78 protein-coding genes and 3 pseudogenes are annotated in these 95,025 nt (G+C 64.8%); 45 read left to right on the top strand and 36 right to left on the bottom strand.

Annotated features, from left to right (window positions below; all coding sequences use genetic code 11):
* A pseudogene (locus ACKAE7_RS02625) lies at window positions 1-470 on the bottom strand (HNH endonuclease); the annotation flags it as partial.
* Window positions 471-523: 53 nt separating this feature from the next.
* Window positions 524-1,741, bottom strand: coding sequence for an N-acetylglucosamine-6-phosphate deacetylase (nagA, locus tag ACKAE7_RS02630; RefSeq protein ID WP_408978436.1), 1,218 nt, complete (start codon window positions 1,739-1,741; stop codon window positions 524-526).
* A 98-nt stretch (window positions 1,742-1,839) separates the two neighbouring features.
* On the opposite strand from nagA, the gene ACKAE7_RS02635 reads away from it, so the two are divergent.
* Together ACKAE7_RS02635 and ACKAE7_RS02640 are read left to right on the top strand one after the other, a co-directional pair.
* The gene (locus ACKAE7_RS02635) at window positions 1,840-2,115 is read left to right on the top strand and encodes a hypothetical protein (RefSeq protein WP_408978437.1); all 276 of its coding nucleotides are present in this window, start codon (window positions 1,840-1,842) and stop codon (window positions 2,113-2,115) included.
* Between the two features lie 246 nt (window positions 2,116-2,361).
* A complete protein-coding gene (locus ACKAE7_RS02640) occupies window positions 2,362-3,183 on the top strand; it encodes a hypothetical protein (RefSeq protein WP_229666491.1) in 822 nt (273 codons plus the stop codon).
* 72 nt (window positions 3,184-3,255) lie between these two features.
* On the opposite strand, the gene ACKAE7_RS02645 is transcribed toward ACKAE7_RS02640, so the two are convergent.
* The gene (locus tag ACKAE7_RS02645) at window positions 3,256-3,864 is read right to left on the bottom strand and encodes an AAA family ATPase (RefSeq protein WP_408978438.1); all 609 of its coding nucleotides are present in this window, start codon (window positions 3,862-3,864) and stop codon (window positions 3,256-3,258) included.
* 237 nt (window positions 3,865-4,101) lie between these two features.
* Here ACKAE7_RS02645 and ACKAE7_RS02650 point away from each other — a divergent pair, with 237 nt between their 5' ends.
* Entirely contained in the window at window positions 4,102-4,362 is a 261-nt protein-coding gene (locus ACKAE7_RS02650) for a hypothetical protein (RefSeq protein ID WP_408978439.1), read from the top strand.
* 7 nt (window positions 4,363-4,369) lie between these two features.
* Complete coding sequence (locus ACKAE7_RS02655) at window positions 4,370-5,305, top strand: threonine/serine dehydratase (protein WP_408978440.1); 936 nt, start codon at window positions 4,370-4,372, stop codon at window positions 5,303-5,305.
* Window positions 5,306-5,342: 37 nt separating this feature from the next.
* Here the strand turns inward: ACKAE7_RS02655 and ACKAE7_RS02660 are convergent, their stop codons facing one another.
* On the bottom strand, window positions 5,343-5,681 hold the full coding sequence (locus ACKAE7_RS02660) for a hypothetical protein (RefSeq protein WP_174175080.1): 339 nt from the start codon (window positions 5,679-5,681) through the stop codon (window positions 5,343-5,345).
* Between the two features lie 201 nt (window positions 5,682-5,882).
* Between ACKAE7_RS02660 and ACKAE7_RS02665 the strand changes: the two genes are divergently transcribed.
* Together ACKAE7_RS02665 and ACKAE7_RS02670 are read left to right on the top strand one after the other, a co-directional pair.
* Complete coding sequence (locus tag ACKAE7_RS02665) at window positions 5,883-6,824, top strand: hypothetical protein (RefSeq protein ID WP_408978441.1); 942 nt, start codon at window positions 5,883-5,885, stop codon at window positions 6,822-6,824.
* Between the two features lie 318 nt (window positions 6,825-7,142).
* Window positions 7,143-9,152 carry a rhamnogalacturonan lyase gene (locus ACKAE7_RS02670; RefSeq protein ID WP_408978442.1) on the top strand — a complete coding sequence of 670 codons (2,010 nt, stop codon included), beginning with the start codon at window positions 7,143-7,145 and terminating at the stop codon, window positions 9,150-9,152.
* 96 nt (window positions 9,153-9,248) lie between these two features.
* Here ACKAE7_RS02670 and ACKAE7_RS02675 read toward each other — a convergent pair whose 3' ends face one another.
* Together ACKAE7_RS02675 and ACKAE7_RS02680 are read right to left on the bottom strand one after the other, a co-directional pair.
* Entirely contained in the window at window positions 9,249-10,175 is a 927-nt protein-coding gene (locus ACKAE7_RS02675) for an SRPBCC family protein (RefSeq protein ID WP_408978443.1), read from the bottom strand.
* A 102-nt stretch (window positions 10,176-10,277) separates the two neighbouring features.
* Window positions 10,278-12,956 (bottom strand): Tat pathway signal sequence domain protein, encoded by a 2,679-nt coding sequence (locus ACKAE7_RS02680; protein WP_408978444.1) that lies wholly within the window; start codon window positions 12,954-12,956, stop codon window positions 10,278-10,280.
* 305 nt (window positions 12,957-13,261) lie between these two features.
* Between ACKAE7_RS02680 and ACKAE7_RS02685 the strand changes: the two genes are divergently transcribed.
* A complete protein-coding gene (locus tag ACKAE7_RS02685) occupies window positions 13,262-13,873 on the top strand; it encodes an NADPH-dependent FMN reductase (RefSeq protein ID WP_188812345.1) in 612 nt (203 codons plus the stop codon).
* Between the two features lie 46 nt (window positions 13,874-13,919).
* On the opposite strand, the gene ACKAE7_RS02690 is transcribed toward ACKAE7_RS02685, so the two are convergent.
* Entirely contained in the window at window positions 13,920-14,396 is a 477-nt protein-coding gene (locus tag ACKAE7_RS02690) for a sensor histidine kinase (protein ID WP_188812347.1), read from the bottom strand.
* A 211-nt stretch (window positions 14,397-14,607) separates the two neighbouring features.
* On the opposite strand from ACKAE7_RS02690, the gene ACKAE7_RS02695 reads away from it, so the two are divergent.
* Entirely contained in the window at window positions 14,608-15,363 is a 756-nt protein-coding gene (locus ACKAE7_RS02695; RefSeq protein ID WP_408978445.1) for a ZIP family metal transporter, read from the top strand.
* A gap of 53 nt (window positions 15,364-15,416) precedes the next feature.
* On the opposite strand, the gene ACKAE7_RS02700 is transcribed toward ACKAE7_RS02695, so the two are convergent.
* Window positions 15,417-16,124 (bottom strand): ABC transporter ATP-binding protein, encoded by a 708-nt coding sequence (locus tag ACKAE7_RS02700; protein WP_408978446.1) that lies wholly within the window; start codon window positions 16,122-16,124, stop codon window positions 15,417-15,419.
* A gap of 103 nt (window positions 16,125-16,227) precedes the next feature.
* Window positions 16,228-17,334, bottom strand: a complete 1,107-nt coding sequence (locus ACKAE7_RS02705; protein ID WP_191035754.1) for an ABC transporter permease — start codon at window positions 17,332-17,334, stop codon at window positions 16,228-16,230.
* 169 nt (window positions 17,335-17,503) lie between these two features.
* Between ACKAE7_RS02705 and ACKAE7_RS02710 the strand changes: the two genes are divergently transcribed.
* The 3 genes from ACKAE7_RS02710 to ACKAE7_RS02720 all read left to right on the top strand — a co-directional run bounded on the left by ACKAE7_RS02710 (window position 17,504) and on the right by ACKAE7_RS02720 (window position 20,148).
* On the top strand, window positions 17,504-18,964 hold the full coding sequence (locus ACKAE7_RS02710; protein WP_408978447.1) for a sensor histidine kinase: 1,461 nt from the start codon (window positions 17,504-17,506) through the stop codon (window positions 18,962-18,964).
* Complete coding sequence (locus ACKAE7_RS02715; RefSeq protein ID WP_308422245.1) at window positions 18,957-19,616, top strand: response regulator transcription factor; 660 nt, start codon at window positions 18,957-18,959, stop codon at window positions 19,614-19,616. The genes ACKAE7_RS02710 and ACKAE7_RS02715 overlap by 8 nt, the downstream gene beginning before the upstream one ends.
* 67 nt (window positions 19,617-19,683) lie before the next feature.
* Entirely contained in the window at window positions 19,684-20,148 is a 465-nt protein-coding gene (locus tag ACKAE7_RS02720; protein WP_188812382.1) for a pyridoxamine 5'-phosphate oxidase family protein, read from the top strand.
* Window positions 20,149-20,229: 81 nt separating this feature from the next.
* Here ACKAE7_RS02720 and ACKAE7_RS02725 read toward each other — a convergent pair whose 3' ends face one another.
* The gene (locus ACKAE7_RS02725; RefSeq protein WP_191035751.1) at window positions 20,230-21,441 is read right to left on the bottom strand and encodes a GDSL-type esterase/lipase family protein; all 1,212 of its coding nucleotides are present in this window, start codon (window positions 21,439-21,441) and stop codon (window positions 20,230-20,232) included.
* Between the two features lie 388 nt (window positions 21,442-21,829).
* Between ACKAE7_RS02725 and ACKAE7_RS02730 the strand changes: the two genes are divergently transcribed.
* Both ACKAE7_RS02730 and ACKAE7_RS02735 read left to right on the top strand, forming a co-directional pair.
* Entirely contained in the window at window positions 21,830-22,879 is a 1,050-nt protein-coding gene (locus ACKAE7_RS02730; RefSeq protein WP_191035750.1) for a glycosyltransferase, read from the top strand.
* Between the two features lie 5 nt (window positions 22,880-22,884).
* The gene (locus ACKAE7_RS02735) at window positions 22,885-23,049 is read left to right on the top strand and encodes a hypothetical protein (protein WP_172801463.1); all 165 of its coding nucleotides are present in this window, start codon (window positions 22,885-22,887) and stop codon (window positions 23,047-23,049) included.
* Window positions 23,050-23,161: 112 nt separating this feature from the next.
* Here the strand turns inward: ACKAE7_RS02735 and ACKAE7_RS02740 are convergent, their stop codons facing one another.
* Complete coding sequence (locus ACKAE7_RS02740; protein WP_408978448.1) at window positions 23,162-24,253, bottom strand: hypothetical protein; 1,092 nt, start codon at window positions 24,251-24,253, stop codon at window positions 23,162-23,164.
* Between the two features lie 333 nt (window positions 24,254-24,586).
* Between ACKAE7_RS02740 and ACKAE7_RS02745 the strand changes: the two genes are divergently transcribed.
* The 3 genes from ACKAE7_RS02745 to ACKAE7_RS02755 all read left to right on the top strand — a co-directional run bounded on the left by ACKAE7_RS02745 (window position 24,587) and on the right by ACKAE7_RS02755 (window position 26,171).
* On the top strand, window positions 24,587-25,420 hold the full coding sequence (locus ACKAE7_RS02745) for a response regulator transcription factor (RefSeq protein ID WP_190612755.1): 834 nt from the start codon (window positions 24,587-24,589) through the stop codon (window positions 25,418-25,420).
* A 69-nt stretch (window positions 25,421-25,489) separates the two neighbouring features.
* The gene (locus tag ACKAE7_RS02750; protein ID WP_188812390.1) at window positions 25,490-25,909 is read left to right on the top strand and encodes a YkvA family protein; all 420 of its coding nucleotides are present in this window, start codon (window positions 25,490-25,492) and stop codon (window positions 25,907-25,909) included.
* Between the two features lie 73 nt (window positions 25,910-25,982).
* Entirely contained in the window at window positions 25,983-26,171 is a 189-nt protein-coding gene (locus tag ACKAE7_RS02755) for a hypothetical protein (protein WP_408978449.1), read from the top strand.
* Window positions 26,172-26,190: 19 nt separating this feature from the next.
* Here ACKAE7_RS02755 and ACKAE7_RS02760 read toward each other — a convergent pair whose 3' ends face one another.
* Window positions 26,191-27,216 carry a LacI family DNA-binding transcriptional regulator gene (locus tag ACKAE7_RS02760; protein WP_191035747.1) on the bottom strand — a complete coding sequence of 342 codons (1,026 nt, stop codon included), beginning with the start codon at window positions 27,214-27,216 and terminating at the stop codon, window positions 26,191-26,193.
* Window positions 27,217-27,392: 176 nt separating this feature from the next.
* Here ACKAE7_RS02760 and ACKAE7_RS02765 point away from each other — a divergent pair, with 176 nt between their 5' ends.
* Together ACKAE7_RS02765 and ACKAE7_RS02770 are read left to right on the top strand one after the other, a co-directional pair.
* On the top strand, window positions 27,393-28,328 hold the full coding sequence (locus ACKAE7_RS02765) for a dihydrodipicolinate synthase family protein (protein ID WP_066279417.1): 936 nt from the start codon (window positions 27,393-27,395) through the stop codon (window positions 28,326-28,328).
* 120 nt (window positions 28,329-28,448) lie between these two features.
* Complete coding sequence (locus ACKAE7_RS02770) at window positions 28,449-29,747, top strand: Nramp family divalent metal transporter (protein ID WP_191035746.1); 1,299 nt, start codon at window positions 28,449-28,451, stop codon at window positions 29,745-29,747.
* 259 nt (window positions 29,748-30,006) lie between these two features.
* On the opposite strand, the gene ACKAE7_RS02775 is transcribed toward ACKAE7_RS02770, so the two are convergent.
* On the bottom strand, window positions 30,007-30,648 hold the full coding sequence (locus ACKAE7_RS02775) for a DNA alkylation repair protein (RefSeq protein ID WP_408978485.1): 642 nt from the start codon (window positions 30,646-30,648) through the stop codon (window positions 30,007-30,009).
* 194 nt (window positions 30,649-30,842) lie between these two features.
* On the opposite strand from ACKAE7_RS02775, the gene ACKAE7_RS02780 reads away from it, so the two are divergent.
* The 7 genes from ACKAE7_RS02780 to ACKAE7_RS02810 all read left to right on the top strand — a co-directional run bounded on the left by ACKAE7_RS02780 (window position 30,843) and on the right by ACKAE7_RS02810 (window position 40,401).
* Complete coding sequence (locus tag ACKAE7_RS02780; RefSeq protein ID WP_408978450.1) at window positions 30,843-34,556, top strand: nitrate reductase subunit alpha; 3,714 nt, start codon at window positions 30,843-30,845, stop codon at window positions 34,554-34,556.
* Entirely contained in the window at window positions 34,556-36,250 is a 1,695-nt protein-coding gene (narH, locus tag ACKAE7_RS02785) for a nitrate reductase subunit beta (RefSeq protein WP_408978451.1), read from the top strand. Before ACKAE7_RS02780 ends, narH begins: the two co-directional genes overlap by 1 nt.
* Entirely contained in the window at window positions 36,247-36,867 is a 621-nt protein-coding gene (gene narJ / locus ACKAE7_RS02790; protein ID WP_408978452.1) for a nitrate reductase molybdenum cofactor assembly chaperone, read from the top strand. Before narH ends, narJ begins: the two co-directional genes overlap by 4 nt.
* 1 nt (window position 36,868) lies before the next feature.
* Complete coding sequence (gene narI / locus ACKAE7_RS02795; protein WP_408978453.1) at window positions 36,869-37,777, top strand: respiratory nitrate reductase subunit gamma; 909 nt, start codon at window positions 36,869-36,871, stop codon at window positions 37,775-37,777.
* 12 nt (window positions 37,778-37,789) lie between these two features.
* Window positions 37,790-39,043, top strand: a complete 1,254-nt coding sequence (locus tag ACKAE7_RS02800) for an MFS transporter (protein ID WP_408978454.1) — start codon at window positions 37,790-37,792, stop codon at window positions 39,041-39,043.
* Window positions 39,044-39,188: 145 nt separating this feature from the next.
* Window positions 39,189-39,938 carry a hypothetical protein gene (locus tag ACKAE7_RS02805; RefSeq protein WP_408978455.1) on the top strand — a complete coding sequence of 250 codons (750 nt, stop codon included), beginning with the start codon at window positions 39,189-39,191 and terminating at the stop codon, window positions 39,936-39,938.
* A gap of 10 nt (window positions 39,939-39,948) precedes the next feature.
* Window positions 39,949-40,401: a hypothetical protein gene (locus ACKAE7_RS02810; RefSeq protein WP_188812407.1), complete on the top strand. Its 453-nt coding sequence runs from the start codon at window positions 39,949-39,951 to the stop codon at window positions 40,399-40,401.
* Here the strand turns inward: ACKAE7_RS02810 and ACKAE7_RS02815 are convergent.
* From ACKAE7_RS02815 to ACKAE7_RS02825, 3 genes are all read right to left on the bottom strand, one after another.
* A complete protein-coding gene (locus tag ACKAE7_RS02815) occupies window positions 40,351-40,920 on the bottom strand; it encodes a GNAT family N-acetyltransferase (protein WP_408978456.1) in 570 nt (189 codons plus the stop codon). The genes ACKAE7_RS02810 and ACKAE7_RS02815 overlap by 51 nt on opposite strands.
* Window positions 40,921-40,967: 47 nt before the next feature.
* Window positions 40,968-41,723, bottom strand: a complete 756-nt coding sequence (locus tag ACKAE7_RS02820) for a phosphotransferase enzyme family protein (protein WP_408978457.1) — start codon at window positions 41,721-41,723, stop codon at window positions 40,968-40,970.
* 191 nt (window positions 41,724-41,914) lie between these two features.
* Complete coding sequence (locus tag ACKAE7_RS02825; protein ID WP_408978458.1) at window positions 41,915-43,039, bottom strand: serine hydrolase domain-containing protein; 1,125 nt, start codon at window positions 43,037-43,039, stop codon at window positions 41,915-41,917.
* Window positions 43,040-43,538: 499 nt separating this feature from the next.
* Here ACKAE7_RS02825 and ACKAE7_RS02830 point away from each other — a divergent pair, with 499 nt between their 5' ends.
* Window positions 43,539-44,630, top strand: a complete 1,092-nt coding sequence (locus ACKAE7_RS02830; RefSeq protein ID WP_408978459.1) for an SDR family oxidoreductase — start codon at window positions 43,539-43,541, stop codon at window positions 44,628-44,630.
* A gap of 78 nt (window positions 44,631-44,708) precedes the next feature.
* Here the strand turns inward: ACKAE7_RS02830 and katG are convergent, their stop codons facing one another.
* The 4 genes from katG to ACKAE7_RS02850 all read right to left on the bottom strand — a co-directional run bounded on the left by katG (window position 44,709) and on the right by ACKAE7_RS02850 (window position 48,599).
* The gene (katG, locus tag ACKAE7_RS02835) at window positions 44,709-47,003 is read right to left on the bottom strand and encodes a catalase/peroxidase HPI (RefSeq protein ID WP_408978460.1); all 2,295 of its coding nucleotides are present in this window, start codon (window positions 47,001-47,003) and stop codon (window positions 44,709-44,711) included.
* A gap of 166 nt (window positions 47,004-47,169) precedes the next feature.
* A complete protein-coding gene (locus ACKAE7_RS02840) occupies window positions 47,170-47,490 on the bottom strand; it encodes an SMR family transporter (protein WP_190612770.1) in 321 nt (106 codons plus the stop codon).
* The gene (locus ACKAE7_RS02845; protein ID WP_190612771.1) at window positions 47,487-47,843 is read right to left on the bottom strand and encodes an SMR family transporter; all 357 of its coding nucleotides are present in this window, start codon (window positions 47,841-47,843) and stop codon (window positions 47,487-47,489) included. Before ACKAE7_RS02845 ends, ACKAE7_RS02840 begins: the two co-directional genes overlap by 4 nt.
* A gap of 117 nt (window positions 47,844-47,960) precedes the next feature.
* Entirely contained in the window at window positions 47,961-48,599 is a 639-nt protein-coding gene (locus ACKAE7_RS02850; protein WP_190612772.1) for an isochorismatase family protein, read from the bottom strand.
* A 134-nt stretch (window positions 48,600-48,733) separates the two neighbouring features.
* Between ACKAE7_RS02850 and ACKAE7_RS02855 the strand changes: the two genes are divergently transcribed.
* The gene (locus tag ACKAE7_RS02855) at window positions 48,734-49,684 is read left to right on the top strand and encodes a helix-turn-helix domain-containing protein (RefSeq protein WP_190612773.1); all 951 of its coding nucleotides are present in this window, start codon (window positions 48,734-48,736) and stop codon (window positions 49,682-49,684) included.
* 22 nt (window positions 49,685-49,706) lie between these two features.
* Here ACKAE7_RS02855 and ACKAE7_RS02860 read toward each other — a convergent pair whose 3' ends face one another.
* Window positions 49,707-50,690: an aldo/keto reductase gene (locus tag ACKAE7_RS02860; RefSeq protein WP_190612774.1), complete on the bottom strand. Its 984-nt coding sequence runs from the start codon at window positions 50,688-50,690 to the stop codon at window positions 49,707-49,709.
* Between the two features lie 92 nt (window positions 50,691-50,782).
* Here ACKAE7_RS02860 and ACKAE7_RS02865 point away from each other — a divergent pair, with 92 nt between their 5' ends.
* Window positions 50,783-51,193 (top strand): MerR family transcriptional regulator, encoded by a 411-nt coding sequence (locus tag ACKAE7_RS02865; protein ID WP_408978461.1) that lies wholly within the window; start codon window positions 50,783-50,785, stop codon window positions 51,191-51,193.
* Between the two features lie 5 nt (window positions 51,194-51,198).
* Here ACKAE7_RS02865 and ACKAE7_RS02870 read toward each other — a convergent pair whose 3' ends face one another.
* Genes ACKAE7_RS02870 through ACKAE7_RS02890 form a run of 5 tightly spaced genes read right to left on the bottom strand, consistent with a single transcriptional unit; the run spans window position 51,199 to window position 57,851 of the window.
* Window positions 51,199-53,529: a beta-L-arabinofuranosidase domain-containing protein gene (locus tag ACKAE7_RS02870; protein ID WP_408978462.1), complete on the bottom strand. Its 2,331-nt coding sequence runs from the start codon at window positions 53,527-53,529 to the stop codon at window positions 51,199-51,201.
* 46 nt (window positions 53,530-53,575) lie between these two features.
* Entirely contained in the window at window positions 53,576-54,493 is a 918-nt protein-coding gene (locus tag ACKAE7_RS02875) for a carbohydrate ABC transporter permease (RefSeq protein ID WP_408978463.1), read from the bottom strand.
* A 40-nt stretch (window positions 54,494-54,533) separates the two neighbouring features.
* Window positions 54,534-55,454 carry a carbohydrate ABC transporter permease gene (locus ACKAE7_RS02880; protein WP_408978464.1) on the bottom strand — a complete coding sequence of 307 codons (921 nt, stop codon included), beginning with the start codon at window positions 55,452-55,454 and terminating at the stop codon, window positions 54,534-54,536.
* Entirely contained in the window at window positions 55,451-56,815 is a 1,365-nt protein-coding gene (locus tag ACKAE7_RS02885; RefSeq protein WP_408978465.1) for an ABC transporter substrate-binding protein, read from the bottom strand. The genes ACKAE7_RS02880 and ACKAE7_RS02885 overlap by 4 nt, the downstream gene beginning before the upstream one ends.
* A 40-nt stretch (window positions 56,816-56,855) precedes the next feature.
* A complete protein-coding gene (locus ACKAE7_RS02890) occupies window positions 56,856-57,851 on the bottom strand; it encodes a LacI family DNA-binding transcriptional regulator (protein WP_408978466.1) in 996 nt (331 codons plus the stop codon).
* A gap of 182 nt (window positions 57,852-58,033) precedes the next feature.
* Here ACKAE7_RS02890 and ACKAE7_RS02895 point away from each other — a divergent pair, with 182 nt between their 5' ends.
* The 4 genes and pseudogenes from ACKAE7_RS02895 (at window position 58,034) to ACKAE7_RS02910 (ending at window position 65,013) form a co-directional block, all read left to right on the top strand.
* Complete coding sequence (locus ACKAE7_RS02895) at window positions 58,034-59,326, top strand: ABC transporter substrate-binding protein (RefSeq protein ID WP_408978467.1); 1,293 nt, start codon at window positions 58,034-58,036, stop codon at window positions 59,324-59,326.
* A gap of 191 nt (window positions 59,327-59,517) precedes the next feature.
* Window positions 59,518-61,147: pseudogene (locus tag ACKAE7_RS02900) on the top strand (SLC13 family permease).
* Between the two features lie 72 nt (window positions 61,148-61,219).
* Window positions 61,220-62,965 carry an ABC transporter ATP-binding protein gene (locus ACKAE7_RS02905; protein WP_408978468.1) on the top strand — a complete coding sequence of 582 codons (1,746 nt, stop codon included), beginning with the start codon at window positions 61,220-61,222 and terminating at the stop codon, window positions 62,963-62,965.
* A complete protein-coding gene (locus ACKAE7_RS02910; protein WP_408978469.1) occupies window positions 62,962-65,013 on the top strand; it encodes an ABC transporter ATP-binding protein in 2,052 nt (683 codons plus the stop codon). Before ACKAE7_RS02905 ends, ACKAE7_RS02910 begins: the two co-directional genes overlap by 4 nt.
* 159 nt (window positions 65,014-65,172) lie before the next feature.
* Here the strand turns inward: ACKAE7_RS02910 and ACKAE7_RS02915 are convergent, their stop codons facing one another.
* Window positions 65,173-66,747, bottom strand: coding sequence for a TIGR04141 family sporadically distributed protein (locus tag ACKAE7_RS02915; RefSeq protein WP_408978470.1), 1,575 nt, complete (start codon window positions 66,745-66,747; stop codon window positions 65,173-65,175).
* Window positions 66,748-67,050: 303 nt separating this feature from the next.
* On the opposite strand from ACKAE7_RS02915, the gene ACKAE7_RS02920 reads away from it, so the two are divergent.
* The 5 genes from ACKAE7_RS02920 to metH all read left to right on the top strand — a co-directional run bounded on the left by ACKAE7_RS02920 (window position 67,051) and on the right by metH (window position 73,871).
* Window positions 67,051-67,812, top strand: coding sequence for a phospholipase D-like domain-containing protein (locus ACKAE7_RS02920; RefSeq protein ID WP_408978471.1), 762 nt, complete (start codon window positions 67,051-67,053; stop codon window positions 67,810-67,812).
* Between the two features lie 400 nt (window positions 67,813-68,212).
* Entirely contained in the window at window positions 68,213-68,977 is a 765-nt protein-coding gene (locus ACKAE7_RS02925; protein ID WP_408978472.1) for a hypothetical protein, read from the top strand.
* 25 nt (window positions 68,978-69,002) lie between these two features.
* Window positions 69,003-69,467 (top strand): type II toxin-antitoxin system VapC family toxin, encoded by a 465-nt coding sequence (locus tag ACKAE7_RS02930; protein WP_408978473.1) that lies wholly within the window; start codon window positions 69,003-69,005, stop codon window positions 69,465-69,467.
* 235 nt (window positions 69,468-69,702) lie between these two features.
* Complete coding sequence (locus ACKAE7_RS02935) at window positions 69,703-69,945, top strand: hypothetical protein (protein ID WP_408978474.1); 243 nt, start codon at window positions 69,703-69,705, stop codon at window positions 69,943-69,945.
* A 284-nt stretch (window positions 69,946-70,229) separates the two neighbouring features.
* A complete protein-coding gene (gene metH / locus ACKAE7_RS02940; protein WP_408978475.1) occupies window positions 70,230-73,871 on the top strand; it encodes a methionine synthase in 3,642 nt (1,213 codons plus the stop codon).
* 279 nt (window positions 73,872-74,150) lie between these two features.
* On the opposite strand, the gene ACKAE7_RS02945 is transcribed toward metH, so the two are convergent.
* Window positions 74,151-74,999 carry a LysR family transcriptional regulator gene (locus ACKAE7_RS02945; protein ID WP_408978476.1) on the bottom strand — a complete coding sequence of 283 codons (849 nt, stop codon included), beginning with the start codon at window positions 74,997-74,999 and terminating at the stop codon, window positions 74,151-74,153.
* 332 nt (window positions 75,000-75,331) lie between these two features.
* On the opposite strand from ACKAE7_RS02945, the gene ACKAE7_RS02950 reads away from it, so the two are divergent.
* A complete protein-coding gene (locus ACKAE7_RS02950; protein WP_238340817.1) occupies window positions 75,332-75,931 on the top strand; it encodes an EamA family transporter in 600 nt (199 codons plus the stop codon).
* Between the two features lie 164 nt (window positions 75,932-76,095).
* Here ACKAE7_RS02950 and ACKAE7_RS02955 read toward each other — a convergent pair whose 3' ends face one another.
* The 5 genes from ACKAE7_RS02955 to ACKAE7_RS02975 all read right to left on the bottom strand — a co-directional run bounded on the left by ACKAE7_RS02955 (window position 76,096) and on the right by ACKAE7_RS02975 (window position 82,220).
* The gene (locus ACKAE7_RS02955) at window positions 76,096-76,284 is read right to left on the bottom strand and encodes a hypothetical protein (protein WP_066279322.1); all 189 of its coding nucleotides are present in this window, start codon (window positions 76,282-76,284) and stop codon (window positions 76,096-76,098) included.
* Window positions 76,285-76,382: 98 nt separating this feature from the next.
* Complete coding sequence (gene fdhA / locus ACKAE7_RS02960; RefSeq protein WP_408978477.1) at window positions 76,383-77,600, bottom strand: formaldehyde dehydrogenase, glutathione-independent; 1,218 nt, start codon at window positions 77,598-77,600, stop codon at window positions 76,383-76,385.
* A gap of 396 nt (window positions 77,601-77,996) precedes the next feature.
* Window positions 77,997-80,618, bottom strand: coding sequence for a GH32 C-terminal domain-containing protein (locus ACKAE7_RS02965; protein WP_408978478.1), 2,622 nt, complete (start codon window positions 80,616-80,618; stop codon window positions 77,997-77,999).
* A 260-nt stretch (window positions 80,619-80,878) separates the two neighbouring features.
* Complete coding sequence (locus ACKAE7_RS02970) at window positions 80,879-81,172, bottom strand: antibiotic biosynthesis monooxygenase (protein WP_190613823.1); 294 nt, start codon at window positions 81,170-81,172, stop codon at window positions 80,879-80,881.
* A 49-nt stretch (window positions 81,173-81,221) separates the two neighbouring features.
* A complete protein-coding gene (locus tag ACKAE7_RS02975) occupies window positions 81,222-82,220 on the bottom strand; it encodes a LacI family DNA-binding transcriptional regulator (RefSeq protein WP_408978486.1) in 999 nt (332 codons plus the stop codon).
* Between the two features lie 164 nt (window positions 82,221-82,384).
* On the opposite strand from ACKAE7_RS02975, the gene ACKAE7_RS02980 reads away from it, so the two are divergent.
* The 5 genes from ACKAE7_RS02980 to ACKAE7_RS03000 all read left to right on the top strand — a co-directional run bounded on the left by ACKAE7_RS02980 (window position 82,385) and on the right by ACKAE7_RS03000 (window position 87,838).
* Window positions 82,385-83,503: a substrate-binding domain-containing protein gene (locus ACKAE7_RS02980; RefSeq protein WP_408978479.1), complete on the top strand. Its 1,119-nt coding sequence runs from the start codon at window positions 82,385-82,387 to the stop codon at window positions 83,501-83,503.
* Window positions 83,504-83,612: 109 nt separating this feature from the next.
* Window positions 83,613-84,659, top strand: a complete 1,047-nt coding sequence (locus ACKAE7_RS02985; RefSeq protein ID WP_190613830.1) for an ABC transporter permease — start codon at window positions 83,613-83,615, stop codon at window positions 84,657-84,659.
* On the top strand, window positions 84,656-85,450 hold the full coding sequence (locus ACKAE7_RS02990) for an ATP-binding cassette domain-containing protein (protein ID WP_190613832.1): 795 nt from the start codon (window positions 84,656-84,658) through the stop codon (window positions 85,448-85,450). Before ACKAE7_RS02985 ends, ACKAE7_RS02990 begins: the two co-directional genes overlap by 4 nt.
* A 104-nt stretch (window positions 85,451-85,554) precedes the next feature.
* Window positions 85,555-86,514: a carbohydrate kinase gene (locus ACKAE7_RS02995; RefSeq protein WP_190613834.1), complete on the top strand. Its 960-nt coding sequence runs from the start codon at window positions 85,555-85,557 to the stop codon at window positions 86,512-86,514.
* 91 nt (window positions 86,515-86,605) lie between these two features.
* Complete coding sequence (locus ACKAE7_RS03000; RefSeq protein ID WP_408978480.1) at window positions 86,606-87,838, top strand: saccharopine dehydrogenase family protein; 1,233 nt, start codon at window positions 86,606-86,608, stop codon at window positions 87,836-87,838.
* Between the two features lie 23 nt (window positions 87,839-87,861).
* Here ACKAE7_RS03000 and ACKAE7_RS03005 read toward each other — a convergent pair whose 3' ends face one another.
* Both ACKAE7_RS03005 and ACKAE7_RS03010 read right to left on the bottom strand, forming a co-directional pair.
* Window positions 87,862-88,686, bottom strand: a complete 825-nt coding sequence (locus ACKAE7_RS03005) for an alpha/beta fold hydrolase (protein ID WP_408978481.1) — start codon at window positions 88,684-88,686, stop codon at window positions 87,862-87,864.
* 110 nt (window positions 88,687-88,796) lie between these two features.
* A complete protein-coding gene (locus ACKAE7_RS03010) occupies window positions 88,797-89,489 on the bottom strand; it encodes a GntR family transcriptional regulator (RefSeq protein WP_408978482.1) in 693 nt (230 codons plus the stop codon).
* Between the two features lie 139 nt (window positions 89,490-89,628).
* Here ACKAE7_RS03010 and ACKAE7_RS03015 point away from each other — a divergent pair, with 139 nt between their 5' ends.
* Both ACKAE7_RS03015 and ACKAE7_RS03020 read left to right on the top strand, forming a co-directional pair.
* Window positions 89,629-91,368, top strand: coding sequence for an L-lactate permease (locus ACKAE7_RS03015; RefSeq protein WP_408978483.1), 1,740 nt, complete (start codon window positions 89,629-89,631; stop codon window positions 91,366-91,368).
* 1 nt (window position 91,369) lies between these two features.
* Window positions 91,370-94,204 (top strand): FAD-binding and (Fe-S)-binding domain-containing protein, encoded by a 2,835-nt coding sequence (locus ACKAE7_RS03020; protein ID WP_408978484.1) that lies wholly within the window; start codon window positions 91,370-91,372, stop codon window positions 94,202-94,204.
* 104 nt (window positions 94,205-94,308) lie between these two features.
* On the opposite strand, the pseudogene ACKAE7_RS03025 reads toward ACKAE7_RS03020, so the two are convergent.
* Window positions 94,309-95,025, bottom strand: a pseudogene (locus ACKAE7_RS03025) (ECF transporter S component); the annotation flags it as partial.

A 95,025-nucleotide genomic window follows, 5' to 3' on the forward strand; every position in this document is an offset into this window, starting at 1 on the left:
CCCTGCAAAGCTGCGAGCGTCCGGGGCAGGGTGGTTGTCAGGGCGTGGGACTCGGCCAACAGGGCACCGGCGGCACGGTCACCGATCACCAGTGCACACCCGACCTCGGCCACCAGGCTCCGGTCCTGCGCCGTGGCCTCATACGGCGAGGACGGCGGACCGTTCAACAGGCTCGTGGCGGCCGCGAGCACCTGAACCGCCTGCGCCTTCAACGCCGCCAGCTTCGCCTCCGACCGGGCCACCCCGGCAAGGACATCCAACGCCCCATCAGCAACCCGCTGCAACGGATCATCATCAATGCTGCCTACGCACCCGCCAGCACCAGCACCAGCACCAGGCTCAGCGACACCAAGACCAGAAACAGACGTGCCGGAAGCAGCAGTACCGCCGCCCGCGAGCACCGCCGCAAAAGCAGCCACCGAAGCGTCAACCACCGCCTCCGCCTCCACCACCGCCGAATTGCCTTCCATGAATCCATCCTCATGGGAGGGTCTGACATTTAACGGTCAGGCAGCCAAGAGCACTACCCCAGCGGCGTTACCCACTCGCCCCGGCGCAGGACTCCTGCAAGATCCAGGTCCCGGTCGACAATGACGAGGTCAGCCTGCATGCCGGCGTGGAGGTCGCCCACGTGCGACGACATTCCCAGTACGGAGGCAGGCACGGCCGTCGCCGCGCGGACGGCATCCTGCAGGGGGACACCTGCTGCCACCGTGGACCGGACAACGTCCAGCAAGGTAGCGGTTCCGCCGGCAATTGCCCCAGTGTTGTCCACCCTCGCCACGCCCTGGTTCACCGTGACAGCCAGCGTACCCAGGCGGTACTGGCCATCCTGCAGTCCAGTGGCGGCCATCGAGTCGGTCACCAGTGCAATGTTTTCCGCCCCCACCAGCTCGAACACCATCTTGACCGTCTCAGGGGCCAGATGAACTCCGTCCGCGATCAGCTCCACCACGGCGTTGCCGGCATGGGCCGCGCTGATGCTGGCCGCTACCGGGCCGGGAGAGCGGTGGTGCAAGCTGGGCATCGCATTGAACAGGTGCGTGACGGTTGGGCGTATCCGTCCGGTGGAATTCCCTGGCCCAGCCAGTCCTGTGGCTGCCTGGTCCAGGAAGGAAGCAGCGGTGCGGTGGTCTGCCGCAGTGTGGCCCAGGGATGGAATGATCCCCCGCGCAGTGAGCATTTCCACCAGGGCCGCAGCGCCAGGGAGCTCGGCCGCCAGCGTCATGGACACCAGCGAGGGTCCGGCGGCCTCAAACAGCTTGGCCACAAGTCCTGCATCCGGCCCACGCAACAGCTCGGGATCATGCGCGCCGCATTGTCCCGAAGCGAGGAAGGGGCCCTCCAGGTGGGAACCAGCGATCAGCCCTTCGTCAGCCAAGTCCCGCAGGACTGTGACGTTCCGGACCAGGTTTTCGGGCGATCCCGTGACCAGGCTTGCCAGCAGTGTGGTGGTTCCACGGCTGTGCAGATAGCTTGCCGCTAACCGGGCACCGTCGGCGGATCCTTCGGAGAAGTCCGATCCCAGCGCCCCATGGCAATGCAGGTCCACCAGCCCGGGCATCAGGATGCGCCCGGCCGCCTCAGGTAAGGCACCTTCAGTCCCGCCTAAGCCCAATACGGGAAATTCCGACGCCGGACCAGCGTAGGTGATCACGCCGCCGTCGATCCCTACTACACCATCGGGGACGTCCATGCTTCCGGTGACGATGCGGCCGCGAAGTATCAAGCCACTGCCCACTGCCACTCCCGCCGTCAGCCGAAAAGAGGAAGCCCGGACGGGCCGCCGCTTCGGATTATGCCACGCAGGCCAGCGACGGTTACGTTCCCGCTGTCGCCATGAGGCAACCAGCTCGGCATCGGTGGCAACAGGCACTCATTGACAGGCTCTTCTCGCGCGCGGCAACTGAGGTTGCCTACAGGGTGGGCGGCCGGATGCCGTTGCGCACCACTGCCGGCGGGCAGGTCCTGCTGGCCTATGCCGGCCCCGAACTGAAGGCGGAGATCCTTGCCCAGCCTGCCCCCACCAAGCGGGGCGTCGGCGACGTTTCCGCTGCTGAACTGCGCGCTGCGCTGGCGGGCGTCAAAAGTCCGGCGCCGCCGTCGTCCGCCTGACCCAGCCGTCCCGGACGATCTACGTCGCAGCCCCCAATCCACGGAGCCGACAGCGGAGCGGTGGCCGCGCTCTCCGTTGTGGTTCCCGGCCCGCCGCCGCACGTGCAATATCCCCGGGGAGCCCCTTGAAAGTTACAGCCCCGTTATGTCCGGCGGCGGCCAAACCCCTTAAGCTAATAAACACTAAGTATGCTTCCTATCTCTAAAGGGGTTGTACCAATGCGAAAAGTACCTGCGCTTGGATTGATGACGGCAGCAATGTTGGCCCTTGCAGGCTGCACGGGCGGTGGCGGTGAAGCTGCGAGCCCCTCGGCTTCGGAAACACCCTCACCAACGGCGGAGGCAAAGGTGTACAGCGAGGACGAGCTCCGCGAGTTGATCTCCGGCATGACGGACGACGACGGCAACGAGCTCATGCTGTACTCCAAGGAGCAGGTGGACCAGGGCGGCAACATCGCCAACCTCCTCCTGAGCACCGCGACCATTGACCCTGAAGACTGCAAGGACATCGCCACCGCGGGACTGCTGGACACCGTGGAGAGCGGCGAGATCGCCGTCGCGCTCTCCGAAGGCGACCAGCCGCGGACGCTGTCCGCACAGTCCGGCAGCGAGGGGCCGGACGCCGTCGAGGTCCTGGACGAGATCAGCGGCAAGATGGACCAGTGCGCCAACTTCTCGGTCCAGGCACTGGGGCAGACTTACGAGGTGACCAGCGAGGAGGTCCAGGCGGACACCGACGCTGAAAAGACCTTCGCCACCCTCAGCTCGCGCAGCGGCGATAACCAGCAGAAGCTGATGCAGGTCTCCGCTGCCGAGGGCACGCTGCTGGTGGTTGCCACCAAGAGCGGTGCCAACCTGGGTGATCCGGACCAGAAGGAACTTGAGGACCTTATCAACGAGGTGCTGGAGAAGGCCGACGGCGGAAGCGCCACGTCCAGCCCGACGTCCACCAGCACATCCGGTTCCACGAGCACGTCGTCGCCGAGCGGGTCGGCCTCGCCGTCCGAGACGGAGAGCGAGCCGGAAGAAACCGGGATGACCTCGCCTTCGCCGACGGCGTCGAGCTAGTTACTGCACGTCTCTGGGAAGGCGGGTGGACCTTGGGTCCACCCGCCTTCCTGTATTACAGCCCGGGCCCGCTCACGTGGAGACAGGGTGGTGGCGCCCCTCCGCGGGGGCCCGTCCCGGCCGGTGCACCACTCCGGCCAGGCGGCGCGCCAACTCCGGACCGGAGACCGAGGCGTCCACCTTCTCGAAGCTCCCGTACTCGGGCAGCTCGCGATAGGCGCGGGCGAAAGCAGCCAGGTCCTCCAGCGTCTCGGCATCCGTGCCGCGGGCGGCGATGCGCCGATGCGCAACGGCCGGGTCCACGTCCAGGTGCACCACGGCGTCAGCGGCAGGGAGTGCACCGAGCAGCCAGGGAAGCAGACGGCCGCGAGGCAGCCCCTTCGTGGCGCGCAGGGCCAGCTGGCAGTACAGGTGCCGGTCCATCACCACCAGGCCGTCAGCCCGGCTGGCCCGCAGGTGGTTCACCAGCACGTTCCACACCCGGAACGCGGTCTCCAGGGCATCGGCAACGCGGGGCGGCAGCCGGAAGCCCAGCCTGGTGCCCAGGACTGACATGCTGCGCCGGCCCGCGTGGTTGTTCAACAGCGTGGCCGTGCCTCCGTCGGCACGGATGGATGACACCAGGGCCTGGGCGGCCGTGGACTTCCCGGAACCGTCGATTCCGGTCAGGACAATAAGCAAGTGGCCTCCTTCCGCCATGGGGTTTAACGCAGGGTGTGCCGTGGAAGTCCCGGCTGAGTCCCAATTCACAGGTTCACCGCCCATTTCACAGGTCCAGGCCGGCGTTTCATAGTCCGGGCTGCGGGAAAAGCCAGGGCCGGCGCTTCCTGCTGCCGGGCAGCGCCAGCCCGTAGGCTGTAGTGCGGTGCGGGGACAACCCCGGCCGAACGCCGCAGTTCCCGAGCGAAAGGCAGAACCATGACTGCTAGCAATGACGAGCCGCAGAACGCCGCAGACCTTCGGGGGCCGGGTGATCCGGACGAAGCCAAGGAGCCCAAGCAGGCCCCGCAGAGCGGCCAGCATCCGGAACTGCCGGGTGCCAGCAATATCCGCGAGGAGCAGCAGGGCCACGCCGCCGGGACCGTCCCCGCGTCCTACTCCGGCAGCGGCGACCCGTCCCAGAGGGACAAACCGGAGGATGCCCTGGAGGAACCGGGAACCTGGGACGACGAGGTCTGATGCACCAATGATTGCCCGCGTCGACGTGGAACAGGCAGCACGAAGGACCGCCGGCCTCACCCGGCTGACGCCTGTCCTGGAAGGCGACCCCGGAGACTTTCCCGGCCCGGTGTGGTTCAAATGCGAATTTATGCAGCACACGGGAACCTTCAAGGTCCGGGGCGCCCTGAACCGCGTCCTCGCTGCCAGGGAACGCGGTGAGCTGAAACCGGAGGTTGGCGTCGTGGTTGCCTCCGGAGGCAACGCCGGCCTGGCCAATGCCTACGCGGCTGTGCAGGTTGGTGTGCCCGCAACGGTGTTTGTTCCCGCCGCCGCCCCTGCAGTGAAGGTCCGCAAGCTGAAAGCCATCGGAGCGACGGTGGTTCAGGGCGGCGCCGAGTACGCGGACGCATACCAGGCGGCCGTCGGGCATGCCCGGGAAGCCGGCGCCGTCTATTGCCACGCCTATGACCAGCCCGAAATTGCCGCCGGCGCCGGAACCGTGGGACTGGAACTTCTCGACCAGGTGGGCGGGGTGGACACCGTGCTGGTTGCAGTGGGAGGAGGCGGCCTGATGGCAGGAATCGCCGCAGCCGTGGAGGGCAGGGCCAAGGTGGTGGCCGTGGAGCCGGAATCGGCTCCCACGCTGAACGCTGCGCTGGCGGCCGGACAACCGGTGGACGTCCCGGTGGCAGGAATTGCGGCAGACTCCCTTGGTGCCCGCCGCATCGGCGACATCGGCTTCTCCGTGGCGGTCCGCGCCGGCGTCGAAAGCGTCCTGGTGTCCGACGCCGACATCATCGAAGCGCGTAGGAAGCTGTGGGACGGCTACCGGATCGTCGTGGAGCACGGCGCGGCCGCGGCCTATGCCGCGCTTACTTCCGGCGCCTACACGCAGGGCGTGGGCGAACGGGTGGCGGTCATACTGTGCGGGGCGAACACGGACCCGGCCACCCTCAAGTAGCCGGGTCCGCTGGCAGAGTGCCTGTCTGTGGCAGGAATCAGCTGCAGAACTGGCTGTACGTGCTGCCGGCTTCCTCGTAGTCTGCCGTCAGTTCGGCGAGCTTGTCCTCGTCCGGAGTCTCTTTTGCCTGCTCGTCCGTGTATTCGATGATCGACTCAAGCGCACCCTTGAGGTCGTCCGAGGCAACGGCGTGGATGGGCCGGATTTGGTTGGCCAGGCGGTTCATGCCGGTCTTGCCGGCGTTGTTGGCCGGGTTCGACACAACGGACTGGATCCGCTCGCAGGTTTCCGCGGTGGTGAGCTGGTTCGAGGCGGTGCAGGCCGTTGCGGAGACAACGAGGCCGGCGGCGATCAGGGCTGTGGCGAATTTCTTCATGGATCCCTCAGTAGTTGATTGAGGTTTCGATTGTAAGCAGAATCCTGAACAGTACGCCGGTCCCCGGCGCTGCCCCCTCCACTGTGAAGGGGGCACCGGGCTCTGGCGGGGCTTTCGTGGGGGAGCTTAAAATGGGATCACCATCGTGCGGAGCTGCCGCAGATTGGGCCCCGCGCATCAGCCCAATTCCAGGAACCTATTATGCGCAAAACAGTACGACGCCGTGCCGTTGGTGGATTTATCGCACTTCTGGCCTTACTGCTGCCCACGGCAGTGCCGGCAGGCGCATCCACTCCTTCCAAAGACGATGTCATAGTCCTCCGCGGGGCCACTTCCGCCGAAGGCATTGCGGCGGGCGGGGGAACAACCTTCTACGCCGGCGAACTGCTTACTGGCGATATCTTCCGCGGCGACATCCATGATGGAAAGGCCAAGCGCTTTATCGACGTGCCCGAAGGCCGGATGGCTGTCGGCATGAAGGCGGATACCCGTAACGACCTGCTGTTTGTCGCAGGCGGTAGCACTGGCAAGGCGTACGTCTACAACACTGACACCCGCAAGCAGGTCAAGGAGTATGACCTGGCTCCCGGCTTCATTAATGACGTCACACTCAGCAGCGACGGCGCCTGGTTTACCAATTCGGCCACTCCCGAGCTCTATTTCGTCCCTGTGAGCCGGCGGGGCGAGCTGGGGGGAGCAGCGGATGTAGAGACGCTGAAAGTGGGCGGTGAGGCGGGCAAACCCCTGCAACCCGGCCAGTTCGGGTTCAACGGCATCGCAGCAGCCGACGATGACGACGTCCTGATTGTGGCCCACACACAAAACCAGGCCCTCTATGCCGTGGATCCGGACTCGGGAAAGAGCAGCAGGATCAAGGGGCCGGACCTGGAGTTCGTCGATGGCATCCTGGTCAAGGACCGCACTGTATGGGCGGTCCAGAATATGGCTAACCAGGTCAGCCGCCTCAAACTCTCCGAGAACTTCTCTTCCTTCAGGGTTAAGGACGTCATCACCAGCAAGCACTTCAACATTCCGACGACGGTGGCCAGGTTCGGGGACACGCTCGCCGCGGTCAACGCCAAGTTCGGACAGCAGCCACCACCAACCCAGTATGAAGCAGTCCTGGTCCCGGCCTGGGACTAGGACTGGGGCGCCGGTTGTTGTGCGTCACTAGTGGAGGTTTTGCCCGCCAGGACGCTGCCGCTCCTGCAGGCGGCTGCGTGCCGGCCCCGCGGCAACGCCGGCACGAACTGAACGCAACGGAACAATATCTCCCATTTAGCCCCGTCAAACCCTTGACCAGACTTGTAAAGCGCTGATAGAAGTTAAGGGCAGAAAACGGTTTCCGCCGCATCCCAAACCCACCCCTCCTTCGTGACGGGCGGCCTTTCGGGTTGGGGTGAAACGTTCCAAACTGTCGTGCGGCAGACTCAGCTGCCGCCGCATCAAAGGAGATGTTCTTTGGCTTATCCCTCGAAATGTTCCCCCACGCTCCGTCCAGGTTCGCGGTCCGGCCGCGCCTGGAAAGCCGCCCCCTTAGCGGCGGCTGCTTCCCTCACCGTCGCCGCGCTGGCGTTCACCGGCGTACCGCTCGCGCAGGCCAACCCCAGCACCGCACCCGGGCAGTCCGGTAAGGCAGAGTTGAAGCGCCAGGTGGAGAACCTGGACCGGGCACCTGTCGCCGTGCTTACGGACCAAGGCGTCACGCTGGGCTGGCGCATGCTGGGCCTGGACCAGGACAGCGTGGGCTTCCACGTGATCCGCGACGGCGTCCAGCTCACCGAAGAGCCCATCCGCAACACCACCACATTCGTTGACCCGTCCGGAACCGCGGCCTCCACGTACGTCATCAAGACCGTGGGAAACGGCAACGGGCAGGACAAGCTCAGCGCGGAATTCACCCCGCTGGCCCAGAACTACTTGTCCATCAAGCTGGACAAGCCCGCCGACGGCGTCAGCAAGGATGGGAAGCCGTACACCTACTCGGCCAACGATTCCAGCGTTGCGGACCTCGACGGAGATGGCAGCTACGAAATCATCCAGCTTTGGAACCCCTCCAATGCGCAGGACAACTCCAAGTCCGGATTTACCGGCAACGTCTACGTGGACGCCTACAAGATGGATGGCACCAAGCTGTGGCGCATCGACCTGGGCCACAACATCCGCGCCGGCGCCCACTACACCCAGCTCCTGGCGTATGACTTCGACGGTGATGGCAAGGCCGAAGTGTCCATGAAGACGGCGGACGGCACCAGGGACGGGGCCGGAACCGTGATCGGCGACCCCGCAGCGGACTACCGCAACAGCGCCGGTTATGTCCTGTCCGGTCCGGAGTTCCTCACAGTGTTCAACGGAGCAACCGGCACCATCATGGATACGGTGGCCTACGATCCGCCGCGCGGCAACGTCTCCGCCTGGGGCGACGGGTACGGCAACCGCGTGGACCGATTCCTGGCCGGCGTCGCCTACCTCGACGGCGAAAAGCCGTCCATGATGTTCAGCCGCGGCTACTACACCCGCACCGTGCTGGTCACCTATGACCTGGTGGACGGCAAGCTGGTGAAGCGCTGGACCTTCGACTCGGACATTGCCGGCGCCGAATATAAGGGCCAGGGCAACCACAACCTCTCGGTCGCTGACGTGGACCAGGACGGCAAGGACGAGTTTGTCTTCGGCTCCATGACTATCGACGACGACGGCTCGGTCCTCTACAACACCAAGCTGGGCCACGGCGATGCGATGCACACCAGCGATTTTGACCCCTCCCGCCCCGGGCTGGAGGTCTTCGCCGTCCACGAGAGCATGAGCCAAAGCGGCAACCGTGGCGCCACCTTCCGCGACGCCGCCACCGGTGAGGTGCTCTGGAGCATCCCCGCCATCCGGGACACCGGCCGCGGTGCCGCCGGCGACATCGATCCCCGCTACGCCGGCGCTGAGGGCTGGGCGGTAGGCGGCGACGCCTCCTGGAACTCCCCGCGGGGCCAGCTGATGTCCGCCAAGGGCGAGCTGATTGCCGAGAGCATCCCCGCCGCCAACTTCCTGGCATGGTGGGACGGCGACCTGCTCCGCGAGATCGTCGACCACGACTTCGACGCAGCCGCCGGCGTGGGCGTGCCCACGATCTCGAAGTGGAACTGGGAAACGGAGTCCAGCGACAGGCTCCTCACTATCACCGGCGCACGCACCAACAACCACACCAAGGGCAACCCGTCCCTGCAGGCTGACCTGCTGGGTGACTGGCGCGAGGAGCTTGCCTTCCCGTCGTCGGACAGCACCGAGCTGCGGATCTACACCAGCACCTCGCCCACCGAGGTCCGGCTCCGCACCCTGATGCACGACACCGTCTACCGCACCGCAGTGGCCCGCGAGAACGTGGCCTACAACCAGCCGCCGCACCCGAGCTTCTTCATCGGCGAGGGCATGGAAACCCCGGCCGCGCCGTCGGTGGCCTACGCAGGCACCGGCAAGTAAGACGGCACATACGAACGGTTCTGCCCCGCACAAAAGCGCCGCCCGCCTCTGCAATGAGGCGGGCGGCGCTTTTTGTTGCGCTCTGGCTGGACCCGGTTAGTGCGTTCCGAGGTTTCCCCCGATGGGCGGCAGGCCGCCATCTCGACGGCGGTCGTCGCCCTCGCGCTCGGCCGCGCTCAGGTTCTCGCCCTCGGCCGTCTCGTCCGACTCGCCGCTCGTGTCCACCAGGCCGTTGGTCTGGTCGAACTGGTGTCCGATCCTGTCATCGCCCAAATCGGCGACCGAACCGGTGGAGCCGGCTGCCGCCGTCGTACCTGTAGTGGTATCGGTGGTGGTTGTGTCGGTAGGAATCGGTGTGACGGTGACCGGCTCTCCCGGAGTCGCTGGAGTTACCGTTTCGTCGGCAACCGCAGTTGTCTCCTTGTTGCCGCCTGCTGCCATGGCCGCTGCTGCGCCGGCTACTGCGGCAACGCCCAGGCCCGCGGCAACCTTGCTGGAGACGCCTGCCTTGCCGGAATCGCCCCGGGATCCGGCAGCATCCTCCACGCCCGGCGTGCCCGCCGGTGCGCCCGTGCTCACGCGGCCGCGCCAGGCGCCGCTGGCGTAACCCTCATCCTCGATGAATTCCTTGAACCGCTGCAGGTCAGCCTCGGCCTGGCGGTCAACCACGTTGAGCTTGTCGCCCACCTTTTCGATGATTCCTTCGGGCTCGTACTCCAGCGTCAGCCGAAGGGAAGTCTGCCCGCCACCCACGTCCTCGAACTCAACAGCGCCGGCGTTCGTGGCGCCGTCTGTAGCTGCCCAGGCGACCTTCCGGTCCGGGACCTGCTCAAGGATCTTCGCTTCCCACTGCCGGCGGATGCCGCCGATCTCAGCCACCCACTCCAGCCTGTCATCGCTGAGCTGGGTCACGCTCTTGACGCCGCCCATGAAGTGCGGGAACTCCTCGAACTGCGTCCACTGGTTGTAAGCCGTGCTTACCGGTACGTTCACCAGAATGCGTTTTTCCACCTTCGTGCTCATAACGTCTCCTTCGCTTTGTTACCGGAAGCCGATGGTTCAGTAAAAATCATCAGCATGCTTACCAATGTACCTGCTGGGCACGCCGGATTCCAGAGCGCACAGCTAGCGCAGGTGGTTGCCGATCAGCGCAAGGTTCTGGATCACGGCGAGCCCGAACTGGGAGGCGTCGTTGGTGGATACGGTGGGTGCCTCATCCACCGGCAGCAGCACGTGCGGCGGCTCGATCGTCCGCAGCGTGAAGGCCGACTCGTGGTTGAGGTGTTCCCCGCCCTCGGCGAAGCTCGTCCAGGCGCGGGCGGCCAGGTCCGGATCATCCAGCCGGGCGGCGGCGTAAGCGGTGAGCCGGCTGTGCGCCTGGGTGAGGTAGATGCCCTCCAGTGGCTGTCCCACGGCCGCCACCTGTTCCTCCTTCGTGCCCAGGAAGAGCCGGCAGTACTGCAGCCACGCGCGCTCGAAGTCCGGGTCCGGAACCAGGTCCACAAGCTCGCTGCAGATCTCCACCAGTCCGAACACGGCGCTCAGGTGGGACACCTGGAGAAGCTCACGGCCGGTGTCGAACCGGCCCTTATCCAGGTCGTAGAGCGCCTCGCCGGTGAGGAAGCCGTACTTGAGGGCGCCGATGTCCCCCATGGTGCCCAGGAGCCGGTCGCGTGAGCGGGGGTTGCCGGTGCGTTCCCAGTCGGTGAGCCAGGTGGCGGCGAGCGAGCCCCAGTCCGTTCCCAGGCCCACGCCCAGGGCTCCCCGGTTGGGCCGGTAGGTGTCGGCGTCGGGGCGGACCTTGCGCACTGGGTCCAGTCCCAGGAAATTCTGGTCGCTGTCCACCAGCTCGGTCAGCAGGTCCCCGGTCCGTTCATCCGCCGTCAGGTAGTAGTAGAACCGGCGGTAGGCGGGTGTGCTGATGCGGAGCTGCTTGGCGCTGCAGCCCCAGTGCTGGACGTTGTGCCGCGAACCGAGGCCGCGCCACGGGCCCAGGTGGTAGACGTCCACCTCGCCGGTGTGCCGGGTCATGGCCTCCGCAAACCGGAAGATGTCCGCCCGCCCGGAGCGCAGGTAGGAGTACCAGAGCCAGAGATCGGGGGAGAGCTCGGAGTTGTCCCACGCATAACCGCCTACGTCGTACCGCCACACGTGCCGGTCGTGGTCATAGGTGTGCATCACGTCGCCGTAGTTCCAGAACCCGTACCAGCGCCGCTGCTCCACCTGGCCGGCATAGAAGTCGAAGAGGAAGTCCAGATGGTCCTCCAGCTCGGCGCGTGCGGGGGTGCTGCGGTCCACCGGGTCCCAATCGCCGAATACGCCCACGGAGTGCAGGTACTCCGGGGTGGCCTGCAGCAGGGCGGGGGCGGAGGCGGCTGCGGCGTCGGCCGCAAGGCTCTCCGTTGCCGGCGTTCCGTCGTAGGCAAATAGGGTCAACTCATGGGTGCGGGCAATGCCGTGCGCGCTTCCGAAGCCGGGCTCGTAGTCCTCATAGGTGATTTCGAGGCCCTCAAGCTGTTCCTCGAACGTGTCCTGGCCCAGGCCGTCGTGGTAGAACCGCAGGTCCATGGGCTGGGCTTCAGGGGAATACAGCCACGCCGTCAGGGTGGCGTGGTCCGCAGCGGCGTCGCGGATATCCAGCTGGCCGGGGTGGGACTGCCAGAAGTCCTTGACGCCCACGCCGAAGCCGCCGCGGGTATCGGTCAGGGAGCAGAAACCGGCAGACCTGGTGCCGCCGGAAATCCCCACCCACGCCCGGCCTGACGCAGTCCGCTTGCGCAGTTCAAAGCCGTCGGCGCTGAGCTGGCTGAGCGTGTAGTCGTTCCAGGCCGGAATCAGGTGCAGCCGTTCGGACACCTCCGGGTTCCAGCCGGCCAGGGGTGGCGTGGCGCAGCCTTCCACCTGGGCCAGGCGGACGTCCTCCCCGGGGTCCCGGCGCAGGCCGGTGAGGCCGCGGACCGCCTCGGTGAGGAAGCCGCCGTCGGCCCCTGCTATCCGGACGTGCCTGTTGTGCAGCTCTGCCTGCAGCGGGACCGTGAAGCGCACGCCGAGCCCGGCCAGGAAGTCCCGGTCCGCGTCGCCGTCCCAGATGAAGGAGTGCACCATGCGGACGCTGCGGGCGTTGGCGTGGAAATAGAACCTCACCACGAAGGGCAGCCAGCTTTCCCTGCTGCTGTCCCTGCTGATTCCACTCTCCCGAGCGTCCGGGCGGTGCTGACCCTCCAGCCGCACCACGGCCCGCACGGGTCCGCTGTGTTCAAGCACGACGGCGGTGACCTCGCCGGTGAAGGCGTCCCGGCTGAAGGTTCCGGCGCCGTCGCCGCCCTGGTCATCAGCAAGGCCGTCCTGCAGGAGGCTCACCAGGCGGGCGTCCCGGGCCACTTCGACGCCCCCGCGCGTAAGGCTGCTGAAGAGGGTGGAGCCGCCGCGCTCGATCACCATCTGCAGGGCTCCGGTGTCCACCGTGAGGACCGTGCCGGTTTCGGTGACAGTGACGCTGGTACCGCCCGACGGCGGCTGGCTGGCCCCGCGGGGTGACGCGCCGCCGTCGGACACCACGTGGTAAACCTCCGACGGCGAGCTGGTGGCGGGAAGTGCGATGCCCGCCCATTTGAGGGAGCCGTCCGGCCAGGTGGCCAGGGGCCAGGCCTGGGAGGCGACGGTGCTGCCGCCGGCATCCGTGACGGAGAGGGCCTCCGCCCCCGCTACGGAACCGCGGGCGAAAGGCATGCCCCACGTGGTCCCGCCGCTGGATTCCGAAGGTGCCTGGCCGTCGATCCACCTGATGAGGGTGCTGTCCGTCATGTCATCCAATTCTGTTATTTCGCGTCCGCTAGGCGCAGCTGGCCCCGTCAGCAGGCGTGGTCCAGCTTACCGGAAAGCGGTTTCTGATTCGTTTCAAAATATGCGAGCCAGGGCAGGACCGCAAGGGGTGGCCGGGATTCGGAAGGTCTCCGGCGGGTCCTCAACACGCTGCACCCTCTGGCCGTGCCCTGGCTTCTGTGCTGGACTGATGGGTGCAGTGGGCACCACCCGCCGCCCCGGCTGGGGCGGCACGCATTCCGGAAACATGGCCTGCCGGCGCGGACCGGCTATTGGAAGGAAGACTCATGGCACCGTACAAAATCGGCTACTTCGTGGGGAGCCTGGCAACCGGCTCCATTAACAGGGTCCTGGCCAAGGCGTTGATCAAACTTGCTCCCGAGGACCTCGAGTTCACGGAGATCCCCATCAAGGACCTCCCCCTGTACAGCTACGACTACGACGCCGACTTCCCGCCGGAAGGCCGCGCCCTCAAGGAGGCCATCGAGGCGTCGGACGGCATCCTGTTCGTGTCCCCTGAATACAACCGCTCCATTCCCGGGGCCCTCAAGAACGCCATCGACTGGGGCTCGCGGCCCTGGGGAAGCAACTCCTTTGCCCGCAAGCCCACCGGCATCATCGGCGCTTCCGTGGGAAGTATCGGTACGGCGGTGATGCAGTCGTCCATGCGCAGCGTCCTGAGCTTCCTGGACGCGCCGCAGCTCAACGCACCGGAGGCTTACATCCACTTCGATGCCGCCGTGTTTGGCGACGACGGCGAGGTCAAGAATGAGGGGACTGCCAAGTTCCTGCGCCACTACATGGAGGAGTACTGCGCCTTCGTCCAGCGGGTCCTGGCGGCCAACGCACCCGGCCATATCGGCGACCTTGAGCCCGATACGGCCAAACTGACCCGTTAGGGTTTTTCGGAGGCCCGCCGTCCCAGCAACGGCGGGCATCCGAGCCTTAGTCCAGCGGCAGGGTTACCGTCACGCTGGTGCCTTGCCCGGGGGCGGAGCGGATGTCCACTATGCCGCCGGCTTCATGGACGGCTACTGACATGAGCCGGAGGCCGTAGCCGTGGTGGCGCCCGCAGGTGGCGGCTTCACTGTCAAAGCCCGTGCCGTCGTCGGCCACTACCAGGCGGATGCCGTGGTCCACGGCGGCGAGCTGGACGGTCAGGTGAGCCGCCCCGGAGTGCTTGTAAACGTTGGTCAGTGCCTCGCGTGCCGACTGGTAGAGAAGGGACGCGCAGTCCTTCGGTATCTCGATGCCCCAGTGCGGGGTGTCCCAGCGGACACTGGTTCCCCGGTGGCGGAGCGGGGCCGTGAGCCGGTCGATGCAGCCCGCCAGGCCCAATGCGTAGAAGTCGAGCGGATGCTGGTCGGTGAGCACGCCGTCCACCGCGGTGACTTCCCCGTCCAATGCTGTTCTGTTTCCCATTGTCTCCTGCTCCCCACAAGCTGGTTGGTCCATGACTTCAGCGTGGACCCGCAACTTCAGGGCACGGCAAGGTTTGCCGCAAGATCCGGTCAATTCCTGGCGCCGCGCGGAGTTCCACTACTCTGGCTGTTTAGCGCTCACCGGCTCCGGGCAGCCAGGGGCCCGGGTTCAGGTCGGTTGGCTTCCGCTGGGGAGCCGGGAAGCGGTGCATATGCCGTTGTGGTTGCAGGCCCTAATGTGGGGAACCGTGGCAGGAGCTGCCCTGGTCCTCGGCGCGGCAATGTCATGGCGCTGGAACCTGCCGAGCAAGCTGGTTTCCTCGATCATGTCCTTCGGCGCAGGTGTGCTGATCTCCGCCCTGGCTTTCGAGCTGGTGGGGGAGGCCGTGGAGGGCGGCGGCCTGTGGCCCACCGTGGCCGGGTTCCTGGCTGGCGCGGTGGTGTACGTGACTGCCAACATGATGCTGTCCCGGGCCGGTGCCAAGCACCGCAAACGTTCCGGCAACCAGCAGCCTTCTGAATCCGACAGCCCGGGCAGCGGCAGTGCCATTGCCGTGGGCGCGCTGCTGGACGGCGTGCCGGAGTCCGTGGTCCTTGGCGTGGGACTGCTGGCCGGTGGGGCCGTCAGTCCGGCGATGATGGCCGCCGTCTTCATCTCCAACGTCCCCGAAGGCCTTTCCGGAACCGCCGGCATGAAGAAAGCCGGCAGGAGTGCCCGCTATGTTTTTGGGTTGTGGGGCGGCATCGCGCTGCTCTGCGGGGTGGCCTCGCTGATCGGGTACGTGGCGCTGGAGAATGCTCCGGGCAGCGTGGTGGCCTTCATAACCGCCATCGCGGCCGGAGGAATCCTGGCCATGCTGGCGGACACCATGATTCCGGAGGCCTTCGAGGAGCACCACAACCTCACGGGCTTGACGGCGTCCGTCGGGTTTCTGGCCGCCTTCACCATCCATCACCTCGGGGGATAGCGCGACGGCGGGACATGGCTCCGGCGGAAATCCCGCCGGAGCCATCCGTGCTTTCAGGCGCCGGTCAGCACGGGGGCAGTGAGCGCCCCGTCCCGCATGGTGGCCACGGCATCGGTCAGCGGAACAAACTCCGTGTCATGCGTGACCAGCACCGTGCCCACGTTGAACTCGGAGGTCACCTGGCACAGCAGCCGGATGATCGAAGCGCTGCGCTCGTGGTCCAGTGCCGCCGTCGGCTCGTCCACGAGCAAAACTTTCGGGTTCCCCATCAGGGCCCTGGCGATGTTGACCCGCTGCCGCTGCCCGCCGGAGAGCTGGTGGGGGCGCTTCCCGGCGCTCGCGGACAGGCCGACGACGTCAAGGAGTCCGGCGGCCTTCTTCCGGGCGGCTGTTACGGGCTTTCCGCGGAGGTGGTCGCCGATGATGAGCTGTTCGGCAGCCGTGAGCGACGGCAGCAGGTTGGGCTGCTGGAAGATGATGCCCACCTTGCTGCGGCGCAGCGCCGTGAGCGCCTTGTCCGGAAGGCCGGTTGTGTCAGTGCCGTCGATGATGACCTGGCCGCTGGTGGGGCGGACCAGGGTGGCGGCTGCGGCAAGAAGGCTCGATTTCCCGGAGCCGGACGGTCCGACGAGTGACACCACGTGTCCGGCGGGGACTGCCAGGCTGACGCGGTCCAGCGCGGTGGTGGTGCCGCCGCCGTCGGGGTATTCGAGGGTGACATTGTGCAGTTCCAGCGGAGCAGGGGTGGAGTAGCCAGACATCGGGTTCCCTTTCACAGGATTGGAGTTTTTGTCCAGATATGCAGGGTTTAGGGCACCTTAGGCCTGCATATCTGGACAAAAACTCGGGGAGGGGGTTGGGGTTTCAGTTCCCGCCGAGGGCCAGCAGGGCATCGACTTTGGTGACGCGGCGGACAGCCAGCGCTGCCCCGGCCAGCCCCAGGGCAACAATCCCGACGACGGGAAGCAGCGTGGTGGCAGGGCTGAGGAGGAAGGGGGCCGCCTGGGCGGCAAGCAACCCGGCCGCGACGCCGATGATCCCGCCCAGGCCGGCGCCTGCTACCAGGACGATCGCCGCCTGCGTGATGGCATCGCGCAGGATGTACGCCCCCGGCGCTCCCATGGCTTTCAGGACGGCGATGTCGCGGGTCCGCTGGATGGTCCACACGGTCAGGAACGCCACAATCACCAGGGATGAGATGCCGTAGAGGAAGGCCTGCATGAGGGTCAGCGAGCCGTTCTCGCTCTTGAACGAGCCCAGCGCCTGGAAGGACTCCGTCCGTGAGGCACTCACCGTATTCGCCGCGGCATCCGCGGCATCCTCGTCCACTTCCGCGCCGTCCTGGTACGTGACGGCAATAACCGTGGCCAGCTGGCCGCCGTCGGACACGTGGGCCAGCCCGGACCAGGCCGGAAGCGCCGTCCACACAACGCTCGTATGCGCGTACCACTGGTCCTCAACAACCGCGGCCACGGCAAGTTCCATCCCACTGATGCTCAGGGCGTCCCCCTGCTCCAGGGACAGGGCTTCGGCCACGGAGGCGCCCACCACAGCGGTGCCGGCGGCTACGTCCACAGGTGCGAGCCCGCTGCCGGGTGCCACCCCGAACACGGCCACATTGGTGGTGCCCGAGCCGGCGCCCGCACCCTGGGCCCGGGTTTGGGTGATCCCCACCGGCTCGGCAGCGCGGACACCCGGACGGTTCCGCCAGCTCTCCGCCTGGGCTGAAGTCACGGAGCTTTCCGTGTAGGAGGCCTTGGGCGTGCCGGAGCCGGGGGCGCCGAACACTACGGTGTCCACGGGCGCAGCGGCGGCAGCCCCCAGCTTTCCGATCGCGGAGGTTGACTGTTCGGCCAGCCCGGCGGTCAGGCCGGACAGCATGACCAGGAGCAGGGTAATCAGGGCCACCACGCCGCCCATCATGGCGAACCGGCCCTTGGCGAAACGGATGTCGCGGATTGCCAGAAACACGTTGTTCTTCTCTCGGTTGGTTCCAGTGGATAAAGGTCTCCATCCACTGTCCCGTCCGCCCGCCCGCGGTCCATCGGGCGGGCAGTTGATCCGCCAAGGATGAAAGGTGGAACCCAGGGTCAACCTTTTGATTGACCCTCCGTTGGCCGGGCGCGCATAAGCTGGTGGCATGTCCGCCACCCCTGCCCTGCACTCTTCCGGCGGGCCCGGGGGACCCGCCGCCGGCAATGGCTCCTCCGGCGCCCACGCGCCCAAGGACCCCCTGAGCGCAGTGGAATCGGCGTCCTCGGAAGCGATCCTGCGGGTGCTGAGGGTGACGCTCCACACCGGGTTTGCAGCCCTGCTGGTGGTGGGCGTGGTCAGGCTGCTGGCACCCGGCTCCCGCGGCTCATTCCCGTTACTCTGGGCTGGCCTGGCACTTGTCCTGGCAGCGGTGTACCTCACCGGGACCGTCCTGGAACACCGGCATGCCGCGGGCCGGATCCGGCTCAATCCCCGCCGCTACGGCCTCCAGTGGCTGGCGGCAGTGACAGCGCTGTGGGTCCTCCTGCTGGTGGGGAGCGCCGACTTTGCCTGGCTGGCGTTCCCCCTGTTCTTCCTGCACCTGCACCTGCTGCCGCGGCGTGCCGCGCTGCTGACCATCGCACTGATGACAGCCGCGGTCATCGCCTCCCAATGGTCCGCCAGCGGTGACCCGGTCCCGCACGCGGCGGCCGTCGTCGGCCCATTGTTTGGCGCCGCCTTCGCCGTCATCACCGGCCTTGCGTACGTTGCGCTGTACCGGGAGGCGGAGAACCAGCGGCGGGCCGCGGATGAACTGCGCCGCACCCGCCAGGAACTGGCGGCGTCCCAGCACGAGGCCGGAGTGCTGGCGGAACGGGAGCGGCTGGCCCGCGAAATCCACGACACCCTGGCGCAGGGCCTCTCCAGCATCGTGTTGCTTGCACGGGCTGCTGAGCAGTCGCTGGCCCACGGGGATCCGGTAACCGCAGCGTCGCGGGTGGCCCTGATGCAGCAGACGGCCGCAGGCAACCTGGCCGAAGCCCGAAGCTTTGTCCGCGGCCTGTCCTCCCCTCAGCTGCACGACACCACGCTGGTGGAGGCCCTGCGCCGGCTGTGTGAAGAGACCGGGCAGAGCGCCGCGGCGGGGGGAGCGGCGCTCCGCTGCCGGCTGGAGGTGGACGGGGAGCCGGCCGAACTGCCGCAAACGCACCAGGTGGCGCTGCTCCGCGCGGCCCAGGCGAGCCTCGCCAACGTCCGCGACCATGCCAACGCGGGCAACGCCGTGGTCACGCTCACCTTCCTTGGCACGGAAGTCACCATGGACCTTTACGACGACGGCGTGGGCTTTGACCCTGACCTCGCCGGCGGGGCAAGGGCTGCTGGGGCAAGGGCCGCGGGGGCAGGAACTGCCGGGCCAGGGACCGCCGGGACAGGAACAGCCAGGACAGGAACAGCCAGGAAGGGACACGACGGCGGCGCGGACGGCAGCGGATTCGGACTCCGTTCGCTGCGGGAAAGGGTAGAAGCCCTCAATGGTTCCCTGGAGTTGGAGACCTCCCCGGGCGAGGGAACCGTGGTGGCCATCCGCCTGCCGCTCGATCATGCCGGGGGAGACATCCGTGGCTGACGTGCGCGTCCTGCTGGTGGATGACCATCCTGTGGTCCGCGCCGGGCTGAGGGCCATGCTCACCGAGTTCGAGGGCATCTCCATCGCCGCGGAGGCTGCGGACGGGAAAGCCGCCCTGAAGGAACTCTCGCGCCTGTCGGTCCTGGGCGAGGGCGTGGACGTGGTGCTGATGGACCTGCAGATGGGTGCGGGCATGGACGGAGTGGCGGCCACTGCCGCGATCCGGAAGCTGGCTGCGCCCCCGCCCGTCCTCATCCTGACCACCTACGACACCGACTCCGACATCCTCTCTGCCGTGGAGGCCGGTGCCAGCGGCTACATGCTCAAGGACGCCCCGCCGGAGCAGATCCGGCAGGCCGTGTTCGCTGCGGCCGCGGGGGAGACCGTCCTGGCACCGCGGGCCGCCGCCCTGCTGATGAACCGCATCACCAACCCGGGCACCTCACTTACTCCGCGGGAGGTCCAACTGCTGGAGCTGCTGGCCACCGGGCTGTCCAACCGCGCCATCGCCAAACAGGTGTTCATCTCGGAGGCCACGGTCAAGACGCACCTGGTCCACATCTACGGGAAGCTTGGCGTGGACAACAGGACGGCTGCCATCGCGGCCGCCACCCGGCGCCGGATCATCCGTCCACCGGGGCAGGCAGGCTGAGCGGCCCTCAGGGCACGGGAAGGAAGACCCTACTCCTGCCGGTTCCCGGAGGCCTAGACTTCGGGCCATGGAGAACTCACCGTCGGGACCGAAAACTGAAATCCTTCCGGAAGAGGAGTGCTGGAAATACCTGCGTTCCTCCTATATCGGCAGGCTGGCAGTCATTAACGGAACCACCCCGGAAATCTTCCCCGTGAACTTTGTGCCCGCTGAAGGGGCCCTGTTCTTCAGGACCGCCCCCGGCACCAAGCTGTACTCCCTGCTTGCAGGAACCCTTGTGGCGCTGGAAGCAGACGGGCTGAACGCGTACAGCACGGAAGTCTGGAGCGTGGTGGTCAAAGGGATACCCGAGCCCGTGGCAGACGGCAATGTGCCCCTGGAACTGTCCGATCCGGACCGTGAACCGTGGGAGTCCGGCCTCAAGGAGCACCTCATCCGGATCAATCCCACGGAAGTCACGGGCCGCAGGTTCCAGGTGCAGGCGCGGACCCGGTGGTGGCCGCCGCAGGATTTCTCCGCTGACTGGATCTAGGAACCCTGGATCTAGGGAACTGGATCCAGGGAGCCTGGTCGGGAGGCCCTGATTCAGGGACTTTGCTCCAGGGACCTTGGTCTAGAGACCCTGGCGGGAAAGGTCCTCCGCCACCAGCCGCGCCAGTTCGGAGGCGCCGGCCCGGTTGGGGTGCAGCGTGTCGCCGGTCATGAACAGGGCCAGGGTGGCTTCCGGGCCAATCTCCGTGAAGTAGGCGGACGCCAGGACGTTCAGGTCAACCAGGTGCACGCCTTCCTCCTCCGCCAGGGCAACCGTTGAGTTGCGGTACCAGCGGTTGACCGAGGTGTGCACACCCTCCACGAAGTCCGTGGCGCGGCCCTGCGGGGTGACCAGCACCGGCGTCGCACCGGTGGCAGCCACCTGGCGGACCATGTCACGCATGATCTCCTTGAACTCCGGCTCGGTGGTGGCGTTCTTGGCTGCCGTGTCGTTGATGCCCATTTCCAGCAGGAACAGGTCGCCCGGCTTGATGTACTGGAGGATGGCTTCGAGCTGGCCGTCATTGCGGAAGCCGCGGGCAATCTGTCCGCCGGTGGCCATGTTCCGGATGTCGAACGCAGCCGGGTCAACGTACTGGGGGAGCATTTGGCCCCAGCCTCCCTGGATGCTGTTTTCCAGGGGGTAGTAGCTGGCCACGGTGGAGTCGCCGCCCACCCAGATGGTGGGGTCCATCTCCGGGTGGCGTGAGACCTTGTCGATCTCCAGCGAGCTCAGGGTAAAGGCCGTGCCAACCTTGCCCTCCGTAACCAGGAGGTTCAGCTGGCCGTCCGTCACAGGAATTTCAAAGGAAGCCGTGGCGCCGTTTCCGGTCAGGTTCATTTCCTGGAACACGCCTTCGGCCGCGATGCTGGCACGGGAGGTGTCGCCCAGGGTGACGGTCACCTTGTAGAGGCCTTCCTTCAGGTCCACGTTGAACGTGTTGGCGCTCTTGGTCCCGAACTGGAGGAAACGTACGGCATCGCTTCCGGCTCCGGTGCCCTTGGCGGAAACGTTGGCCATGTGCTCCGGGGTGTTGAAGCCATAGCGGGTTTCGGGGCTGTAGGCGTCTGTGGCGCCGACTCCTGTGTACCCGTTCTCCACGGGCCCGTTCCCGAAGTCGAAGCGGTAGTTGCTGGGTTCGGCGTAGGCGGCCGGCGCGGTAACGGCCACGCCGGCCCCACCCAGCAGGGCTGCTGCGGCGAGGCCGGCGGCCAAGGATTTCCTGGCCGACCCGCCATGGGTGGATGAAGAGCCTGGGTTGTTCGATGTTCGGGCAGCAGCGGTCACTGTCATCTCCTTTGATGAGGGACAAGGGTTTGTATCGTTTCAGCAAGGGCGTTACACAAGTTGTAACAGCGCTCGCTGTGAGCAGTCAAGAGTTTTTGTGCGTTTCTTGTGCGCTTCTGCTTCTTCTTGTGAACCCCCGGGCGGGGCGCTTGCTGGAAGCAGGGGCGCCACTGCCTGCCCTCAACCTCAGCGCTACCGCATCCTGAGGTTGAGGTGCGTGCGGTCATCTTGATTGAAGCTTGCAGTTTTGTTGCCACTTCTGTGCAAGCGATTTGAGTTGGCGTTGAAACACTCAAAGCCAATAGAACTTCAAATGGTTTCAGCGGGGAAAAATGTGCGCGGCGTCGCAATTACAGGCATCATTCATGCTTGAGCTTTTGGCAGGGGAAACCCTGTGATCACGGTCATCATCCCGGCCCACAACGAGGCTGCGGGAATCGGCGAAACCCTCTTGTCACTGCAAAACCAGACCATTATCCCGGACCGGATAATTGTGGTCGCAGATAATTGCACGGACAAAACCGAAGCTATTTCCCTGGCGGCGGGCGCCGAGGTGGTGTCAACGGTGGGCAACACTGACAAGAAGGCCGGCGCCCTCAACTTCGTGCTCGCTGGCCTGCTGCCGGAGGCTGCGCCCGAGGACATGGTCCTGGTGCAGGATGCCGATTCGCAGCTGTCACGGGACTTCATTGAACGCTCGGTGGGGCACCTTCAGGCTGATTCACGGCTTGGTGCCGTGGGCGGTGTATTCCGGGGCGGTGAGGGCGGCGGATTCGTTGGCCACCTGCAGAGGAACGAATACGCCCGGTACGCCAGGGACGTGCGGCGGCTGCACGGCAAATGCCTTGTAGTCACCGGCACCGCCGCCCTGTTCCGGGTCCGGACGCTCCGCGACGTGTCCGCGGCCAGGCTGGACGGCACGCTCCCTCCCGGCAACGGCAGGGGCGGCGTCTACGACACCTCGGTCCTGACCGAGGACAACGAACTGTCCTTCGCCCTCCTGACGCTGAAGTACCGGATCAAATCCCCCGCCGATTGCACCCTGGTCACAGAGGTCATGCCCACCTGGCGGGAACTCTGGGCCCAGCGCCTGCGGTGGAAGCGCGGCGCCGTGGAGAACTGCGTCCAGTACGGCTGGACACGGGTCACCAGGCCCTATTGGGGGAGGCAGGTTCTTTCGGTGGCAGGTGTCCTGGTGACGCTTGGCTACCTCAGCACGGTGGCGGTTGCACTGGGCACGGGGGCAGGGCTGCACATCCAGCCGTTCTGGCTTGCCGTGACCGGTGTCTTCGTGATCGAACGGGTGGTGACGGTGCGGCTCCGGGGATGGAGATACATGCTCGCGGCCGCCACCATGTACGAGCTGGTGATCGACCTTTTCCTGCAGCTGGTTCACGCGAAGGCGTACACAGACGCAGCCTTTAACAGAAAGAAAGCCTGGTAAGAACCATGTATAACAATCCAGCAGTTCCCGCAGCAGCCGGAGCCGGTTCCGGAACCCTCGCCATGACCGGCGCGGGTGACGTGTTCTGGTTCGCCCTCGCAGCCTTTGCGCTCCTGGCGCTGGGCCTGGCCATCAAGAGGATCATCCCCGTCCGCGGCACCAAGGCCTAAACTCCACGCTGTTCCCGGGGCTCAGCCCAAGGGAAAACGCAGGGCGTCCGCACGGGCGCCCTGCGTTCCCATGCCGGGCACGGTTGCAGGTTTTCCAGATAGTCCAGGCGGGTCAGGTCACCACGCTGACCACGTTGGAGCAGCCGGCGGCATCACAGACTTTGTAGGACGTGGTTTTTCCACCCTTGATTTTGTTGACGTAGGAGCCCGTATTGGCCACGGACTTCTGCGTCCCGTTGATCCACAGGGTCACGTTGGTGCCCGTGGCCCCTGTCCACGTCAGGGTGGTGGTGCTGACGGACTTCGCCTTGGTGGTGGCGGCAGCCAGCTTGATGGCGGAGGCAGGTTGCGCCGGTGCTGGGCCGGAAGCCGCGGTGAAGGAGAAATCCCTGATCACCACGCTTTCGGATTTCACATGGGCAGGATCCCCGCCGCCGCCCCCGGTGACCCAGAGGTTGAAGTGGATCTGCTCCTGGGCCGGCACCGGGACAGTGGCCCCTTCCAGGACGGTGCGCTTCAGCAGGCTCCCGGCGAATCCCTCGCCGGCAAAGGATTCGAACGTGATCTTCCCCGGCTCCCACACCATCCGGTGGGTGGTGATGGGGTCCGGCGTGACGTCGAAGACCGTGGTGTTGTTGCCCTCGCCGGGAGGCTTGGTGGCATCAAACCAGTAGCCGTGCCCCTGGCTCACCGGCCAGGATTGCCCGTACGCGGCGCCGCCGCCCCACGCGGAGGCCTCGCAGAGATCGATTTCGTTGTAGCCCGGTTCGGCCAGGGGGTCGTAGGTGAACAGGCAGCCCCACACCACCTCTTTCTGCAGAGTTTCCAGGTTCTTTTCCACGGTGGTGCTGTAGGTCCCGTAGCCGAACCCTTTCCGGGTGGACTGGAACTCGGCTCCCACAGGGGCATCGCCGGTGGGATTGGTCAGGTTCATGGTGATGTGGCCATTGGCGTCCGGGTTGCTGACGTTCGCGGCTGCGAAGGCCTTGTTGTACTGCGGGGCGCCGCCCCAGAACCTTTTCTCCCAGTTGAATCCCTTCCAGGCGAAGTTGCCTGAGGGCCCCGGATTGGGATCCATCGGCGTGGTGTCCGCTGCCTGGGCGGGCGGCACGCAGGCAAGCATTGCGACGGCGGCCGCTGCCAGCATTGCCAGCGGTGTGGTCCGGCGCTTGGGATGTGAGACAAAAAAGCGAAAGTCAGCCATGAAACGCCCCTTTTCGGTTGCTCCCAGCGAGCAATTGCGCCCCTGAGGAGCACAGGTTGATCTTCAGCCAGGAACTCTGCAGAAGGCAATAGCTCAACGGACTTAATTTTTAGTGAGGCAAATCTCAGTAAATGCGCAATATTTGCCAAAGCTCAAGAACTGCTCAATTTAGACGAAGCAAATAAGCTCACTTGCAATTCCTTGGGCTAGGCTCGTACCGGTCCCACGGTGCGGAATAATAAAAGCAATCCATATTGCCCGTTTCTCCGAATGTTCCTTGAATGTGCTTGAGGAAAACCTGGGCGCACAATGAAGTGAAGCTTGGGGGAGTGCATGGTGGAGCGCGGTGTTGCCGTGGTGGTGGAAGACGACGACGACATCAGGACAACGCTGACGGAAGTGCTGCAGCAGTCGGGGTTCGCCGTCCATTCAACAGCCTCGGGCGTTGCAGGCGTGGATGCCGTCCGTGAGCACAACCCGGACATCGTCACCATGGATGTTGGCCTTCCGGACTTCGACGGCATTGAGGCGTCCCGGCGGATCCGGACGTTCAGCGACGCCTACCTCATCATCGTCAGTGGCAGGGTGGACGAAGCCGACACCCTGATGGGGTTCGAGGCCGGCGCGGACGACTATCTCACCAAACCCTTCCGCCCCCGCGAACTGCGTGCGCGGATTGCGGCCATGCTTCGGCGGCCGCGGACCCTGCGTGAGGCCCCGGCGGAGCGGGCGCTTCCGCCGCGAAGGGGCGAACGGCTCTCACCGGGGCAAGCCCCGCACGGTGATCCTCACGGGCCGCACGAGGGCCCTGAGGGTGAAGCGGGTTCGCCTCCGGCGCCGGGCTGCTGCGATTTCGCCCACCGGGGCCTGACCCTCCATGAGGCGTCCCGCCAGGCGTCGATTAACGGGGAGCCCGTGGACCTGACGCGCACCCAGTTCGACATCCTCCTGGTCCTGATGGAGAACGGGCGGACCGTCCAGACCAAGGCGGACCTGGTGCGGCGGCTCCGCAACGAGCCGTACAACACCGGATCCTTTGTCACCGCAGGGGAAGAACGCGCCGTCGAGGTCCACCTGGGCAACCTGCGCAAGCGCCTGGGTGACAGCTCGCAGAATCCCCGCTGGGTGGAGACCGTCCGCGGCGTGGGCTACCGGATGACGCCGTAGCAGCAGAGTTCCTTGGCGTACCCTCAGTCAGTAGCCGGCGTCACCGCCGGCCCTTCGGAGGGGGCGGAAATGACCTGGGAAACCGTCGCCGGAATTGTGGCCGGCCTGCTGCTGGCGTACGCCGTGCTCCTCGTGCTCCTGTGGATCTATGCCCGGCGCCACCCCGAAACCGTCACCATGAAGGACGCGCTGCGCCTGCTCCCGGACCTGCTCCGGCTGGTCCGGAGGCTGGCCGCGGACCGGACGCTGGCCGCCGGTGTGCGGGTGCGGCTGGTGCTGCTGCTCGCCTACCTGCTCCTGCCCATCGACCTGGTTCCGGACTTTGTTCCGGTGATCGGCTACGCGGATGACGCCGTGATCGTGGCGCTGGTGCTGCGTTCGGTGCTCAAGCGGGCGGGTCCCGGGGCGCTTGAGCGGCACTGGCCCGGAAGCCCTGCGGGACTGGAGATCATCCTCCGCGCGGCGGCGCCGGTCCGCCGTCGGCCGTAAATTCTTTGGCTGTATCCGCGCCTTTTCTGCCGGGGGCTGTTAGCGTGAAGGACCGGCCAATGAAGGAGGAGCGATGACTGTTAACTCACCAGATTCACTGCCTGAGGATGATCGGCAGGAGGGTACGGCCACTGCGCAGGGAAAGGACGACGGCGGTGTTCCCGGCCAGAAGGAGGGCGTAGGGATCGGTGCGGATGCCGAGCCCAACACCTTTGAACCCGAAGAGGATCCGGACGCCACGGAGGCGCCGGAGACCGATTAGGGATTGACGCCCGCGGCTCTCATTTACCGCTGCCATGGACAAGCGGTGCGCCGCTTGATTCACGGGGGATGAGCGAAGGCATTGACTTCCGGACCTGCGGTTCCGCACCCGGCTCAACGATGAGGTCGATCGCCGTCCTCGCGATCTGGTCCAAAGGCACGTGGACGGACGTCAGGGGAGTGGGCAGCCTGGCCGCCAGGGGCGTGTCGTTGTACCCCACCAGCGCCAGGTCCTCCCCAATCTTCAGTTCGTGCCTGTGGGCCGCGGCCATGATCCCCATGGCAATGTTGTCGTTTGCCGCAAAGACGGCTGTGGGACGGCTCTCCCGTCCCAGAAGTGCCTCGCCGGCGCTGAACCCGTTTTCGATGCCGTAGCCCCCGGTGATGATCCACTCCTCGCGGGCCGTGAGCCGCGCTTCGCGCAGGGCCCTGCGCGCCCCGGCCAGGCGGGCGATTCCTGTTGACGTGAATGTCGGCCCGGTGACCACGGCAATGTCGCTGTGTCCCAAGTCGATGAGGTGCCGGACCGCAAGGTAGCCTCCCACCTCATCGTCTCCGAGGGCCGAGGGGCTGACTCCGTCGGTGCGGAGCACCAGCGCGTGCGCTACCTTGCGCTCACGCAGCCGGCGCGGAAGTTCGTCGTCGAGCCGTGCCGTTGCCAGGATCAGCCCGTCCACGTTCCGGTCCAGCAGCGTCTCTGCCGCCCGGCGTTCGTCGTTCGGGTCATCTCCGCTGGTGGCCACCATGGCGAAGTAACCGCGCGAGGACGCTGCCCGCTCTAGTTCTTCGAACATGAGCGCCATGACAGTGTCGCTCAGGCGGGGTACAAGGACGCCCAGCGTCCGGGTTTCGCCCCGGCGGAGGCCGGAGGCGAAGGAGTTCCGGCGGTAGCCGAGCTCTCCGGCGACCTTCCTGACGTGAGCCGCCGCTGCAGACCGCGAAGCTGTCCGCTCGTCCAGCGCGCGGCTGGCCGTGGAAATGCTGACGCCGCTGGCTGCGGCAACATCCTTGAGCGTGACGATCGAGCCGGATGCCACGGGTTCCATGACGGTTCTCCTCTTCTGCAGCAAGCGTGTACAGACACTCTATTCCCACTTTCTGCAAACGTTCTCTTGACAGTGAGCTGCGACACGCGCCACAATGAAAACGTTCCCGCAAACGTTCTCACCACGAGAAAGCACTGGCGGGACTGCCGACCATCAATGAAGACAGAGGTAGAGAAATGACCATCGATCTCCGCGGGCTGGTCCCCGCCCCCGTCACCCCGTTCAACCGCGACGGCAGCGTCGACGTCGACGCCATCCACCGGCTGGGAGGCTGGCTGGCAAGCGTCGAAGGCGTCAAGGGCCTGGTGGTCCTGGGCCACGCCGGTGAAGGCACCTTCCTCACCCAGGACGAGCAGGCCCTGGTGATCCGCGAATTCAAGAACGCCGTGAACGGCGAGATCCCGATCATCGCCGGCATCACCGGCGAAGGAAACACCGTCGCAGCCCTCGAGGCCAAGCGGGCCGTGGAGGCGGGCGCGTCCGCCGGCCTGGTCTACCCCTCGCACGGCTGGCTCCGATTCGGGTACCAGAAGGGCGCGCCCCAGACCCGGTACAAGGAAATCTATGAGACGTCCGGCCTGCCGCTGATCCTTTTCCAGTACCCGGACGCCACCAAGGCCACCTACGACCTTGAAACCCAGCTGGAGATCGCCGGCCAGGAAGGCGTGTTTGCCACCAAGAACGGCGTCCGCAACATGAAGCGCTGGGACACGGAGATTCCCGTGCTCCGCGCAACCTACCCGGACCTGCAGATCCTCACCTGCCATGACGAGTACCTGCTGCACACCATGTTCGACGTCGATGGCGCCCTGGTGGGCTATGGCGGACTCGCACCCGAGCCGCTGGTGGAGCTGATCGCGGCAGGCAAGGCCAAGGACTACCCGGCAGCCCGGGCCATCCATGACCGCCTGCTGCCCGTCACCAAGAACGTGTACCACCGCGGTTCACACATGGAGGGCACGGTGGCGCTCAAGGAGGGCCTCGTTGCCCGCGGCATCCTGGAGCACGCCACGGTCCGGCCCCCGCTGCTTCCGCTCGCTGAAGGCGCCGGCGCAGAAATCGCCCTTGCCCTGAAGTCCGCAAACCTAGGCAGCGTCACGGCCACTGTCTGATCCTTCTTCCGGATCCTTACGGGGTGGCGGGCCCACCGCCCGCCACCCGGTTCCCGCTTTTACTCTCCACCCGGTCAACGACGACCCACAGCACTGCAGCTGTAGAAGGAGGACTCGCAGATGCGCGAGCACAATAGGACCATCATCCATCCCGGACAGATGGAGCAGCAGATGACCGCCCCGCACGTACACCCCGCACCCGCCGGAACGGGAAAGCGCCGTACCTTCCTTGGCTACCTGGCTCTGATGGGCCCGGCGTTCGTGGTGGGCGCCTGGCAGTTCGGCCCCGGAAACCTGACCACCGCCGTCCAGGCCGGCAGCCGTTTCGACTACAGCCTGGTCTGGGTCATCGCGGTCTCCACCATCCTCATGATCTTCTTCACGGACATGAGCGTCCGGCTCGGAATCGTCACACCGACGTCCCTGATCACCTCCATCAAGGAACATCTCGGCAAGCCGGTAGGCATCCTCGCAGGTTTTGGCGTCTTCGGCATCACACTGATGTTCTCGGTGGGCAACGCAGTTGGCTCCGGACTCGGCCTGTCCCTCGTGTTTGGCGGCTCCCCGGTGGTCTGGACGGTGGTCTGCACGGCTGCCGTCGGATTTGTCCTGGCCTTCCGCAACGTCTACGGCATCGTGGAAAAGGTCCTGCTGGTCATCGTGGTCCTCATGGGCATCGCCTTCATCGCGAGCACCATTGTGGCCCAGCCCGACTGGTACCGGACCATGGCAGGGATGGCCCCGTCGCTTCCGCCCGGAAGCGAGATCCTCATCGTCGCCCTCGTGGGCACCAACTTCTCCATCAACGCGGCCTTCTACACCTCCTACGGCATCAAGGCGCATCGCCGCACCCGCGCAGACTACCGGGACATCACGCTCGCAGACACCATCCCCGGGATTATCGCCCCCGGCATCATGACAACGCTGGTCATCCTGGTGGCCGCGTCCGTGCTGGGCAAGACCGGCGCCGAGGCCGGAACCATCAACGCCCTGGCCTCCGTTTTCGCACCCCTGGCCGGGCCTGTGGGATCCATGCTGTTTGCTCTGGGCCTCTCCGGTGCCGCCTTCTCCTCAATGATCGCCAACGCCACGGCGGGAGGCACCATGCTCTCGGATGCCATGGGCCGTGGTGCCAACGCCGGTTCGCCGGCAGCACGCATCGTCACGGGCATGATCCTCGCCTTTGGGCTGATCATCACCCTCTCGTTCCAGTCCTCCCCGGTGGGACTGATCGTCATCGCCCAGTCACTCACCGTGCTTATCGCCCCACTGCTCGGCGTGCTGATCCTCGTCATGGCCAACAGGTCATCCCTCATGGGGGAGCTCCGCAACCGCTGGTGGCAGAACCTCTTCGGCGCCATCGGCCTGATCGCCATCGTGGCCTCATCCATCCGGCTCATCACGCTCCTCATCGGCTAGGACGGTCCGGATCATCCATACGCAGTGCCCCCGCTGTCCTCCGGCGGGGGCGCTGCTTCGTGTGAACGCACGGCGGGAGGGTACTGCGTGGAAGCAGGCTCAATGTTTAATCAAGATTTGCGGCAACCCTGCGAAATGGACTTTCGGGCCTGTAGGCGGCTGTAAGTTTCTATCTGTTTCCACGTTATTCCCCAACACGGAAGCACCAAGGAGCCCCCGCGCTGGAGCCAGACTCGCGCGGGGGCTTCGCCATTGTTGGCTAGCGCCCCGAGCGGCGGACCATCTCGTTGATCCACGCGGGTGCAAACGGGGACGTGCAGCCCGGGGGCGTGGGATAGTCCTTGAGAACCTGCAGCCGCTCGCCGATCTCCAGTGCCCGGGCCCGATGCCCCGCGTGGTGGATCCCAATGTGGGCGAGGCAGGTGTTCATGGCCCACTGCAGCCGGTCCGGGGCCTCCTTCATCTCCGCCTCGATGACGTCCAGCAGTCCGCCAAGGTCCAGGCCCTCGGGAGACTTGGCCACGCGCTCGCTGGTTAGGGCCCAGCCGGCACCCGCCACCACCGGATCCGGGTCGGCCAGCCATGCGACGCGCAGTTCCTCGGCGTGCGGGTTCTTCTTCACCACGTAGTTCACCAGCCAGTCCTGCACCTTGGCCGCGCGCGACTCGCGCAGCATGGCGTCCAGCTCATCCCGCCCAAAGGCCTTGGGCCGGCAGACCAGGAGCGCCAGCAGCCTGGCCGCTGTATCACCGGTGGCCCACAGCTCCCGGGCAAGGTCCTGCTGGGTCTTCAGCCGTTTGGCGATGGCGCGGAGCTTGCTGAGGTTCACGCCGTGATCATCGCCGTGCCGCTCGTTCACCTCGCGTGCCCTCGGGTCCTCGAGCTCCGCCAGCTCAGCCATCAGCTCCGCCACTGTTGCTCCGGCCACTTTTGTTCCCGCCACTGGTGTCTCAACCACCGTTTGTCTCCTGTCCGTCGCCTGCGGCTTTCAGCCTACGGCAGCCCGGCAGCCCCGAAACATAGTCCCGCCCCGCCCAAAGCGCAACCAGTCGAAAGACCCTACTCGCCCGTCCGCACCCTGCCTACCGTGGCAGCATGGCTGAGGAGCGTTTTGTCCCGGGGGTAGACGGAGCAGCATCGGACGCAATGCTGAAGGTAGGCAGGTTCTTCACAAAATGGGACCAGACCGACGACGGCAGGGCAGTCTTTCGGGAGGGCGGCCGCAAGGGGGACATCTTCTACCGGGACCGGTGGAGCCACGACAAGGTGGTCCGCTCCACCCACGGGGTGAACTGCACCGGCTCCTGCTCCTGGAAGGTGTACGTCAAGGACGGCATCATCACCTGGGAATCGCAGCAGACGGACTACCCTTCGGTGGGGCCGGACAGTCCTGAATACGAACCACGAGGCTGCCCACGCGGGGCGGCCTTTTCCTGGTACACCTACTCGCCCACCCGGGTCCGCTTCCCCTACGCCCGCGGCGTCCTTGTGGAGATGTACCGCGAGGCCAAGGCGCGGCTGGGGGATCCGGTCCTCGCCTTCGCGGAGATCGCCGCGGACCCGGACAAGCGGCGCCGCTACCAGCAGGCCCGCGGCAAGGGCGGCCTGGTCCGGGTCTCCTGGCAGGAGGCCATCGAAATTGCCGCCGCCGCGCACGTGAACACCATCAAGACCTACGGCCCGGACCGCTGCGCCGGCTTCTCGCCCATCCCGGCGATGTCCATGGTTTCGCACGCGGTGGGCACCCGGTTCATCCAGCTCATCGGCGGTGTGATGACCTCCTTCTACGACTGGTACGCGGACCTTCCGGTGGCCAGCCCGCAGGTGTTCGGGGACCAGACGGACGTGCCCGAATCCGGCGACTGGTGGGACGCGCGGTACCTGATGATGTGGGGCTCCAACGTTCCCGTGACCCGCACCCCGGACGCGCACTGGATGGCAGAGGTGCGCTACCGCGGCACCAAAGTGGTCACCGTCAGCCCTGATTATGCGGACAACACCAAGTTTGCGGATGAGTGGCTCCCTGCCCAGGCCGGAACCGACGCCGCGCTGGCCATGGCCATGGGCCATGTGACGCTCAAGGAATTCTTCGTGGACCGGCAGGTCCCCTTCTTCACGGACTACGTGAAGCAGTACACGGACCTGCCGTTCCTGGTCCGGCTGGAAAAGCGCGACGACGGCGCCCTCACGCCGTCGAAATTCCTCACCGCCGGGGACATCCCGGGGGAGTCCGGGGCTGAGGACGCTGCCTTCCGCACCGTCCTGTTCGACAAAAAGACGGGCCGTGCCGCCGTCCCGAACGGTTCCATGGGATTCCGCTACTCCGGCAGCGGCGAGGGCAAGTGGAACCTGGACCTTGAGGGGATTGAACCGGCGCTTTCGCTGCGGGAGGTCTCGGGTGAGAGCGCCGAGATCCTGCTTCCGTGCTTCGAGCAGGCGGACGGCACCGGCAGCGTGCTCCGGCGCGGGGTGCCCGTGATGGAGGTGGAGGGCCAGCTGGTCACCACGGTGTTCGACCTCATGCTGGCCCAGTACGGTGTGGGCCGCGAAGGGCTGCCGGGGGACTGGGCCGCGGGGTACGACGACGCCGCCACCCCCTACACGCCGGCCTGGCAGGAGGAGATCACGTCCGTTCCCGCCCAGGCCTGCATCCGTGTGGCCCGCGAGTTTGCCCGGAACGCCGAGCAGTCCAAGGGCCGCTCCATGATCATCATGGGCGCGGGCATCTGCCAGTGGTTCCACGGCGACACCACGTACCGGGCCATCCTGGCGCTGGTGATGCTGACCGGCTGCATGGGACGGAACGGCGGCGGCTGGGCCCACTACGTGGGGCAGGAAAAGACCCGTCCCATCACCGGCTGGGTGTCGCTGGCCAATGCCCTGGACTGGTCCCGGCCGCCGCGCACCATGATCGGCACCGGGTACTGGTACATGCACACGGACCAGTGGCGCCAGGATGGATACTCAGCCGATGCGCTGAAGTCCCCGCTGTCCACCGGCGCCCTGGACGGCCTGCACACCGCGGACGCCATCGCCCAGTCCGCCCGGCTTGGATGGATGCCGTTCTACCCGCAGTTCGACCGCAACCCCCTGGACCTCGCCGACGAGGCAGAGGCCGCCGTCGCCGCCGGAACCGCAAAAGATACCCCCACCTACATCGCGGACGCACTCAAGAACCGGACCCTGAACCCGGCCATCGAGGACGTGGACGCCCCGGAGAACTGGCCGCGCACCCTGGTCCTGTGGCGTTCCAACCTCTTTGGTTCCTCCGCGAAGGGCAACGAGTACTTCCTGCGGAACCTGCTGGGCACCCACAACAACGTCTTAGGCGAGGACCATGCCGAGGGGCTCAAACCCACGCACGTGAAATGGCACGAGCAGGCGCCGGAAGGGAAACTGGACCTGCTGGTCTCCGCCGACTTCCGGATGACCTCCACCACCCTGCTGTCCGACGTCGTGTTCCCCGCCGCCACCTGGTACGAGAAACACGATCTGTCCTCCACGGACATGCACCCGTTCGTCCACGCGTTCACGCCGGCGATCGACCCGCCCTGGGAAACCAAGACCGACTTTGACACCTTCCACCTGCTGGCCCGGGAGTTCTCCCGGCTGGCCAAGACCCACCTGGGAGTCCGCCGCGACCTGGTGAGCGTGCCGCTGCAGCACGACACCCCGGGCCAGCTGGCCCAGCCCGGCGGGATCGTGAGGGACTGGCGGGAGCCGGACATCCCCGCCGTCCCGGGGCAGAACATGCCCGTCTTTTCCGTGGTGGAGCGGGACTACACCACCATCGCGGACAAGCTGGCCGCCGTCGGTCCCCTTGCGGACAGGCTGGGCTTCACCGTTAAGAACGTCACGTACAAACTGGAGGAGCCGCTGAAGCGGCTCAGCCACTCGAACGGCGTGATGCTCGGCGGCGCCGCGGACGGCCGCCCGGCCATGGACACGGACGCGAAGATGGCGGAGGCCATCCTGGCGTTCTCCGGTACCACCAACGGTGTGCTGTCCGTGCAGGGCTTCAAGGACCTGGAAGTCCGGACCGGGCGGAAATTGGCGGACCTGTCCGAGGGGTCCGAGGAAAAGTTCATCACCTTCGCCCAGACCCAGGCCGCCCCCGTCCCGGTGATCACCTCGCCGGAATGGTCGGGCTCGGAAACGGGCGGCCGCCGCTACGCCCCGTTCACCATCAACATCGAGCGGCTCAAGCCCTTCCACACCCTCACCGGGCGCATGCACTTTTTCCTGGACCACGACTGGATCACGGACATCGGCGAGGCACTTCCCATCTACCGGCCGCCGCTGGACATGCACAGGCTGTTCGGCGAACCCAAACTCGGCCGTAACGGGCAGCTGGAGGTGGTGGTCAGGTACCTGACGCCGCACTCCAAGTGGTCCATCCACTCCGAATACCAGGACAACCTGCTGATGCTCTCACTCTCCCGGGGCGGGCCCACCGTCTGGATGAGTCCGGCGGACGCCGATTCCATCCAGGTCAAGGACAACGACTGGGTGGAGTGCCTGAACATCAACGGCGTCCTGGTGGCCCGGGCCATCGTCAGCCACCGGATGCCCGCTGGCGTGGTCTACGTCCACCACGCCCAGGAGCGCACCATCGACGTCCCCAAGTCAGAGGCCACCGGACGGCGCGGCGGCATCCACAACTCAGTGACCAGGCTGCTGGTGAAACCCTCGCACCTGATCGGCGGCTACGCCCAGCTGGCGTACGCGTTCAACTACCTCGGCCCCACCGGAAACCAGCGCGACATGGTGGCCACGGTCCGCCGCCGCTCACAGGAGGTGCAGTACTGATGCGAGTCATGGCGCAAATGGGCATGGTGATGAACCTGGACAAGTGCATCGGCTGCCACACGTGTTCGGTCACCTGCAAGCAGGCGTGGACCAACCGGGCGGGTACCGAGTACGTCTGGTTCAACAACGTGGAGACGCGTCCCGGGCAGGGGTACCCGCGCCGGTACGAGGACCAGGACAAATGGCGCGGCGGCTGGAGCCTGAACAAACGGGGCAAGCTGGTGCTGAAGGCCGGCGGGCGGGTGAAGAAGATGTTCGGGCTGTTCGCCAGCCCGGTCCAGCCTGAGCTCAAGGACTACTACGAGCCCTGGACCTACGACTACAAAACCCTGGTGGACGCACCCCTGGGCGACGACTTTCCGGTGGCCCGGCCGAAATCCCTGATCACCGGGGAGGACACCAAGGTCACCTGGTCAGCCAACTGGGATGACAACCTGGGTGGCTCCGCGGAGCACGGCCACCTGGACCCGCTGGTGGAAAAGGTCCGGCGGGAGTCTGAGGACAAGATCAAGTTCGCCTACGAGCAGACGTTTATGTTCTACCTGCCGCGGATCTGCGAGCACTGCCTGAACCCGTCCTGCATGGCCTCCTGCCCCTCCGGCGCCATCTATAAGCGGGTGGAGGACGGGATTGTGCTGGTTGACCAGGACAAGTGCCGCGGCTGGCGGCAGTGCGTCACCGGCTGCCCGTACAAAAAGATCTACTTCAACCACAAGACCGGCAAGGCCGAGAAGTGCACGTTCTGCTACCCCAGGGTGGAGGTGGGGATTCCCACGGTGTGCTCGGAGACCTGCGTGGGCCGGCTGCGGTACCTGGGGCTGTTTTTGTACGACGCCGATGCGGTCACCGCGGCGGCGTCCGTCACCGACCCGAAGGAACTCTACGACGCCCAGATGGACGTGCTGCTGGACCCGAACGATCCCGCCGTCCAGGCCGAGGCACGCGCGCAGGACATTCCGGAGGACTGGATCGATGCCGCCCGGCGCTCGCCGGTGTACGCCCTGGCGAAGGTCTACAAGGTGGCGCTGCCGCTGCACCCGGAGTACCGGACCATGCCGATGGTCTGGTACGTGCCGCCGCTGTCCCCGGTGGTGGACCTGCTGCGGGACCAGGGGCACGACGGCGAGGACCACGGCAACCTGTTCGGCGCCATTGATGCGCTGCGCATCCCGGTGGAATACCTCGCCGAGCTGTTCACCGCGGGGGACGCGGACCGGGTCACCGCGGTGCTGAAGAAGCTCGCGGCCATGCGGGCGTTCATGCGCGGGATCAGCCTGGGCAACGATCCGGACGAGTCCATCGCCGAGGCCGTGGGCATGGACGGGCAGACCATGTACGAGATGTACCGGCTGATGGCCATCGCCAAGTACGACGAGCGGTACGTGATCCCCAAGGCGCATGTGGAGCAGGCGCATGACCTGGAGGAGATGGGCTGCTCGCTGGATTTCGACGGCGGCCCGGGCATGCAGGATTCCTCGCCCTTCGGTGAGGCGAGCGGCAGGCCGGTGCCGGTTGCCGTGGACACGTTCAACGCCCTGCGGGACCGGCAGACCAGCGACGAGGTATCGGCCGGGACGAGCCTGAAGGGCAGGGTGAACCTGCTGAACTGGGACGGACGCGGGGCGCCGCCGGGGCTCTTCCCGGACAAGAGACCCGAGCCGGGGACCCTGGCCGCGGCGGAGGACCAGCCGTGAGCCGCCGGGACCAGGTGGTGTACATGGCCGGTGCGTGGTGCCTGTCCTACCCGGACCAGGACCTCCTGGGCAAAGTGCCGCTGATGCGCGCCGCGCTCGCGGAGTTCCCCGGCGCCGTCGAGCCCTTCCAGGAAGTGCTGGACGCGCTCGAGTCCACGCCGCTGATGGAGGCCCAGGCGCACTACGTGCGGGAGTTCGATCTCAGCCGGCGCCACGCGCTGCACCTGAGCTACTGGACGGATGGGGACACCCGGCGCCGCGGCGAGGTGCTGAGCAGCTTCAAGAAGGCATACCGGCAAAGCGACATCCTGGTGGACACCCAGGGGGAACTGCCGGACTACCTGCCCATGGTGCTCGAGTACACGGCCCTGGTGGACTTTTCGGCGGGGCGTGAACTGCTGATCCGGTACCGGCCCAGCCTGGAGATGCTCAAGTTTGGGCTGCTCAAAGACAAGCTGCCGCACGCCAGGATCCTGGAGACAATTTGCGCCACACTGCCCGGGAAATCGCCGGCGGACGAACAGGCCGTGATGCGGATGGCAGGCTACGGGCCGCCCACTGAGGCAGTGGGCCTTGACCCCTACGATCCGCGCCTGCTGCCAGTGAAGGGGGCCTGACATGGTGACCCTTGAAACGCTGCCCTTTGAAACGCTGCCTTATGAAACACAGCCCGGTGCCGCCGTCGAACTTTCCGCCCTGGACATTGTGCTGTGGGGCGTGCTGCCCTACGTGATGGTGGTGGTCCTGGTGGGCGGACTGGTCTGGCGCTACAGGTACGACCAGTTTGGGTGGACCACCAGGTCCTCCCAGCTGTACGAGTCCAGGCTGCTGCGGATTGCCTCGCCGCTGTTCCACTTTGGGCTGCTCGCCGTGGTTGCCGGGCACTTCTTTGGCCTGGTCATTCCAAAGTCATGGACTGAAGCCGTGGGCATGAGCCAGGACTTTTACCACTTCAACGCCCTGTTCGTGGGCGGGATTGCGGGCATCGGGACACTGGGCGGGATCATGCTGCTGATCTACCGGCGGCGCACCACCGGGCCTGTGTTCATGGCCACCACCAAGAATGACAAGGCCATGTACGTGGTGCTCACGGCCGCCATTGTGTTCGGGTTGTGGACCACCCTGGCCAGCGTGTTCGAGGGCGAGCACGGGCACAACTACCGCGAAACCGTGGCGCCGTGGTTCCGGTCCCTGTTCATCTTCCAGCCAGACATTGCCGCCATGGCTGCGGCGCCGTTCTCCTTCCACCTGCACACGCTGGTGGGGATGGCGCTCTTCATCATTTGGCCTTTCACCCGGCTGGTCCACGCTTTCACCGCGCCGTTCCACTACCTGTTCCGCCCGTACATCGTGTACCGCTCGCGGGATCGCGACGGCGACAGGACGGGCGGGCGCGCGGGTACACGGCCCGCAGGCAGAGCCGGGAGCAGGCCCCGTGGCAATGCCGCGCAGAACCCCAACGCCCCCGCCGGCAAACGCGGCTGGTCGGCGGTCGGGACCGAGGACCGGGACACCCGGAACCGGTGAGGGGAGCACACCATGACTGAAGCCGCACGCCCCGCGAATCCCGTACCGCCCGCGGAAACCTCCCATCCCGGCAAGGGCCTGAACCTGGCGCTGGCCACCAGCGCGTCCGTCATGGCCTTCTGGGCGTGGAACATCGTGGCGCCCCTGGGTGCCCGCTATACCCAGGAGATGGGGCTGGACTCCACCGCCACCGCGGTTCTGGTGGCCATGCCGATTTTCGTCGGATCGCTGGGCCGGATCGTAGTGGGAGCCATGACGGACCGGTTCGGCGGGCGGGTGATGTTCACGTTCGTGCTGCTGGGCAGCGTTCCTCCCGTCCTGCTGGTTGCCCTCGGCGGCAGCCTGGGTTCCTATGCGGTGGTGCTGGGCGCGGGCCTCTTGCTGGGCATCGCAGGCACCGTTTTCGCCGTCGGAATTCCCTTTGTTTCCGCCTGGTACGAGCCGTCGCGGCGAGGTTTCGCCACCGGCGTGTTCGGCGCCGGGATGGGCGGGACCGCGCTGGCGGCCTTCCTGACCCCGCGGCTGGTGACCTGGATCGGGTACCTGCCCACGCACCTGCTGATTGCCGGGCTGCTGGTGGTGATGGGGGCCGTAATCTGGTTCAACCTGAAGGAGTCGCCGGACTGGCACCGGAACACCGCGCCGGTGATCCCCAAGCTCAAGGACGCAGCCGGGCTCGCCGTCACCTGGAAGCTGTGCTTCCTCTACGCCATCGTCTTTGGCGGGTTCGTCTCCTTTGCCACCTACCTGCCCACGTACCTCCGGGATATCTACCAGTTCGATCCGACCGCGGCCGGCACCCGCACGGCCGGGTTTGCCCTGGCTGCCGTCCTGTTCCGGCCTGTCGGGGGAGTGCTGGCGGACCGGATCGGCTCCAAGCCGGTGGTCCTCTCGTCCCTGGCGGGCATCGCGGTGCTGGCGTTCATTGTGAACTTGCGGCCCGACGGCGAGATCCCCGCGGGCGTGACCTTCGTGGCGATGGCTGCTGCGCTCGGTTTGGGTACCGGCGGCGTGTTCGCCTGGGTGGGGAGGCTCTCGCCGCAGGGGAAGGTGGGCAGCATCAGCGGCATTGTCAGCGCGGCCGGCGGGATGGGCGGCTACTTCCCGCCGCTGGTCATGGGCGCCACGTACAACGCCGAAGACAACAGCTACTTCATTGGGCTGATGCTGCTGGTGGTCACGGCCACGGTCGCGTTCGTGTTCACGCTGGTTGCCATCCGCCCACCCAAGCAGCCCGCACCGCAGGGTGCGTTGAAAGGGACATAAAAGTACGACGGCGGGCGGCCGGCCCGGCCGGGAATGGTTTCGTTACGAGCTGCAACAGTTCGGGTCCAATCGGTTGATTAATAGGTCCCGGGAGCCGCCGTGGCTGCACAATGGGAGGATCACAACGGCTTCCAGGGAGGCAGACATGCGGCGGTCAACGTGGCCCGGCGCGGCACTATTTCTCTCGCTTTCGCTGCTCACTGCGTGCGGCGGACCGGCGAGCCAACCCCAGGCGACGCCGTCGAGCACGTCCGCCACGGCAGGCGCCACGCCTACGGAAACGACGACGGCGGCACCCTCACCAAGCGCGACCGGCAGCGCTGCCGTTACCTCACCGCCGTCCGCGTCCTGGACCACCTACACGACGGCGGCGGGCGACCTGGCCTTCGACCTGCCCTCCACCTGGAACATCACGGACCCGGCAGGGGAACTGGCCGAGGGCGGCGGGGCGTTCGCGGAGGTGACCAGTGAGGACGGGCGGCTGCTGGCGACGCTGCGCACCAACATGGCCACCGGGTCCACGTGTACGGAGAAGTACCCCTACTCAGTGTTGGAGTCGCAGGACCTGCCGCAACTGGCCCAGTACGGCACCGTGCCGCGGTATACGTTCGAGACCCGCGGCAACGACGCCGCGGCCGGCCCGCCGGACACCCCGGCGGCGGCCTACGGCATCACCACCGCGCCCCTTCCCGAAGGTGACTCGGCCTGCTACATGTTCCACTTCTTCAACTGGCCGCCCAACGCCGCCACGTTCGGGTCCTTCTACAACCCCGAGCTGAACCTGACGCCGGGGGACCCGTCGCTGCCGTACCTGGAGAAGGCCAAGCTGTATGCGGGGACGCCGGAGTATGCGGACATCAAGCGGATGATCACGTCGCTGCGGCCGGCGGGGTAGGGGATAGTCCTTGGACGGTGCGATTATCGGCCTGCTCGGTGCTCTGCTCGGGGCCGTTCTGACCTACGCCTTCAACCGGAAGAACGCCGCCGAAATGCGGCTCCATGAGGCCCGAATTGATGCCTACAAGACCTTCGCGCAAGCGGCGATGGAGTACCGGCGGACTGTGATGGATGAATGGTTCGAGGGACACGGTGTGGATCTAAAAACGGAGGACGACGACGTTCACCGCGCCCGCGGATCGGCATGGTCCGCCTATTACGGCGTACGCCTTTTGGCGAGTGAGAAGGCCATTGGGGACCTGGCGCATGACGTGCTCACACATATCACAGCCCTAAAGAAACTCGACAGCCGCCGGGATTTGAACGAGCAGGGCGAACGCTGCCGGGCAGAGGTTGAAGAGTTCGTGGAGTCAGCTCGGGCGGACGTCCAATCCCGCAGGGGCCTGCGACAATTCATCTGACGGCACGATATCGATCCAGTAGCGGCGTTTGCCGTTGCGGCTGTCCTCGTAGGTGCCGCCGTTCTTTTCGATGGTGCCCCGGGAACCGAAGTTGTCCTCATCGCAGGTTAAGAGAACCCGGGTGATCCCCAGTTCGCGCGCAATGGGCAGGGCGTCGGCCAGTGCTTTTGCGGCGTGGCCGCGGCGCCGGGCTGAGGGCCTGACGCTGTAGCCGATGTGGCCACCCTCGTTGAGGAGGAAGTCGGTTAGTTCGTGCCTGATGGCCAGGGACCCAAGGAAGGTGCCACCTTCCACAATCCACAGGTAGGTGCAGGGCACATGCGCTGGATTCCGCGGGCTCTCCGGTAGGGCATCTTTGACGAGCCAGTCCACAAAACTGCCGAACGTCTGGGGGTCTCTCAGGTCTTCCAGGGGCCAGTCCTCGGCGCCCGCGCCGTCCTGACGGGTGCCGTTGAAATCCCCCGCCCCTTCCAGCCAGGAGGAGTGGTAACTAACGTCCGGAGCGATAAGGCGGGCCATCACACGAGCGTAGTCGAGCCCGTGCCTCAGTTCCGCAATCGCGCAGGTCACGGCCGGGCGAGGGCCTGCTCCCACGCCGACTGATGCTGCCGGACATACCGGGCAGCGCCACGCCAGTGTTCCCCGTGGCCGTTGACGAACATGTCCGCCCACGGCTGGAACCCGGTCTCGTGCGAGGACTCCAAGAGTGTGAACATAGCTGCAGTTCGCTCCGCCATCGCTGCCGGCAACGCGCTGCGGAGCGATTCGTCAGCCTGGTAACCGTCAACAAGGGCACGCAGTCTTGCGGCCGCTTCCTCCACCGGCTGTCCGTCGAACAGCATGGCGAAAGACTGCGCTGCGTACGCAAGGTCCCACAGCCGTGTGCTGGGACCGGCACCGTCCCAGTCGATAAAGACCCACCGATCACCCCTGACGAGGTTCCAGGGTGCGAGGTCGTTGTGGCACATCAGGTCTGGAGCTTCAGCAGGTAAGAGCATGTTCCAGCCGTCCGGATCAGGAATCACAAAAGCTTCGCTCGCGTCGTGGATCCGGCGGATCATGCGGCCAACCCGCAGCAGATCGTCGCGGGTGAGCGGCAGTTCCTCCAGCGCGAGGACGCCTTCCACGAACTCCACAACGCTCCGGCCGTCGTCGTCCTTTCCCAGAGGTTGGGGAACGTCCACCCCGGACGAGCGGAGCGCGCGGAGATAGTCCTGCACAGCGGCGGTGTTATCCAGCCAGGGTTTCCGTACGGTGTTGCCGATGCGCACAACCTTGCCGGACGCATTGCCGCCTGCAAGTTCCTGCTCGTCCGGGACCATCACAGCAGGTTATCGGTGAAGTCCCGTATCAAAATAATCCAACTCGAAACCATCAGGGACAACGTCATCGATCCAGCCGCCCGGATGGCGGGTACGTGTCACTCAATGAGGAGCACGTCGGGCTGCGTAATGTCCTAGCCTGAGGCCGGCCGTCCGCACGTCCATACCCCGGCAGCTCTGAGGTGTTCCAGCTAGCACATGCTCCTGGCTGTCTCTTGGATAGCGTCCTCCATCTCGGGGACGAGCGGAGGCGCGTCTGTGACGTTCAGCTCCCGGGGCGGAAGCACCGTAGCCACCGTCACCTGCTGGTGCCCATCTAAGGAGGAAACAGATTGGACACTATACGGGCCCCCGCCCCCGGACAGGAAGACGTGGCGTGTGCCCGGGCAGATGTCGTCGCTCAGGCGGATGCCACCTAAAGGAAATGGCTCGGCCTCAATCATGCTCTTCCACGTTTCCTCGCGAATAAATCGGCCCGTGGTGAGCGACGCCGCGAACCTGCTGAGATCTTCAACCGTTGAAATGACCCCAGAATCGGCCGATCCGGCGATCGCGTCAATACGCGTGAAGTCGCGCCTGTTCCCGCTCTCCAGCACGTACCCATGCAGCATGGGCTCGGGCGGCTGCCCTGCCGCCGCCACGTGCGTGCTGCCCATTCCTGCCGGCTCAAATACGTCCTTGGCGAGAACCTCGTCGAGTCCGCGGTTGTGTTTGCTTTCCAGCAACCAACCCAGCACTTCCCAGTCCGTTGCAGACCATGCAAAGTAGGACACGGGCCCTGGCGGAAGGTCTACCCCCGCTGCAATCCTTAACCGTTCCTCGAAGGTCAATACGCGCGTTTGGAGCTCGTCCAGGCTCGCGGATTCAATCAGGGGTGGAAAGTAGTCAGGGAGGCCGGAGGTACTGCCCAGAAGGTCCCGCACCGTGACACGGTCCCACGCCGGGAAGATTGCTGTGAACTCGGGCAGATGAGCGGAGACGGGATCTTCAAGGCGCACGGCGCCGGTCTCCGCCAGCTTCATCACGGACACGGCGACCATGGGCGTACCCGCCCCGATAATCCACGTTTTGTCCGTAGGGATCGCCATGCTGTTGGACTTCAGGTCTCTCACACCGGTGGCCATGAGCTCTTCTTGGTCTCCGTTCCGAACATGGAAGACCACGGCAGGCGCTCCATGCGCGGACGCGTCGGCCGCAAAAGCTTCCAGCGTCGCGGCGAGGTTTTCAGCCGGGGTGGTGGCTGTTTCGTCGGGGGCGTTAAACGTGCAGCCGGAAAGCACAAGAGCCACGGCCAGCACCGCAGCGTGCTTGTTCATTAGGGAACCGGCCCCATCGGATTTCGCGGCCGGTCTCCAGCCTCCAGGTGCCCCGACCATCTCTGGCTGCGGCGACCGTACTTGCCACACTTAGTGCAACGCCGACGGAAGCCGCCGTCGGGCGTCCTTTCCACCAGCCAGTGGTGCCCGACATTGAGCCTGCACATCAGGGCCCGGATCATGACCACTCCTCTCCGAGAATGTGTCGCCCAGCCCACTTCCAATTATGTTCCCGAAACTTGTCATTGGGTCCTTCGGGAACCGAGCACTTTGACTGCTTCCTCGACCGGAATTTACTCGCTTTCATCGGTCGAACCGGTGGGGATTGGGCTCGGAATAGCTGCACGCACAAAGTGCCAGCGCCGCGCCCGGCGCGGCAGTCCCACTCCTTATGAGTAGGGGTGGTGTGACGCCGGTCGAGGAATATCTCCCCGTGCCAGCGGCTTGCAGTTAGAGGCCATTGCCCAGGCGAAATTCAGCACAAACCAGAAGGAGCTCCATGACTATTGGCGCAGGAACAACCGCAGGGACCGAAAAGACTGCTCTTGTTGTGGGAGCGACCGGCATAGCGGGGTCTGCCCTCGTCGACACACTGGCGGGCGAGGGGTGGAGCGTGCTCGCCCTCTCCCGGAAGCCCGGGGCAGAGAGGCCCGGGGTCCGGTGGCTCTCCGCGGACCTGACATCGGCTGCATCCCTGGCCGCTGTGCTCGGTCCGGAGAATCCCTCCCATGTCTTCTTCACAGCATGGTCGCGGCAGGACACTGAAGAGGAGAACATCTCCGTCAACGCGGGAATGGTGCGGGACCTCCTGGCGGCACTTCGCGGCAAGGACGTAGCCCACGTTGCATTGATGACCGGCCTCAAGCACTACCTCGGGCCCTTCGAGGCGTACGCGGCCGGGGAAATGCCGGACACTCCCTTCCATGAAGAGGAGCCGCGCCTGCCGGTCCGGAACTTCTACTACGCCCAGGAGGACGAGCTCTGGGCCGCCGCGGCCGGGCAAGGGTTCACCTGGTCCGTGCACCGCGCGCACACGGTGATCGGGCACGCCGTCGGAAACGCCATGAACATGGGCCTCACGCTCGCCGCCCAGGCCACCCTGTGCCGGGAGAGCGGGGAGCCGTTCGTCTTCCCGGGCTCCGAAACACAGTGGAACGGCCTGACGGACATGACGGACGCGGGCCTGCTCGCCGAGCACATGATCTGGGCATCCACCACCCCGGCAGCCGCGAACGAGGCCTTCAACATCGTCAACGGCGATGTGTTCCGGTGGCGCTGGATGTGGCCGAAGCTCGCGGCCTACTTCGGTGTGGAGTGGGAAGGGTACAAGGGAACGCCCCGCCCCCTCGAGCAGTCGATGGCGGGCCGGGAGGACCAGTGGCGGGACATCGCCGCGCGCCACAACCTCAGCGAGCCGGACCTGAACCGGCTGGCGTCCTGGTGGCACACGGACGGCGACCTGGGGCGCGGCATTGAGGTTGTAACGGACATGGGCAAGAGCCGGGACGCGGGGTTCACCGGGTACCGGCGGACGCTGGATGCCTTTATTGCGCTCTTCGACCGTTATAAGGCTGAGAACCTGATTCCCTGATTTGCTGTTGACCAGTGGCAAACGTCCGGGCCGGCCGCAAACGCAGCCGGCCCGGACGCAGTGGTCAATGGAGCAGCATCACTTGAGGTCGAAGCGGTCCAGCTCCATGACCTTCACCCAGGCCGCCACGAAGTCGTTGACGAACTTCTCCCTGGCGTCGTCGCTCGCGTAGACCTCGGACATCGCCCTGAGCTGGGAGTTGGAGCCGAACACCAGGTCCACCGGGGTGGCGGTCCACTTCAGCTCGCCGGTAGCGACGTCTGTGATCTCGTAGACGTTCTCCTCGTTCTCCGAGGCTTTCCACTTGGTGCCGGGGGAGAGCAGGTTGACGAAGAAGTCGTTCGTCAGGACCTGCGGCCGGTCCGTGAGGACGCCGTGCTTGGAGCCGCCGATGTTGGTGCCGAGGGCGCGCATGCCGCCAACGAGCGCTGTCATCTCCGGTGCGGACAGGTCCAGCAGGTACGCCTTGTCCAGCAGGAGGGTCTCCGGCTGGAGCTTCTCGCCGGGGCGCACATAGTTGCGGAACCCGTCAGCCCGCGGCTTCAGGTACTGGAACTGCTCGACGTCGGTCTGGTCCTGGGCGGCATCGGTGCGTCCCGGACGGAACGGCACGGTGACGGGGAAGCCGGCGTCGCCCGCCGCCTTCTCCACCGCGGCGCAGCCGCCGAGGACGATCAGGTCCGCCAGCGAGACCTTCTTGCCCCCGGACTGGGACGAATTGAACTCCTGCTGCACGCGCTCGATGGCCTGCAACGCCGTCGAAAGCTGCCCAGGTTCGTTGACCTCCCAACTGCGCTGCGGCTCCAGCCGGATCCGGGCACCGTTGGCGCCGCCGCGCCGGTCCGTCTTGCGGAAGGTGGAGGCAGCAGCCCATGCCGTGGTGGCCAGTTGGGAGACGGACAGGCCCGAGTCCAGGAGCGATGCCTTGAGCGAGGCGATGTCCTGCTCGCCAATCAGTTCGTGGTCGACGGCGGGAACGGGGTCCTGCCAGAGCTGGGCTTCCGGGACCCACGGTCCCAGCATGTGCGGGCCCACGGGACCCATGTCGCGGTGCAGCAGTTTGTACCAGGCCTTGGCGAAGGCGAGCTGGAACTCGTCCGGGTTCTTCAGGAAACGCTGCCCGATTTCCTCATAGACGGGATCGAAGCGGAGCGACAGGTCGGTTGTCAGCATGGTGGGCCGGTGCTTTTTCGCGGGGTCGTGCGCGTCGGGGATGATCTCCGGGGCGTCCTTGGCAACCCACTGGTGGGCGCCGGCGGGGCTCTTGACCAGCTCCCACTCGTACTCGAACAGGATCTCCAGGAAGCGGTTGCTCCACTGGGTGGGCACGTCCGTCCAGGTGACTTCCAGGCCGGAGGTGATCGTGTCGCCACCCTTGCCGCTGCCATAGGTGCTGAGCCAGCCAAGGCCCTGCGCTTCAAGGTCGGCGCCTTCGGGTTCGGGACCTACGTGAGCATCGGCGTCGCCGGCTCCATGGGTCTTGCCGAACGTGTGGCCGCCCGCGATCAGGGCAAACGTCTCTTCATCGTTCATGGCCATCCGCTTGAACGTCTCACGGATGAACGCTGCGGCGAGCTTGGGATCCGGATTGCCCATGGGCCCTTCGGGGTTGACGTAGATCAGCCCCATTTCCGTGGAGCCGACTTCCTCCGACATCTGGCCCTCGCCGATGTAGCGTTCGTCGCCGAGCCAGGTGTCCTCCGGTCCCCAGAAGATCTCCTCCGGCTCCCACACGTCCTCGCGGCCGAAGGCGAAGCCGAACGTTTTGAAGCCCATGGACTCCAGGGCGACGTTGCCGGCGAGGACCAGCAGGTCCGCCCAGGAGAGTTTCTGGCCGTACTTCTGCTTGACCGGCCACAGCAGCCGCCTGGCCTTGTCCAGGTTGGCGTTGTCCGGCCAGCTGTTGAGGGGCGCGAACCGCTGGCTGCCGTCCCCGGCGCCGCCGCGGCCGTCGTGGACGCGGTACGTGCCGGCAGCGTGCCAGCTCAGGCGGATCATCAGGCCGCCGTAGTGGCCGAAGTCAGCGGGCCACCAGTCCTGGGAGGTGGTGAGGACCTCGGTGATGTCCTGCTTCAGTGCCTCGACGTCGAGCTTCTGGAACTCCTCGCGGTAGCTGAAGCCCGGGCCGAGCGGGTTGCCCTTGGGGTGGTTGGCGTGAAGCACGGAGAGGTCCAGCTGGTTGGGCCACCAGTCCGCAACGGTGCGCGGCCGGTGCCCCTTGGGCTGGGGCGAATCAATGGCCGGGTTTTCGCTCTCGCTGCCGTGCGAGGTCACGCTGCCATGGTCCACCGGGCATCCGCCCTCGACCTTGCTGTCCAGGCCTTGGGCACTTCCGGGAGTGGGTATCGGAGGGTGTTCCGGACGATCGGTCATGTGCTTCCTTCCATCGGGCCGAGGCCGTGGAGCGGACTCGGGCGGCCGGTTCAACCTTCCCATTTGATCATGGACTGGCCGCCCGGGGGAGGGGCCGTTTGCCATAAGAGAACAGGCTGGATTGCCGAGGCATCCGGCCAGCTTCAGCTCCTGTTGAGCGGGCTGCCTAATGCGCTGCGCCGAGCTCGATCAGCAGGACCCCGCCGATGATGAGTCCGAGCCCCAGCATCATGACGGGGGTGATTGTCTCCTTGAAGAAGACACGGCTGGCCAGGGCCGTCAGGGCGACGCCGGCCGCGGCCCAGATGCCGTAGGCCACCCCGAGGTTCATGCCCTGTTGGAGGGTCAGCGTCAGGAGGGTGAACGCCAGGAAATATCCGACGGCGACAGGCACGTACCAGCGCCGCTTACCGGTGGACGCGACCCGCAGCAAAAGGGTGGCGGTCACCTCGGTAAGGATTGCGGCCGACAGCAACAGCCACATCATGAGCGGACCACTTCTTTTGCGGGTTCTGCTGCCGGTTCCTTGTGTGACCCGAGTTCAACACACAGCACGCCGCCGATCACCATGGCGACGCCGACCATCATCACGGGCGTCAGCGCTTCACCAAAGAGGAGGGCAGCCAGCAGCACGGTGAGTGTCACTCCCAGCGCAGCCCAGATCCCATAGGCGACGCCAAGGCCGAGGCCTTTGCGGAGGACTCCGGCGAGGATAGCGAAGGACGCGGAATAGCCGAGGACCACCACGATGAAGAAAGCAGGATTATCAAGGGCCGCTTTCAGGGAGAGGGACGCCGTCACCTCACTCAGGATGGCACCGGCGAGAAGAATCCACTTCATGAAAACAGTCCTTGAATGTCGTTGGGGCTTGGTCCCCGTGGGTGCAACCGCAGGAGTGCTGCTGGTGTTCCCGGGCTTCCCACCGCCGAGAACGCTGGGGAGGCCCGGGACGGCTGGTTACGCCTGCGGGACCAGCTCCAAACCGGCAACTGCGGAGCTTCCGAGGTCACTCCCTGCAAGGGCCTGATTCGCAGCCAGGGCACTGGTCCAGGTGTCAGTATCCGCTACTGCTGCCCAGTTCGAGTTCAGCAGCGCGAGCAGCGTGGTGTGCACGGTCTTCGCATCGGCGGAGCCTGCGTGGTTGGCGAGGTTGATGGCGCCGGTGGCATCGGAGAGGACCTCGGTGGTGAAGCCAAGGAACTCTGCCTCCACGGCGGAGGCGAGCACGCAGTTGTTGGTCATGTAGCCGGCCAAGGTGACCGTGTCGACGTCGTGCTTCCGCAGCCATTCGGCGAGGTCCGTGCCTGCGTAGACGGAACCGTACTGTTTGACCAGCTGCTTCCATTCACCGGTTTTACGGCCCTCAACCTCGGGGTGCAGCTCGAACCCGGGTGTGCCCGGGGCAAACACGGGTGCACCAACGCCCGCGGAGTGCTGGATCACGGCAACCGGAATGCCTGCGGCAGTGGCGGCGTCAATTGCCCTGGCAATCGTGGGCAGGGACTCCTGATGCGGCGGGTACTGGATCTCGAGGGGTCCGCTGAAGTACTGCTGCTGCACGTCAATGAGGATGAGGGCGCGGCGGGGGGTGCTCATAATCTTGTTCTCCCTGGTGTTTCTCTCGGCTGCCTGCTGGCAGCTTTTCCAGTCTTCCCGTCGCGGGCGCAGGCCAACAGTGGCACGAAGGCGGATATACGATGGATTCGGGCCAAGCTGTTGGGAGGGGCAGGATGAGGATCGCGGTCTATGCGTTCGATGGGGCAACGATGTTTCACCTTGCCGTTCCGCAGATGGTTTTTGACGAGGTTGCCCGGCAGGGCCTTGCCGGCTGGAAGACGGTTCTCTTTTCTGACCAGGCAGGCGAGGTCACCACCGCTGAGGGCTACCGGCTGGGCGAGGTGGAAGGGCCGGAGGCCGCGGAGGCGGCGGACGTTGTGGTGGTGCCTTCATGGTTCGACGACGGGCGCCTCCCCAGTGATTCGCTGCGGCAGGTGCTCCAAGACGCGCACGGGCGTGGCGCGCCGATTCTGGGGCTGTGCCTTGGCGCGATCCCCGTGGCCGACGCCGGCTTGCTCGCTGGGCGTCGGGCGGTCACGCACTGGCAGGCGTTCGATGCCCTTGCCGGACGGCACCCTGATATCGCCCTGGACCAGTCCGTGCTCTACATCGACCACGGCGACGTGCTGACCTCGGCCGGAACCGCCTCCGCGCTGGACGCGTGCCTGCACCTGGTGCGGGCCCGGCTCGGGGCGGAGGCGGCGAACCAGGTGGCACGCAGCCTGGTCATCGCACCGCACCGGGAGGGCGGGCAGGCGCAGTACATCGAGCGTCCTGTTCCTTCCCGCTCCACCGACGATCCGATCTCGCGCCTGCTGGAATGGGCCCTGGGCCGCCTGGGTGAACCCCTGACCATTGACCTGCTAGCGGCGCAGGCGCACCTGAGCCGGCGGACTTTCGTCCGTTCCTTCCGGGCAGCAACAGGAACGACGCCCGCCGCCTGGATCCGGGCCCGCCGCCTTGACGCAGCCCGGCGGCTGCTCGAAACCACGGACCTGTCCATCGAACAGGTCGCGGCGGACTGCGGCTTCGGGAACGCCGTCACCCTCCGGCAGAACTTCGCGGCCGCCTTTTCGACGACGCCAACGGAGTACCGGCGGCAGTTTGATACCCGGGCTAGTTAGCACCTCGCTTTTCACACGGCGTTTAGCCGCGGTCCCGGGCCATGGCCGCTTCCGTATTCCGGGTTCCGGTTGCTGCTCCGTGGGGTGACGCTTCGTCGATTTCGGCGAGGTCCTCCGGTGTGAGCTCGACGTCCGCTGCGGCCGCGTTCTCTTCCACCCGATGGGTCTTGGTGGTCCCTGGGATGGGGGTGGTGCCATTGTGGATCACCCAGGCAAGCGCGAGCTGCGCCGGTGTGATGCCCTTGCGCCCGGCGAGCGTCCGCAGCACGTCGACGATCCGGAGGTTGGCCTCGATGGCTGAGTCCGAGAATCGGGGCAGGTTCCTGCGGGCATCGCCTTCCGGCAGGTCGTCCTTCCTGGTGATTGTCCCGCCGAGGAAGCCCCGGCCCAGCGGTGAGAAGGGAACAAACCCGATGCCGAGTTCACGTGCGGTATCAAGGACGCCGTTGTGCTCCGCGTCCCGCTCGAACAGGCTGTATTCCGACTGGATGGCAGTGATCGGGAACGTCGCGTGGGCCTTTCTCAGGGTTTCGGCGGAAGTTTCAGATACGCCGATGTAACGGACCTTTCCGGACTCTACCGCCTGCCCCATCGCCCCGATCGTTTCCTCGATCGGTGTAGCCGGGTCGACGCGGTGCAGGTACCAGAGATCGATATGGTCGGTTCCCAAATGGCGAAGGGACCGGTCGAGTGCCCTGCGTGCGTACTCAGGGGAACCGTTCGGCCCATGAGGCGTCCCGTCGTCGTCGAACTCAATGGCGAACTTCGTTGCAATGCCCACGCGATCGCGGTCTCCGCCAAGCGCCTTCCCCAGCAATTGCTCATTGGCGAAGGGCCCATAGGCCTCTGCAGTGTCGAACATGGTCACTCCGAGGTCCAGCGCACGGCGGATGGTCCTGATCGATTCGTTCTCCGTGGCACCGCCGTAGAAGGCGCTCATGCCCATACATCCAAGTCCCATGACTGAGCTGGTCAGGCCCTGCGAGCCCAGTGCAACCTGTTTCATATGCTGTCCTCCAAACACAAGCTCCGGAACATCCGGGTGCATCCAGCGTCGATGCTGGTGTGCACACCATGTCAAATGCGAAACTTGGAAGCATGCCTTCCCTGACACCGGCCGGACCCGATGCTGGCCTCACGATCAGTGAGGCTGCAGATGCCCTCGGCATCACCGTTGACACCATTCGCTATTACGAGAAGGAAGGGATCGCCCCCGCGCCGGAGAGAGGCCCGAGCGGATGGCGCCGGTACGATCCTTCCACCATGAGCTGGCTCGCGGGCGTGCTCATGCTTCGCGGTACCGGCATGAATATCCAACAGATGCGCGACTATGCCGCCGCATACCAGGCCGGGGCATCCACCGAAGACCGGCTGGCACTGCTTGAACAGCACCACGCAGCCGTTCTTGAACGTCTAGCCGGCGTGCACCTGCACCTCAGTGCCCTGGAACGGAAAATCGATGCCTACAGGGAAGCCATCCACTCAGGCGCGCAGGTGCCAAGCCCTTAGCTCCGTCAGTCACGCCGAGGTCCTTGCCGCAGCTCCACCGACAGCAAGTCCTCGGTGGTGTAGCCAGGCTCCGCGTGCACCGAGAACACGAGGGAGTGCGGGTCCTTGATCCGTGCTTCCGCCGGTATGGCGTACTCAGTTACTTCGTGTCCGTGGTCGACATCGGTGTGCAGTACCTTCGCCAGCGGTGCGCCGTTCAGGGTGAGCCGCTGGCGGCGTCCCGGATTCCGCCGGATCTTGACCCTGAGGCACACTGCGTCGGTACCGGGGTCCTTGAGGATGTAGGAGAACCAGCCCGTTGCGGTCCGCCAGTGCAGTCCGTCTTGTCCACCGGCCTTTGTGCCTTCGCCGGCGAAGGAATGGTCAGCTTCGGGCTGCTGCTCGCCTGCCGTGACGGCGTCGACGACGGCTTCCATGTCCGCTGCGTCTGCGTCCATCGCGGCGAGTTCGGCAGCTCGCGCGGAGGGAACGGGGCCGGTTGGCCAGTAGACCGTGTAGCGCTCGTCGTGGATCCCCGCGAACGGTTCGAGCCGGACCCGGACGGGAGAACCACCCTGGGTGGCGGTGAGTTCCGCGGAAAGCGCTTCGCGGCTGACCATAACGACGGCGTCTGCCGGCTCTTGCGCGGAGACCACCGGGGCATGTGCCAGCGCCAGTTGGTGGCCGCTGGCAACATGGCCCATGCGTTCGTCGGGTGCTTCGAAGCTTCTTATGCCTGCGTTCCCTTCCCTGGCGGCAAGGACCACAGGTCCGTACAGGAAGGACACCCACGGCGAGCCGTCCGGAAGGGCTTCGGCCCGGACTTCAGCGCGGAGCCTGATGGAAACTGTGGTGGCGCCCTCCCAGACGCGCCGGATGAGTACGGGATGGCCGTCGTCGGCGGTTCCAGCCTGTGGGGGAACACCCCCGTCGCCCTGGGGCACTCGGACTTCCATATCGGTTGCCCACGCCGGGCGCCGAAGCCGCAGGGTGAACTCTGTGGGGGTGTCCGCGGTGACGGTCAGTGTGGCGACGTCCGAGTGCGGGAAATCTGTCTTCAGTTGAACGTGTATCCCGCGCTCGGTCCAGTCCAGGGTGGATGGAATGTAGAGGTTGACCGCCAGGGTGTGGCCGCTGTGGCTATAGATAAGTTCTCCATAGCTCGCGTGGTTCTCCATCCCGGAGCCCACGCAGCACCACATTGATTCGTGGACTGTTGAGTACACGCGGTAGTGGGACGGCCGCATGGGAGTGAAGTACACGAAGCCGCCCCGCTCCGGGTGCTGGGAGGAGAGGATGTGGTTGAAGGTGGCGCGCTCGTAGAACTCCACCGCCGCCGGATCGCCGGTCCGTTCGAAGCGAAGCTTGGCGAGCTTCAGCATGTTGTACGTGTTGCAGGTTTCCGGGCCCTGGACGTCCAGGACCATGGGGGTGAAGTCCCGCGACGGATGGAAATGCTCCCGGACGCTGTTCCCGCCGATTGACACGGTCCGTTGCCTGGTGACGACATCCCAGAAGTGATCGGATGCCTTGACGTAGCGCGCGTCCCCGGTCGCCTGGGCAAACCGTTCGTAACCAAGCACCTTGGGAATCTGCGTGTTGGCGTGAAGCCCGTCCAGCCGGTCGTCACCCGCAGCCAGCGGGTCGAGGATTGCCCGGTGCGAGAACCTGCGGGCCTCGCGCAGGTAGTCTTCACGGCCCGTCAGCTCGGCAAGGGACGTCCAGGTGTCGTTCATGCCGCCGAACTCTGTGGTGAGCACCTCCTCGAAGGAGTCGTCGCCCAGATGGCGAGAGACTGTGAGCCACCAGTCCGCCAGCCGGGTGAGTACCGTCAGGGCTTTCTCGGAGCTGGCATGGGTGTACGCGTCCAGGAGGCCGGCAAAGGTCTTGTGCAGGTTGTAGAGCGGGACCCACCGGCCATTGAGCGTGAAGAGATCAGCGTCGATGTTCCCGGCAGCCAGTTCTTCGCCGAGCCGGCGGCCGCCGGACATGCCACCGAGGTAGCCGTTTCCGGCTGCAGCCTGGCATTGTTCCAGGACCTCCACAACGTACTGCACCCGTTCGAGCAGCCGGACGTCGCCGGTGGCGGCGAAGAGCCGGGAGCAGGCGGACAGGTAATGCCCGCCGATGTGCCCGCCCATGCCGTCGGATTCCCAGCCGCCGTAGGGTTCCGCTGCCGCACCAAGTCCCGCTTCCTGCAGGTACGGCGCGCAGAGACGGTCGGCGTCGAGCTCGAGGACATACCGGACGTCAACGTCCTGCGCGGTCTTGAATTGGCCGGGCAGCAGCCGGATCCGGTCCAAGGGAAAGGACGACGGCGGCAGTTGCGTGATTGCCGGGGGACTGGTGAGGTGCATGGTTGCTTTCTTGGGTTGCTTCGGCGGCGTAGGAGGACGTGTGCGCTCAGCCCTTGACGGCGCCGGCTACGAGGCCGCGCACGTAGTACCGCTGGACTAGCGCGTACAGGATGATGCAGGGAATCATGAGCAGGACGGCCCCCGCGATGACATAGCCGTGGTTCACCACGCCGAACGCGCCGGAGGCGAGGTTCTGGACGGCTACGGGCAGGGTGAACAGTTCCTGTTTGGTGAGGAACGTCAACGCGCCCAGGAAGTCCCCCCATCCGCCGAGGAAGGCGAAAAGGAACACCGTTACTGCGCCCGGAACGATCATGGGCCGCAGCACGGAAAGCAGGATCCTCAGTGGACCGGCACCATCAATCCGTGCTGCTTCCACCACTTCCCTGGGGATCTGGGCGAATGAGTTCCGCATCAGGAAGACGCCGAAGGGCAGGTTGAAGGTTATGTGGAAGACGATGATCCCGGCCAGTGAGTCTGTGAGGCCGAGCGCGTTCATCTCCAGGAAGAGCGGGGTCAGGATGGCCTGGAACGGGACCATCATGGTCAGCAGGATGAGCGCGAATGCTACGTTCGACCCCTTGAACGGGAAGTTCACCAGGGCGTAGGCGGCCAGGGTGGTGATGATGACGCTGAACACGGCGGCGCCCAGGGCAATGGCCAGGCTGTTCCAGATGTAGGACCCTGCCCCAATATTGGCAATGAGCCCCGTGTAGTTTTCGAAGGTCAGGTTGTCGAATGACTGTTCCGATGACGGGGCCGCGATCTGGGATCCCGGCTGCAGGGACCGGAAAAAGGACCACGCCACCGGGGTAACAAAGGCGATGCATACTGCCGAGCCGATGACCGCATAGATGGCGGTCCTCAACCGGGCAGCTGTCCGTGCCCGGGCGGCAGTTGGGGGTGTGGTGGGGCGGGGCTTGTGCTGCGTCACCTGCGGCGGCGCTTCGACGGACGTTGTCATGGCATCTCCTGTTCGGGGCTGGGCCAAAGAAGTGGGTGGGTCAGTCCTCGCGCATGACGCGGAACTGGATGAGCGTGAGGATCGCCGCGATGATGACCACCACGAAGGACAGGGCGGTTGCGTATCCCACCTGCAGGTCGCCGAAGGCTTTGTTGTAGACGTAGAGCATCACTGTCAGGGTGCCGGTTCCCGGGCCGCCGCCGGTGATGATGAAGAACTGGGTGAAGGCCAGGATGGCCCCGATGAATCCCATGACCGTCAGGAGCCCCAGGTAGCGCTTGACCAGCGGCACCGTCACCTGGAATTCCTGCTGCCACCGTCCAGCGCCGTCGATCTGCGCCGATTCGTACAGTTCGTCCGGAATGCCCTGCATGCCGGACATGAGGATGATCATGGCGAACCCGGACCCCACGTAGGCGCCCAGCAGGACTATCAGGACCGTGGCGCTGGTTGCGTCCAGAAGCCAGGGAGTAGGCGCAGAGGTGATGCCGAGCCCCAGCAGGATCTGGTCCAGCACGCCGCTGTCCGGCCGGAACTCCAGCAGGGCCACGAAGCTGAATGACGTGATGCCGATGACGTACGGAAGGAATACGGCGGTGCGGATGAGCCCGGCACCTCTCCGGTTGGAGCGGACCAGTACGGCGAGCAGGTAGCCGACCACCACCCCCAGCACGGTGGAGACCACCGCAAAAAAGAGCGTGTAGAGGATGGATTGCCAGAAAGTGGTGTCGGTGAAGGCGGTGAGGTAGTTTTCGACGCCGGTGAACTCAACGTCGCCAACGAGCGGCCAGTTGGTCAGCGAGATGACCACCGCGAACAGCAGCGGAAAGATGACAAAGGCGACGACGAGGAGCATGGCCGGCGCGAGCATGAGCATCCCGGTATAGGAATCGCGGCGCGAGGCAGGCCTCGCCGCGCGCGTGCGCTTGTCCCGGCTGAGCGAGGGGGTTGTTGTGGTCATGCCTGGTTCACCTTCAAAACTCGGGCGGTTTCCTGATGCCCGCGGTAGAGGACGTCCTCCATCGCCTCCTGGCCGAAAACTGCTTCGCGGAACATCGCAAGCCACGGTGACTGTACGGTGTTGGTGAGCTGTGTGTAGAGCGTTGTGGGAGCGGCGAACCCGTCGTTCATCCGTTCCATGCCCGGGACCATCAGCGGGAATTTCTCGCTGAAATCGGTATTCAGGATGTCGCTGCGGACCGGGTACCAGCCCAGCCCCGCCAGTTCCGACTGCTGTTCGAGTTCACCCACGAAGCGGATGAAGTCCCACGCCGCCTCAGGGTTGGGGGCACCTCGGGGGATGGACAGCACCGCACCGCCGGAAAACTGGGAAAAGTTTCCGTCCGGCCCGGGAAATGCACTGACGCCGAGCTTGTCCAGGAACTCCGGCTTGGCACTGCCGACCACCAGGTCGTAGGAACCCGGAAACAGTCCCACGGTTCCGGCGAGGAAGTCCTGGCCCCAGGCCGCTCCGGAATCTGCTGCAGCCCCTGGTTGGGAGAGACCCTTCCTGTGGAGTTCCCGGTAAAGTTCCAGGGTCCGGCGGAGCGGGTCATTGCCCAGCACTGCTGCCTGTTGTTGGCCCAATGGCCCGTCGTAGAAAGGGCTCTGGTCTGCCCAGAAGTGCGGCTGGATGACGTAGCCCAGGATACCGGCGGAGTTGCCGGTGAAGGTCACTCCGGAGACGCCGTCGATCCCCTGCAGGGCCGTGGCATGCTCCAGGTACTCCGCGAAGTTACCGGGCCCTTTCTCAGGGTCCAGGCCGGCCTTAACGTAGAGCTCTTTGTTCCAAAACAGCTGCGAGACGTTGGAAAGTGCCGGCAGCCCGTAGATCTTTCCCTCGTAGGAGGCCACGTCCAGGAGCGGCTTGTTGAGGTGCGCGGCGTAGGGGAGTTCCGTCACCAGGGAGGTGAGGTCCGTGAAGGCTTCCCTGGTGGTGAAAACCGGACTGGTGACGGAATCGGGGGCCACAACGTCGGGAACGGCGCCGCTCCGGATGGAGGTGGCGAGCTTCGTTGTCATCTGCCCCTCCGGCAGCACGGTGAGCTGGATTCGCACTGCCTGCTGGGCCTGGTGGTATTTGTCCACAATGAGCTGCGCCGGTTTGAACGCCGTGCTTCGGCACCAGAACCGGATGGTGCCTGAAGGGTTTTTTCCGAAGCCGGCGGCCGTGACGTTGGCTTCCGGCAGCACCGCCGAACATCCCGTCAGGCCAAGGGCCGCGGCTGCGGCTCCAAGGGTAAGGACGGAACGCCGGCTGGGGCCGCTGATGCCGTCGGAGCGGCGTTTTTGGGCGCGCTGAAGGGAGGGTGGTGGGTACATCATTGTTCCCTCGTGTTCTGTAGGGGGTGAATGGAAGGGGTTAGGTGGAATCGCGCACGATGAGCTGGCAGGGCAGCGCGTCTATCCCGGGCCTGGAATTTCCGGTGATGGCTTCGAGGACGCGTGCTCCTGCCGCGCGGCCCAGTTCTTCGAGGTTCATGTCGATGGTGGTCAGGGCGGGGCGGCTGTTCAGGGCCGCTGCTGCCCAGTTGTCAAAGCCGATGATTGAGACGTCATGGGGCACAACGATGTTTGCCTCGCGCAGGCCGTCGGCTACGCCACGCGCGATTTCGTCGCTGCCGCAGAGCACCATGTCCACGGGTTCCACCCGCTGGCGGAGCATCTGGGCAGCCTGCCTGCCCCACGCCTCGGACCAGTTTCCGTAGAGTGCTCGTTCGCCCACGAGGGTGAGCCCGAAGGTCGGGGCGTGTTCCTGGACGGCCTGGGCGCGGATCCGGGCAGAGTAGTCCTGGCGGGGGCCCGCCACGTAGGCGATGTTCTGATGCCCCAGGTTGGCTGCATGTTCCAGGGCCAGGAGCATGCCCTGGACCTGGTCCACCACCACTGACATGTCTTCGGGGTCTGAAGACTGTCCCATGACATAGACGATCGGCACTGATGTCTTGGAGAGCGGGGCGCGGGGGCCGGTGTGGTTGGTCATGACGACGATTCCGTCGACATTCCGCGAGGCGAGCGTTTCAACGCAGTGGCGCTCGCGGACCAGGTCACCCCGGGAGTTGCTGATGAGCACCGACGCCTGGTCGGGGCCGAATGAATCCTCGAGGCCGTACATCACCGGAATGCTGAAGCGTCCGATGTCATCCGAGGTGACCAGGCCTATGGTGATCACCCCGCCGCTGCTGGTTTCGGCAGGCAGGGTTTCGAAGCCAAGCTTGTGTGCTGCAGCCAGGACCCTGTCCCGGGTATCTTCCCGGAGCTGGCCCCGATTGTTGAGTGCCTTGGAGACCGTGCCAATGGACACGCCCGAAGCGTTGGCGACGTCGGCCAGGGTGACCCGGCGGGAGGGAAAGCTCACGATTCTCCTGACATGGGGGATCTGCTCGCGAAACCAAGCCTATGTTGCTGAAGTTTTCCTGTCAACGGAAATGTTTCTGGATTTTTCCGTATCGGACTGATACGTTTCACAACGTGTAATCCAGGTCACCTCACAGAGGAATGTCCGGACCATCAGGCAACACACTGAGCAAGGAGGCTCCCATGATCAACAGAAGGCATTTCCTCACCACCGTGGCCGTCGGCACCGCATCTGCCGCAGCTTTGGCTGCGTGTGGAACGGGGTCCGGCACCAGCGCTGGAGAGACGGGCTCCGCGGAGAACCCGGTTACCATCAACTACACGTGGTGGGGCAACGATGACCGGGCCGAGCGTACCCGCAAGGCGATCGCGCTGTTCGAGGAGAAGAACCCGGACATCAAGGTCAACGGCAACTTCACCGACTTTGCCGGCTACTGGCAGAAGCGCGCCACCGAGGCTGCCGGCGGCGGGCTGCCGGATGTGATGCAGTGGGACCTGTCCTACCTGCGTGACTACGGCCAGCGCAACCAGCTCCTGGACCTGGGCACCGTGAACATCAACACGGACGCGTTCGAGAAGTCCCTGCTGCCCTCGGGGCAGATCAAGGGCAAGACCTACGGCATCCCCACCAGCACCAACGCGTTCGCTGTCTACTACGACCCCGCCAAGCTGGCGCCCTTGGGCATCGCGGAGCCCACCGGCACATGGACGTACAAGGAGTTCAACGACTTCATGACGGAGGTGGGCGCCAAGAGCAACGGCGCTATTTACGGCGGCGGCGACTACACGTCCGTCTGGTGGATGTTCAACATCTGGCTGCGCCAGAACAATATCGACGCCTTCACCGAGGATGGCAAGCTCGGCTTCACCAAGGATGACCTGAAGAAGTGGTGGAACCAGACCGCGGCCCTGCGCGGCACCCCGGCCATGATTTCCGAAGAGCGCGTCACCCAGCTCGCCCCCAAGTCGCCGTTCAGCTCCAACTCTGCAGCGACCGAGTTTACTTGGGACAACTTCATGGCCGGCTACCTCTCGGACACCGGCGCCAAGGAGCTCAAGCTGGTGCCGCCGCCCTCGGACGACCCGGACAACCTGGGCCTGTTCCTGAAGCCCTCCATGCTGATGGTGGCCAGCGCCAAGACCAAGTACAAGGACGCTGCCGGCCGGTTCATCGACTTCATGGTCAATGACCCCGAGGTTGGCCAGATCTTCAAGACCTCCCGTGGCGTCCCGGCGTCGAAGACCCAGCGTGACGGGACCACCTTCGAAGGTACGGACAAGCTCGTGGTGGATTACGAGAAGTCCATCGAGCAGTACCTCAAGGACGCACCCGAGCCGCCCATTGTCGGCTTCGGCACGCTCGAGGCGTCCTTCAAGCGTGTTGCCTCCGACTTGAACTTTGGCAAGCTGACTGTCGACGGCGCCGCCGACGCATGGTTCAAGGAAGCCGAAGACCTCATCAAGCAGAACGCCTGACCAGGCGCTGATAAAGGGAGGTGGCGGCGCCAACTGGCGAACGGCGCCGCCAAGGCCGGAACTGGGCCGACTAGCAGTGTGAATCCACGCTGGCCAAACGATCGGTAGGCGCCAGCAGGGGGTTGTGGGCCCGTTGACCGGCTCCTACTTTGTTGGCACTCACTCACACAATGGCGTGCGGAGGCCGGAAAATGAGCGAACCGTCCAGGAGGGTAATTCCCGAGCAAGGTGAGTTTGACGAGGAGCCCGGCGAAGGCCGGCCTCCCCGACGGGCAAGCCGTACATGGCTGGTCCGCGGCCTCGGAGTGGCCCTCGGCGTCATCGTCTACTTCCTCCTCAGCGGCTCCGGACTGTCCAACGACGCCCGCGTGGTGGCCGGCGTCGGCACCCTCATGGCGGTCTGGTGGATGACTGAGGCTGTGCCGTTGTCCGTCACGTCGCTGCTGCCCATCGCGTTGATGCCCGTGTTGACGGAACGGACCATTGCCGAGACCACTGCTCCTTACGCCAACCCGATCGTCTTCCTGTTCCTTGGCGGCTTCCTGATCGCGATTGCCATGCAGAAGTGGAACCTCCACCGCAGGATCGCGCTGTTGACCCTGCGGCGCGTGGGAACCCACCCGCGCCAGATCATCCTGGGCCTGATGATCTCCACCGCGTTCCTGTCGATGTGGGTGTCCAACACCGCCACCACGCTGATGATGCTGCCGATTGCCCTGAGCGTGCTGACCCTCGTGGTGGAGAACAGCAAGCATGGCGCGGAAGCCGCCGTCGGTACTGGTGGAAGAGACGTTGGCGAGGAACTCCGGGCCGGCGGGGCTGTCAGTGACCTCATCGAGAACCGCGAAGTGCGCGTCTTCGGCGTCGCCCTGGTCCTCGCGGTGGCATGGTCCGCCACCATCGGCGGGCTGGGAACCCTCCTCGGAAGCCCTCCCAACGCCATTGTGGCCGGCTACATCAGTGACGAACTTGGAAAGACCGTCGGTTTCGCCCAGTGGATGATGCTCGGCGTCCCTATTGTTGTTGTGTTCATCGGGCTGGCGTGGCTGCTCCTCACCCGGATGATTTTCCGGTTCCACCTGGACGAGGTACCCGGCGGCAAGCAGCTCATCAATGACGAGATCGCCGCACTGGGGCCTATGAGCCAGGGCGAGAAAATTGTGCGTGCGGTGTTCGTTGGCGCCGCATTTTTCTGGATTGTGCCGGGACTGCTGTCCAACATCGGCGACCTGGGTGACCAACTGCCCTTCCTGGACATCTTCGACGACACCGTGGTGGCCATCGCGGCCGGTGCCCTGCTGTTCATCATTCCCGGCGACAAGCAGGGGAACATGACCCTCAACTGGAAGGACGCAGAAGAGGGTCTGCCCTGGGGTGTCCTCCTGCTGTTCGGCGGCGGCCTGTCGCTGGCTGCCGCGGTGGCGGGCACCGGCCTGGACGCCTGGTTCGGTGAACGGGTCAGCGGGCCTCGGGGCCCTGCCGATCATTCTCTTGCTGGCCACGGTTGTCCTGATTGTCTTGTTCCTCACCGAGATCACCAGCAACACCGCCACAGCGGCCACCTTCATCCCCATCCTGGGCGGGGTGGCCATCGGCATCGGAATCGACCCCATGGCGCTCCTGATCCCGGCGGCACTGGCGGCAACCTGCGCGTTCATGCTGCCGGTGGGAACACCTCCCAACGCCATCGTCTTCGCAACCGGCAACGTCAAGATCAGCGAGATGGTCCGCGGGGGCATCGTGCTCAACGTGGTGGGCGTCCTCCTGATCACCATCTTCACGGTGCTCATTGGCCCCTTCGCATTGGGCTTGGTGCTCTAGAGAACTTCCCAGCCTCCGGACGTAAACTGACCTTCGCACCACACCTTGTGGACACTGTGTCAGGAGCCGCCTATGCTCTGGAAGCTGCTTGTTGAATACCTGCGGCCGCACCGCAAGCTGCTGGCCGCCGTCGTGGTTTTCCAGCTCGCGCAGTCCATCGCGTCCCTGTACCTGCCCACCCTCAACGCGGACATCATCGACGAGGGCGTGGCCAAGGGCAACATTGGCTACATCCTCAGCCTGGGCGGGGTGATGCTGGGGATCACCCTGTTGCAGATCGTCTGCGCGGTGATCGCGGTGTACTTCGCGGCGAAGGCGGCGATGGGCGTGGGCCGGGACCTTCGGGACGCCATCTTCACAAGGGTGGGGGAGTTCTCCGAGCAGGAGGTCACCAAGTTCGGCGCCCCCAGCCTCATCACCAGGTCCACCAATGACGTCCAGCAGGTCCAGCAGCTGGTGCTCATGTCCGCCACCATGCTGGTCACCGCGCCCATGCTGAGCATCGGCGGGGTGATCATGGCGGTGCGGCAGGACGCGCAGCTGTCCTGGCTGATCGCCGTCGCGGTCCCGGTGCTGCTGGTCGCCGTCGGCCTGATCACCGTCCGGATGGTGCCGTTGTTCCGAAAGATGCAGAAGCGGATCGACACCGTGAACCGCGTGCTCCGCGAGCAGCTCACCGGCATCCGCGTGGTCCGGGCCTTTGTCCGCGAGGACATCGAGACGGAACGCTTCGCCCGCGCCAACGCGGATGTCACGGACACCGCCCTGCGCGCCGGCCGGCTCATGGCGCTCGCCTTCCCGGTGGTGATGCTGGTCCTGAACGTCTCGTCCGTGGCCGTGATCTGGTTCGGCTCGTTCCGCATCCAGGACGGATCCATGCAGGTGGGCACGCTCATCGCGTTCCTGAGCTATCTGCTGCAGATCCTGATGTCCGTCATGATGGCCACGTTCATGGCCGTGATGATCCCGCGCGCCGCGGTGTCCGGGGACCGGATCGGGGAGGTGCTGGGGACGGAGTCGAGCGTCCGGCCGCCGCTTCATCCCGTCAGTTCGACGGCGGCACAGGACGGCCGCCGCGGTGAGCTGGAAATGCGCGACGTCGGATTCGCCTACCCGGGTGCCGACCAGCCCGTCCTCACCGGGATCAGCTTCACCGCCAAAGCAGGGCAGACGACGGCGATCATCGGCAGCACCGGCGCCGGCAAAACCACCCTGGTGAACCTCATGCCCCGGCTGTTCGACGCCACGGAAGGCTCGGTCCGGATGGACGGCGTGGACGTCCGCGAGCTGCACCCGGACCTGCTCTGGGGGCACATCGGCCTGGTCCCGCAGCGGCCCTACCTGTTCAGCGGCACCGTGCGCAGCAACCTGCAGTACGGCAAGCCGGACGCCACCGAGGATGAGCTGTGGACCGCTCTGGACATTGCCCAGGCCCGCGACTTTGTGGAGCGGATGGAGGGCGGGCTGGACGCGCCCATCAGCCAGGGCGGCACCAACGTCTCCGGCGGGCAGCGGCAGCGCCTCGCCATCGCCCGGGCCCTGGTGAAGCGCCCTGAGCTGTACATCTTTGACGACTCGTTCTCCTCGCTGGACACCGGCACCGACGCCCGGCTCCGGCAGGCCCTCAAGCGCAGCACCGCCGGTGCCACACTGGTGATCATCGCCCAGCGCGTTTCCAGCATCGTGGACGCGGACCAGATCCTGGTGCTCGACGACGGCAGGATCGTGGGGCGCGGGACGCACCGCGAGCTGCTGGAGACGTCCGGGACGTACCGCGAGATCGTCTCCTCCCAGCTGGCAGCGGAGGAGACGGTATGAGCGCGCCGCACCGTCCGCCGTCGTCCGCCTCTTCCGGAAGCGGCGCTCCAGGGACCAGCTCCGGAACCGCACCCGCGGCCAAAACGGCAAGCGCCGACGTCGTACGCATCCCCCGTCCGGTGGGCGGACCCGGACGCGGCGGGCCGTTCGCGGGGATGAACGTCCCGGCGGAGAAGGCGATGAACTTCTGGCCGTCCGCCAAGCGGCTGATGGGGACGCTGCGGCCGGAGCGGGCGTGGCTGCTGCTGGTGTTCGTGACGGCGGTGGCCGGGGTGGCGCTGTCCGTGATCGGGCCGCGGCTGCTGGGGGAGGGCACCAACCTGATCTTCGCCGGCGTGGTGTCCCGGGAGCTGCAGGCGGGGGTGAGCAAGGAGCAGGTGATTGCGCAGCTGCGGGCGTCCGGGGAGGGGCAGCGCGCGGACATGCTCAGTGCTATGGACCTGGTGCCGGGGCAGGGGATCGACTTCGCGGCGCTGGGAAGTGTGCTGACGTGGGCGCTGGTGCTGTATGTGCTGTCGTCGGCGTTTATGTGGGTGCAGGCGTATGTGCTGAACGGGGTGGTGCAGCGGACGGTGTTCGGGCTGCGGGAGCGGATCGAGGCGAAGATCAATCGGCTGCCACTGCGGTACTTCGACTCGATCCAGCGCGGCGAGCTGCTCAGCCGGGTGACGAACGACGTGGATAACATTTCGCAGAGCCTGCAGCAGACCATCAGCCAGGCGGTTACGTCGGTGCTGACCGTGGTGGGCGTTCTGGTGATGATGTTTATCCTGTCGCCCACCCTGGCGCTGATCGCGCTGGTGACCATTCCGCTGACGCTGGGGATCACTGCGCTGATTGCCAAGCGCTCGCAGAAGCTGTTTGTGGCGCAGTGGAAGCACACGGGGGAGCTGAACGGGCAGATCGAGGAGACGTACACCGGGCATGCGCTGGTGAAGGTGTTCGGCCGGCAGCAGGAGGTGGGAGAGCGGTTCCGGCAGAAGAACGCGGAGCTGTATGAGGCGAGTTTTGGCGCCCAGTTCATTTCCGGGCTGATCATGCCGGCCATGACGTTCATCGGGAACCTGGTGTACGTGGGAATCGCCGTGGTGGGCGGGCTGCAAGTGGCGTCCGGGGCGATGCAGCTGGGCGACGTGCAGGCGTTTATCCAGTACTCGCGGCAGTTCACCATGCCGCTGGCGCAGCTGGGGTCCATGGCCAACGTGCTGCAGTCCGGGGTTGCGTCGGCGGAGCGGGTGTTCTCGCTGTTGGATGAGTCTGAGGAATCGGAGGAGCCGGCGCCTTCTGCTTCGCCTGTGTTCGGGCGGGGGCGGCTGGTGTTCTCGGACGTCTCGTTCTCGTACTCGCCGGACCAGCCGCTGATCTCTTCGCTGTCGTTGGTGGCGGAGCCTGGGCAGACGGTGGCGATTGTGGGGCCCACCGGGGCCGGAAAGACCACGCTGGTGAACCTGATGATGCGGTTCTACGAGATTGATGCGGGGAAGATAACGCTCGACGGCGTGGACGTCACCTCGGTGCCGCGGCGCGAGCTGCGCTCGCGGATGGGGATGGTGCTGCAGGATACGTGGCTGTTTGCCGGATCGATACGGGACAACATTGCGTACGGGCGGCCTGGGGCATCTGAAGCTGAGATTTTGGAGGCGGCGCGGGCGACGTATGTGGACCGGTTCGTGCGGTCGCTGCCTGACGGGTACGACACGCTTTTGGAGGACGAGGGCTCGAATGTGTCCGCGGGGGAGAAGCAGCTGCTGACGATTGCGCGGGCGTTCCTGGCGCGGCCTTCGGTGCTGATCCTGGACGAGGCGACTTCTTCCGTGGACACCCGGACTGAAGTGCTGGTGCAGAAGGCGATGAGTGCTTTGAGGAGCGACCGGACTTCCTTCGTGATCGCGCACCGACTGTCCACCATCCGCGACGCCGACCTCATCCTGGTGATGGAGGCCGGCCAGATCGTGGAGCAGGGCACGCACGCTTCACTGCTGGCCGCGGGCGGGGCTTATGCGCGGCTGTACGAGGCCCAGTTCGCGGCGCCTGCGGCGGAGGTTTAGAAGTTGTGTGCACAGATTTTTCGCAAGAGCCGCGAGCCGACGGATTCCAAGACGTTAGGACCATTGCTTGCCACCAAAGCCTAGTCTGCGCTGCAGTAAACGATTGCCAGCAATGACGAAAAACACATCGAAGCAAAGGTCACCGTTTGCCTCAAATTGTCATTTCTTTTCGATCTTGGCCAGCGCTAGGGTGAATCCAGAACGTTCGATGCTCCGCTTGCGCTGGACCAAGTTCACTTTGCTAAAGAAGAAAAGGACATCCGCAAGCGGGCCAGGCTTTTCCGTGGCAATTGCCAATACCATGCGAGGATTGGTCGGCAGGGTGGAGGATTTGAATTGCCCATTGAATTTCTTGCTGACGTGGGCTCGGTAGCCTGCGGCGTCTTCGCCGTATAGCTCGGCGGAAACGGCGGCTTGACTAAATAGGTGCGACAGTGTGGCAGATGACTCCATCCGTTTAACGCATAGGAAGTCACCTTGGTCAGTAATCATGTCCGCGATCTCGACCTTTTGATATGCGCCGCCGATCGGAAAATTCTTCTTATCGAGCAGCAACCACTGAAACTTTTTGGCTGTGGTCTCGTTGTAGTCTCCCTCGCCGAGTTCCTTGCCGTCTGCACTCTTCCCCCAGATCGGAAGGCCTACTTGACTGGTCACATCCAGAATCGCGCGAACTTGATTGTTTATCTTCTTTACGTAGTCCTTGTCGATACGGAACCATTGGCCTAGACAAAAAACGTATGTCTCTTTATTGTCAATGACTTCAAAGACGAAGTAGTCCCGCAATTTTCGCGCGGTTCTTATGGGATCGCCGCCTGAGTTAAACGGAGTTATCTTGAGATCCTCCAGGGGATTCGCTTTAGACGATTCTGATATTTGGTTGAGAACATCCGTTAACGTAAGGTCCTCGAGATGGTCTCGGCGCTTTCTGTCGCCGGAGATTTGATAATAATCAGGTTCCTCTCCAAAAATATCATCCGGCGAAGCGACGCCAATACGCTGACCTGCCGGATTCTTGATCGCAGCGTTAAGGAGCCCTACCAGGGGCTTAATAGCAGCATCATTCTTTTTGAGTGGAACAAAGTTATCAAGGTATGGGAAGCTCGTCTTATACGCATCTGACTCAAATGATGCCAATAACCACGCAAGAATCGTAGGAATGTCCTTAAGTCCAGCCTTGGTGGTGAGGGAAGCAGCCTGAGAGCCACCCAAGCTGTTGACCAGAGACTTGCTGTCTCCAACTTTTCCTCGAACGAAACGTATCATTTCTCGTTCAACGTCGAGATCTAGATCGGCAATGCTTGCTTGATTTGATGTCTGGCTACGTTGTTGTCTACTGTTTTCGTTCAACGTTCTAACTTGCATCGCTGCAAGTTTATAGGGGTCAACGGCGTTGACGGTTGTTCGCAAGCCGAACTCGGGTTCCAAAAGTTCCGCGTTGAGAATGGAATGTCCATGTCCGAAGCAGACTGCGAAGAACCGCGTCTTTACTTCGAAAAGTAGCACGAGGCTGTTCGATACGTTAATAAACGATGATGTATCAACAAGTTCCGCTGCGGTCTCAGCCCACGAGGGGGCTTTTTCTCGGCCGGCCACAGACCAGGCTTGAAAGGGAACGTTGAGTTTGGTCTTCGGACTTAATTCGGCGGGACCGGACAGGCCCTCAGGCACGACCTTCAGCAACTGCCCGAAACTGTCCGCTTCTTTGCGGTAGAGGTAAACAGAAATTTTCAAAATATCCCCAATGAAGGTTTGATTGCAGGCCGTAGTCGCGTCGACCCCTGGCTCACAGAGAGTCTAAGGCTGAACATCGGGTCCTTGGCAATGCGGGTCAAAACGAGAAGTGGGAGAACCGTGGAAGTGGTGAGGTCATCGTCATGCGGACCGAGACGGCTGTTATGCCGGCGCGTACTGCCCTACTGAAGCGTGCCTCAGACGCTGAGACTGCAGGGAACCAACTCGTGGAGCTCCGATGTGACTGATTTTCCGAGCGGCTGAAGTAGTGCTTTCAGCGCTTCGTTCACTGATACTCATGACATGTCTAATTCTGCCGCTCAGGGCAATCAACCCTTGAACGAAATGCGTCCACCAGCGGACTATGACCCGACTGACTACGTGTGGACCCACGGACGTCGGGGAGTCAGTACAACTGGAGCGTCCATCACGTCGCATTTTGGCGACGTGCATTCTGCGCTACTAAATTTTATTGGCGCCTCAGAAGCTGTGGTGGGCTGCGTCGCCTGGATGACCGACTTCACAATTCTGGACCAGCTCGCGAACATTGAGACAGCCATAATTGTTCAAAAGGAGGATTTCCTTCGCCCCGACCTGGGAATAAAGCAAGGCTGGAAAGCTCGTATTCGAACTAAATACGCGGCATTGCACAACGAGTGGATGCGCTACGATTTCCCCGCGCCGCTCGCGGACATGACAACTAACTCCCTGTCCGGTATTGACGCTGTGCGGTGTGTTGGCACGCATAACTCCGAGCAAAAGTCCGCCACCCCGAGAATGCACCACAAATTTCTGGTCCGACTCCGCCAAGAGACGGTTGAGGGCACGGACTTCGGTGCGTTGGGCAAGTCTGCCGATCGGGTAATTCTCCATCCTGAGGCCGTCTGGACAGGCTCCTTCAACTTCAGCAAGAACGCGGGGGCTTCCTTCGAAAATGCGGTCGAGATCGAGAGTGCCGAAGTAGCTCAGTCCTACTTGGAGGAGTTCAGTCGAGTTGCATCACTAGGTGAGCCTCTCGACTGGACATCTAATTGGGTAATGCCAGAGTGGCGTCTGGGCACCTAAAGCGAATCCGTTGTTAGTGCACTGTTTCGGGCAGAGTTGAACAGTGCGCTGGAGTCCGACCTACCGGGCTTCGCGATCGCAGACGGAACCTCGTCCTCGACGCCAACCTCATCATGGTGATGGAAGTCGGATCGGTGGAGCGGGGTGACCGTACTATTCATTGGCAAGGCGTCAGCCACGGCGAGCCTAACGAAGCCCACCCCGCCCGTCGCCGCTACGGCTGGAGCGATACGCCCTACGGTTGGTCCGCTGTCCTGAATGGTCCTTTCAGGCCGGGCGATTTCGGCAAACACAACTTCCGGTCGTGCCCAAGCGCGGACTGGGCGTTCCATCTGGGAGCGGCACCCAGAGAGACTCAATGGATGTGTGTAGCATGTGGATACCGGGGAAGGGGCAGGGCGTGGAGAACAATGAGGTGAGGCTCAAAATTTTGGGTGCACCCAACTCCATTGACGTCCGTGCCCTACACAGGTCGTTGGGCGGCCTAATAGATCTACTCCATGGCGCAACAGACTCGCATTGGCTGATTGCCGACATGAAGGTGTCTAGTGCTCTCGTTGAGGTTCGTCCTGATGAAGACCTGGATTGGCGGGCTGTCTTTGCTGAAATTACCGAGGGTTTGCGCCATCTCGAAACCATTTCGTCTACTCCCGCATCGTGGGGCGATGCCATGCTTGAGGCCGTCGTTCAGGCGGGTGGCCTAAGCAAGTTCGCAGGTGTTGAGGGCGTTGAATTGACTGTCGGTGCGGCAGGTGAGCCTATTCGCTTAGACGGAGAAATAGTGGCTAACGCGTCACGTGCTCTGAAAGCGCCAAACAAGTCACTGGGATCGGTAGCTGGAAAGATTGACCGCTACCTCAGCCGCAGCGGCAGGAAGAATTTTGGTCTCGTTGATGAGAGCACAGGCAAGTCAGTTAAGGTCACGTTCTCATCCCACATGGAAGCCCGAGTGGTTGAGGCCATAGGCAAACAAGTATTGGCGTGGGGTGAACTACGGCGGGACCATACTGGACGGAAAGTCTCGCTGTCTTTGGAAGATTTTGAAACTGTCGAGACGGTTAGTCGTCCTGTTTCCGTGGACGAAATTGCTGGGCTGCTTGGAACGGATTGGACGAATGGCATCGGTTCCGTCGAATGGGTGAGGAAACAGCGTGACGAGGACTGAACCACGGAGGGCTATCGACACATGCGTGTTGCTGAACGTCCTCACTAATGGCGGCCTGGACGACGCTTCTTGGTTGCCTCGGAGTAGGCAGGTGCTTGAGGCTGCAATCCAGGGAAGGTATCGGCTAGCCCTATCCGCCTACTTGATTCCTGAAGTGGCCGGGAATGGCAAGATACGGGGATCGCATCTACCGCCTATCGACAGGAAGCACCGAGTCGCCCGTACGCGGGAATGGATCAGTAATGCGGGTTTCATGATTGTGGAGATCGACGGCCGCATTGCCGCCAAAGCGGCAGACATCGCTATTACCAAACAACTTCGGGGTGGAGACGCCTTGATCTTGGCTAGCGCCATGCAGGCTAAGGTCGAGGTCCTTTATACGTGGGATTCCGACCTACTCAAACTGAATGGCGTGTACGACTTCGAGATAACGGAACCGCCTTCACCTGGTGATGAGGGGCAGTTGGACCTGTTTAGCGCCGCATCCTAGAGACTGCGTCTTCAGGCCTGTCCGGAGCCTCGGCCTCAATGCGGGCCATCAACGCTTTGAAACCATCAGGGTACTCGGAGTGCTACCGAAGAATGGCTGCCTGTCGCTCCTTTTCCGGGATCGAACTTAACCATGACGTGGTGCTGGGCAGTGGCCATGACAGAGTCCGCCTACAAGTACGTGCTTCACTAACATGATGTCGGGGTGTTTTCGAAACTATAGAAAGAAGGCGTACGTGAGCGACCGGAGTGACAGGCTGAAATCGATGGGAAAGTCGTTTCTTGCCTCGATTGCTACATCTGCCCATGAAGTTCTGGGCCGCGATGCTGCCCTGAACACGCTGAAGATCGACCTTCAGGCTAATGACTACAAAGAAGTAACTGGAAAGCTCGCCTACGCGATTGTGGACCTGCAAGAGGAAGTTCTGAGGCTGCGCACCGAAATTGAAGTCTTACGGCACGACGCGGAAACCAGCTAGCACTGGGCTGTAGAACCCTCAAAAGAAGCCAGCGAGTCATCACAGCTGACAGGCTTCTTTACTCTCATTTCCTAGGTTGTTGTCAGAGCACTCTTATTCAACTTGGGGATAAATGGGCTTGCATCTCTTAACGGTTCTTAGTGAGTGTCCTGCCGTGAGGGATGTTCATGTGAATCCGGCCAGTCCGCTTGATGTGCTTGATCGCGGTGTTGTTGGCTTCCAATCCCGTCGTAGTACACGGACACACAGCGCAACGTTCCGGCCCTCGCACGTAACCTGTTTAGATGCCTCGTTTTGCGCTTGATATTGAGTCCGTGCCCCGCCCTGCCCGTGCGCAGGAGCTGCTGGATGCAGTGAACCACCGGGTGGTCATTGCCGACGGCGCGATGGGCACCATGCTGCAGGGTCGGGACCTGTCGCTGGAGGACGACTTCCAGGGACTCGAGGGCTGCAACGAGATCCTTAACGACACCCGCCCGGATGTCCTCGCGGACATCCACGACGCGTACTTCGCCACTGGCATCGACGCCGTCGAAACCAACACCTTCGGCGCCAACTGGTCCAACCTGTCCGACTACGGCATCGACGACCGGATCGAAGAGCTCGCCCGTAAGGGTGCACAGATCGCCCGCGAACGCGCCGAAGCGGCAGAAAAAGCAGACGGCCGGATGCGCTGGGTCCTCGGCTCCATGGGCCCGGGTACCAAGCTCCCCAGCCTCGGCCACACCAGCTACGACTACCTCAAGCAGACCTTCGCCCTGCAGGCCGAGGGCCTCATCGACGGCGGCGCGGACGCCTTCCTCATCGAAACCAGCCAGGACCTCCTGCAGACCAAAGCCGCCGTCAACGGCTGCAAGCAGGCCATCGTGTCCCGCGGCATCCGGCTCCCCATCTTCGTCGAGGTGACGGTCGAAACCACCGGAACCATGCTCATGGGCTCCGAAATCGGGGCCGCGCTCACCGCCCTGGAACCGCTCGGCGTCGACGCCATCGGCCTGAACTGCGCCACCGGGCCGGACGAGATGAGCGAGCACCTCCGCCACCTCTCCAAGCAGTCCTCCGTCGCCATCGCCTGCATGCCCAACGCCGGCCTACCGGTCCTCGGCCCCAACGGCGCGCACTACCCACTCTCACCCACCGAACTCGCCACCGCCCACGAACAGTTCGTGCGCGAATTCGGCCTGGGCCTCGTGGGCGGCTGCTGCGGTACGACGCCGGAGCACATGGCCGCCGTCGTCGAACGCCTTGCGCCCTTCCGCACCCGCGAAACGAGCGCCGGCAACAACGGCCCCGCCCGCACCCCTTCCGAGCGGGAAGCAGGCATCGCCTCCCTCTATCACCACGTGCCGTTCGACCAGGATTCCGCCTACCTCGCCATCGGTGAGCGCACCAACGCCAACGGTTCCAAGGCGTTCCGCCAGGCCATGCTCGAAGAACGCTGGGACGACTGCGTGGACATCGCCCGCGAGCAGGTCCGCGTCGGCGCGCACCTGCTGGACGTCTGCATCGACTACGTGGGGCGCGACGGCGTGGCCGACATCAAGGAGATCGTCTCGCGTTTCGCGTCGGCCTCCACCCTCCCGCTCGTCATCGACTCCACGGAACCGCCCGTGCTGCAGGCCGGGCTCGAACTCATCGGCGGCCGCCCGGTGGTCAACTCCGTCAACTACGAGGACGGCGACGGCCCCAACAGCCGCTTCGCGCGCATCATGCCCCTCGTGAAGGAACACGGCACCGCCGTGATCGCCCTGACCATCAACGAAGAGGGCCAGGCCCGCACCACCGAAGGCAAGGTGGCCATCGCCTCCCGCCTCGTCGACGCCCTCGTGGGCGAATGGGGCATGCGCGTCGAGGACATCATCGTGGACGCCCTGACCTTCCCCATCGCCACCGGCCAGGAAGAAACCCGCCGGGACGGCATCGAAACCATCGAGGCCATCCGCCAGATCACCGCCAAATACCCCGGCATCAACACCACGCTCGGCGTCTCCAACGTGTCCTTCGGCCTCAACCCTGCCGCGCGCGTCGTCCTGAACTCCGTATTCCTGCACGAGGCCGCGCAGGCCGGCCTGACCAGCGGCATCATCGACGCCGCCAAGATCGTGCCGCTCGCCTCCCTGCCGGAGGAACAGCGCAAGGTGGCCCTGGACCTCGTCTGGGACCGCCGCGAATACGACGCCGACGGCAACACCACCTACGACCCCCTGGCCGTCATGCTGGACATGTTCGCCGGCGTCGACACGGCAGCGCTCAAGGACCAGCGCGCCGCCGAACTCGCCGCCCTGCCCACGGGCGCGCGCCTGGAACGGCGCATCATCGACGGCGAAGGCAAGGGCCTCGAGGAGGACCTGGACCTGGCACGCAGCGAGGGCATGACCCCGCTCGGCATCATCAACGACCACCTGCTCGAGGGCATGAAGGTGGTGGGTGAGCGCTTCGGCGCCGGCGAGATGCAGCTGCCGTTCGTGCTGCAGTCCGCCGAGGTGATGAAGAACGCCGTGGCCCTGCTCGAGCCGCACATGGAGAAGTCGGATTCCTCCGGCAAAGGCACCATGGTGATCGCCACCGTGCGCGGCGACGTGCACGACATCGGCAAGAACCTGGTGGACATCATCCTCACCAACAACGGCTACAAGGTCATCAACATCGGCATCAAGCAGGGCATCGCCGAGATCATGGCCGCGGCGGAGGAGCACAACGCCGACGTGATCGGCATGTCCGGCCTGCTGGTGAAGTCCACCGTGGTGATGAAGGAGAACCTCGCGGAGCTGCAGTCCCGCGGCCTGGCGAAGAAGTGGCCTATCATCCTGGGCGGCGCTGCCCTGACCCGCGCCTACGTTGAGCAGGACCTGGCCGAGCAGTTCGACGGCGTGGTCCGGTACGCCAAGGACGCCTTCGAGGGCCTCGCCCTCATGGAACCGCTGGTGAAGGTGGCCCGCGGCGCGTCCCCGGACGACGTCGGCCTGCCGCCTTTGAAGAAGCGCATCCACAAGGGCGGCGCGAGGTTCACGGTGACCGAGCCGGAGGCAATGCCCGGCCGGTCCGACGTCGTCACGGACAACCCTGTGCCGGCGCCGCCGTTCTGGGGCACGCGCATTGTGCGCGGCGTCGCGCTCCATGACTACGCTGCGTTCCTCGACGAGCGCGCCACGTTCATGGGGCAGTGGGGGCTCAAGCCCGGCCGCGGCGAGGACGGCGCCTCCTACGAGGAACTGGTGGAGCTCGAGGGCCGGCCGCGCCTGCGCTACTGGCTGGACCGCATCCTCGCCGAGGGAATGCTGGATGCGTCCGTCGCGTACGGCTATTTCCCGGTGGTTTCCGAGGGGGAGCAGGTGGTGGTGCTGCACCACGGGGAGGATCGCGACGGCGTCCTCGGCACCGCGGGCCTGCTCGCCCCCGATGGCGGTTCAGGCGGCCCGATCGGCACCGACCGACTGCGGTTCGACTTCCCGCGCCAGCGCCGGGACCGGCACCTGTGCCTGGCCGACTTCGTGAAGTCCCGCGAATCGGGGCAGATCGACGTGCTGCCGGTGCAGCTGGTCACCGCCGGCTCGAAGATCGAGGAGTTCACGTCCAAGATGTTCGCCGCCAACCAGTACCGCGACTACTACGAGCTCAACGGCCTGGTCATGCAGCTCACCGAGGCGTTGGCGGAGTTCTGGCATGCGCGGATCCGCAAGGAGCTGGGGTTCGCGGCCGAGGAGCCCAAGGACACGGCAGGGTATTTCAAGCTCGAGTACCGCGGTGCGCGGTTCTCACTCGGCTACCCCGCGTGCCCGGACATGGAGGACCGCCGCAAGGTGACGGAGCTGCTGAAGCCGGAGCGCATGGGCGTGGTCCTCAGCGACGAGCTGATGCTGCACCCCGAACAGTCCACCGACGCGTTCGTGTTCCACCACCCGGAGGCGAAGTACTTCAAGGTGTGAGTTGGGGTGGTCCGTGGCCTGGATGGAGTGCGCCTCCCGGGCGCGGCCGGCTCTACCTACGCACCAGACAGGATTCGGACCCGAAAGGCTCGTGGGAGCCACACGCCGGGGCGGAGGTAATGCTGCCAAGTGTGAGGTTGGAATTTAGGGCTGTCATTCAAAAGGCTGCAGGAAACTCGTTTTGGACGCTAACCTGACGGTTTTTGAGTGAATTCTGACGTCAGGTTGGGCTGTCGCCTATCTGGGGGAGCTCCCTGCCCCGTGTGTAATTTCTAGCCCTTAGTAAAGGCTCCGGATAAGTTCGGCAGCTTCGGTTTGGAGTGCGGGCGGGTCAGTTTTCGACCAGGCTAGGTAGACGGGGACTGGCGGTGCGTCTCGGACGGGCCGGTAGGCCAGGCCGGCCCTTCGGTATTGGTGGGCGGTGGATTCGGCGGTTATGCCGCGGGCTTTGCCGCTGCCGATGACCGTAAGCCAGTCGTCCACGTCGTCGGTGATTACCGTCTGAACGGGTTGCTTTCCTTCGGTCCAGAGGTCCAGGCGGGTGCTTCCGGTCCGTGGATCAATGGCCAAAGTGGCATCGCTGACTTGGGCTAGTGTGACAGTTCGTTTGGCTGCCAGGGGGTCCTCGATGGCCATTGCGCAGTAGCGCTTCTCGTATCCAGTGAGGACGAAGTCGAGGGTTCCTGGTTCCGGGGTGCGGCGCAGGATTGCAAGATCGGTTGTTCCTTCAGCCAGCCCTGCCGTAGGGGTATTTGTCCTGATGAGCAGCAGGTCTTTGTCGGGGAAGGCGGCGGTCCACCGGCGTTGGAATTCAGGGGTGTGTCTGCCTAAGGCAGACCACGCATATCCGATCCTTACGGTGCTCTTGGAGGAGGACGCTTCCCGCTGGAGATCTTCCAGCGCGGAGAGGGCATGTCGAGCGCGACCTATCACGCGCTTTCCCGCGGGAGTGAGTTCCACGCTGCGGGTGGTCCGCACCAGCAACCGAACTCCTAATGCCCGTTCAAGAGCAGCGACGTTCCGGGAAACAGCGGCCTGGGAAATACCCAGCTCAATGGCTGCGTCGGTGAACGTCCCAGCCTCTGTAACCCTGAGGAAAGATCTCAGGTGGCGTATCTCGAAGTCCATGGCCACCAGTCTATTCATGCAGGATCTGCATTAGTCGGCGCACTTATGCATTATGGGGGAGTGCGGCCGTCGCGGAGAATCCATTCATGGATAAAGCAGGGAAAGGGCGCCAGGGGCGGGCAACCGCCACGCTCGTAGCAAGTGCGCTCTCAAACCAATTGGGTGCGGCCAGTGGCTCGATGGCCTTTCCGGCAGTAGGCCCCGTCGGTGTTGTTGCAGTTCGTCAACTTGTTGCTGCCGCGGTACTCCTGCCGCTGGTCCGGCCAAGAGTCCGGGATTTCACGCTTTCCCAATGGTGGCCGATACTACTGCTCGCGCTTGTCTTCGGAACGATGAACCTTTCGCTCTACGCCGCCATCGAGCGGATCGGTCTGGGACTGGCCGTGACGCTGGAATTCCTTGGGCCCCTGGCAGTTGCCTTGGCCACAACCAGAAGTAAAGGCAGCATGTCCTGTGCTGCCATTGCCGGTGCGGGCGTTGTTGCCATCACACAGCCCGAGGCTTCCACGGACTACGCCGGAATCGGTCTTGCACTCATCGCGGCATCGAGCTGGGGCGCGTACATCCTGCTGAACAGAACGGTAGGTAACCGGATACCCGGCGTCCAGGGAACCGCCACCGCAACCGGAGTGTCAGCCGCGCTGTTCCTCCCCATCGGGCTCACCATCTTCATTACCCAAAGACCCGACGCCGCAGCGGTGCTTTGTGCCGTCGCCGCCGGACTCCTGGCATCCGTCGTGCCCTATATTGCAGACCTGGTAGCGCTGCGCAGCGTCCCTGCCCACATCTTTGGCGTCCTCATGAGCATCAATCCTGTGTTCGCTGCGGCCATCGGAGCCATCGCACTCAATGAGGAACTGGGCGCGGTGGAATGGGCCGGGATAGTCCTCATTGTCGGTGCTAACGCGTTCGCGCTGCGCCTTCGGCGCTGAAGCGGGAGCCGGGACCAGGCGGATAAGCAGCACCTGCAGGCTGGGCTGTAGCTGGGCATCATGGGCATGACGTTCATGATCATCTGGGCAGCGAAGGTTGCTGAGATGCCTATCTGTGTGGTCCCGGCCTTAGGGCTGATGCCGGATGGCCGGTGCAGCCGCTGTCAGCGGATGCCGAGGTCGCTGTCAACATACGAACCGGGGCGGTTTTCAGTGCCATGCTGGCAGGTGCAGCCACCATCCAGCTGCAGCCGAACGGTCACCGGACTCGCTGCTTCGAGCCGGATGTCAGCTTGCTCCTTCCCGTTGCTGCTAAGGCGGAGAATCGATTCTTGGTCGGTGCGATGGGTCATGTGATTACCTTTGCTGATGCGGGGAGAGTGGGTGCGCGCCGGCGGCACGGGCCAGGAAGGCCCGTGCCATCCGGGTGGGTTGCTACTTACGTGGGGTTCTAAGCCTTGACGTATCCGTTCGGGTTCAGCACGAACTTTGTTGGCGAACCGGCGTCAAATTCGGCGTAACCGCGCGGTGCATCCTCAAGCGGGATCGCTTTCGCGTTTACCGCCTTGGCGATCTGAACCTTGTCGTGCAGGATCGCCATCATCAGCTGGCGGTTGTACGACATAACGGGGCACTGGCCGGTGGTGAAGGACAGGGACTTTGCCCATCCGGTGCCCAGGGACAGCGACAGGGAGCCGTGCTTTGCTGCCTCGTCAATTCCACCAGGATCACCGGTGACATACAGGCCGGGAATGCCAAGAGCCCCGCCTGCAGCGGTGATGTCCATGAGCGAGTTCAGCACGGTGGCCGGGGCCTCGTGGGAGGCGTCCTTGCCGTGGCCGCGGGCTTCGAACCCTACGGCGTCGACGCCGCAATCCACTTCGGGCACGCCAAGGATCTGCTCGATCTGGTCCTTCGGATCGCCCTTGGTGACGTTCACCGTTTCGCAGCCGAAGGAGCGGGCCTGAGCCAGGCGGCCTTCGTTCATGTCACCGACAATCACGACGGCGGCACCGAGCAGCTGCGCGCCAACGGCGGCCGCCAGGCCCACCGGGCCGGCGCCTGCAATGTAGACGGTGGATCCGACGCCCACACCGGCGGTGACGGCGCCGTGGAAGCCGGTGGGGAAGATATCGGAAAGCATGGTCAGGTCCATGATCTTTTCCAGGGCCTGATCGCGATCCGGGAACCTGAGCAGGTTCCAGTCAGCGTAGGGGACCAGCACGTATTCCGCTTGGCCGCCCACCCAGCCGCCCATATCCACATAACCGTAGGCGCTGCCCGGGCGGTCCGGGTTGACGTTCAGGCAGATGCCCGTCTTGCGCTCCTTGCAGTTCCGGCAACGGCCGCAGGAGATGTTGAAGGGCACGGAGACGATGTCTCCCACCTTGATGAACTCCACGTCCGGACCGACTTCCACCACTTCGCCTGTGATTTCATGGCCAAGAACGAGGTCCTTGGGGGCGGTGGTCCGGCCCCTGACCATGTGCTGGTCCGAGCCGCAGATATTGGTGGTCACCGTGCGCAGGATCGCGCCGTGGGGTACTTTTCGGCCCACATTGGCGGGATTGACGCCAGGACCATCCTTGAGTTCGAACGTCGGGTAGTCGGTGTTGATGATTTCGACGACACCGGGTTCTTTGTAGGCGACGGCTCTGTTTCCTGACATGGACACTCCTTTTGGTAGGGGTATGGTGCAGGGCCTTCCCTTCGGATGGCCTTGCACTGGTCCGGCGAAGTTGCAGGCGCTGCCCCATGGCCCGAAAGCGATGCTTCGGTGAGGATACCTCCCCAGGTTTCAGGCCACCGAAGCACCCTTCACGGGCACGGGACAGCTCTTCCTTTGCGAAAGCGAAGGCTCTAAGGATGAGACTAGGGTCACAAGAGATGCAATAAAAGCGCAAGATCTTGGAGATAACCATGCGGGATGGGTGCATGATTGATGCGCGGCTCATCTCGCACCACGTGCGCCCGGGAAATACTGAAGGGACTGGGCCCGGTGTATTACCGAACCCAGTCCCTTTAGCTCCAGCTCGCAGGTGAGCTGGTCATACAGTGGGGTGTGTTATTTCTTTTCGGGGACGAACATTGCCTTTTCCAGCGGTGTCACGGTGAGTGATTTGAGCTGGGCGGTACCGCCTTCGGCGAAGAGGGCCATCTTGTCGGCTCCCGGGTTGGGGAATACCTGGTCGGTGATGGTCTTCAAGCCGTTCTGGGCGAAAACCTCTACCGAGGAGCGGTCGAGGTAGATCCGCATGGTGACGTTGCCGTTCTTGTCCAGCGTGACGGGGGCGTCCTCGATGGATGCGAAGGCCGGGTGGAATGCGGTGTTGCCCGAGTTTGTGCGGTCAACGAAAATCTTGCCGGTTGAGGCATCGTAGCCAATGACGGTGGACGCCTGTCCGTCGCCGAGGACGGTAATGCCGGATTTTGTTGCGGTACCGGGGGCGAAGCTGATGTCCACCTGCTGCACCTGGCCTGCCGACTGTGCAGGCAGGGGGTGCGTGCCTGCTGAAATCGGGCCGCCCTTCTTGTCGTTGTAGGTCACTTTCCCTCCCAGTTTTTCGACTTGCTTCACGGCGCTTTGGGTGAGGCGGGGGCCGTCAGGGGTTTGGGTGAGTTTCACTTCGCGGGGAAGGGCCATGGCGCTGCGCCAAGGGTTGGTTGGGGTGTTGTTGGCGTAGTCCCAGTTACTCATCCAGCCCAGCATGATCCGCTTGTCGTCGGGCATATTGGCGAAGGATACGGTGGCGTAGTAGTCCCGGCCGTAATCCAGCCAGTCATAGGACTCCAGGCGGGACGCCGCTGGTGTGGGGCTTGCTGTGAATTCGTCCGCGAGTATGTGTCCCCAGCCGAACCTGTTGTTATCGACAACCCTGATGTGTGCCTGCTGGCCAACGAATTCCTTGACATCCCATGATGCCCAGTCCAGGGATTCACTGTCATTGCCGGTGGCCGTACGGACCACCTGTCCGTTGACTACCAGGTTCACCGTTTCTTCATCGGACCTGGGAACAGCGGCGGTGTCGGTGAGCATGACGTGGTCAAGGGTCAGGTGTCCCCACCCGCCGGTAGCTTCGTCAACGATACGCAGCTGGGCGTTTTGCCCGGCGAATTCGGAGACGTCCCAGCCTTTCCAGTTCAGCAACCCGCCGTTGTCGCCGGCGAGGGAGCGGACCACGTTGCCATTGATGAGCAGCTGGACGGCCAGGGTCTGTCCGGAGTCCGCCGAACGGTTGCCGCCTCCGACCAACATGCTCATGAAGTTCTCCGTGATAGGGAACTCGGGTGATGTCAGGGTACCTTGGCGATCATCACCGGGCACCGTGCCGGTTTCGAACGTGTTGATCCGTTTGGCGCCAATATAATAGTCCCCGCCGCTGGTGGCTGGCTGGAAATTAGGGGTCAGGTCTCCTGTGCCGGTCCAGCCGGCATCGGCCAGCGTAGATCCGTCGGGAACCTCAAAGCCTTCAAACTTGAGCTCTCCCTCGGGCGGGTTGTTGTCCAGCTTGTCGGAGACGTGGGGGTGTTTGCCTCCGCCCACGAGGAAGTTCAGGTAGTCGTCGGTCACGGTGAACGTGGGTGACTCCATGGAACCGAGGGGCCAGTCCCCATCGTTGAAAGAGTTGATCAATCCGCTGCCGCCGAATCCGGTCACGGGGCTTTGACTGGGCAGGGAACCGGTTGCTGGGGCGTCACCGAAGGGGCCATTCTTCCAGTTGCCCGGTTCGTTGTTCACCGTCCAGCCGTTATAAGTTCCGTCGTTGAATCCGGCCAGGACTGTTCCGGCCGGTGGGGCAGCGGCTGGTTTGGTGGTTTCGGAGGTGAACGTGGTGCCGTCGAAGTTGCCTACGAAGTACTGGACGGCGGAGCCTCCAGCGACGCCGCCGGGGTTGATGCTGACAATCATGACCCATTTGACGTTGTTCGGGTCACCGTCAACAGCTAATGGAAACAGATCGGGACATTCCCACTGCCCGCCGGTGGCGTTGGCGGGCCCGAAGTCGCTCAGTGCGGTCCAGTCCTTGAGGTTGTCGGACTTGTAGAGGAGAACCTTGTGCTCCTGCGATTCCACAGCGGTCATGACCCAGTAGCCTCCGCCGGCCGGGTTGTCGTACCAGAAGACCTTCGGGTCACGGAAGTTGGGTGAGTTGCGGTTCAGGACGGGGTTGCCGTCGTACTTGGTCCATGTCTGGCCGTCGTCCAGGCTGTAGGCCAGGGACTGGGCCTGCAGGCCGCGGTACGGGGACGGTTCCTTGTAAGCACTTGTGTAGATCGCGATCAGGGGCGGGTTTTCCGCGGTGCCGAGTCCGGACGTGTTGTTTTTATCCACGACCACGCTGCCGGAGAAGACATCTTCCTGGGCATCGGTGGAGATGGCCAACGGCTGCTCTTCCCAGTGGACGAGGTCCTTGGACGTGGCATGGCCCCAGGACATGTTCCCCCAGGTGTTCCCGGAGGGGTTGTGCTGGTAGTACATGTGGTAAATGCCCTTGTGGAATACGAGCCCGTTGGGATCGTTCATCCAGTTCTTTTCCGGCGTGTAGTGGATAGCCGGCCGGTGCTGCTCATCCCCGAGTTCGGCGGCGGACGCGGGCATGGCGCCCGCCAGTGCTGCGGCGAGGGAGAGGCTTGCCAGTGTCAGTGCTGAGACGCTGCGCGTGCTCCGCATTGTGGATTGTTTCATGTTGCTGGTGTCGCCCTTCATTGCGCGTGTCTAGCCAGTAGACAACGTTGTCAGTCAATGCGTTGGACTGTAAAGAATGTCTAGCGGACAAGTCAACGGTCATTTTGTGGCCGATTTTCTTGAGTCAGATGGCGGCGCGGGGCACGGGGACGACGATTAGCCCCGCGTCCGCAGGACGGGGGCTGAGGCGTACAAATCGGCGGCCGCTGAGGCAAAAACCCAAGGTGGTGCCTACCCTATGGCCGCTGTTTCCAGGTGGGCTATACGACCGGATTGAGCCAGGTCAGCTCCGAGGCGTCACCTTCAATGTGGCGGGCCAGTTCCCCATTGAACCTGGCTCCGTAGTCGGCGTTGATGTGCTCTTGGAACGCGGCTTCATCCCGGTAGACCTCGAAGACGAAGTATTCCCGGGGATTCTCTTCGCGGGTGTACGGAAGAAACAGTTCGTTGCCTGGTTCCTTCCGGACGTGCCGGGTCAATTCGACCATCATTTCGGCAACGCGGGCCTCACTGCCGGCTTTGACGGTGAACTCGGCATACAAGGTTTTGGTCATGATCTCTCTTCAGGTTGGTTTTGCAGAGGCGAAGTTTTTTGAGAAGGGGTTATGCCGGCGGTCGGATTTCGCCGGAGCCCCTTTGGATGAGCTCGGAGGGGACAATGTAGGTCCGCGGAGGTTGATCGTCGCCGTCGATTCTGGCCAGAAGTCGTTCGGCCGACATGACGCCGATCCGGTCGGGGTGTTGAGCGATGACCGTAACCCCGGGTTCCATCATGTCGGCAAGCGTGAAGTCGTCAAAACCCACAAGGGCAACGCGCTTGTGTACGCCAAGCTCCTTCAGCGCACGCATCGTTCCGAAGGTGACGAGGTTCTGGCTGGAGAAGATTGCCGTCGGAGGATCCTCGGAACTCAACAGTCCAAGGGCTGCGTGCCTCGCTGCTTCCTCATCATGAAGATCATCGATGACGGGTAGTGCGGAGGCGGGAATTCCTGCCCTGCCGACCTCCTCCAGGAAGCCTCGCCGGCGCTCCCGCGCGGTCTGGATGTCTATGCGGTCGCCCAGGTAGGCCAACTTGGTGTGTCCGTGCGTCAGCAGATGTGCGGCTGCCTTGGCCGCGCCTACTGCGTTGTCAGTGACCACAGCATCTGCCTCAACCCCTACCGGCTCCCGGTCAATAAAGACCATTGGCAGGTTCCTGGAGTGCTCCGGGATCATATATGCCTGGTTTTTGGCGATCGGTGTCAGGACAAGGCCGTCGACCCGCCTGCCCAGGAAAGCTGCGATGATGGCTTGCTCCCGCCGGGGGTCATCGTCGAGACTGGCGGCGAATACGGCTATTCCCCGGGCGCCAAGCGCATCCTCCATGGCCCGGTGGATCTCACCACTGAACGGGTTGGAGACGCTGGGCAGCAGGAGGCCAACCGAGAGAGTCCTCCTGCCCGCCCGGCGGAGGCTGCCGGCTGTGACATCCAGCTGGTAGTTGAGCTGTGCGATGGCATCGAGGACCTTTTGCCGGGTGGCCTCGGATACCCCGGCCTCGTCGTTGATCACTCGTGAAACGGTTTTGATTCCCACACCCGCGAGTGCCGCCACGTGGCGCATCGTGGGCCGCGTCGGGGACAGAGGTGGCTGGTAACGATCAGACATCGTTGTCAAGAAAGTAGCTCCTTCGCGTTCTTTTCCTATTGACTCTAGCGTGTGATCCTGCTTACCTCGGTATGACATCGTTGTCGAGGCCATGGAGGCCTCAAACACCAGGAGATTCAATGTTGAGTTCCAAGTCCCACCTTGCAACGTCCACCCGCATCTTTGCGGCAGGAGCGGCCCTTACCTTGGGAACGCTCAGCCTTTCGGCCTGTGGAGGAAGTTCCACCGCACCAGGTGCCAGCGAAGGGGCGTCAGATGAAAAAGTCGGTGTCTCCCTGATCGTCAAGACCACGACAAACCCGTTCTTTGTGTCGATGCAGGATGGGGCAAAGAAGGCCGCCGAGACTGGCGGAGTGGACCTCAAGCTGGCCGCCGGCAAGGCTGACGGCGACGAAGATACCCAGATCCAGGCCATCGAAAACGCCATTTCCAAGGGCGACAAAGGCATCCTGATCACGCCGAACGGCCCCTCCGTGGTCGACGCGCTGCAGAAAGCCCGGGACGCCGGCCTGTTCGTTATCGCTTTGGACACCCCGCCGGACCCCGCCGACGCCGCAGACATTACGTTCGCCACCGACAACTTCGCCGCCGGCGAACTGATCGGCAAGTGGACGGCAGCGCAGCTGGACGGCAAGAAGGCCACGATCGCCCTCGTGGACCTCTTCGATGACAAGGTCGTCTCCGTGGACTACAACCGCGACCAGGGCTTCCTGACCGGGCTCGGCATCGATACTGCCGATCCCAAGAAGAACGGTGATGAGTCCAAGACCGGAAAGTACACCGGCGGCAAGGGCGGGGAATACGAGATCGTCGGCAACCAAGCCTCCCAGGGTGCCGAAGACGGTGGCCGGACGGCCATGGAAACCCTCCTGTCGAGCAACCCCGACATTAACGTCGTCTACACCATCAACGAACCTGCGGCAGCGGGAGCCTTCGAGGCCCTGAAGTCCGCCGGCAAGGACAAAGACGTGCTGGTCGTTTCAATTGACGGCGGCTGCACCGGCGTGGACAACGTCAAGGCCGGCGTCATCGGTGCCACGGCCCAGCAGTACCCCGTGAAGATGGCCGAACTCAGCGTCAAGGCAATCGTGGATCTGGCCAAGTCCGGTGAAAAGCCTGCCAACTCACCGGGTCTTGACTTCTACAACACCGGTGTTGAACTCGTCACCGACAAGCCGGCTGACGGCATCAAGAGCATCACCACCACCGAAGCCTCCGAGATCTGCTGGGGTAAGTAGAACCCCGCCTTTCGTCCGGGGAGGCCGGGCTCCGATCCGGCCTCCCCGGAACACCAAATTCAGCGTTAGCTAAAACGCCAGCAACCATCACCAAAGATCAGGACCAACCGTGACCCAGCAACAGACCGCCGGCCCGCCCAGCGCCGGGCATGCCGACCTGGCGGAGGAATTCCTTGACCGCCAGACCCCGCTCAGCCGCATCCGGAACATCCTCCACCGTTACCCCGCCGTCAGCCCCGCCCTTGTACTTCTCATCGCGGTGGTTGTGTTCGGTTTGCTTAATGACAGATTCCTGCGGGTCGAAAACCTCTCACTGATTACCCAGCAGGTCTCAGTCGTCGGCACCCTGGCCATCGCCCAGACACTCATCATCCTCACGGCCGGCATCGACCTGTCCGTCGGCGCCGTCATGATCCTCTCCTCCATGGTCGTGGCCCAGCTCGCCGTCAATAACGGACTGCCCGCCCCCGTTGCCCTGTTCGCAGGCCTCGTCGTCGGACTCGCGGCAGGAGCCTTGAACGGATTCCTGGTCACCAGGTTCCGGCTCCCACCCTTCATCGTTACCCTGGGCACGCTGAACATCTTCATCGCCCTGACACTGCTCTATTCGAACGGGGCGACCGTGCGCGGCTCGGCCATGCCGGACCTGCTGACCTGGACCGGCAGCACCTTCCCCGTAGGGCCGGTACGCATCTCAACAGGTGTCGTGGTGATGCTCCTGCTCTACGTCGCCGTCGCCTTCATCCTGGGCAAAACCGCCTGGGGCCGGCACGTCTACGCCGTCGGTGATGACAAGGAAGCCGCCCGCCTGGCCGGCATTGCCGTGAACAAAGTCCTCATGAGCGTCTACCTCGCCGCCGGCGCCGTCCTGGCCATCGGCGCCTGGATCCAGATCGGCCGCACCAACGCAGCCAGCCCCAACGCCGGTGTGGACTTGAACCTGGACTCCATCACCGCCGTCGTCATCGGCGGAACCAGCCTCTTCGGCGGCCGAGGCTCCGTCTGGGGAACACTCCTCGGCGCCCTGATCGTCGGCGTCTTCCGCAACGGACTCTCCCTTGCAGGCCTGGACGTCCTGTACCAGACCCTCGCGGTGGGCGTCCTGATCATCCTCGCTGTGTCCATCGACCAGTGGATCCGAAAGGTCAAGTCATGACCATGACAGAATCAGCAGCCCCCAACACCGCCACCCGGGAACCCATCCTGAAGGCCAGGAACCTGGTCAAGACCTTCGGCCGCGTTGTCGGCCTGGACGGCGTCAGCCTGGACCTGTACCCAGGCGAAGTCCTGGCAGTCATCGGCGACAACGGCGCAGGCAAATCAACCCTGATCAAATGCCTCACTGGAGCAGAAGTCCCCGATTCCGGTGAGCTCTTCGTCTCAGGGCAGCCAGTGCATTTCAAACGGCCGCAGGACGCCCGCGCCCACGGGATCGAGACCGTGTACCAGAACCTCGCGGTCTCGCCGGCACTTGACGTGGCCTCGAACCTGTTCCTCGGGCGGGAAGAGCGGCTCCCAGGGCCGTTGGGCAAAATCTTCCGCGTCCTGGACACCAAAGGGATGCGCCGCAAAGCCAAGGACGAGCTCACACGGCTCGGCATCTCCACACTCCAGGACGTTACCGTGCCGGTCGAGAACCTCTCCGGCGGTCAGCGCCAGGCTGTCGCCGTTGCCCGTGCCGCAGCATTCGGCTCCAAAGTTGTTGTGCTCGATGAGCCGACGGCGGCCCTTGGAGTGCGCGAATCCAACCAGGTCCTGCAGCTGGTCCGGGACCTCCGCGACCGCGGCCTGCCGGTCATCCTCATCAGCCACAACATGCCCCACGTCTTTGACGTCGCAGACCGCATCCACATCCAGCGGCTCGGCAAATGCGCCGCCACCATCACCCCGCAATCCCACAACATGACCGAAGCAGTTGCGATCATGACCGGTGCGGCCACCGCATAACCAAACTGCTGCCCCTCCGTCAGTCCGCGCACCGGGTTACCGGTCCGCGGACTGACGTCGCTTGAACACCCCCCCAACCATCAGCTCCCCACGAGAGACAGACCATGGATTACCTCACAACAGCCCGGCCGGACGCTCACCCGACGCTTGACGTCACTGTCGTAGGCGAAGCGCTGACCGACGTGGTCACAACCTCACACGGCCAGGTGGAACACCCAGGCGGCTCACCGGCGAACGTCGCCTACGGACTCGGCCGCCTCGGAGTCACCACAGGCCTGCTCACGGCCATCGCCCCGGATGCCCGGGGAACAGCCATCGAAAACCATCTCCGCAGCGCAGGAGTCACACTTCTGCCGGGCTCAAAATCGCTCACCCGGACGCCGTCGGCGACAGCAACCCTCGCACCGGACGGCTCCGCCACCTACGAGTTTGATATCTCCTGGGACCTGGCCGCCACGCCGCCCGCGTACTTCCCCAAAATCCTGCACACGGGGTCCATCGCCACGTTCCTTAGCCCAGGCGCCAGTGCCGTAAAAGCCCTGCTCGAACAGGCCCACCGACACTGCATGATCACCTACGACCCCAACATCCGGCCGGCCCTGCTCGGCAGCCACACGGAAGCGAAAGCCATTTTCGAAGACCTCGTGGCCTTCACGGACGTGGTCAAACTCAGTGATGAGGACGCCCAGTGGCTGTACCCCCGGAAAAGCCTGGACGAAACGGCAGCACACATCCTCGGCCTGGGCACCCGGTTGACCGTCATTACCAGGGGCGCCGAAGGTTCACAATTCACCTCCGGCGACACCAACATCAGCATCCCTGCCGTGAAAACGACAGTTGCAGACACCATCGGCGCCGGGGACTCCTACATGTCAGCCCTGATCCTGGGCTTCCTCACCCGAGGAACCGGAGGCTTCGCCCCGGCTGTCCTGGAGCAGCTGGGACACACCGCAGCTGCAGCCGCGGCCATCACCGTGCAGCGCCCGGGAGCGAACCCACCGACTCTCGAGGAACTAAACGCGGCAGTCGAAGCCAACAACCCCGCTCAATACGCAGGTGCCTGACACACGTCACCAGGGCCCTTCCGGATGTTCTGCGGACCAAGGCAAGCAGCCGTAGGCCAGCGTGGAGTTGCCGCTGTGAAAGGCTGCAGTCATGGACAACTCATCTCGGGAACATGACCTCGTTCTCTACGGAGCGACGGGTTTCGTTGGCCGCCTGATCGCCGCCTACGTCGCGGAGCATGCACCGGCCGGTATGCGGGTCGGACTCGCGGGCCGGTCGAGGTCCAAACTCGCGGCGGTTCGGTCGCAGTTGCCGGCCGCCGCGCACGGGTGGGCCCTCATCGAAGCCGACTCGGGGGACGCGGACTCAATCGCCGCCCTGGCCGCGGGCACACGCGTGCTCTTCACAACGGTCGGTCCATACGCGAAACACGGACTACCCGTCGTCGAGGCCTGCGCACGGGCCGGTACCCACTACGCCGACCTCGCGGGCGAGGTGTCCTTCATCCGGGAGGCGATCGATCGCTATGACGCTCTGGCCAGCACGAGCGGGGCCAGGATCGTGCACTCCTGCGGCTACGACTCCGTGCCGTCGGACCTCGCCGTACTGCTGCTTCATCAGGCGGCAGAAGCCGACGGCGCTGGCGGTTTGGGTGAGGTCCGGCTCGTTGCCAAGGCCAGGGCTGGCATCAGCGGAGGAACGCTCGATTCGATGCGCGGGCAGCTCGACGCGATGCGATCTAGCACCGCCCTGCGGTTATTAGCGGCTGACCCCTACGCTCTGAGCCCCGACCGCACACTGGAGCCGACGACACCACAGCCTCCTGACGCCGGTCCTGTGCGCCGTTCCGATGACGGCACCTGGACCGCGCCGTTCATCATGGCCCCGTTCAACACCCGGATAGTGCGCCGCAGCAACGCATTGCAGGACTGGGCCTACGGCCGCTCCCTTCAGTACGGCGAGGTGATGGGGGTGGCCCCCGGACCGGCAGGAGCCGTCGTCGCCAGTGCAATGGCACTCGGGCTCCGGGCCTTCATTGGCGCGATGGCCTTCCCGCCCACCCGGAAGGTGCTCGACCGCTTTCTTCCGGCACCGGGTGCGGGTCCGAGCGCCAGCACGCAGCGCGCGGGCTGGTTCCACTCCCAGGTGACCGCCCGCACCGAGGACGGGCACCGTTACCAGGCGATTGCTGCCGGCCCCGGTGATCCCGGCTATGCCGCCACCGCCGTGATGGCAGGCGAGACGGCACTCGCTCTTGCCCTTGACGGTGACTGGCTGCCGGCCGCGAAAGGGTCGCTGACGCCGGCCACTGCTCTCGGCAACGTGCTCATACAGCGACTCCGTGCGGCCGGCCACACCTACCAGGTAACCAAACTCGCCTGAACTTAGATCCTGCAGGTCACCTGTCAGGAGTGGGTGTTGAGGTAGTGCAGAATCGCCCGGGCTGTTTCCTCCGGGGCGCTGACGTGGGGGCAGTGCCCGGTGGCCTGGAGCTGCACCAGGGTGCTGTGTTCCAGATTCTTGTGCAGGTAGGCGCCCACTTCCGGCGGGGCAAGCCGATCGTCGGAGCACTGCAGGATCAGGCAGCTGGTGCGCAACTTCGTCAGTTCAGGGCGGGTGTCGGAAAAGAAAGTTACCCCGGCGAAGTGCCGTGCGATGGTCGGATTCGTCCGGCAGAAGCTGACACGCAGGTCCTCCGCTAATTCGGGCTCCTGCGGGTTGCCCATCACCAGGGGTGCCAAGGCCGCGGCCCAGGCGAAATAGTCGCTGTCCAGCGATGCCAGCAGGCCCTCGATGTCTTCCCGCGTAAAGCCGCCCACGTAGCCGTCGTACGGGTCATCCGTGTGACGGGGTGAAGGAGCGAGCAGCACCAGGTGGGAGAAACGGTTGGGGTCCTGCACGGCGGCGATCACGGCGATCATCGTGCTGACACTGTGGCCCACCAGGATGACATTCTCAAGGTCAAGGGCGGCGCAAATCTCCAGCAGGTCCGACGCGTACCCGTTCAGGGACCCGTACTTCTCCCAGTCATAGGCGCTGATGTCGGAGTGTCCTGCACCCACATGGTCAAGAAGCACCAGCCGGTAATCATCAACGAAATAGGGCAGCAGCTTCCGCCACATAGCCTGATCGCAGCCGAAACCGTGGGCAAACATCATGACAGGCCCATCATCCCGGCCGGATATGGTGACGTTGTTCCGGCCGATTACGGCAGCAACTGCTTCGCTCACGTCCTCACTGACCCTCCGTCGGGTGGCGTCCTGTCCCAGACTATCCACGGGGAATAGCGAATCCTAGGAATCCTCCCACTATGACCTTCGTGGTGAGATAGCCAGGCTCTTTACTCGGCTACCAAGTCGGACGGCGAGTGGGCTTCAGGTCCGGCCTCGCCACCCATTGCAGCGACCAGCCGTTCACGAGCGCGCCCCAAATGGACGTCGAGCAGCCCGGCGGCTTCGTCGCCCCGGCCTTCCTCAATCAGTTCCAGCAGCCTCTGGTGCTCCGCCTGGATCAGGGCGGTGTCGAGGAGGTGCAGCGACTGTACACGGGACATGCACAGGCGGACTTCCCCAACGAGCGACCGGTACATCTTGCTGATGCGCGTATTGCCCACAGCATCGATCAGGCTGGTGTGGAACCTCATGTCCGGTTCCACCACGTCCAGCGGCGCACCGCTCGTCACGGCGGCAATGTCCTTGTTCGCCTGCACGGCACCGGCCGGAACGGTCCGGCCGGAGGCAAGCCGGCGGAGCACTTCGCTTTCCAGGTAGGCCCTGGCCAGGTAGATGTCCCGGACCGACTCCGGGCCCAGGTCCACCACGCGTGCCGTCTTGTGCGTTCCCCTGTCCAGCAGCCCTTCGGCCACGAGCTTTTCAATGGAGGCTTTGGCGGTGGGGCGGGCCACCTCGTAGGTGGAAGCGACGTCCGTCTCGGTGAGCGCCTCCCCGGAACCGAGCTCACCGGAGAAGACGCGGCTCCGCAGATCTGCGGCGATCGCCTCCACGATGGAGACTGCTGCTATGCGACCGGGCACGTGCGTTCCCTCCCAAGGTTCTTTCCGAGTTACTTCATCTTGCCAGACAGAACTACATCGATACTTGACCAACATGTGTACTTGTTAGACAATCGAAGGGCGCCACGGTGTTGTGACGCCTAACACAATCTGGAGACATATGTTTCAGCAGATCCTCGACCCCATCGCCGGGTCCCTCGTGATTTCAGCCCTTTGCGCGGCTCTTCCCCTCATCCTGCTTTTCGTCCTCCTTGGCGTCTTCAAGGTCAAAGCGCCTTTCGCCGCCCTGGCCGGCCTGGCCCTGTCGCTGGTGCTGGCCATCATCGGCTGGCAGATGCCGGTCAACCAGGCCCTGAGCGCCACGGCAGCCGGCATCTTCTACGGGCTGTTCCCCATCCTGTGGATCCTGGTGAACGCGCTCTGGATCTACCGGCTCACCGTGGCCACGCCGTGGTTCGAGGTTCTGGGACGCACCATCCGTTCCATCTCCAACGACCTGCGGATCCTGGCCATCCTCATCGCCTTCTGCTTCGGTGCGCTGCTTGAGTCGCTGGCCGGCTTCGGCGCACCCGTGGCAATCTCCGCCGCCATGCTGATGGCCGCTGGCATGAAACCCCTGAAGTCCGCGATTGTCTCGCTGCTGGCCAACACGGCTCCCGTGGCGTTCGGCGCCATGGCGGCACCCATCATTGCCCTCAACGGCGTCACCGGCCTGCCGCTGAATGAGCTGTCCGCCATGGCCGGACGCCAGACGCCGTTCATCGCACTGATCGTCCCGCTGCTGCTGGTGTTCATCGTGGACGGCCGCCGCGGCGTCAAGCAGACCTGGCCCGTGGCACTGGTGGCAGGCGCCGCCTTCGGCCTGGCCCAGTTCGTCACCTCCAACTACTTCGCCGTGGAACTCACGGACGTCGTCGCCGCCGTCGTCACCGTGGCCGCAGTCCTGCTCATGCTGAAGGTCTGGCAGCCGAAGGAAACCGTTGGCATGGGCGGTGCCGTGGAGGCTGCTGCGGTCCCCGCCGTCGTCAGCGCCGGCGGAACGGGCGGCTCCGCGGCACAGGAAGGTACGGCACAGGAAGGTACGACGGCGGCACGCGGCAGCGGCGGCAGCGCCCTGCCTGCAGACCCCGCCATCCCCACGGACAACTCCCGGCCCGAGCCGCGCCAGATCTGGATGGCGATCGCGCCCTACCTGATCATCATTGCGGTGTTCTCCGTGGCCCAAATCCCTGCCGTCAAGGCCTGGCTGACCCAGGTTGGCAGCGTCACGTTCGCCTGGCCCGGCCTGGATATCACGGACTCGGCCGGCAAGCCGGTGGCGGCCACCAAGTTCAAGCTGGACCACCTCAAGGCCACCGGCACCCTGCTGCTGTTCTCCGGCCTGCTCACCATGCTGCTCTACAAAATCAGTGCATCACAGGGCCTGCGCATCTACCGCGACACCGTGGTGCAGCTGCGCTGGACCATCGTCACCGTCACCGCCGTGCTGGGCCTCTCCTTCGTGATGAACCTGTCCGGCCAGACCACCACCCTGGGCTTCGCCCTGGCCTCCGCCGGCGGCTTCTTCGCCCTGCTGTCGCCGCTGATCGGCTGGATCGGCGTGGCACTCACCGGCTCGGACACCTCCTCCAACTCGCTGTTCGGGCAGATGCAGGCCACCGCAGCGGAGCAGACCGGACTTTCACCCGTGCTGATGGCTGCGTCCAACTCCTCCGCCGGCGTGATGGGCAAGATGCTGTCCCTGCAGAACCTGGCCGTGGCCTCGGCTGCGGTGGGTCTTGACGGTGCCGAGGGAACCCTGTTCCGCAAGCTCATCGGCTGGAGCCTGGGCCTCCTGGCCCTCATCACGGTCCTGATCTTCCTGCAGTCAACGCCCGTCCTCGGCTGGATGGTTCCCTGATATGGCACCGCTGGACCTCGCAGCCCTCCGCTCCGCCGTCACCGATCCCGCCCAGGTCAAAACCCGGGCCATCGACCTGCACGCAAACGCCCATGACGCCTCCCACTTCCTGTTGATCCCGCAGGCCGTGGTCACCGCCGGAAGCGCAGCCGATGTGGGCGGGCTGCTCCGCGCGAGCGCCGCCCAGGGCGTCCCGCTCACGTTCCGCTCCGGCGGAACCAGCCTCAGCGGACAGGCCGTCACCGATGGCGTGCTGGTGGACGTGCGGCGCAATTTCCGGGACGTTGAAGTGCTCGACGGCGGTGCGCGCGTCCGGGTGCAGCCCGGCGTCACGGTGCGGGCGCTGAATGCCCGGCTGGCACCCTACGGCCGGAAGTTCGGGCCCGATCCGGCCAGCGAGGCCGCGTGCACCATCGGCGGTGTGGTGGCGAACAACTCGTCCGGCATGAACTGCGGCACCGTGGACAACGCCTACCGCACGCTCGAGTCCCTCACCGTCGTGCTCCCGTCCGGGACAGTCATTGACACCGGCGCCCCGGACGCGGACACCAGGCTGCGCGCGCTGGAGCCGGAGCTTTACCAGGGGCTGGCGGAACTCGCGGCCAGGGTGCGCGGGAACAGTGAGTCCGTGCGCAGGATCCGGCAGCAGTTCGCCATGAAGAACACCATGGGCTACGGCCTCAACACGCTGCTGGACTTCAGCAGCCCGGTAGACATCATGGCCCACCTGATCGTCGGCAGCGAGGGAACCCTGGGCTTCGTGGCCGAGGCCGTCTTCCGCACCATCCCGCGGCTGCAGCACGCCGCCACCGGACTGCTCGTCTTCCCGGACCTGCAGGCGGCCAACGCCGCCCTGCCCGCGCTGGTGGACACCGGTGCGGCCACGGTGGAGCTCATGGACGCGCTGTCCCTCAATGTGGGCCAGACGCTGAAGGGGACTCCCGCCGTCGTACGTGACCTGGTGGTGCGGGACCACGCTGCCCTGCTGGTTGAATACTCGGCCGAAGCGCAGGACCAGCTCGCGGAGCTGCAGCAGGGCGGTGAAAGCATCCTCAAGGAGCTGAGCCTCTCCGCCGAAGCCCACTTCACGGGTGACGCCAAAGCACGTGCGGGGCTCTGGCACCTGCGCAAGGGCCTGTACGCCTCGGTGGCGGGCGCCCGGCCGCAGGGGACCACCGCCCTGCTGGAGGACATCGTGGTGCCGGTTCCCGTGCTCGGCCGCACCTGCCAGGACCTCATCGGGCTGTTCGACAAGTACAGCTACAGCAACAGCGTGATCTTCGGCCACGCCAAGGACGGCAACGTCCACTTCATGCTCACGGACGGGTTCACCACCGCCGAGGAGCTGGACAGGTACAGCTCGTTCACCGAGGACATGGTGGACCTGGTGCTGGGGGAGGGCGGCTCACTCAAAGCCGAGCACGGCACCGGACGGGTGATGGCGCCCTATGTGCGGCGGCAGTACGGGGATGAGCTGTACGGCGTGATGCGCAGGATCAAGGAGCTGTTCGATCCACGCGGCATCCTCAACCCCGGCGTCATCCTGGACGACGATCCCGAGGCGCACCTCCGGCACATCAAAACCGCGCCGCCGGTGGCCGAAGAGGTGGACCGCTGCGTTTCCTGCGGCTACTGCGAGCCGGTGTGCCCCAGCAAGGACCTCACGCTGACGCCGCGGCAGCGCATCGTCACCCTGCGTGCCATCGAGGCCGCGCGCCTGGCCGGGGACACGGCACTCGTGGAGCAGCTGGAGAAGGACTACGACTACGAATCGGTGCAGACCTGCGCCGTGGACGGCATGTGCCAAACGGCCTGTCCGGTGGAGATCAACACGGGGCTCCTGGTCAAGCGGATCAGGCGTTCCGACGCCGGTTCCGTTGCCAACGGCGCCTGGAACGCGGCTGCCAAGCACTGGGAAGGGGTGACCCGCGGCGCTTCGCTCGCGCTCACCGTGGTCAACAAGCTGCCGGCCGCTGCGCTGGTCCCGCCCAACAAGGCCGCCAGGGCGGTCCTGGGCACGGACACCGTTCCGCTGTACTCGGCGGAGCTGCCGGGTGGCGGTTCCGTGCGGAAACGTCCGACGCCGGACCGGGCACCGGACGCCGTCTACTTCCCCGCGTGCGTGGGGACCATGTTCGGGCCGGCTGGTGCGGACCAGTCCGGCACGCCCGGGCCGGGAGTCCAGTTCAGCTTCGAGCAGCTGTGCGAACGGGCCGGGATCACCCTGCTGGTGCCCCAGGGAATCGATGGCCTGTGCTGCGGCACCCCCTGGTCCTCCAAGGGCATGGTGGCCGGCCAGGCGACCATGCAGGAGAAGACCCTGGCCGCGCTGCGGGAAGCCACCCGGGACGGCGAACTGGCCATCATCTGCGACGCGTCGTCCTGCACGGAGGGCCTGCGCCAGGCCGTGGAATCGGATGTTCCCCTGGCGGGGCAGCGTCCGCTGCGGATTGTGGATGCGGTGGATTTCGCGGCCGAACGCATCCTGCCCAGGCTCCCGGACCACAAGAAGCTGGATTCGCTGGCACTGCACCCCACCTGCTCGTCCACGCGCATGGGGATCAATGCGTCCCTGGATGCGGTGGCCGGTGCAGTGGCGGAGAAGGTGGACGTCCCCGTGAACTGGGGCTGCTGCGCCTTCGCGGGGGACCGGGGCATGCTCCACCCGGAGCTCACGGAGTCGGCCACGCGGAAGCAGGGGGAGGAGGTCGCGGAGCTGGGCGCGTCAGCCCATGCGTCCTGCAACCGCACCTGTGAGCTGGGGATGACCAGGGCAACCGGGGCTGAATACCGGCACGTGCTGGAGCTGCTGGAGGAAGTGACGCGGGGCTGCTGAATCCCGCACGGGTTTTCACTACCGGGTTTCGCGTGGTGCAATCCCCTTATAGGGCGATATCGGTGCAGCATTTCCCGCAGCGTGCGGGTGAGCTGCCGGTGTGCTCAGACCCTAAGGTGCAGCCGGTCCCTGGCCGGGTCGGATTGTTGCTGCGCGGCGCGCCCGCCGGCGTTTCCACCCGCGCTGGAGACCGGCTTCACCCGCCGGAATGCGGCGAGAATGGCCCGCCCCACCACAACGATGCCAATGATGGTGGTGACGGCTCGCAGGGTGTCCCAGCCCGCCGTCGACGTCACCAGCGAGTACAGCAGGAAGCTGCTCAGATTGGTGGCCAGCGGCGCGCCGGGCTCGTAGGAGATGCCGGTGCCGGCCCCCACCGCGAAGGGCCAGAACCACAGGTTGGTCAGCAGGCCGAACAGGTAGGACGCCACGGCACCGTAGCCGCACAGCATCCACAGTTCTGCCTTGCCGCGCACCCGGCGGGGGAGCAGTCCGGCCCCGGCTCCCACCCACGCGCAGGCGAAGATCTGGAACGGTGTCCACGGCCCGATGCCGCCCCACAAGGCACTTGAGAGGGCGATGGTTGCGGCGCCGAGGAGCATGCCGAACCGGGCACCGAACGCCCGGCCCGCCAGGATCAGCAGGATAAAGACCGCTTCCACGCCCCCGACGCCGGTGCTCGCCAACCGCACCGCCGAACCGACCGCTGCCAGGACGCCGAGCAGCGCCACCGTATGAGCGGAGCGGACCGAGCCGTCCAGGGACACGACGACGGCGATGACGGCGAGCGGCGCGATGGCCAGCGCCGCGTAGGGGAGGGC

It is taken from the genome of Pseudarthrobacter sp. NKDBFgelt, from assembly GCF_046097905.1.
Lineage (GTDB): Bacteria > Actinomycetota > Actinomycetes > Actinomycetales > Micrococcaceae > Arthrobacter > Arthrobacter polychromogenes.

Coding starts and splice junctions, on each gene's coding strand:
- ACKAE7_RS02635 (WP_408978437.1), top strand. CDS start 1,840: ATGAGGCAACCAGCTCGGCATCGGTGGCAACAGGCACTCATTGACAGG.
- ACKAE7_RS02640 (WP_229666491.1), top strand. CDS start 2,362: ATGACGGCAGCAATGTTGGCCCTTGCAGGCTGCACGGGCGGTGGCGGT.
- ACKAE7_RS02650 (WP_408978439.1), top strand. CDS start 4,102: ATGACTGCTAGCAATGACGAGCCGCAGAACGCCGCAGACCTTCGGGGG.
- ACKAE7_RS02655 (WP_408978440.1), top strand. CDS start 4,370: ATGATTGCCCGCGTCGACGTGGAACAGGCAGCACGAAGGACCGCCGGC.
- ACKAE7_RS02660 (WP_174175080.1), bottom strand. CDS start 5,681: ATGAAGAAATTCGCCACAGCCCTGATCGCCGCCGGCCTCGTTGTCTCC.
- ACKAE7_RS02665 (WP_408978441.1), top strand. CDS start 5,883: ATGCGCAAAACAGTACGACGCCGTGCCGTTGGTGGATTTATCGCACTT.
- ACKAE7_RS02675 (WP_408978443.1), bottom strand. CDS start 10,175: ATGAGCACGAAGGTGGAAAAACGCATTCTGGTGAACGTACCGGTAAGC.
- ACKAE7_RS02680 (WP_408978444.1), bottom strand. CDS start 12,956: ATGACGGACAGCACCCTCATCAGGTGGATCGACGGCCAGGCACCTTCG.
- ACKAE7_RS02685 (WP_188812345.1), top strand. CDS start 13,262: ATGGCACCGTACAAAATCGGCTACTTCGTGGGGAGCCTGGCAACCGGC.
- ACKAE7_RS02690 (WP_188812347.1), bottom strand. CDS start 14,396: ATGGGAAACAGAACAGCATTGGACGGGGAAGTCACCGCGGTGGACGGC.
- ACKAE7_RS02695 (WP_408978445.1), top strand. CDS start 14,608: ATGCCGTTGTGGTTGCAGGCCCTAATGTGGGGAACCGTGGCAGGAGCT.
- ACKAE7_RS02700 (WP_408978446.1), bottom strand. CDS start 16,124: ATGTCTGGCTACTCCACCCCTGCTCCGCTGGAACTGCACAATGTCACC.
- ACKAE7_RS02710 (WP_408978447.1), top strand. CDS start 17,504: ATGTCCGCCACCCCTGCCCTGCACTCTTCCGGCGGGCCCGGGGGACCC.
- ACKAE7_RS02720 (WP_188812382.1), top strand. CDS start 19,684: ATGGAGAACTCACCGTCGGGACCGAAAACTGAAATCCTTCCGGAAGAG.
- ACKAE7_RS02725 (WP_191035751.1), bottom strand. CDS start 21,441: ATGACAGTGACCGCTGCTGCCCGAACATCGAACAACCCAGGCTCTTCA.
- ACKAE7_RS02735 (WP_172801463.1), top strand. CDS start 22,885: ATGTATAACAATCCAGCAGTTCCCGCAGCAGCCGGAGCCGGTTCCGGA.
- ACKAE7_RS02740 (WP_408978448.1), bottom strand. CDS start 24,253: ATGGCTGACTTTCGCTTTTTTGTCTCACATCCCAAGCGCCGGACCACA.
- ACKAE7_RS02745 (WP_190612755.1), top strand. CDS start 24,587: ATGGTGGAGCGCGGTGTTGCCGTGGTGGTGGAAGACGACGACGACATC.
- ACKAE7_RS02750 (WP_188812390.1), top strand. CDS start 25,490: ATGACCTGGGAAACCGTCGCCGGAATTGTGGCCGGCCTGCTGCTGGCG.
- ACKAE7_RS02755 (WP_408978449.1), top strand. CDS start 25,983: ATGACTGTTAACTCACCAGATTCACTGCCTGAGGATGATCGGCAGGAG.
- ACKAE7_RS02760 (WP_191035747.1), bottom strand. CDS start 27,216: ATGGAACCCGTGGCATCCGGCTCGATCGTCACGCTCAAGGATGTTGCC.
- ACKAE7_RS02765 (WP_066279417.1), top strand. CDS start 27,393: ATGACCATCGATCTCCGCGGGCTGGTCCCCGCCCCCGTCACCCCGTTC.
- ACKAE7_RS02770 (WP_191035746.1), top strand. CDS start 28,449: ATGCGCGAGCACAATAGGACCATCATCCATCCCGGACAGATGGAGCAG.
- ACKAE7_RS02775 (WP_408978485.1), bottom strand. CDS start 30,648: ATGGCTGAGCTGGCGGAGCTCGAGGACCCGAGGGCACGCGAGGTGAAC.
- ACKAE7_RS02780 (WP_408978450.1), top strand. CDS start 30,843: ATGGCTGAGGAGCGTTTTGTCCCGGGGGTAGACGGAGCAGCATCGGAC.
- narH (WP_408978451.1), top strand. CDS start 34,556: ATGCGAGTCATGGCGCAAATGGGCATGGTGATGAACCTGGACAAGTGC.
- narI (WP_408978453.1), top strand. CDS start 36,869: ATGGTGACCCTTGAAACGCTGCCCTTTGAAACGCTGCCTTATGAAACA.
- ACKAE7_RS02800 (WP_408978454.1), top strand. CDS start 37,790: ATGACTGAAGCCGCACGCCCCGCGAATCCCGTACCGCCCGCGGAAACC.
- ACKAE7_RS02805 (WP_408978455.1), top strand. CDS start 39,189: ATGCGGCGGTCAACGTGGCCCGGCGCGGCACTATTTCTCTCGCTTTCG.
- ACKAE7_RS02815 (WP_408978456.1), bottom strand. CDS start 40,920: ATGGCCCGCCTTATCGCTCCGGACGTTAGTTACCACTCCTCCTGGCTG.
- ACKAE7_RS02820 (WP_408978457.1), bottom strand. CDS start 41,723: ATGGTCCCGGACGAGCAGGAACTTGCAGGCGGCAATGCGTCCGGCAAG.
- ACKAE7_RS02825 (WP_408978458.1), bottom strand. CDS start 43,039: ATGAACAAGCACGCTGCGGTGCTGGCCGTGGCTCTTGTGCTTTCCGGC.
- ACKAE7_RS02830 (WP_408978459.1), top strand. CDS start 43,539: ATGACTATTGGCGCAGGAACAACCGCAGGGACCGAAAAGACTGCTCTT.
- katG (WP_408978460.1), bottom strand. CDS start 47,003: ATGACCGATCGTCCGGAACACCCTCCGATACCCACTCCCGGAAGTGCC.
- ACKAE7_RS02840 (WP_190612770.1), bottom strand. CDS start 47,490: ATGATGTGGCTGTTGCTGTCGGCCGCAATCCTTACCGAGGTGACCGCC.
- ACKAE7_RS02845 (WP_190612771.1), bottom strand. CDS start 47,843: ATGAAGTGGATTCTTCTCGCCGGTGCCATCCTGAGTGAGGTGACGGCG.
- ACKAE7_RS02850 (WP_190612772.1), bottom strand. CDS start 48,599: ATGAGCACCCCCCGCCGCGCCCTCATCCTCATTGACGTGCAGCAGCAG.
- ACKAE7_RS02855 (WP_190612773.1), top strand. CDS start 48,734: ATGAGGATCGCGGTCTATGCGTTCGATGGGGCAACGATGTTTCACCTT.
- ACKAE7_RS02860 (WP_190612774.1), bottom strand. CDS start 50,690: ATGAAACAGGTTGCACTGGGCTCGCAGGGCCTGACCAGCTCAGTCATG.
- ACKAE7_RS02865 (WP_408978461.1), top strand. CDS start 50,783: ATGCCTTCCCTGACACCGGCCGGACCCGATGCTGGCCTCACGATCAGT.
- ACKAE7_RS02870 (WP_408978462.1), bottom strand. CDS start 53,529: ATGCACCTCACCAGTCCCCCGGCAATCACGCAACTGCCGCCGTCGTCC.
- ACKAE7_RS02875 (WP_408978463.1), bottom strand. CDS start 54,493: ATGACAACGTCCGTCGAAGCGCCGCCGCAGGTGACGCAGCACAAGCCC.
- ACKAE7_RS02880 (WP_408978464.1), bottom strand. CDS start 55,454: ATGACCACAACAACCCCCTCGCTCAGCCGGGACAAGCGCACGCGCGCG.
- ACKAE7_RS02885 (WP_408978465.1), bottom strand. CDS start 56,815: ATGTACCCACCACCCTCCCTTCAGCGCGCCCAAAAACGCCGCTCCGAC.
- ACKAE7_RS02895 (WP_408978467.1), top strand. CDS start 58,034: ATGATCAACAGAAGGCATTTCCTCACCACCGTGGCCGTCGGCACCGCA.
- ACKAE7_RS02905 (WP_408978468.1), top strand. CDS start 61,220: ATGCTCTGGAAGCTGCTTGTTGAATACCTGCGGCCGCACCGCAAGCTG.
- ACKAE7_RS02910 (WP_408978469.1), top strand. CDS start 62,962: ATGAGCGCGCCGCACCGTCCGCCGTCGTCCGCCTCTTCCGGAAGCGGC.
- ACKAE7_RS02920 (WP_408978471.1), top strand. CDS start 67,051: ATGTCTAATTCTGCCGCTCAGGGCAATCAACCCTTGAACGAAATGCGT.
- metH (WP_408978475.1), top strand. CDS start 70,230: ATGCCTCGTTTTGCGCTTGATATTGAGTCCGTGCCCCGCCCTGCCCGT.
- ACKAE7_RS02945 (WP_408978476.1), bottom strand. CDS start 74,999: ATGGACTTCGAGATACGCCACCTGAGATCTTTCCTCAGGGTTACAGAG.
- ACKAE7_RS02950 (WP_238340817.1), top strand. CDS start 75,332: ATGAACCTTTCGCTCTACGCCGCCATCGAGCGGATCGGTCTGGGACTG.
- ACKAE7_RS02955 (WP_066279322.1), bottom strand. CDS start 76,284: ATGACCCATCGCACCGACCAAGAATCGATTCTCCGCCTTAGCAGCAAC.
- fdhA (WP_408978477.1), bottom strand. CDS start 77,600: ATGTCAGGAAACAGAGCCGTCGCCTACAAAGAACCCGGTGTCGTCGAA.
- ACKAE7_RS02965 (WP_408978478.1), bottom strand. CDS start 80,618: ATGAAACAATCCACAATGCGGAGCACGCGCAGCGTCTCAGCACTGACA.
- ACKAE7_RS02970 (WP_190613823.1), bottom strand. CDS start 81,172: ATGACCAAAACCTTGTATGCCGAGTTCACCGTCAAAGCCGGCAGTGAG.
- ACKAE7_RS02975 (WP_408978486.1), bottom strand. CDS start 82,220: ATGCGCCACGTGGCGGCACTCGCGGGTGTGGGAATCAAAACCGTTTCA.
- ACKAE7_RS02980 (WP_408978479.1), top strand. CDS start 82,385: ATGTTGAGTTCCAAGTCCCACCTTGCAACGTCCACCCGCATCTTTGCG.
- ACKAE7_RS02990 (WP_190613832.1), top strand. CDS start 84,656: ATGACCATGACAGAATCAGCAGCCCCCAACACCGCCACCCGGGAACCC.
- ACKAE7_RS02995 (WP_190613834.1), top strand. CDS start 85,555: ATGGATTACCTCACAACAGCCCGGCCGGACGCTCACCCGACGCTTGAC.
- ACKAE7_RS03000 (WP_408978480.1), top strand. CDS start 86,606: ATGGACAACTCATCTCGGGAACATGACCTCGTTCTCTACGGAGCGACG.
- ACKAE7_RS03015 (WP_408978483.1), top strand. CDS start 89,629: ATGTTTCAGCAGATCCTCGACCCCATCGCCGGGTCCCTCGTGATTTCA.
- ACKAE7_RS03020 (WP_408978484.1), top strand. CDS start 91,370: ATGGCACCGCTGGACCTCGCAGCCCTCCGCTCCGCCGTCACCGATCCC.